Annotated in this window: 130 protein-coding genes and 2 riboswitches (1 of these 132 only partly in view); of the genes, 75 read left to right on the top strand and 55 right to left on the bottom strand. The window is 35.9% G+C overall.

The features are described 5' to 3' along the window. Positions 1-33: 33 nt before the first annotated feature. On the bottom strand, positions 34-342 hold the full coding sequence (locus O1A01_RS21225) for a hypothetical protein (protein WP_270064912.1): 309 nt from the start codon (positions 340-342) through the stop codon (positions 34-36). A 301-nt stretch (positions 343-643) separates the two neighbouring features. Here O1A01_RS21225 and O1A01_RS21220 point away from each other — a divergent pair, with 301 nt between their 5' ends. The 6 genes from O1A01_RS21220 to O1A01_RS21195 all read left to right on the top strand — a co-directional run bounded on the left by O1A01_RS21220 (position 644) and on the right by O1A01_RS21195 (position 5,346). After that, positions 644-994 (top strand): toprim domain-containing protein, encoded by a 351-nt coding sequence (locus tag O1A01_RS21220; protein WP_066419547.1) that lies wholly within the window; start codon positions 644-646, stop codon positions 992-994. Between the two features lie 18 nt (positions 995-1,012). Further along, a complete protein-coding gene (locus tag O1A01_RS21215) occupies positions 1,013-1,336 on the top strand; it encodes a thioredoxin family protein (RefSeq protein ID WP_066419548.1) in 324 nt (107 codons plus the stop codon). Between the two features lie 206 nt (positions 1,337-1,542). Next, entirely contained in the window at positions 1,543-2,814 is a 1,272-nt protein-coding gene (locus O1A01_RS21210) for an MFS transporter (RefSeq protein WP_066419550.1), read from the top strand. A 132-nt stretch (positions 2,815-2,946) separates the two neighbouring features. Continuing rightward, positions 2,947-3,294 (top strand): hypothetical protein, encoded by a 348-nt coding sequence (locus tag O1A01_RS21205; protein WP_066419551.1) that lies wholly within the window; start codon positions 2,947-2,949, stop codon positions 3,292-3,294. Positions 3,295-3,413: 119 nt separating this feature from the next. Further along, a riboswitch (SAM riboswitch) is annotated at positions 3,414-3,522 on the top strand. 146 nt (positions 3,523-3,668) lie between these two features. Further along, positions 3,669-4,694 (top strand): methionine ABC transporter ATP-binding protein, encoded by a 1,026-nt coding sequence (locus O1A01_RS21200; RefSeq protein WP_270064911.1) that lies wholly within the window; start codon positions 3,669-3,671, stop codon positions 4,692-4,694. Beyond that, positions 4,687-5,346 (top strand): methionine ABC transporter permease, encoded by a 660-nt coding sequence (locus tag O1A01_RS21195; RefSeq protein WP_270064910.1) that lies wholly within the window; start codon positions 4,687-4,689, stop codon positions 5,344-5,346. The genes O1A01_RS21200 and O1A01_RS21195 overlap by 8 nt, the downstream gene beginning before the upstream one ends. 242 nt (positions 5,347-5,588) lie before the next feature. On the opposite strand, the gene O1A01_RS21190 is transcribed toward O1A01_RS21195, so the two are convergent. Beyond that, a complete protein-coding gene (locus tag O1A01_RS21190) occupies positions 5,589-7,022 on the bottom strand; it encodes a DDE-type integrase/transposase/recombinase (protein ID WP_270064909.1) in 1,434 nt (477 codons plus the stop codon). A 163-nt stretch (positions 7,023-7,185) separates the two neighbouring features. On the opposite strand from O1A01_RS21190, the gene O1A01_RS21185 reads away from it, so the two are divergent. From O1A01_RS21185 to O1A01_RS21105, 17 genes are all read left to right on the top strand, one after another. Then, positions 7,186-8,034: a MetQ/NlpA family ABC transporter substrate-binding protein gene (locus tag O1A01_RS21185; protein WP_066419558.1), complete on the top strand. Its 849-nt coding sequence runs from the start codon at positions 7,186-7,188 to the stop codon at positions 8,032-8,034. Between the two features lie 123 nt (positions 8,035-8,157). Then, positions 8,158-8,517, top strand: a complete 360-nt coding sequence (locus O1A01_RS21180; protein ID WP_066419559.1) for a carboxymuconolactone decarboxylase family protein — start codon at positions 8,158-8,160, stop codon at positions 8,515-8,517. A 268-nt stretch (positions 8,518-8,785) separates the two neighbouring features. After that, positions 8,786-8,938 carry a YuzK family famiily protein gene (locus tag O1A01_RS21175; protein ID WP_157076692.1) on the top strand — a complete coding sequence of 51 codons (153 nt, stop codon included), beginning with the start codon at positions 8,786-8,788 and terminating at the stop codon, positions 8,936-8,938. Positions 8,939-9,284: 346 nt separating this feature from the next. After that, the gene (gene sufC, locus O1A01_RS21170) at positions 9,285-10,067 is read left to right on the top strand and encodes a Fe-S cluster assembly ATPase SufC (protein ID WP_066419560.1); all 783 of its coding nucleotides are present in this window, start codon (positions 9,285-9,287) and stop codon (positions 10,065-10,067) included. A 15-nt stretch (positions 10,068-10,082) separates the two neighbouring features. Beyond that, the gene (sufD, locus tag O1A01_RS21165; protein ID WP_066419561.1) at positions 10,083-11,387 is read left to right on the top strand and encodes a Fe-S cluster assembly protein SufD; all 1,305 of its coding nucleotides are present in this window, start codon (positions 10,083-10,085) and stop codon (positions 11,385-11,387) included. Beyond that, positions 11,387-12,607 (top strand): cysteine desulfurase, encoded by a 1,221-nt coding sequence (locus O1A01_RS21160; RefSeq protein ID WP_066419563.1) that lies wholly within the window; start codon positions 11,387-11,389, stop codon positions 12,605-12,607. Before sufD ends, O1A01_RS21160 begins: the two co-directional genes overlap by 1 nt. Then, on the top strand, positions 12,597-13,034 hold the full coding sequence (gene sufU / locus O1A01_RS21155; protein WP_066419565.1) for a Fe-S cluster assembly sulfur transfer protein SufU: 438 nt from the start codon (positions 12,597-12,599) through the stop codon (positions 13,032-13,034). The genes O1A01_RS21160 and sufU overlap by 11 nt, the downstream gene beginning before the upstream one ends. 73 nt (positions 13,035-13,107) lie before the next feature. Further along, a complete protein-coding gene (gene sufB / locus O1A01_RS21150; RefSeq protein WP_066419570.1) occupies positions 13,108-14,505 on the top strand; it encodes a Fe-S cluster assembly protein SufB in 1,398 nt (465 codons plus the stop codon). A gap of 445 nt (positions 14,506-14,950) precedes the next feature. After that, the gene (locus O1A01_RS21145) at positions 14,951-15,805 is read left to right on the top strand and encodes a DUF72 domain-containing protein (protein ID WP_270064908.1); all 855 of its coding nucleotides are present in this window, start codon (positions 14,951-14,953) and stop codon (positions 15,803-15,805) included. An 11-nt stretch (positions 15,806-15,816) separates the two neighbouring features. Beyond that, the gene (locus O1A01_RS21140) at positions 15,817-16,635 is read left to right on the top strand and encodes a sulfite exporter TauE/SafE family protein (protein WP_270064907.1); all 819 of its coding nucleotides are present in this window, start codon (positions 15,817-15,819) and stop codon (positions 16,633-16,635) included. 15 nt (positions 16,636-16,650) lie between these two features. Continuing rightward, positions 16,651-18,015, top strand: a complete 1,365-nt coding sequence (locus O1A01_RS21135) for a bifunctional metallophosphatase/5'-nucleotidase (protein ID WP_270064906.1) — start codon at positions 16,651-16,653, stop codon at positions 18,013-18,015. A 58-nt stretch (positions 18,016-18,073) separates the two neighbouring features. Beyond that, positions 18,074-18,376 (top strand): YunC family protein, encoded by a 303-nt coding sequence (locus tag O1A01_RS21130; RefSeq protein WP_066419589.1) that lies wholly within the window; start codon positions 18,074-18,076, stop codon positions 18,374-18,376. Between the two features lie 270 nt (positions 18,377-18,646). Next, positions 18,647-19,750 (top strand): HD-GYP domain-containing protein, encoded by a 1,104-nt coding sequence (locus O1A01_RS21125; RefSeq protein WP_270064905.1) that lies wholly within the window; start codon positions 18,647-18,649, stop codon positions 19,748-19,750. Positions 19,751-19,818: 68 nt separating this feature from the next. Next, positions 19,819-20,589, top strand: a complete 771-nt coding sequence (gene yunB / locus O1A01_RS21120) for a sporulation protein YunB (RefSeq protein ID WP_270064904.1) — start codon at positions 19,819-19,821, stop codon at positions 20,587-20,589. Between the two features lie 69 nt (positions 20,590-20,658). Further along, positions 20,659-20,848: riboswitch (Lysine riboswitch) on the top strand. Positions 20,849-20,975: 127 nt separating this feature from the next. Then, positions 20,976-22,511 carry a Na+/H+ antiporter NhaC family protein gene (locus tag O1A01_RS21115; protein ID WP_270064903.1) on the top strand — a complete coding sequence of 512 codons (1,536 nt, stop codon included), beginning with the start codon at positions 20,976-20,978 and terminating at the stop codon, positions 22,509-22,511. A gap of 368 nt (positions 22,512-22,879) precedes the next feature. Then, positions 22,880-24,415 carry a sodium-dependent transporter gene (locus O1A01_RS21110; RefSeq protein ID WP_066419595.1) on the top strand — a complete coding sequence of 512 codons (1,536 nt, stop codon included), beginning with the start codon at positions 22,880-22,882 and terminating at the stop codon, positions 24,413-24,415. Beyond that, positions 24,415-24,528 (top strand): methionine/alanine import family NSS transporter small subunit, encoded by a 114-nt coding sequence (locus tag O1A01_RS21105; RefSeq protein WP_270064902.1) that lies wholly within the window; start codon positions 24,415-24,417, stop codon positions 24,526-24,528. The genes O1A01_RS21110 and O1A01_RS21105 overlap by 1 nt, the downstream gene beginning before the upstream one ends. Positions 24,529-24,779: 251 nt before the next feature. Here O1A01_RS21105 and O1A01_RS21100 read toward each other — a convergent pair whose 3' ends face one another. After that, complete coding sequence (locus O1A01_RS21100) at positions 24,780-25,736, bottom strand: M23 family metallopeptidase (protein ID WP_066420954.1); 957 nt, start codon at positions 25,734-25,736, stop codon at positions 24,780-24,782. 243 nt (positions 25,737-25,979) lie between these two features. Here O1A01_RS21100 and lipA point away from each other — a divergent pair, with 243 nt between their 5' ends. Then, positions 25,980-26,876: a lipoyl synthase gene (gene lipA / locus O1A01_RS21095; protein WP_066420931.1), complete on the top strand. Its 897-nt coding sequence runs from the start codon at positions 25,980-25,982 to the stop codon at positions 26,874-26,876. Between the two features lie 57 nt (positions 26,877-26,933). Here the strand turns inward: lipA and O1A01_RS21090 are convergent, their stop codons facing one another. The 3 genes from O1A01_RS21090 to O1A01_RS21080 all read right to left on the bottom strand — a co-directional run bounded on the left by O1A01_RS21090 (position 26,934) and on the right by O1A01_RS21080 (position 30,066). Then, entirely contained in the window at positions 26,934-28,301 is a 1,368-nt protein-coding gene (locus O1A01_RS21090; RefSeq protein WP_270064901.1) for an aspartate kinase, read from the bottom strand. Positions 28,302-28,503: 202 nt separating this feature from the next. Further along, entirely contained in the window at positions 28,504-29,286 is a 783-nt protein-coding gene (locus tag O1A01_RS21085; protein ID WP_270064900.1) for an HAD family hydrolase, read from the bottom strand. 108 nt (positions 29,287-29,394) lie between these two features. After that, positions 29,395-30,066 carry a YhcN/YlaJ family sporulation lipoprotein gene (locus tag O1A01_RS21080; protein WP_235858307.1) on the bottom strand — a complete coding sequence of 224 codons (672 nt, stop codon included), beginning with the start codon at positions 30,064-30,066 and terminating at the stop codon, positions 29,395-29,397. A gap of 120 nt (positions 30,067-30,186) precedes the next feature. Here O1A01_RS21080 and O1A01_RS21075 point away from each other — a divergent pair, with 120 nt between their 5' ends. Beyond that, positions 30,187-30,468: a YutD family protein gene (locus O1A01_RS21075; protein WP_066420938.1), complete on the top strand. Its 282-nt coding sequence runs from the start codon at positions 30,187-30,189 to the stop codon at positions 30,466-30,468. A 48-nt stretch (positions 30,469-30,516) separates the two neighbouring features. Here O1A01_RS21075 and O1A01_RS21070 read toward each other — a convergent pair whose 3' ends face one another. Then, the gene (locus O1A01_RS21070; RefSeq protein ID WP_066420940.1) at positions 30,517-30,804 is read right to left on the bottom strand and encodes a cytosolic protein; all 288 of its coding nucleotides are present in this window, start codon (positions 30,802-30,804) and stop codon (positions 30,517-30,519) included. 76 nt (positions 30,805-30,880) lie between these two features. Beyond that, complete coding sequence (locus O1A01_RS21065; protein WP_066420941.1) at positions 30,881-31,147, bottom strand: DUF3055 domain-containing protein; 267 nt, start codon at positions 31,145-31,147, stop codon at positions 30,881-30,883. 183 nt (positions 31,148-31,330) lie between these two features. Between O1A01_RS21065 and O1A01_RS21060 the strand changes: the two genes are divergently transcribed. Further along, positions 31,331-31,768, top strand: a complete 438-nt coding sequence (locus O1A01_RS21060; protein WP_270064899.1) for a DUF86 domain-containing protein — start codon at positions 31,331-31,333, stop codon at positions 31,766-31,768. Positions 31,769-31,906: 138 nt separating this feature from the next. Then, positions 31,907-32,677, top strand: coding sequence for a TIGR01457 family HAD-type hydrolase (locus O1A01_RS21055; protein WP_270064898.1), 771 nt, complete (start codon positions 31,907-31,909; stop codon positions 32,675-32,677). Between the two features lie 54 nt (positions 32,678-32,731). Here O1A01_RS21055 and O1A01_RS21050 read toward each other — a convergent pair whose 3' ends face one another. Continuing rightward, positions 32,732-33,214 carry a phosphatidylglycerophosphatase A family protein gene (locus tag O1A01_RS21050; RefSeq protein ID WP_066420955.1) on the bottom strand — a complete coding sequence of 161 codons (483 nt, stop codon included), beginning with the start codon at positions 33,212-33,214 and terminating at the stop codon, positions 32,732-32,734. Positions 33,215-33,445: 231 nt separating this feature from the next. Between O1A01_RS21050 and yutH the strand changes: the two genes are divergently transcribed. Together yutH and O1A01_RS21040 are read left to right on the top strand one after the other, a co-directional pair. After that, positions 33,446-34,450, top strand: coding sequence for a spore coat putative kinase YutH (gene yutH / locus O1A01_RS21045; protein ID WP_270064897.1), 1,005 nt, complete (start codon positions 33,446-33,448; stop codon positions 34,448-34,450). A 201-nt stretch (positions 34,451-34,651) separates the two neighbouring features. Beyond that, a complete protein-coding gene (locus O1A01_RS21040; protein ID WP_270064896.1) occupies positions 34,652-35,620 on the top strand; it encodes a 2-hydroxyacid dehydrogenase in 969 nt (322 codons plus the stop codon). Positions 35,621-35,670: 50 nt separating this feature from the next. On the opposite strand, the gene O1A01_RS21035 is transcribed toward O1A01_RS21040, so the two are convergent. Further along, on the bottom strand, positions 35,671-35,973 hold the full coding sequence (locus tag O1A01_RS21035; protein WP_412766307.1) for a NifU family protein: 303 nt from the start codon (positions 35,971-35,973) through the stop codon (positions 35,671-35,673). A 162-nt stretch (positions 35,974-36,135) separates the two neighbouring features. Between O1A01_RS21035 and O1A01_RS21030 the strand changes: the two genes are divergently transcribed. After that, positions 36,136-36,456 carry a YuzD family protein gene (locus tag O1A01_RS21030; RefSeq protein WP_270064895.1) on the top strand — a complete coding sequence of 107 codons (321 nt, stop codon included), beginning with the start codon at positions 36,136-36,138 and terminating at the stop codon, positions 36,454-36,456. Positions 36,457-36,524: 68 nt separating this feature from the next. Here the strand turns inward: O1A01_RS21030 and O1A01_RS21025 are convergent, their stop codons facing one another. Beyond that, positions 36,525-37,595, bottom strand: a complete 1,071-nt coding sequence (locus tag O1A01_RS21025) for an NAD(P)/FAD-dependent oxidoreductase (RefSeq protein ID WP_066421249.1) — start codon at positions 37,593-37,595, stop codon at positions 36,525-36,527. 264 nt (positions 37,596-37,859) lie between these two features. On the opposite strand from O1A01_RS21025, the gene O1A01_RS21020 reads away from it, so the two are divergent. From O1A01_RS21020 to O1A01_RS21005, 4 genes are all read left to right on the top strand, one after another. After that, positions 37,860-38,096: a YuzB family protein gene (locus O1A01_RS21020; protein WP_066421247.1), complete on the top strand. Its 237-nt coding sequence runs from the start codon at positions 37,860-37,862 to the stop codon at positions 38,094-38,096. A 401-nt stretch (positions 38,097-38,497) separates the two neighbouring features. Then, the gene (locus tag O1A01_RS21015; protein ID WP_066421245.1) at positions 38,498-39,730 is read left to right on the top strand and encodes a NupC/NupG family nucleoside CNT transporter; all 1,233 of its coding nucleotides are present in this window, start codon (positions 38,498-38,500) and stop codon (positions 39,728-39,730) included. Between the two features lie 164 nt (positions 39,731-39,894). Next, entirely contained in the window at positions 39,895-40,758 is an 864-nt protein-coding gene (gene dapF, locus O1A01_RS21010) for a diaminopimelate epimerase (protein WP_066421243.1), read from the top strand. Between the two features lie 272 nt (positions 40,759-41,030). Next, complete coding sequence (locus tag O1A01_RS21005) at positions 41,031-41,342, top strand: HesB/IscA family protein (RefSeq protein ID WP_443081815.1); 312 nt, start codon at positions 41,031-41,033, stop codon at positions 41,340-41,342. Positions 41,343-41,392: 50 nt separating this feature from the next. On the opposite strand, the gene O1A01_RS21000 is transcribed toward O1A01_RS21005, so the two are convergent. Both O1A01_RS21000 and O1A01_RS20995 read right to left on the bottom strand, forming a co-directional pair. Next, positions 41,393-41,920, bottom strand: coding sequence for a hypothetical protein (locus tag O1A01_RS21000; RefSeq protein WP_270064894.1), 528 nt, complete (start codon positions 41,918-41,920; stop codon positions 41,393-41,395). Between the two features lie 167 nt (positions 41,921-42,087). Beyond that, complete coding sequence (locus O1A01_RS20995) at positions 42,088-43,080, bottom strand: NAD(P)/FAD-dependent oxidoreductase (protein ID WP_066421229.1); 993 nt, start codon at positions 43,078-43,080, stop codon at positions 42,088-42,090. A gap of 410 nt (positions 43,081-43,490) precedes the next feature. Here O1A01_RS20995 and O1A01_RS20990 point away from each other — a divergent pair, with 410 nt between their 5' ends. The 5 genes from O1A01_RS20990 to O1A01_RS20970 all read left to right on the top strand — a co-directional run bounded on the left by O1A01_RS20990 (position 43,491) and on the right by O1A01_RS20970 (position 47,247). Beyond that, positions 43,491-44,660: an NAD(P)/FAD-dependent oxidoreductase gene (locus O1A01_RS20990; protein WP_235858324.1), complete on the top strand. Its 1,170-nt coding sequence runs from the start codon at positions 43,491-43,493 to the stop codon at positions 44,658-44,660. A 114-nt stretch (positions 44,661-44,774) separates the two neighbouring features. Continuing rightward, entirely contained in the window at positions 44,775-45,251 is a 477-nt protein-coding gene (locus O1A01_RS20985; protein WP_066421223.1) for an NUDIX domain-containing protein, read from the top strand. Between the two features lie 170 nt (positions 45,252-45,421). Then, positions 45,422-45,544, top strand: coding sequence for a YuiA family protein (locus O1A01_RS20980; RefSeq protein WP_169714891.1), 123 nt, complete (start codon positions 45,422-45,424; stop codon positions 45,542-45,544). A 117-nt stretch (positions 45,545-45,661) separates the two neighbouring features. After that, entirely contained in the window at positions 45,662-45,985 is a 324-nt protein-coding gene (locus O1A01_RS20975; protein ID WP_066421220.1) for a YuiB family protein, read from the top strand. Positions 45,986-46,533: 548 nt separating this feature from the next. Then, positions 46,534-47,247, top strand: a complete 714-nt coding sequence (locus O1A01_RS20970) for a 3D domain-containing protein (RefSeq protein ID WP_066418978.1) — start codon at positions 46,534-46,536, stop codon at positions 47,245-47,247. 36 nt (positions 47,248-47,283) lie between these two features. On the opposite strand, the gene O1A01_RS20965 is transcribed toward O1A01_RS20970, so the two are convergent. Both O1A01_RS20965 and O1A01_RS20960 read right to left on the bottom strand, forming a co-directional pair. Continuing rightward, the gene (locus O1A01_RS20965) at positions 47,284-48,108 is read right to left on the bottom strand and encodes a cobalamin-binding protein (protein ID WP_270064893.1); all 825 of its coding nucleotides are present in this window, start codon (positions 48,106-48,108) and stop codon (positions 47,284-47,286) included. Between the two features lie 12 nt (positions 48,109-48,120). Beyond that, positions 48,121-48,603: a divergent PAP2 family protein gene (locus O1A01_RS20960; protein ID WP_066418975.1), complete on the bottom strand. Its 483-nt coding sequence runs from the start codon at positions 48,601-48,603 to the stop codon at positions 48,121-48,123. 155 nt (positions 48,604-48,758) lie between these two features. Here O1A01_RS20960 and O1A01_RS20955 point away from each other — a divergent pair, with 155 nt between their 5' ends. The 7 genes from O1A01_RS20955 (at position 48,759) to O1A01_RS20925 (ending at position 56,383) form a co-directional block, all read left to right on the top strand. Beyond that, complete coding sequence (locus O1A01_RS20955) at positions 48,759-49,139, top strand: DUF309 domain-containing protein (protein ID WP_066418973.1); 381 nt, start codon at positions 48,759-48,761, stop codon at positions 49,137-49,139. 65 nt (positions 49,140-49,204) lie between these two features. Then, entirely contained in the window at positions 49,205-50,704 is a 1,500-nt protein-coding gene (locus O1A01_RS20950) for a leucyl aminopeptidase (protein WP_066418971.1), read from the top strand. Positions 50,705-50,816: 112 nt separating this feature from the next. Further along, complete coding sequence (locus O1A01_RS20945; protein ID WP_084380588.1) at positions 50,817-52,304, top strand: spore germination protein; 1,488 nt, start codon at positions 50,817-50,819, stop codon at positions 52,302-52,304. Then, the gene (locus O1A01_RS20940; RefSeq protein ID WP_270064892.1) at positions 52,301-53,401 is read left to right on the top strand and encodes a GerAB/ArcD/ProY family transporter; all 1,101 of its coding nucleotides are present in this window, start codon (positions 52,301-52,303) and stop codon (positions 53,399-53,401) included. Before O1A01_RS20945 ends, O1A01_RS20940 begins: the two co-directional genes overlap by 4 nt. Further along, positions 53,398-54,621: a Ger(x)C family spore germination protein gene (locus O1A01_RS20935; RefSeq protein ID WP_270064891.1), complete on the top strand. Its 1,224-nt coding sequence runs from the start codon at positions 53,398-53,400 to the stop codon at positions 54,619-54,621. Before O1A01_RS20940 ends, O1A01_RS20935 begins: the two co-directional genes overlap by 4 nt. Positions 54,622-54,626: 5 nt before the next feature. Further along, positions 54,627-54,785 carry a hypothetical protein gene (locus O1A01_RS20930; protein ID WP_270064890.1) on the top strand — a complete coding sequence of 53 codons (159 nt, stop codon included), beginning with the start codon at positions 54,627-54,629 and terminating at the stop codon, positions 54,783-54,785. Positions 54,786-55,051: 266 nt separating this feature from the next. Then, positions 55,052-56,383: a Na+/H+ antiporter family protein gene (locus tag O1A01_RS20925; protein ID WP_066418961.1), complete on the top strand. Its 1,332-nt coding sequence runs from the start codon at positions 55,052-55,054 to the stop codon at positions 56,381-56,383. Between the two features lie 77 nt (positions 56,384-56,460). On the opposite strand, the gene O1A01_RS20920 is transcribed toward O1A01_RS20925, so the two are convergent. Next, positions 56,461-57,057, bottom strand: a complete 597-nt coding sequence (locus O1A01_RS20920) for a biotin transporter BioY (protein ID WP_270064889.1) — start codon at positions 57,055-57,057, stop codon at positions 56,461-56,463. A gap of 159 nt (positions 57,058-57,216) precedes the next feature. Between O1A01_RS20920 and O1A01_RS20915 the strand changes: the two genes are divergently transcribed. Beyond that, complete coding sequence (locus O1A01_RS20915; protein WP_066418956.1) at positions 57,217-57,456, top strand: YueH family protein; 240 nt, start codon at positions 57,217-57,219, stop codon at positions 57,454-57,456. 50 nt (positions 57,457-57,506) lie between these two features. On the opposite strand, the gene rodA is transcribed toward O1A01_RS20915, so the two are convergent. The 8 genes from rodA to O1A01_RS20875 form a co-directional block, all read right to left on the bottom strand. Beyond that, entirely contained in the window at positions 57,507-58,673 is a 1,167-nt protein-coding gene (gene rodA / locus O1A01_RS20910; RefSeq protein ID WP_066418953.1) for a rod shape-determining protein RodA, read from the bottom strand. Beyond that, a complete protein-coding gene (gene ftsW / locus O1A01_RS20905) occupies positions 58,649-59,803 on the bottom strand; it encodes a putative lipid II flippase FtsW (RefSeq protein ID WP_066418949.1) in 1,155 nt (384 codons plus the stop codon). Before ftsW ends, rodA begins: the two co-directional genes overlap by 25 nt. Positions 59,804-60,106: 303 nt before the next feature. Continuing rightward, complete coding sequence (locus O1A01_RS20900) at positions 60,107-60,973, bottom strand: ABC transporter ATP-binding protein (protein ID WP_066418948.1); 867 nt, start codon at positions 60,971-60,973, stop codon at positions 60,107-60,109. A gap of 19 nt (positions 60,974-60,992) precedes the next feature. Beyond that, positions 60,993-61,793, bottom strand: a complete 801-nt coding sequence (locus tag O1A01_RS20895; protein WP_066418947.1) for a hypothetical protein — start codon at positions 61,791-61,793, stop codon at positions 60,993-60,995. Next, positions 61,753-62,346: an RNA polymerase sigma factor gene (locus O1A01_RS20890; RefSeq protein WP_066418944.1), complete on the bottom strand. Its 594-nt coding sequence runs from the start codon at positions 62,344-62,346 to the stop codon at positions 61,753-61,755. Before O1A01_RS20890 ends, O1A01_RS20895 begins: the two co-directional genes overlap by 41 nt. Next, positions 62,333-64,585, bottom strand: a complete 2,253-nt coding sequence (locus tag O1A01_RS20885; protein WP_270064888.1) for a M1 aminopeptidase family protein — start codon at positions 64,583-64,585, stop codon at positions 62,333-62,335. Before O1A01_RS20885 ends, O1A01_RS20890 begins: the two co-directional genes overlap by 14 nt. After that, positions 64,578-65,447 carry an ATP-binding cassette domain-containing protein gene (locus O1A01_RS20880; RefSeq protein WP_270064887.1) on the bottom strand — a complete coding sequence of 290 codons (870 nt, stop codon included), beginning with the start codon at positions 65,445-65,447 and terminating at the stop codon, positions 64,578-64,580. Before O1A01_RS20880 ends, O1A01_RS20885 begins: the two co-directional genes overlap by 8 nt. A gap of 126 nt (positions 65,448-65,573) precedes the next feature. Beyond that, a complete protein-coding gene (locus O1A01_RS20875) occupies positions 65,574-65,951 on the bottom strand; it encodes a YuzC family spore coat inner layer protein (RefSeq protein ID WP_084380584.1) in 378 nt (125 codons plus the stop codon). A gap of 139 nt (positions 65,952-66,090) precedes the next feature. Between O1A01_RS20875 and O1A01_RS20870 the strand changes: the two genes are divergently transcribed. After that, positions 66,091-66,714, top strand: a complete 624-nt coding sequence (locus tag O1A01_RS20870) for an SIMPL domain-containing protein (RefSeq protein ID WP_270064886.1) — start codon at positions 66,091-66,093, stop codon at positions 66,712-66,714. Positions 66,715-66,912: 198 nt separating this feature from the next. Continuing rightward, positions 66,913-67,293 (top strand): hotdog fold thioesterase, encoded by a 381-nt coding sequence (locus O1A01_RS20865; RefSeq protein WP_270066444.1) that lies wholly within the window; start codon positions 66,913-66,915, stop codon positions 67,291-67,293. Positions 67,294-67,419: 126 nt separating this feature from the next. Here the strand turns inward: O1A01_RS20865 and O1A01_RS20860 are convergent, their stop codons facing one another. Next, a complete protein-coding gene (locus tag O1A01_RS20860; RefSeq protein ID WP_066418936.1) occupies positions 67,420-68,121 on the bottom strand; it encodes a DNA alkylation repair protein in 702 nt (233 codons plus the stop codon). An 80-nt stretch (positions 68,122-68,201) separates the two neighbouring features. Continuing rightward, positions 68,202-69,383 carry an MFS transporter gene (locus tag O1A01_RS20855; RefSeq protein ID WP_270064885.1) on the bottom strand — a complete coding sequence of 394 codons (1,182 nt, stop codon included), beginning with the start codon at positions 69,381-69,383 and terminating at the stop codon, positions 68,202-68,204. A gap of 234 nt (positions 69,384-69,617) precedes the next feature. Between O1A01_RS20855 and kapD the strand changes: the two genes are divergently transcribed. Further along, positions 69,618-70,241, top strand: a complete 624-nt coding sequence (gene kapD / locus O1A01_RS20850; protein WP_084380580.1) for a 3'-5' exonuclease KapD — start codon at positions 69,618-69,620, stop codon at positions 70,239-70,241. Between the two features lie 72 nt (positions 70,242-70,313). Here kapD and O1A01_RS20845 read toward each other — a convergent pair whose 3' ends face one another. Further along, the gene (locus O1A01_RS20845; protein WP_270064884.1) at positions 70,314-70,691 is read right to left on the bottom strand and encodes a kinase-associated lipoprotein KapB; all 378 of its coding nucleotides are present in this window, start codon (positions 70,689-70,691) and stop codon (positions 70,314-70,316) included. Positions 70,692-70,779: 88 nt separating this feature from the next. On the opposite strand from O1A01_RS20845, the gene O1A01_RS20840 reads away from it, so the two are divergent. The 4 genes from O1A01_RS20840 (at position 70,780) to O1A01_RS20825 (ending at position 73,534) form a co-directional block, all read left to right on the top strand. Continuing rightward, the gene (locus tag O1A01_RS20840) at positions 70,780-71,544 is read left to right on the top strand and encodes a peptidylprolyl isomerase (RefSeq protein ID WP_270064883.1); all 765 of its coding nucleotides are present in this window, start codon (positions 70,780-70,782) and stop codon (positions 71,542-71,544) included. A 92-nt stretch (positions 71,545-71,636) separates the two neighbouring features. Then, the gene (locus O1A01_RS20835) at positions 71,637-71,840 is read left to right on the top strand and encodes a hypothetical protein (RefSeq protein ID WP_066418922.1); all 204 of its coding nucleotides are present in this window, start codon (positions 71,637-71,639) and stop codon (positions 71,838-71,840) included. A gap of 199 nt (positions 71,841-72,039) precedes the next feature. Then, entirely contained in the window at positions 72,040-72,615 is a 576-nt protein-coding gene (locus O1A01_RS20830; RefSeq protein WP_066418919.1) for a superoxide dismutase family protein, read from the top strand. A gap of 313 nt (positions 72,616-72,928) precedes the next feature. After that, positions 72,929-73,534: a histidine phosphatase family protein gene (locus O1A01_RS20825; RefSeq protein WP_066418916.1), complete on the top strand. Its 606-nt coding sequence runs from the start codon at positions 72,929-72,931 to the stop codon at positions 73,532-73,534. Between the two features lie 45 nt (positions 73,535-73,579). Here O1A01_RS20825 and O1A01_RS20820 read toward each other — a convergent pair whose 3' ends face one another. Continuing rightward, entirely contained in the window at positions 73,580-74,746 is a 1,167-nt protein-coding gene (locus tag O1A01_RS20820; protein ID WP_270064882.1) for a MalY/PatB family protein, read from the bottom strand. Positions 74,747-74,861: 115 nt separating this feature from the next. Between O1A01_RS20820 and O1A01_RS20815 the strand changes: the two genes are divergently transcribed. Continuing rightward, a complete protein-coding gene (locus O1A01_RS20815) occupies positions 74,862-75,122 on the top strand; it encodes a DUF1871 family protein (RefSeq protein ID WP_270064881.1) in 261 nt (86 codons plus the stop codon). A 75-nt stretch (positions 75,123-75,197) separates the two neighbouring features. Here O1A01_RS20815 and O1A01_RS20810 read toward each other — a convergent pair whose 3' ends face one another. Further along, the gene (locus tag O1A01_RS20810) at positions 75,198-76,031 is read right to left on the bottom strand and encodes an alpha/beta fold hydrolase (protein ID WP_270064880.1); all 834 of its coding nucleotides are present in this window, start codon (positions 76,029-76,031) and stop codon (positions 75,198-75,200) included. Positions 76,032-76,419: 388 nt separating this feature from the next. Beyond that, positions 76,420-76,743 (bottom strand): helix-turn-helix domain-containing protein, encoded by a 324-nt coding sequence (locus O1A01_RS20805; protein ID WP_270064879.1) that lies wholly within the window; start codon positions 76,741-76,743, stop codon positions 76,420-76,422. Between the two features lie 218 nt (positions 76,744-76,961). On the opposite strand from O1A01_RS20805, the gene yugI reads away from it, so the two are divergent. Beyond that, on the top strand, positions 76,962-77,366 hold the full coding sequence (yugI, locus tag O1A01_RS20800; protein WP_066420848.1) for a S1 domain-containing post-transcriptional regulator GSP13: 405 nt from the start codon (positions 76,962-76,964) through the stop codon (positions 77,364-77,366). Positions 77,367-77,520: 154 nt separating this feature from the next. Here the strand turns inward: yugI and O1A01_RS20795 are convergent, their stop codons facing one another. Further along, positions 77,521-77,754 carry a DUF378 domain-containing protein gene (locus O1A01_RS20795; protein WP_066420847.1) on the bottom strand — a complete coding sequence of 78 codons (234 nt, stop codon included), beginning with the start codon at positions 77,752-77,754 and terminating at the stop codon, positions 77,521-77,523. Positions 77,755-77,914: 160 nt separating this feature from the next. On the opposite strand from O1A01_RS20795, the gene O1A01_RS20790 reads away from it, so the two are divergent. Further along, entirely contained in the window at positions 77,915-79,078 is a 1,164-nt protein-coding gene (locus tag O1A01_RS20790) for an iron-containing alcohol dehydrogenase (protein WP_270064878.1), read from the top strand. Between the two features lie 44 nt (positions 79,079-79,122). Here the strand turns inward: O1A01_RS20790 and mnhG are convergent, their stop codons facing one another. From mnhG to O1A01_RS20755, 7 genes are read right to left on the bottom strand one after another with little or no spacing between them, the layout of a single operon-like run. After that, positions 79,123-79,497 (bottom strand): monovalent cation/H(+) antiporter subunit G, encoded by a 375-nt coding sequence (mnhG, locus tag O1A01_RS20785; RefSeq protein WP_270064877.1) that lies wholly within the window; start codon positions 79,495-79,497, stop codon positions 79,123-79,125. Then, positions 79,481-79,777 (bottom strand): Na(+)/H(+) antiporter subunit F1, encoded by a 297-nt coding sequence (locus O1A01_RS20780; protein WP_270064876.1) that lies wholly within the window; start codon positions 79,775-79,777, stop codon positions 79,481-79,483. Before O1A01_RS20780 ends, mnhG begins: the two co-directional genes overlap by 17 nt. 1 nt (position 79,778) lies before the next feature. Beyond that, complete coding sequence (locus O1A01_RS20775; protein WP_270064875.1) at positions 79,779-80,255, bottom strand: Na+/H+ antiporter subunit E; 477 nt, start codon at positions 80,253-80,255, stop codon at positions 79,779-79,781. Positions 80,256-80,260: 5 nt separating this feature from the next. Continuing rightward, positions 80,261-81,742: a Na+/H+ antiporter subunit D gene (locus O1A01_RS20770; RefSeq protein WP_270064874.1), complete on the bottom strand. Its 1,482-nt coding sequence runs from the start codon at positions 81,740-81,742 to the stop codon at positions 80,261-80,263. After that, positions 81,735-82,073: a Na(+)/H(+) antiporter subunit C gene (locus tag O1A01_RS20765; protein ID WP_270064873.1), complete on the bottom strand. Its 339-nt coding sequence runs from the start codon at positions 82,071-82,073 to the stop codon at positions 81,735-81,737. Before O1A01_RS20765 ends, O1A01_RS20770 begins: the two co-directional genes overlap by 8 nt. After that, positions 82,073-82,495: a Na(+)/H(+) antiporter subunit B gene (locus O1A01_RS20760; protein WP_270064872.1), complete on the bottom strand. Its 423-nt coding sequence runs from the start codon at positions 82,493-82,495 to the stop codon at positions 82,073-82,075. The genes O1A01_RS20765 and O1A01_RS20760 overlap by 1 nt, the downstream gene beginning before the upstream one ends. After that, on the bottom strand, positions 82,482-84,896 hold the full coding sequence (locus tag O1A01_RS20755) for a Na+/H+ antiporter subunit A (RefSeq protein WP_270064871.1): 2,415 nt from the start codon (positions 84,894-84,896) through the stop codon (positions 82,482-82,484). The genes O1A01_RS20760 and O1A01_RS20755 overlap by 14 nt, the downstream gene beginning before the upstream one ends. A gap of 256 nt (positions 84,897-85,152) precedes the next feature. Here O1A01_RS20755 and O1A01_RS20750 point away from each other — a divergent pair, with 256 nt between their 5' ends. The 3 genes from O1A01_RS20750 to O1A01_RS20740 all read left to right on the top strand — a co-directional run bounded on the left by O1A01_RS20750 (position 85,153) and on the right by O1A01_RS20740 (position 87,636). Next, on the top strand, positions 85,153-85,401 hold the full coding sequence (locus O1A01_RS20750; protein ID WP_066420833.1) for a hypothetical protein: 249 nt from the start codon (positions 85,153-85,155) through the stop codon (positions 85,399-85,401). A gap of 316 nt (positions 85,402-85,717) precedes the next feature. Beyond that, positions 85,718-87,067, top strand: coding sequence for a glucose-6-phosphate isomerase (locus O1A01_RS20745; protein WP_270064870.1), 1,350 nt, complete (start codon positions 85,718-85,720; stop codon positions 87,065-87,067). Between the two features lie 155 nt (positions 87,068-87,222). Then, on the top strand, positions 87,223-87,636 hold the full coding sequence (locus O1A01_RS20740) for a YugN-like family protein (RefSeq protein WP_066420830.1): 414 nt from the start codon (positions 87,223-87,225) through the stop codon (positions 87,634-87,636). A 2-nt stretch (positions 87,637-87,638) separates the two neighbouring features. On the opposite strand, the gene O1A01_RS20735 is transcribed toward O1A01_RS20740, so the two are convergent. Both O1A01_RS20735 and O1A01_RS20730 read right to left on the bottom strand, forming a co-directional pair. Then, positions 87,639-88,649, bottom strand: coding sequence for a potassium channel family protein (locus O1A01_RS20735; RefSeq protein ID WP_270064869.1), 1,011 nt, complete (start codon positions 88,647-88,649; stop codon positions 87,639-87,641). A gap of 5 nt (positions 88,650-88,654) precedes the next feature. After that, positions 88,655-88,897, bottom strand: coding sequence for an atypical membrane-integrating protein (Mistic protein) (locus O1A01_RS20730; RefSeq protein WP_066420827.1), 243 nt, complete (start codon positions 88,895-88,897; stop codon positions 88,655-88,657). Between the two features lie 119 nt (positions 88,898-89,016). Here O1A01_RS20730 and O1A01_RS20725 point away from each other — a divergent pair, with 119 nt between their 5' ends. The 4 genes from O1A01_RS20725 (at position 89,017) to O1A01_RS20710 (ending at position 92,146) form a co-directional block, all read left to right on the top strand. Then, complete coding sequence (locus O1A01_RS20725) at positions 89,017-89,199, top strand: H-type small acid-soluble spore protein (RefSeq protein ID WP_066420826.1); 183 nt, start codon at positions 89,017-89,019, stop codon at positions 89,197-89,199. Positions 89,200-89,834: 635 nt separating this feature from the next. Continuing rightward, positions 89,835-90,614, top strand: a complete 780-nt coding sequence (locus O1A01_RS20720; protein WP_066412252.1) for an SDR family oxidoreductase — start codon at positions 89,835-89,837, stop codon at positions 90,612-90,614. 48 nt (positions 90,615-90,662) lie between these two features. Further along, positions 90,663-91,127 (top strand): hypothetical protein, encoded by a 465-nt coding sequence (locus O1A01_RS20715; protein ID WP_066412253.1) that lies wholly within the window; start codon positions 90,663-90,665, stop codon positions 91,125-91,127. Continuing rightward, a complete protein-coding gene (locus tag O1A01_RS20710; protein ID WP_270064868.1) occupies positions 91,127-92,146 on the top strand; it encodes an alpha/beta fold hydrolase in 1,020 nt (339 codons plus the stop codon). Before O1A01_RS20715 ends, O1A01_RS20710 begins: the two co-directional genes overlap by 1 nt. Before the next feature lie 184 nt (positions 92,147-92,330). Here the strand turns inward: O1A01_RS20710 and O1A01_RS20705 are convergent, their stop codons facing one another. After that, complete coding sequence (locus tag O1A01_RS20705) at positions 92,331-93,317, bottom strand: Gfo/Idh/MocA family protein (RefSeq protein ID WP_270064867.1); 987 nt, start codon at positions 93,315-93,317, stop codon at positions 92,331-92,333. Positions 93,318-93,418: 101 nt separating this feature from the next. Beyond that, positions 93,419-94,579, bottom strand: a complete 1,161-nt coding sequence (locus tag O1A01_RS20700) for a dicarboxylate/amino acid:cation symporter (protein WP_270064866.1) — start codon at positions 94,577-94,579, stop codon at positions 93,419-93,421. Positions 94,580-94,821: 242 nt separating this feature from the next. Between O1A01_RS20700 and O1A01_RS20695 the strand changes: the two genes are divergently transcribed. The 4 genes from O1A01_RS20695 to O1A01_RS20680 all read left to right on the top strand — a co-directional run bounded on the left by O1A01_RS20695 (position 94,822) and on the right by O1A01_RS20680 (position 99,684). Then, a complete protein-coding gene (locus O1A01_RS20695; protein WP_270064865.1) occupies positions 94,822-96,009 on the top strand; it encodes a LysM peptidoglycan-binding domain-containing protein in 1,188 nt (395 codons plus the stop codon). 431 nt (positions 96,010-96,440) lie between these two features. Further along, entirely contained in the window at positions 96,441-97,250 is an 810-nt protein-coding gene (gene proC / locus O1A01_RS20690) for a pyrroline-5-carboxylate reductase (RefSeq protein ID WP_270066443.1), read from the top strand. Between the two features lie 31 nt (positions 97,251-97,281). Beyond that, on the top strand, positions 97,282-98,409 hold the full coding sequence (gene proB / locus O1A01_RS20685; protein ID WP_066412273.1) for a glutamate 5-kinase: 1,128 nt from the start codon (positions 97,282-97,284) through the stop codon (positions 98,407-98,409). 18 nt (positions 98,410-98,427) lie between these two features. Then, positions 98,428-99,684, top strand: a complete 1,257-nt coding sequence (locus tag O1A01_RS20680; protein WP_270064864.1) for a glutamate-5-semialdehyde dehydrogenase — start codon at positions 98,428-98,430, stop codon at positions 99,682-99,684. A 69-nt stretch (positions 99,685-99,753) separates the two neighbouring features. On the opposite strand, the gene O1A01_RS20675 is transcribed toward O1A01_RS20680, so the two are convergent. Together O1A01_RS20675 and O1A01_RS20670 are read right to left on the bottom strand one after the other, a co-directional pair. Further along, a complete protein-coding gene (locus O1A01_RS20675; protein ID WP_270064863.1) occupies positions 99,754-101,061 on the bottom strand; it encodes an aspartate aminotransferase family protein in 1,308 nt (435 codons plus the stop codon). A gap of 19 nt (positions 101,062-101,080) precedes the next feature. Next, complete coding sequence (locus tag O1A01_RS20670) at positions 101,081-102,466, bottom strand: YjiH family protein (RefSeq protein WP_270064862.1); 1,386 nt, start codon at positions 102,464-102,466, stop codon at positions 101,081-101,083. Between the two features lie 164 nt (positions 102,467-102,630). On the opposite strand from O1A01_RS20670, the gene O1A01_RS20665 reads away from it, so the two are divergent. After that, positions 102,631-102,900 (top strand): DUF1292 domain-containing protein, encoded by a 270-nt coding sequence (locus tag O1A01_RS20665; RefSeq protein WP_066412285.1) that lies wholly within the window; start codon positions 102,631-102,633, stop codon positions 102,898-102,900. Between the two features lie 38 nt (positions 102,901-102,938). Here the strand turns inward: O1A01_RS20665 and O1A01_RS20660 are convergent, their stop codons facing one another. Further along, entirely contained in the window at positions 102,939-103,568 is a 630-nt protein-coding gene (locus O1A01_RS20660; RefSeq protein ID WP_066412288.1) for a LysE family transporter, read from the bottom strand. A 203-nt stretch (positions 103,569-103,771) separates the two neighbouring features. On the opposite strand from O1A01_RS20660, the gene O1A01_RS20655 reads away from it, so the two are divergent. Further along, positions 103,772-105,163, top strand: a complete 1,392-nt coding sequence (locus O1A01_RS20655; protein WP_270064861.1) for an amino acid permease — start codon at positions 103,772-103,774, stop codon at positions 105,161-105,163. Between the two features lie 61 nt (positions 105,164-105,224). On the opposite strand, the gene O1A01_RS20650 is transcribed toward O1A01_RS20655, so the two are convergent. Together O1A01_RS20650 and O1A01_RS20645 are read right to left on the bottom strand one after the other, a co-directional pair. Continuing rightward, positions 105,225-105,596: a hypothetical protein gene (locus tag O1A01_RS20650; protein ID WP_066412292.1), complete on the bottom strand. Its 372-nt coding sequence runs from the start codon at positions 105,594-105,596 to the stop codon at positions 105,225-105,227. Between the two features lie 110 nt (positions 105,597-105,706). Then, positions 105,707-105,991 carry a hypothetical protein gene (locus tag O1A01_RS20645; RefSeq protein WP_066412295.1) on the bottom strand — a complete coding sequence of 95 codons (285 nt, stop codon included), beginning with the start codon at positions 105,989-105,991 and terminating at the stop codon, positions 105,707-105,709. Between the two features lie 171 nt (positions 105,992-106,162). On the opposite strand from O1A01_RS20645, the gene O1A01_RS20640 reads away from it, so the two are divergent. Next, on the top strand, positions 106,163-106,795 hold the full coding sequence (locus O1A01_RS20640; protein WP_066412298.1) for a LysE family transporter: 633 nt from the start codon (positions 106,163-106,165) through the stop codon (positions 106,793-106,795). A gap of 88 nt (positions 106,796-106,883) precedes the next feature. Here O1A01_RS20640 and O1A01_RS20635 read toward each other — a convergent pair whose 3' ends face one another. Both O1A01_RS20635 and O1A01_RS20630 read right to left on the bottom strand, forming a co-directional pair. Next, a complete protein-coding gene (locus O1A01_RS20635) occupies positions 106,884-107,138 on the bottom strand; it encodes a hypothetical protein (RefSeq protein WP_066412302.1) in 255 nt (84 codons plus the stop codon). Positions 107,139-107,209: 71 nt separating this feature from the next. Next, a complete protein-coding gene (locus O1A01_RS20630) occupies positions 107,210-107,725 on the bottom strand; it encodes a DUF6241 domain-containing protein (RefSeq protein ID WP_270064860.1) in 516 nt (171 codons plus the stop codon). A 322-nt stretch (positions 107,726-108,047) separates the two neighbouring features. On the opposite strand from O1A01_RS20630, the gene O1A01_RS20625 reads away from it, so the two are divergent. The 3 genes from O1A01_RS20625 (at position 108,048) to O1A01_RS20615 (ending at position 110,113) form a co-directional block, all read left to right on the top strand. Then, a complete protein-coding gene (locus O1A01_RS20625; protein WP_270064859.1) occupies positions 108,048-108,875 on the top strand; it encodes an STAS domain-containing protein in 828 nt (275 codons plus the stop codon). Between the two features lie 122 nt (positions 108,876-108,997). Beyond that, positions 108,998-109,360 carry a hypothetical protein gene (locus O1A01_RS20620; RefSeq protein WP_270064858.1) on the top strand — a complete coding sequence of 121 codons (363 nt, stop codon included), beginning with the start codon at positions 108,998-109,000 and terminating at the stop codon, positions 109,358-109,360. A gap of 15 nt (positions 109,361-109,375) precedes the next feature. Next, entirely contained in the window at positions 109,376-110,113 is a 738-nt protein-coding gene (locus tag O1A01_RS20615) for an Mrp/NBP35 family ATP-binding protein (RefSeq protein ID WP_066412319.1), read from the top strand. Positions 110,114-110,210: 97 nt separating this feature from the next. On the opposite strand, the gene O1A01_RS20610 is transcribed toward O1A01_RS20615, so the two are convergent. From O1A01_RS20610 to O1A01_RS20585, 6 genes are read right to left on the bottom strand one after another with little or no spacing between them, the layout of a single operon-like run. Next, on the bottom strand, positions 110,211-110,528 hold the full coding sequence (locus O1A01_RS20610) for a globin family protein (RefSeq protein WP_066412321.1): 318 nt from the start codon (positions 110,526-110,528) through the stop codon (positions 110,211-110,213). Positions 110,529-110,552: 24 nt separating this feature from the next. Then, on the bottom strand, positions 110,553-110,744 hold the full coding sequence (locus tag O1A01_RS20605) for a hypothetical protein (RefSeq protein ID WP_066412322.1): 192 nt from the start codon (positions 110,742-110,744) through the stop codon (positions 110,553-110,555). 13 nt (positions 110,745-110,757) lie between these two features. Beyond that, positions 110,758-111,267, bottom strand: coding sequence for a QcrA and Rieske domain-containing protein (locus O1A01_RS20600; RefSeq protein ID WP_066412326.1), 510 nt, complete (start codon positions 111,265-111,267; stop codon positions 110,758-110,760). After that, on the bottom strand, positions 111,264-111,836 hold the full coding sequence (locus O1A01_RS20595; protein WP_270064857.1) for a 4Fe-4S dicluster domain-containing protein: 573 nt from the start codon (positions 111,834-111,836) through the stop codon (positions 111,264-111,266). The genes O1A01_RS20600 and O1A01_RS20595 overlap by 4 nt, the downstream gene beginning before the upstream one ends. Continuing rightward, the gene (gene fdhF, locus O1A01_RS20590; RefSeq protein WP_270064856.1) at positions 111,829-113,988 is read right to left on the bottom strand and encodes a formate dehydrogenase subunit alpha; all 2,160 of its coding nucleotides are present in this window, start codon (positions 113,986-113,988) and stop codon (positions 111,829-111,831) included. The genes O1A01_RS20595 and fdhF overlap by 8 nt, the downstream gene beginning before the upstream one ends. Position 113,989: 1 nt before the next feature. Then, on the bottom strand, positions 113,990-115,078 hold the full coding sequence (locus O1A01_RS20585) for an MFS transporter (protein ID WP_270064855.1): 1,089 nt from the start codon (positions 115,076-115,078) through the stop codon (positions 113,990-113,992). 184 nt (positions 115,079-115,262) lie between these two features. Here O1A01_RS20585 and O1A01_RS20580 point away from each other — a divergent pair, with 184 nt between their 5' ends. Further along, positions 115,263-115,343 carry the 5' end (the start) of an MFS transporter gene (locus O1A01_RS20580; protein ID WP_270064854.1) on the top strand. 1,224 nt of this gene lie beyond the right edge of the window, so 81 of the gene's 1,305 nt are visible here — the first part of the coding sequence; the start codon lies at positions 115,263-115,265; its stop codon lies beyond the right edge, outside the window.

The following is a 115,343-nucleotide window of genomic DNA, read 5'->3' as shown; positions in this document are numbered from 1 at the left end:
CGGAGCCACATTCACGCCACCAGCAGTCACTATTCAGCCAACCGGGCTCACATTCACGCCACCAACAGCCACTATTCGGCCAACTGCCTCGCATTCACGCCAATTGCAGCCACTATTCGGCAACTGCCTCGCTTTCACGCCAATTGCAGCCACTATTCGGCCAACTGGCCACACATTCACGCCACCAGCAGCCACTATTCGGCCAACCGGGCTCACATTCACGCCAACCGCAATCACTATTTGGCCAAGCGGCCACACATTCACGCCACCAACAGCCACTATTCGGCCAACCGGCCTCACTTTCACACCAGCTGCGAACCTTTTTCGACCAACCCAGCTCATACTAAGAAGATATTAGGACTTACTCTTACTTAAACCCAAATATTAACTCCACTCACAACATTCACCTTATACTCGAAAATAATAAAACCCCATTTTAACAAAAAGAAGGGGAACAATAACGCTAAAGCGAATATGTTTATGTAAGGGGAATATTGTCAAGCGACGACAAGGAAAATCATTCAATCTGTTCTTAAGATAACTCTCTCTCCAGCAAAATCAATAATTAAAATACACACCGTCGCTTAACAAGATAGACTGCATATTTTGTCAGCCTAACTATTAAAAGATAAAGGTGATAAGTATGGAAATCTTCGATGGGGAAAAAGTGATCATAGTAGAAGGTAAAACAGATAAAAAGAGAGTAGAACAAGTACTAAAAGAACGAGTAAATATCATATGTACAAATGGCACAATCAGCCTTGCTAAGTTAGATGATCTTGTGGAAGAGCTTTTTGATAAAGAAGTCTATATATTAGTCGATAGTGATCTTGCCGGAGAAAAATTAAGAAAGTTGTTTAAAAAAGAATTTCCTGAAGCGGAACATTTATATATTGATCGTGCATATCGAGAAGTAGCAACAGCACCATATCATCATGTTGCATCTGTGTTACTTAGTGCTAATATAGATGTAAATACACAATATTTGCAATGAAAAAGGATGAACTACAAAATGAACGAGTGGACGAGAGAGAAACTTTTAGAGGAAATAGAAGGGGAGGAAACGTTATCGGTCGTATACTTTTATACACCGATGTGTGGCACATGCGGACTAGCTAGTAAAATGTTAAACATCACGAAAGAATTGTTTCCAAACTTAGTTTTCGGCCAAATAGATGTTAATTATGCAAGAGAGCTTGCATTAAAATGGGAAATTGAAAGTGTACCGTGTGTAATTGTGTTTTATAAAGGAAAACTATTAGAGAAGAAATACGCCTTACAATCAGTGGAACATTTATATCATTGGTTTAATGAACTTCAAAGTAAGATAAATTGAAACACCTTCTAAAAGGTGTTTTTCTTTTTGGCCTACTATAAGGGCGGTGTTTAACTGCACTTATAATTAGGAAAAGTGCCTTATTGCCCCTAATCAACCCACTCACATTTTTTTATAATTTTATTTATTAAATCTTCTTTACTTTTCAGAAAAAACACACTACTATTACTTAGGGAAGCGAAATATTTTTTCTCATGGAGGGTATAATGAAAGGTCTCTACAATAAAGCGTTACAACCGTTCGTTCATTATAATAAAAACATTCGTCTCTTTTTTATAGCTAACATTTTCATCCAAATTGGACTAGGCATTTTTATGGTGATGTATAACTTTTACATAAGAGAATTAGGTTTCGCTGAGCAGGTAAATGGTAGTATGATTGCGATGTCTTCGTTAGCTGCTGCAATAATTTTAATTCCGGCTGGGTTATTAAGTGATAAATTCGGTCGTAAGAAAATGATGGTAACGGGCGTAATTTTAACTTCCTCTTTTATGTTATTGAGAAGTACATTTGAAGCGGAAGGTTTATTGTTACTAACCGCCTTTTTATTTGGTTTAACACTTGCCTTTTTACAAGTTTCTGCAGTCCCATGGTTAGCAGAAAACTCTAGTCAAGCAGAAAGAGTGCGACTATTTAGTTTGCATTTTGCCGTTATGACAGGTTCAAACGTAATAGGAAATTTATTAGGTGGCACATTAACGGACGTCTTTCTGCATCTCTTCCAGTTATCTCCCGTTTGGAGTGTTAGAGGAACATTGATTATCGGAACAGTCTTTTGTTTATTGGGACTGTTACCAATTGTAAAAATGATGGAAAAGAAGCGAGAAATAAAAAAAGAAAAAACATCTTTATTACAAAGTTTTCGTTTAAATAAAACTCAGTTAAAATTAATTGGCTTTTTTGCATTTGCACAACTGCTAATCGGCTTTGGATCTGGATTAGTAATCCCGTATTTAAACCTTTATTTTGCCGACAGATTTGAAACAAGTAACACTTCTATTGGATTTATTCTCTCATTAGGTCAAGCGGTTACAGCTGTTGCCATGATTATTGGACCAGCCCTCGTAAAAAGAGTTGGGGAAGTTAAAGCAATTGTTTTATTACAATTATTGTCGATTCCTTTTATGCTTCTTACTGCTTTTACGTATAGTTTTTGGTTCGCGGCGTTAGGATTTTTATTTCGCCAAGCTCTAATGAATGCAGCAAATCCGATCATAACATCATTAATGATGGAAAAGGTTGCCGACTCGATGAAAGGGTTGGCAAATTCCATTAACCAAATGGTGTTTAACATAGGTTGGGCGAGTATGGGACCTGTTTCGATGGGGATTGTCTTTTATTTAGGTAGTTATTGGGGATATGCAGTTGTATTTTGTATTACAGCTTGCCTTTATATATGTAGCTCTATCTTCTTTTATATCGTATTTACTCGAAATAGCAAAAAAGTGGTACATCAACAGGTAGCAAATATTTCGTAAATAAGACATATTTCTTGGGAAATAGAACATCACTTTCGGAAATTGACGATATTTGTTTTGAAAAAAGGAAAGGATATTCTCCATTTTTATCGTAATTGTATAACAATACGGAAATCACGGAGGATAATGTCAATGCAAATGGACGAAATGATACAAGATTTTGTTGAACGAGTTAATGAGAAATCATTTATTACACCAATTCTGCCTACCTATCCAATTATATGTACGATAAAAACCTTTAATCAAGTGGACGTGAAATTGCAGTTTGCAAAAGAAGGTATTTCTATCGTGGAAGCAAATGTCAATGGAGATGTACTGATAGCAGGAGAAGAAGAAAATATAACAGATTTGTTGAAGGGTGTAATACCTTTGAGTGATCCTAACATCAAATTTAAAGGAACATATCGGCACTTTTTATTACTGGAATCTATTTTTGTAATGGCAAAACATAAATCTACAAATATAAACATCGTTTCATAATTCTTTGTAAAAAATATATTGACAGCTATTTTGTACCGTGATACGATTACATTCGTAATTCCGATACTTAAACGTTTTAAAGTGTTAGCTACTTAACGTAAAAATAAATATGTCTAAAACTCTTATCAAGAGTGGTGGAGGGAATGTGCCCGTTGAAGCCCGGCAACCGTCAACTTAGTTGAAATGGTGCCAATTCACACAAAGCGTAGTTGCTTTGAGAGATGAGAGAAAGGATTTTTTAATGAGCCTTTCTGTCATGTCGCAGAAAGGCTCTTTTATTTTTTAAAAAGGTTGACACTAATCTTTACTAGAATAGCAAATAAACGTTTGTTTAAGAATAAATAAAATAGGTGAAGCGAAAGAAGGTGGACATCATGATAAGTTTGCAAAATGTAAAGAAAATCTTTCAAGCTAAAAGCGGGGTAGTAACGGCTGTGGACGATGTGAATTTAACGATTCACAAAGGAGAAATTTATGGAATTATTGGTTACAGCGGAGCCGGGAAAAGTACATTAATTCGTATGTTGAACGGATTGGAAAAGCCTTCTTCTGGTGAGGTTTCAGTTGCTGGTCGTAATATTTCTAAAATTAAAGGTCGTGAACTACGTAAAGCCCGCCAAGAAATTAGTATGATTTTTCAGCACTTTAATCTGCTATGGTCACGAACGGTTCGTGAAAATATTTCTTTCCCATTAGAGATTGCTGGAGTAAATAAAAAAGAGCGTATGAAACGTGTGGATGAACTAATCGAGCTTGTCGGATTAACAGGTAGAGAAAATGCTTATCCATCCCAATTAAGTGGTGGGCAGAAACAACGTGTCGGTATAGCGAGAGCGTTAGCGAACAACCCAAAAGTGTTGTTATGTGATGAAGCAACTTCCGCGTTAGATCCACAAACGACAGATTCTATATTAGAGCTACTCGTTGATATAAATAAAAGACTTGGCTTAACCATTGTATTAATTACGCATGAAATGCACGTTATCCGTAAAATTTGTCATCGTGTATCTGTGATGGAAAATGGATCTGTTGTAGAGGAAGGTAACGTATTAGATGTCTTCCGTAAGCCGAAGCAGCTCATTACGCAAAAATTTGTTAAGCAAGTTTCAGAGCCAGAAGAAGCGAAAGACTCGATTGAACATTTGCTAGAAACGTACGAGAGTGGAAAAATAGTACAACTAACATTCGTAGGAGATTCAGCAGAACAACCGATTATTACTCACTTAATTAAAAGGTTCGATGTTGACGTCAATATTCTGCAGGGGAAGGTATCTTATACGCAGGACGGTCCGTATGGTACATTGTTCATTCACGTCGATGGAGCGGAAGCACAAATAGATTCAGCACTTCAATACATCCGAGAGCAACAAGTGGAACTGGAGGTGATGACGAATGTTTGATCGTGTGAATTGGGATAGAGTTTGGGAAGCAACGCAAGAAACGGTGTATATGACAACCATTTCTGTTGCGATTACATTCGTCTTAGGTATTATTTTAGGGTTATTACTCTTTCTCACCTCTAAAGGAAACTTACTGCAAAATAAATTTTTTAATAGCATTATTGCAGCCATTGTAAATATTTTCAGGTCTATTCCGTTTATTATATTAATTGTTCTATTAATACCGGTAACAAGAGCTATGTTAGGTTCTATTATCGGCGCAAACGCAGCCCTACCCGCATTAGTAGTAGGTGCAGCACCTTTTTATGCCAGAATGGTTGAAATTGGTTTGCGTGAAATTGATAAAGGTGTTATTGAGGCTGCCAAATCAATGGGTGCAAGAACGACAACAATTATTTGGAAAGTGCTTATTCCAGAATCTATGCCGGCAATCGTATCTGGTATTACAGTTACAGCTATAGCGATTGTTAGTTATACAGCGATGGCGGGCTTTGTAGGAGCTGGTGGACTTGGAAATCTAGCTTTCTTAGATGGCTTCCAACGTAATAACTGGCAAGTTACATTTATTAGTACTGTCGTTATTTTAATTATCGTATTTATCATCCAATTTATTGGGGATTTATTAACAAATAAATTAGACAAAAGATGGTAGTGTCAAAAGTTCTATGAAAAACTAGCACGGTTCATACTACCTACCATTTATTAGGTGGAATTGCTCGCTATCGCTCTTGACAAACACACCAATGGTTTATTCGGAGGTCAATCAAGGGCGAAGGGAACAAAAGAAGGCATGCTAAATAAACCCTTGACTCTTTCCATTTTAAACCATTGGTAAGTTCGGTTTGTCAAGAGTTCGCTTCGCCGATAGCTGAATAGGGCTCAGCTAAACAAAAGTTAGGCTGACTGTTGTTGAATCCAGTCCTGGGCTAATCCAATAAGGGCTGTCCATCTCGCTGGCATGGTTGGTAGCTTTTCTAATTCTGGAATTGTTACTGGCACTTTACCTTCAAGTGAAGAATGTGGGCGCAAGAAGTTAAAGTAAGCCACAAACAATGTCACAAAAGAAACAGAACCTTGTTCAGAACCAAAGCCGTGTGTCGATCGATAATTTCCTTTAAACGTGCGATTTAGTCTCTCGATGATTTGCTTGAGAGGTCGATACTCTCTGGAGACATCATCTTCATTTGTTAGCCCGATGACCTGTTTTACGTCAAACGATATGTGGTTTTCTGCGAAGAAATGCTGTGCCAACAAGTAAATAGGGTTACCATCTACTACAAATTGTAGGTTTTCGGGTATTTCTTTCAGCTTCACTAGTACTTCATCAATCGCTCGTATTGCTGTTGCGGTGTCGCGATTTGGTGACACTGGATACGAAAGAATGACTTTCTTGACCGCATCAAAAAAGAAAAACAGATAATGCCAACGACCGTTGACCCGGATGTACGTTTCATCCCCACAGAATTGATCCGACAGCTCATACGGAAAGTAGTCAATATAAGGCTTGAGCCATAATGCGACGCTGTTTTCGTAGTTTAGGATACTTTGATGGGAGACAGACACGCCGTGAATATCCTTCATGATCGCTGCCGTTTTACGGGCCGATAATCCGTAATTGACATGGTACGTCAAGATGAGCCCAAGTGTATGCGGTGAAACATACAATCTTGATAAATCGACTTTTGGCTGCTTTGGTGATTGTTTGGATAACGGTTGATAGTCGATGTGGAACTTCCGGTAAATGTAGCGAACTTTCAGCGATTGTGGATCTTCTTTAAACTGTTTTTTCTCTTTTTTAGTCATGGCATTCAAGTTCTTTTGATAATAAGAACAACGATCATTTTTACACTTAAACACGTGAAAATCTTTTCGTTCTTTAATTTTTTCTAGCGTTTTAAGACAGTGAGGACACTTAAGGATGGCCTCTTTCTGATAACGACTCTTTTTATTGAAAACACACGCACACACCTTACATTGATATTGTCCTTTTCCTCCGTTGTTTGCGTACAGATACGCAGAAGGAGCACCACACTTCGGACAACATAATGTAGACGGTACAGGTGTAGAATTCGATCGACGCTGTACTGGTTTTAACGGTTTCCCTTTGGAATGAAGGTGTTCCGCTAATAAAAGTTGATAATTGAGCATTTTAGGTTTTTCAATGATAGGTAAATCATCAATTTGAAGCTTTCGATAAGGCTGATTAACAGGAGCTTCTTTTGGTTTATCGAACATGCTTTTTCCAATCAATAGAGTGAGCAAAGTTCGAATAATTTGTTCTTGATAGTTTATAAAAGTTAATAAATAGGTTATAATTTGAGGGTACAAATTGTCACTTCCTTTTCTGGAATTGGGTGTGTGGTAACCTCAATTATCTACAGAAATCAGGGGGTGGCAATTTTTTTGCTTATAAAGCCCTCTAATATAGGATTTAATAACCTATTTCTATATAAAGTTTTGACAATACGCAAAAGATAGGAGAGAGGCAAAAATGAAAAAAGTATTAGCAATCACACTAGCATCATTATTTCTTTTCGTATTAGCAGCTTGTGGTACAGGTACAGACTCTGATAACGGGGCAGGTACAGGTTCAGAAGAAGAAACAAAAAAATTAGTTGTAGGAGCATCTAACGTTCCTCATGCTGAAATATTAGAAGAGGCAAAACCGTTATTAGCGGAAAAAGGAATTGAACTAGAAATTAACGTGTTCCAAGATTATGTATTACCGAACCAAACATTACGTGATGGTGATCTTGACGCTAACTATTTCCAACATATTCCATACTTAGAAGCACAAATCGAAGAAAATGGTTATGACTTTGTCAATGTTGGTGGCGTTCATATTGAACCAATCGGAATATACTCTTCAAAATACAATAGTTTAGAAGAACTTCCAGACGGAGCAGAAATTTTATTAAGTAGCTCTCTTCCTGACCATGGTCGTATTTTATCTCTATTAGCTGAAAAAGGGTTAATTACCCTTAAAGAAGGTGTAGAATTTACGAATGCTCAACTTGAAGATATTGAAGACAATCCTAAAAACTTAAAATTCAATTACAACTTTGAAGCGGCTTTCTTACCAACTGCCTATTTAAACGGTGATGGAGATGCGGTATTAATTAATAGTAACTATGCTTTAGGTGCAGATATTAACCCAGCTGAAGAGGCAATCGCACTAGAGTCTCCAGAGAACAACCCTTATGTAAACGTCATTGCAGCTCGTGCTGAAGATGAGAACGATGAGCGTATTACAGCGTTAATTGAAGTATTAACATCAGAACATATTCAAAACTTCATTACAGAGAAATACGAAGGTTCTGTTATCCCTGCAAATAAATAATTTACCGAAAAAGCTACGATTAAAACCGTAGCTTTTTCTATTGAACCATTAAATTATGCGCGCATAGATAATTTTTCATTAAGCATACTAACATTGAAATTATGATGGAGTGTGATAACGCGCATGGAAAAAGAACAAAATTTTGCAGAAACAGTACTACAAGAGTATAAACACGGAATTGGTGTATTTTCTGAAAAAATGCCAGAAATAGCACGTCATTATAACCAATTTACAGAAGTATGTTTTAAGGATGGAAAATTAGATCAAAAACAAAAGCAGTTAATTGCATTAGGGATAAGCATTTATTCTCAAGATGAATATTGTATCGTATATCATACAAAAGGCTGTCTAGATCATGGCTGTTCAGAAGAAGAGATTTTAGAAGCTTGTGGAGTAACGGCGGCTTTCGGTGGAGGAGCAGCAATGAGCCAGGCGGTAACGCTTGTCCAAGAATGCATCACTGACTTCTCCGAGTCACAGTAACATTAAATAGCCTTTCTCCTTTTTGGTAATAGCACTATTCTAAAGGAAATAGGAAGAATACTGCGATAGAACAGTAGGCAACAATGAGAAATGGCCTCAGAGTTCCTACAGCGCTCCTATAAAGATATATGCGGGTTGGGAAAAACATCCTCTCTTGTTATCATTAATACTGTGTTAAACATTCTCAACTAAGAGAAATAAAAAACACTTTTAAATAGGAAAGGATTGGTTTATTATCCAACACGTACAAATGAAGTACACTGGAGAAATGGAAAAAGCGATGTATCAAGCACACGGCATCGGATATGAGGAATATAGTCAAAAATTGAGTAAAAGAATAGAAGTTGAGCGTAATCGAGAAAAAGAATACGAGCAAAGCTTGAAAATAGTTTCTGAAATAGAAAGACGATGCCATACTTAAATACAATAAATTATAATACTGTTAATAAAGCTGTATCGTTTCTCCCTTTAATGAGAATCGATCAGCTTTTTTTACTTTTGAAACCGATTTCGATTATACTGATATAGTAGTTATTACCATTTTTGTTGAAAAAATTAAAAATAAATATTAACGTTTTTTTCATAGGTGAAAAGTGAAAACTATAATGATATTCATTATATTCTCCTATTCGATAAACGGAAATTACTTTAAGTTTTAAAAGGTTGCTAACACTTTTAATTTGTTATAAGATTGTAATGAGAATAAAGTGAGAATTAACATAATATGTGTTTTCACATAGAACACGAGATCATTGGAGGTAAGAAATATGGGTTCAACATTAACTATTAAAGATTTACATGTATCTATTGAAGATAAAGAAATCTTAAAAGGTGTAAATCTTGAAGTAAAAGGTGGAGAAATCCACGCAATCATGGGACCAAACGGTACTGGTAAATCTACACTTTCGTCTGCTATTATGGGACACCCTAAATATGAAGTGACTAGTGGTAGCGTTTCTTTTGATGGTGAAGACGTGTTAGAAATGGAAGTAGACGAGCGTGCGAAAGCAGGTCTTTTCCTTGCAATGCAATATCCAAGTGAAATTTCTGGTGTAACAAACGCTGACTTCTTACGTTCTGCAATTAATGCACGTCGTGAAGAAGGCGATGAAATTTCTTTAATGAAGTTTATCCGTAAAATGGACAAAAATATGGAATATTTAGAAATGGATCCAGCAATGGCACAACGTTACTTAAATGAAGGTTTCTCTGGTGGAGAGAAGAAACGTAACGAAATCCTTCAATTAATGATGATCGAGCCTAAAATTGCAATCCTTGATGAAATTGACTCTGGTTTAGATATTGACGCATTAAAAGTAGTATCTAAAGGTATTAACGAAATGCGTAGCGATGATTTCGGTTGCTTAATCATCACTCACTATCAACGTTTATTAAACTACATTACACCTGACTACGTTCACGTAATGATGCAAGGTCGTATTGTTAAATCTGGTGGGCCTGAGCTTGCTCAACGTTTAGAAGCAGAAGGTTATGACTGGATTAAAGCTGAACTAGGAATTGAAGACGAAACAGTAGGGCAAGAAGCGTAAGCAAGGGGGATAATCATGACGTTAGAAACGAAATTACCGTTCGATCAAGAGTACCTCAGCAATTATTCTAAGCAGTTAGGAGAACCTCAGTGGCTGTTAGATCTTCGCTTACAAGCTCTTGCGAAGGTAGAAGACCTACCTTTACCAAAGCCAGATAAAACGAAGATTACGAACTGGAACTTTACACAGTTTAGTAAACATACAGTTGCAAACAATTCTCTTACTTCTTTAGATGTATTACCAGAGGGCATAAAAACTTTATTAGATGTTGAGAATGCTGGAAATGTATATGTACAAGTAGACAACACAGCTCTATATACTTCCCTAAGTGAAGAGTTAACTTCTAAAGGTGTTATTTTCACTGATATTTTCACAGCAGCTAAAAATCATAGCGAGTTAGTTGAAAAATACTTCATGAAAGATGGAGTAAAAGTTGATGAGCATAAATTAGCTGCATTACACGCTGCATTATTAAATGGTGGAGCATTCCTATACGTACCAAAAAACGTAACAGTGGAAGAGCCATTCCAAGCAATCTACGTACATGATCAAGCAGAAGCGATGTTTAACCACGTATTAATCGTAGCAGATGACAACAGTGCCGTTACTTACGTAGAAAACTATATTTCTACAAATGATGGAGAAGGATCTATCTTCAATATCGTTACAGAAGTAATTGCAGGATCTAATGCTACTGTCCAATACGGTGCAGTTGATACACTAGGTAAAGGTGTTACAACATATGTTAACCGCCGTGGAGTTGCTGGTCGCGATGCAAGAATTGAATGGGCACTAGGATTAATGAACGACGGAGATACTATTTCTGAAAACATTACTCATTTAATCGGTGACGGTTCTGTTGGAGATACAAAAACGGTTGTAGTTGGCCGTGGAGAGCAAAAACAAAACTTCACTACTAGTGTTATCCACCATGGAAAACATACAGATGGACAAATTTTAAAACACGGTGTTATGAAAGATAGCGCAAGCTCTGTATTTAACGGAATCGGTAAAATTGAGCACGGTGCTACTAAATCAAACGCTGAGCAAGAATCTCGAGTACTCATGTTAAGTGAAAAAGCTCGTGGAGATGCGAACCCAATTCTTTTAATTGATGAAGATGATGTAACGGCTGGACACGCAGCATCTGCAGGTCGTGTAGATCCAATGCAACTATACTACTTAATGAGCCGTGGTATCTCTAAAAGTGAAGCAGAGCGTCTAGTAATTCATGGATTCTTAGCTCCTGTAGTAAAAGAGTTACCAATTGAAAAGGTGAAAGACCTATTAGTTCAAGTAATAGAAAGGAAAGTTAAGTAATGAATATCCAAGATATTCGTGAACAATTTCCGATACTTCATCAAGAGGTTAACGGTCATCCACTAGTTTATCTTGACAGTGCTGCTACTTCACAAAAACCTTTAAAAGTTATTGAAGCGTTAGATCAATATTATCGTGAATATAACTCAAATGTTCATCGTGGAGTGCATACACTAGGTACAAGAGCGACAGATGGTTATGAAGGAGCTCGTGATAAAGTTAAAAACTTCATTAATGCGAAAGCTAGGGAAGAAATTATCTTTACACGAGGAACTACTACAGCACTAAACTTAGTTGCTTCCAGTTATGCACGTACAAACGTTAAAGAAGGCGATGAAATTGTTATTACGTATATGGAACACCATAGTAATATCATTCCATGGCAACAGGTTGCAAAAGCAACTGGAGCAACATTAAAATACATTCCACTTCAAGAAGATGGAACTATTTCTTTAAAGGATGCGGAAGACACTATTACAGAAAACACGAAAATTGTTTCTATTATGCAAGTTTCTAACGTCTTAGGTACGATGAACCCTATTAAAGAAATAGCTAGTATTGCTCACCGTAAAGGAGCGATTATGGTAGTAGATGGAGCTCAAAGTGCTCCACACATGAAAGTGGACGTTCAAGACTTAGATTGTGATTTCTTTGCATTCTCAGGTCATAAAATGGGTGGTCCGACTGGAATTGGAGCTCTTTACGGTAAAAAAGCTTTACTAGAAAATATGGAGCCAATTGAATTCGGTGGAGAAATGATTGATTTCGTTGGTCTTCAAGAGTCGACTTGGAAGGAGCTTCCTTGGAAATTTGAAGGCGGTACACCAATTATTGCTGGTGCAATAGGACTAGGGGCAGCTATCGATTTTCTACAGGAAGTTGGCTTAGACAATATACTGGAGCATGAGCATAAACTTGCTAAATATGCGATGGAAAAAATGTCTACAGTGGAAGGCTTAACTATTTTTGGTCCAAAGGAAAGAGCTGGACTAGTAACGTTCAATATAGATGATGTACACCCACATGATGTTGCTACTGTGTTAGATGCAGAAGGTATTGCTGTTCGTGCTGGTCACCACTGTGCACAGCCTTTAATGAAATGGTTAAATGTCTCTGCGACTGCACGTGCTAGTTTTTACCTGTATAACACAGAAGAAGAAATTGATAAGCTAGTAGCAGCATTAGTGAAGACAAAGGAGTACTTTAGCAATGTCTTTTAATAATTTAGACACACTGTACCGACAAGTGATTATGGATCACTATAAAAACCCACGTAATAAAGGTGCGATTGAGGAAGATAGTATCACTGTAGATATGAACAATCCTACTTGTGGTGATCGCATTCACCTAACAATGAAAATAGAAGATGGAAAAGTAGTAAACGCAAAATTCGATGGAGAGGGTTGTTCTATTTCCATGGCTTCTGCATCAATGATGACACAAGCTGTGAAAGGACTCGAAGTCGAAAAAGCGATTAAGCTTTCACATATTTTCTATGATATGATGTTAGGGAAGGATTACGACGAAGATGAACTTGACTTAGGCGACATCGAAGCACTGCAAGGTGTGGCAAAATTTCCAGCGCGTATTAAATGCGCAACATTAGCATGGAAGGCAATGGAAAAAGGTTGTCAAGCTGAAGAATAGAATGTCTGAACAGGGAGCAGGTTTTACTTCATCGTAAAAACTGCTCACCTCTTAGAATGGAGGGAACGAAACGATGGCAAAAAAAATGCCTGAAATCGGTGATTATAAATATGGTTTTAAAGATAAAGACGTATCCATTTTCCGTTCTGGCCGTGGTTTAACGAAAGAAATCGTTGAAGAAATCTCTCGTATGAAAAATGAGCCGCAATGGATGTTGGATTTCCGCTTAAAGTCGCTAGAGCATTTCTATAACATGCCAATGCCACAATGGGGCGGAGACTTAAACAGCTTAAACTTTGACGAAATTACGTACTACGTAAAACCTTCGGAGAAGTCTGAACGTTCTTGGGATGAAGTACCTGAAGAAATCAAACAAACGTTTGACAAATTAGGTATTCCAGAAGCGGAACAAAAATATCTTGCTGGTGTATCTGCACAGTATGAATCTGAAGTAGTTTACCACAACATGCAAGAAGACTTAGAAGATCTAGGTGTTGTTTTTAAAGACACAGATACAGCATTAAAAGAAAATGAAGATATTTTCCGTGAGCATTGGGCAAAAGTTATCCCGCCAACAGATAACAAGTTTTCTGCTTTAAACTCTGCTGTATGGTCTGGTGGATCATTCATCTACGTACCAAAGGGAGTAAAAGTAGATACTCCATTACAAGCGTATTTCCGTATTAACTCTGAAAACATGGGTCAATTCGAGCGTACGTTAATCATTGTAGACGAAGGTGCACACGTTCATTACGTTGAAGGATGTACAGCTCCTGTTTACACAACGAACTCACTTCATAGTGCAGTAGTAGAAATTATCATTAAAAAAGACGCTTACTGCCGTTACACGACTATTCAAAACTGGGCGAACAACGTTTACAACCTTGTTACAAAACGTGCAGTTTGTGAAGAAAATGCAACGATGGAATGGATTGATGGTAACATCGGTTCAAAGCTAACAATGAAATATCCAGCAGTTATCCTTAAAGGAGAAGGCGCTCGTGGAATGACACTTTCTATCGCACTAGCTGGTAAAGGTCAGCACCAAGATGCAGGTGCGAAGATGATTCACTTAGCACCAAATACTTCTTCTACGATTGTTTCTAAATCTATCTCTAAACAAGGTGGAAAAGTAACTTATCGTGGTATCGTTCACTTCGGTAAACGTGCAGCTGGTTCTCGTTCTAACATTGAGTGTGATACGCTAATTATGGATAATCAGTCTACTTCTGATACAATTCCATACAATGAAGTATTCACAGATAACATCTCTTTAGAGCACGAAGCAAAAGTTTCGAAAGTATCAGAAGAGCAGCTATTCTACCTAATGAGCCGTGGCTTATCAGAAGAAGAAGCAACAGAAATGATCGTAATGGGCTTTATCGAGCCATTCACGAAAGAACTTCCAATGGAATATGCAGTAGAGATGAACCGTCTTATCAAGTTCGAGATGGAAGGCTCTATCGGTTAATATAAAGAAAACTCGCCAACTTACATGGCGAGTTTTTTCGTTATGGAGATGTGGTTGATAATTTTTAATGGTGCGAGGTGATAAATAAACCAAAGTCGTTGATAAATAAAAGGAGTGGAGTGATAAATAAATCGCTGTCGTTGATAAATAAAAGGAGTGGAGTGATAAATAAATCGCTGCCGTTGATAAATAAAAGAGGCGAGGTGATAAATAAACCGAGGTCATTGTTAAATAAAAGAGGCGAGGTGATAAATAAACCGATATCATTGATAAATAAAAGCTCAGGGGTGATAAATAAACCAGCTTCGTTGATAAATAAAATGCCCCAGGTAATCAGCAAACTGCGCGAAAGCTATTTTCCAATCACACTAAGCAAATAAAAATGCATTATTAAAACTGATTTTCATCACATTGTGTTAAAATAATACAAAATGAGGTGAAGCGGATGATATATATAGGTGTGACTGGTTGGGGAGACCATGATAGTCTTTATGCGTCGGGTGTTTCCTCACGGGATAAATTAAAAGAATATGCGGCTCATTTTCCTATCGTTGAAATTGATTCTTACTTTTACGCAATCCAACCGAAAAGGAATGTGGAAAAATGGGTACAAGAAACTCCGGAAACCTTTACATTCATTCCAAAAGCTTATCAAGGAATGACAGGGCATCAGCGTGGTGAAATCCCATTTGAAACGAAGGAAGAAATGTTTAAAGCGTATATGGAATCATTACAGCCATTGCAGGAAGCAAATAAATTAAGTATGGTGTTATTTCAATTTCCACCTTGGTTTGATTGTCGTAAAGAAAACGTCGATTCTTTAAGATGGTGTCGAGCACAAATGGGGGACATTCCAGTTGCGTTAGAATTCCGTCATCAATCATGGTTTAAAGGTGAAATGAAAGAAAAAACGTTACAGTTTATGCGTTCGGAAAAGTGGATACATAGTGTTTGTGATGAACCGCAAGCAGGAGAAAAGTCGGTCCCCACTATCGTAAATGCAACGGATAACACAAAGACGCTCGTTCGCTTTCATGGAAGAAATGTACATGCTTGGACTATGCCGGTAAAAGGACAAGAATGGCGCGATATTAGGTACCTATACAAATATAATAATCAAGAACTCCAAGATTGGATCCCTCATATAAGAGAACTAGAAAAACAATCAAAAGATATTTATATATTATTTAATAATAATTCAGGTGGCGATGCAGCGAACAATGCCAAAATGTTTATCGAGATGTTAGGTGTAGAATACACAGGCTTAGCACCGAAGCAGCTTGATTTATTTAACGATTAGGAGAAAAAGACATGATATTCCTATTATTGATTGTAGGTTTTATAGCCGGAGTAGTTGGCAGTTTAGTTGGACTTGGTGGAGGAATTATTATCGTACCAAGCTTATTATTTTTAGGAAGTATTTCTACTACATTTCATAGCATAACACCACAGCTAGCAGTCGGAACTTCTTTAGTAGTCATCTTTTTTACCGGGCTTTCATCTACTATATCGTATTTGAAATATAAAACAGTAGACTATAAAAGCGGACTCTTATTATTTCTTGGGAGTGGGCCAGGTACCGTCATTGGTGCATGGGTGAATAACTATTTACAAGCAGATAGTTTTCTTTTCTATTACGGCTTGTTTATTCTTTTTATTTCATTTATTTTATTTTGGAAAGACAAAATGAAACGACCAGCTACTTTAAAAGAAAAAAGTTGGAAAAGATCTTATGAGGATCAAAATGGGTCAATGCATCATTATAGTTTTTCACCAGTAGTAGGACTTCTTATTTCGTTCTTTGTTGGATTTACTTCAGGCTTGTTTGGCGTAGGTGGTGGAGCTTTAATGGTACCTGCGATGATTATGCTCTTTATGTTTCCACCACATGTAGCGGTTGCTACTTCTATGTTCATTATAACTTTATCATCGATTATGGGGTCTTTTACTCATATTTCATTAGGCAATGTTCACTGGTTATTTGCAGCCTTATTAATTCCTGGTGCATGGATTGGTGCAAAAATAGGAGCGTGGTTAAACCAACGTTTAACGAGTAAAATGGTCATAGTAGGACTAAGAATTATGTTATTAATAGTTGGAGTTCGTTTATTAATAGAGGGTTTATTTTAACGAGGGGGTGATTAGATGAAAACGATTCGAATTTTTCATACAAATGATATACATAGCCATTTTGAAGCATATCCAAAAATTGCAACCTTCTTAAAGGATTATAGAGAAGGTAGTCCGTCCATTACGGTTGATATTGGAGATAATATGGATCGATTTCATCCAATTACCGAGGCAACGTTGGGAAAGGCTAACACAACGATGTTGAATGTATTGCAGTATGATTACGCTACAATAGGAAACAATGAAGGAATCACAATGAATTATGATGCACTTTCTAATTTATATTCTGAAGCTACTTTTCCTGTTCTGATTGGGAATTTATATGAGAAAGATGGACAAAGACCGTCATGGGTAATGCCTCATTGTATACACGTGGTTGATGGAGTAAAAATTGGATTTATCGGGATAACGGTGTTTTATGAAATGTTTTATGAGCAACTTGGATGGAAGATGGAAGATCCATACATTAGCTTAGAAAATTCGATACAACAAATAAGAGGGGAAGTAGATGCAATAATCGTCATGTCCCATTTAGGAATTACTGACGATGAAGAGTTGGCGAGGAGATTTCCTGATATAGACGTTATATTAGGTGGGCACACTCATCACGTATTGCCAACTGGAAAAGTAATCGGGAACACTTTAATTTGTGGTGCGGGCAAGCACGGTAATTATATTGGTGAAGTTCATCTACAGTTTAAAGACAAAGAGGTTAAAAAGTGGTGCGAATTGCATTCGTTAAAGGAGTTTTCACCTTCCTTGTACTTAGAAGATATGATAGATGAAATGGAGCAACAAGCAAATAGAAATTTGGAAGAAGTGGTTTCTACACTTACAGAGCCAATTATAAACAGTTGGACACAACCGACAGAGCTAACGAATCTTCTTGCAGATGCTCTGAAACAATGGTGTGAAGCTGACGTTGGAATGGTAAATGCAGGCGTTATACTAGGTGACTTACCTTCGGGAGAAGTTACAAAAGGAACGATACATAAAATTTGCCCTCATCCAATTAATCCTTGCCTCATTACAGTACGTGGAGAAGAGCTAAAAGAACTCGTATTACATGCTGCAACAGAAGAAATGGAGCAGTTTCCAATAAAAGGGCTTGGCTTCAGAGGTAAAAAAATGGGCTGTATGGTGTATAGCGGTTTACATTATACGTTCAAAACAGATCGAGCGGGTACGAGGCATATTGATCAAATTTTTATAAACGGTACTTTACTAGAAGCACATAAACAATATCGGATAGGAACGTTAGATATGTTTACGTTCGGCTATTTGTTTCCAATATTACGGAAAGCAACAAATAAAACGTATTATTTACCAGAATTGTTACGCGACGTCATAACTTGGAAACTGCAATCCAGTAATATGTAAACACAGATTATCCCTTCTCTTCATAAATTGTAGAGAGAAGGGAGTGTTATTAAATACCATGGTAGAAATGAGTCCAATCTATATAAACGGAACACCTTTCACTGCGATAACGGTTAAATTACCAAAAACGAACTTTATGGCTGTTACTTCGGATAAAGGATATATTATGTGTGGAGCATTAGATGTAGCCCTATTAAACGAAAAACTAAAAGATCGTGGTATTATTGCAGCGAGGGCAGTTGGTGTAAGAACGATTGAGCAACTGCTTGAAGCACCGTTAGAATCAGTGACATTAGAGGCAGAAAATAGAGGAATCACTGTAGGAATGGCAGGCAAAGACGCACTACTGAAAATGGTATAAAAATATCGACTACTCAAACGAAGGAAGGGATTTTTCTCTTCCTTTTTTGCATTATAAATAGTCTGCTTTTACACAGAACAAGTCCTCCCAATTAATTTTTAAACTATAAGATAATTGCCTAGTTCTAACCCCAAAAAAAGTGTACTAGGAATAAAAAGAAATTTTTTAAGAATAATTGGTGAAAATTTCATAAATAACCATGTAAATTTTCTAGAATTATATATAATGGTAGTAGAAATAAAATTTTTGTCGAATTAGATAGGAGAAATCATGAGATTATTACCTACGAAGTCAATTAAGCCAGGAATGAAACTGGCAAAGTCGATTTATAACGACAAAGGGAGGATACTATTAAGTAGTGGTATCTCGATTACAAAAAGAATGATCTCGACGCTAGAAAATCTTCACGTAACATACGTATACATAGAAGATTCTAGGACTAGTGATATTCACACACCTAGCATGATTTCAGAACCTGTAAGAAAAGAAGCAATGGAGACGATTGTTTCCACCTTTAATGAGATGAAAGATTTAACATTAAGTAAAAAATTTATGTTAGATCAATCTTCCAAAAAGTTTAGAGAGCTTATTCAAAATATTATTACCGATATGAAAAATAATGAAGAAGTAGCATCGCTATTAACGGATATTTATATACATGATAATTACGTATTTACTCATTCTTTAAACGTAACGGTTTATGCACTTTCCATTGGCTTAAAGTTAGGTCTAACTTCAAAAGAATTAGAAACGTTAGGACTCGGAGGCATTATGCACGATATTGGGAAAATGCTAATTCCGAAAGAAATTTTACATAAACCAGGAAAGTTAACGAGCGAAGAGTTTAAAATGATGAAAAGCCATACGACGAAAGGGTATGACTTATTACGTAATATGCATACAATTCCGATGTTAGTTGCTCATTGTGCGTTCCAACATCATGAAAGGTTAAACGGCAGTGGCTATCCAAGAGGATTAAAGAAGGACGATATTCATTTGTTCGGGAAAATATTAGCTGTAGCAGATGTGTTTGACGCATGTACATCTCATAGAGTGTATCGAAATGCAATGTTGCCGCATGAAGGGTTAGAAATACTATATTCGGGATCCGATAGTCTTTTTGATAAAGAAATAATAGAAGCGTTTAGAAAGTCTGTAGCGATTTATCCGAATGGATTAACGCTAGAACTAAGTGACGGTAGTAAAGGTATTGTCGTTGGTCAAAACAAAGATATGACAGAACGTCCGATTGTACGAATAATAGAAAAAGACGGTGTTCTATTAGACACTCCTTTTGATGTGAACTTAAAAAATATATTGAGCATCACGATTATAAATTGCGATTTAGAAGATCAACAAGAAGCAGTAAGCTAAAAAAATTTAGAAAGGTAGCCTATCTTAACCCAAGCTTGCATACATATAGCTTGTAAGGGGGGAAGAGTGTGGCTAAGTTTCGTAGAATGCGACCACGTAGAGGGCCATTACCATTTCGCTACGTATTTTTACTATCTTTCGTTTTCTTTATTTTTTCTACTGTTTTTGGTTTATATATCGTAAATAAAGGTATTGAGCCAGCCTTAATTCGTTATGCTGAATCACAAACACGAAGGATTAGTACGCTAGTTATTAATAACGCAATTAATAAAAAAATTGTTAACACCTTTAATCAGGATGAAAATCTTTCTGTTATGCATAACGGAGATTCTATATCTTTTAGTCCTGAATTAGTATTACGAATTCAGTCAGAGACAGTTAATGTAATTGAAAGATATTTACGAGACATCGGAAATGGTGAATTAGAAATGCTAGAGTTGCCAGATGATATTGAAATTGAAACGAGTGGCAATTCGCCAGGGATCGTTTTCCACGTTCCATTAGGGCAAGCGACGAATAATGCACTACTAGGTAATTTAGGACCGAAAATACCAGTGCGATTTTTACCGATTGGTGATGTAAATGCGAATGTTAATACAGAAGTCATTGACGTAGGAATAAATAATGCTTGGATAGAAGTTTCTATCCATATTGAAGTCCACGTACAAGTTATTATTCCGTTTTCTACTGGAATAACGACTGTGCAACAGGATGTTCCAATTATTATGCACTATGAAAAAGGGAAAGTACCAAACTTTTATCAGCATGGCGGGGGTATGATGCCACCAGTATCTGTGCCGATAGAAGAGGTGGAAGAAGTAGACGACAAGAAGGAATAAGTTTCTATTGTTTAATATAGTAACATATGTTAGAGTAATAGATAGAAAATTTTATACGCCCTTATCATACGATGAGGTAGAGGTTGCATAGCATAAGAGTAAACTACTGGAGGGTGACTCCCGTTGATAGTTGTTGAAAGGATGCTTTGCCGAAGTAAAATAGTCTGTCAAACTATTTTGCTGGGGTTATCTTGAAAAAGGATAACACTGTCATTATGTCCGGAGCGAACGGAAAACATAATGGAGGGCTACTGATCGGATGGAGGATAACATACATTACAAAGTAATGATAGTTATTTTCTATCGTTACTTTTTTATGTTCAAAGCCTTCTAAATTTGTGCCGTTTGTTTCGACAAATTACAACAATTTTAGGAGGTTTTTTATTATGGAAGGTACTATTTACTCATTAATACCACCTGTCCTTGCGATACTAATGGTTATATTAACTAGAAGAGTATTAATATCGCTTGGCGTTGGTATTCTAGCATCAGCTTTGCTATTGGCTGGATTTAATCCGATTGGGACCGTAGAAAGAATATTTCATTCCTTTTTAGCCGTTTTCACCGATCTTTGGTATGTTTATATTTTAGTATTTATTATCTTTTTAGGAATTATAACTGCGTTTATATCTGTTTCTGGCGGTAGCGTTGCATTTGGTGAGTGGGCTGCGAAAAGAATTAAATCACGTAGAGGCTCTAAGTTTTTAACGGTTATTTTAGGAATTGTTATTTTTATTGATGATTATTTTAATAGTTTAGCAGTTGGTCAAATTAGTCGTCCAATTACTGATCGTTATAAAGTATCTCGTGCGAAATTAGCTTATTTAATTGATTCCACTTCTGCTCCTATTTGTGTTATTGCTCCCATTTCTAGCTGGGGTGCTTATATTATCGCAACATTAGGTGGTATTTTCATAACGTTGAACGTAACAGAGTACACTGGGTTGAGCGCATTTATGCAAATGATTCCGATGAACTTATATGTTTTTTCTGCTCTTCTAATGGTATTTTTAGTTGCGTACTTTAACGTTAATATCGGTGCAATGAAAACTCACGAAACTCGTGCGATGGAAACAGGAGAACTAGTTGACTCAACAAAAACAATACCAGGTGAATTAACAGAAGATTTACCTGTAAGTGAAAAAGGTAAAGTAGGTAGCCTTTTATGGCCAATTATTGCTTTAATGGTTGGAGTAGTAGCAGCTATGTTCTGGACAGGATATACAGCTTCAGAAGGTGACACTTCTATTTTAGCAATATTTGAAAACACAGATCCATCAGCAGCACTATTTTATGGTGGTATATTTGCTCTAATTGTAACGTTTGTGTTATTTGCCCTACAATCATCTAAAGGTGAAGTTCAAGGGAACTTATTCGGTAAAGTAGTAGTAGCAGGAGTAAAAGCAATGTTACCTGCAGTGTATATTCTATTGTTAGCTTGGTCTATTACAGGATTAATTTCTGATCTAGAAACAGGAACGTATTTGGCTGATAGAATTCAAGAATCTAATATGAATATTGCTTGGTTACCAATCATTATTTTCTTAGTAGCAGGTTTTACAGCATTCGCAACAGGGACTTCTTGGGGAACGTTCGGACTTCTATTACCGATTGCAGCACAAATTGCAGTAGTTACGGATATAGAGTTACTATTACCAGCACTAGCAGCAGTACTAGCAGGAGCTGTGTTCGGAGACCACTGTTCACCAATATCCGATACAACTATTCTTTCATCTACTGGTGCGAATAGTAACCATATTGATCATGTTCTTACACAATTACCGTATGCGTTAATTAGTGCAGCAGTTGCAGCTGTTGGGTACATTGTATTAGGACTAACAGGTAGCACTCTACTAGGATTAGCTGTTGTGCTAGTTGCATTCATTATTATTGGATTTAGTTTTAAAGCTGTTAAGGCTTAATATATAAATATAAAAATGAAGCGTTAGAATGTAAAATTCTAACGCTTTTTTTACTATAGTTTTACTTAAAATGTATATTTCGACAAGGTTTGGAATGTAAAAATTATGATTCTTATTTAAATAAAAACATTATTTTAATATAATGTTTTTTGTGCGATTTTAAAAATAGAAGAAAAGCTAGGGTGAAATTGTAAACGTATTCATAGAAAGTTTTGCAAAATTAAAAATATTGTTTTGACATAGTCATAAAGTCTAGTTATACTATGTATAAATTATATTAAATAGTCAGAAAACAGAAAACATTCTTAATTCTGACTAAGCGCATTAATAGAAATTATACATGTAATAACAATGGGGAGGTAATTTACATGGAAAATCGTCCGCAATGGGGGACAAGAGCCGGGTTTATTTTGGCTGCTGCTGGATCAGCGATTGGTCTAGGTAATATTTGGCGTTTTCCTGCAGTAGCATATGAAAATGGAGGAGGAGCATTCTTTTTACCGTACTTATTTGCTCTATTAACAGCTGGTATTCCTCTTTTAATTTTAGAGTTTACGATGGGGCATAAATATAGAGGATCTGCTCCGTTATCTTTTGCAAGAATGAATAAGAAAACAGAATGGATTGGTTGGTGGCAAGTCGGAATTTCCTTTATTATTTCGATTTACTACGGGGCTATTATCGCATGGGCAATGTCCTACTCTGTTTTCTCGTTTAATTTAAATTGGGGGAACGACACTGCTGGTTTCTTATTCGGAGACTATTTAAACATAACGGATCCAGGTAAGTTTGACGGGTTTGTTCCTGGCGTACTACTTCCGTTAATTTTAGTTTGGGTTATTGCACTAGGGGTTCTATATAGAGGAGTTAAACGTGGTATTGAGCTTGCGAATAAAATATTTATTCCAGCCTTATTAGTTTTGTTTTTAATTATCGTCGTCCGTGCGCTTACGCTAGAAGGTGCTGTGGACGGTTTAAATGCATTCTTTAAACCTGATTGGTCAGCTATTTCAAGCGGTAAAGTTTGGGTAGCCGCCTATGGGCAAATTTTCTTTAGTTTATCGATTGCCTTTGCTATTATGATCACTTATTCCAGTTATCTACCTAAAAAATCTGATATTACAAACAATGCCTTTATTACTGGTTTTGCTAACTCCAGTTTTGAGTTATTAGCCGGTATTGGAGTTTTCAGTATTTTAGGATTTATGGCTATGCAACAAGGTGAGGCAGTTTCAGATGTAGTTAGTGCAGGTGTTGGGCTTGCATTCGTTGTTTTCCCAGCGGTAATCAATGAGTTACCTGCATTAAATGGGCTATTTGGGTTCTTATTCTTCGGATCATTAGTGTTAGCCGGCTTATCATCCTTAATCTCGATTATCGAAACGTATATAGCTGGTTTACAAGATAAGTTTAAAATTTCCCGTTCTAAAGCAGTTATTTTCGGGGGAGGATTTGCAGCAATTGTTTCCTTAATGTTTGCAACAAGAGGTGGTCTATGGTTCTTAGACGTAATGGACTACTTCATTAACAGCTTCGGTGTAGCTCTTGCGGGGCTTGTGCAAGTTATCGTTGTTGTATGGTTTGCGAAAGAGCTTAAATCACTACAAGCACATGCAAACTCTGTTTCCGATATTAAACTAACTGGTTTACTTGGTGGATGGTGGAAGATTTCTTTAGCATTTATCACACCAGCTGTTCTTGGATACATGATGATTGATAATATTAGAACAAATATTAGCGAAGTTTACGGTGCTGGTGATGGGATCTCAAGAGCGTTTACGGTTCAATATGGATGGGCTGTTGCTATTGGTGTCATTGTACTAGGATTCTTACTAACGCTTGTCAAATGGAAAAAAGACACGGTAGAAGTTCCGCAATCTTCATCAAAGGAGGTCTCTAAATAATGGGTGCAAGTTCAGTTGTGATGATGTTATTAGGGATGGCAATTGTTTGGGGAGGCCTAGCATTTAGTATTACTTGGGCCGTCAAAAAAGCAAAAGAGAGTAACGAAGGATAAAATAATGAACGAGAGAAGTAGTGATTGCTATTTCTCTCGTTTTTTATTGTTTAGCGGAATTTTGTTTTGGTACGCAAGCCGCCTCCGCTTTTCTGATTGTCTAGCTTCGGCGGCTAGGTCCGGCTCAAACTTCACTTTTCCTCCGTACGATAAGTCATCATCGACTCGCTATCGCTCGCCGTGATTCCTTTATCTCCTGCGGAAAAGCTCCAGTTTGATTGGACCTGAACGAGCCGCCTCCGCTTTTCTAATCACCTTTTTCTTTTTTCGGCTCTTTCTGTTCTTTCCCACGATTTTAGATGTGGAAATGGGTCAAATGACCATTCGTTATATCCGTTGTCTTTATACATGCCATAATGTAAGTGTGGAGGGAATTTGCCAGAAGTTCCTGGAGGGCCGTATCCAGAGCTACCAACAGACCCAATCATTTGCCCAGGCTCTACAACTTGTCCGATTTCTAAATCTTTTGCAAAGCCATTTAAGTGAGCGAAATAATGATAAGTATTGTTCACATCTCGGATTCCGATTCGCCATCCACCAAATTTGTTCCAACCTTTCATTTCTATAACTCCGTAACATGTTGAACGAACAGGAACACCGTAGTTTGCAAAAATATCTGTTCCTTCATGCATTCTTCTACCGCCCCAGCCTCTAGCGTCTCCCCACGTATTTCGATAACTATAGTTCGCGTGCAGAGGAAGCGGGAAAACATGTTTATCAAGTTTAATCGAATCGAACACTTTAAATAACTTAGCATGTCCCATAATGAGAGCTACTGTTTTATCACGTTTGTAATAATCCCATAAAGCAATCTTTAAATTTTCCTCATCGGTTCCGTATGATTGAAGGTAATTAGCAAACGAATATAGTAAGTCTTCATCATCATTAAGATCTGCTTTTCCGTCTCCGTTCCCATCCTGACCTATACCATTAAAAAATTGAATCGTAGCAGGGTGAATATCCTCGCTATTTGGATTTAAAGGACCTGCCCATATTTCAGGTTTAATATAAATGCCGATAATGGACGTTTGTTTCGGTATGTCTTTTCTAACTCTTCTAACGTTTCGTTCATATTGGTCTACTCCCGCAAAATAGTACCATGGAATCTGTGTAACAGCTTCCATCTTTGCATACAATTCAAATCGTTTTTGATACATTTCATCTTCACTTAACGTTTCTTGAGCGAAGGAAGGAGAAAGGGGGAGCATTAATAATAAGAGCAAGATTGGAATAAGTCGTTTCAATTTTGCTTCTCCTTTCTGAAGACACTTATTTTTTCCTCTTTACTATGTTTAGTTTGTGGTGCTTTTCTAATTTAATAAATACTAATTGTTGGAAGTTGTTTTGGAGGATTAATTTTACTTGTTTCTCATGAGTTTGTTTGATAAAGTGACATTAGTTAAGCTAGATTAATCGGTCTAATAATGGAAATAAATATTGGAGTTGAGAAAATGGCTAAAAAAGAAGAATACATACGAAAGCCGGAATGGTTAAAAATTAAATTAAATACGAATGAAAATTATACAGGCTTAAAAAAGTTAATGCGTGAGCGTAACCTTCATACTGTATGTGAAGAAGCTAAATGTCCGAACATTCATGAATGCTGGGCAGTTCGTCGGACTGCAACGTTTATGATTCTTGGAGCAGTTTGCACACGAGCTTGTCGTTTTTGTGCTGTAAAGACTGGTTTACCAAATGAGCTTGACTTACAAGAGCCAGAAAGAGTAGCTGAGTCGGTAAGGCTTATGAACTTAAAGCATGCTGTAATTACTGCAGTTGCCCGTGATGACTTAAAGGACGGTGGAGCTGCTGTATTTGCTGAAACAGTTCGCGCAGTTCGTCGTGAAAATCCATTTACAACAATTGAAGTTTTACCATCAGATATGGGTGGTGTATATGATAATTTAAAAATGTTAATGGACGCACGACCAGACATTTTAAACCATAACATTGAAACTGTTCGTTCATTAACTCCGCGAGTTCGAGCTCGTGCAACGTATGACCGCTCCTTGCAGTTTTTAAAAAGAGCTAAAGAAATGCAGCCAGATATTCCGACGAAGTCAAGTTTAATGATTGGTTTAGGTGAAACAAAAGAGGAAATCATTGAAACAATGGATGATCTTCGTGCAAACGATGTAGATATTATGACAATCGGCCAATATTTACAGCCATCTAAAAAGCATTTAAAAGTGCAAAAGTACTACCATCCAGACGAGTTTGCCGAACTACGTGAAATTGCAATGTCAAAAGGATTTAGCCACGTAGAGGCAGGACCTTTAGTTCGTTCTTCTTATCATGCAGATGAACAAGTAAACGAAGCGGCAAAAGCTAGACAAGCGAACGCTTAAACGAAAAAGGCTGTCTGTAAAGTCATCTTGACCTCACAGGCAGCCTTTATTATTTTTTTAAGAATAAACGTTCACTTTAGAGAAGAATTCATCATATAATTCGCGAAGAATCACATGTTCTTTTTCTTGTAATACACCAAAAACGATGCTCACCTCGGAAGACCCTTGGTTAATCATTTCGATATTTGCTCCAGTACGAGATATAGCCGTAGCTGCTCTTGCGGCAAGCCCAGTTGAGTTGTTCATTCCTTCCCCTACTAAAACAATCATGGAAAATCCGTGACGAAAATAAGCTTCCTCCGCATCAAGTTCGTTTACAATTCTTTGTACAATTCTTTCCTCTTTTTCTTTGTTTAATTGATGACTTCTAATAATGATGGAAATATCATCTAGGCCAGAAGGGGTATGCTCGTAAGAAATGTATTCTTCTTCTAATATTTGTAGAAGTTTTCTTCCGAAACCAAGTTCACGGTTCATTAAATACTTACTAACATACAATGTGGAGAATCCGCTATCAGCTGTTATTCCTGTGATGGGTCCTTTATTTTTCTTCCTCTCCGCTACAATAAAAGTACCAGCTGCTAGTGGGTTATTTGTGTTTTTTATATTAACAGGAATTTGTTCTTTATATACCGGCATAAGGGCTTCATCATGAAAAACAGAAAAGCCAGCATAAGAAAGTTCGCGCATTTCCCGATATGTAATTTCTTCTATTTCCATCGGGCTATTCACTACTTTAGGATTTGCAGAAAAAACGCAGTCAACATCCGTAAAGTTTTCATACACGGAAGCATTCACTGCAGCTGCTAAAATCGAGCCAGTAATATCAGATCCACCACGATTAAAAGTACGTAACAAACCACTCTTTGTAAAACCGAAAAAACCGGGGAAGACGATAATTTTTTCTGAATGCTGTAACTCACTTAATTTGTTATAAGCTTCTTCTGTTGCTTGCGTAGGTTGAGGGAAATCAGTAACGATAAGTCCAGCCTCTTTAGGGTTCATATATTGTGCTGGTAGTCCGATGTTGTTAAAGTATGCTGCGATTAGCTTGGCGTTATTATCTTCTCCAGCGGCCTTTAATTGGTCAATAAATTGGTCTTTAGTAAGATGAGTATCTTCCAATCGACGACTTAAATCATTTGAAATGGATTCCACTATTTCTCTTCCTACAAATAGTTCTTCTGCAATCATTTTATAGCGAGCGATGATTTGATTCTGTAGCGCAATAGTATCTTTTTGTTCTAAAGCTTGTTCAGCGAGGTTAATAAGTAAATCTGTTATTTTAATATCTTCATTAGACCTTTTTCCTGGTGCTGAGACTACGATGATTTTTCTAGAAGGGTCAGCTTTTACGATGGATGCAATTTTATTAATTTGTTCTGCACTTGCAACAGAAGTGCCACCAAATTTGCTTACTTTCATGTAAGTATCCCCTTTTTGTTTGAGTTGTATTTCCTATAAAGACAAATGATTGTTTACAGTGTACATATTTTTGCGTAAATCGTCAATACATTCTTTCTGCTTCCCTAAAAAACAATTTTTATACTGAATAACGATCTGTTCCTCATATAAAAAAAGCCTCCGCCAACAACTGGTAGAGGGTAATTGCTATGAAAGTATCCATTTACTCATTTATTATTGGTAAAATCCCATTTAGTCCTTTTACTGTGTAAGTCGGAGTGATATGTTCAGGTGCCTCCATATTATGATGGTTAATCCAAATTGTATCAATTCCGATTTCATTTGCACCAAGTATGTCTGTTTTTAAGTTGTCGCCAACCATCCATACTTCTGTTGGTGATAGTCCAGTACGTTGTAATGCTGTCTGAAAAACGAGGCTATTCGGTTTTCCTTCCCCAAATTCTCCTGAAATTATAATATGATCGAAGTAAGGGCGGAGTTGAGGAGTTAATGAAAGCTTCATATTTTGTAAACTAGGAGCACCGTTTGTAATTAGAACTAGAGAATATGTATTTTTTAAAGCATCTAATACAGGAAATGTGTCTTCATAAACAAAAGGATGTTTTATTCGTTCTTTTATAAATCGGTTAGCTAAATTTTTAGCGAGCCTACTATCATCCACTCCAACTTTTTGAAGTCCGTTATACCAAGCTTGATGCTGGTACTCACGGATTATTTTGTTTAGTGCTGGAAAGGAAAAAGTACCGTCATCAAAAGTCCCCCATAGCCCTTCAAATGGATTGATCCCAATTAGTAACGTAAATGGTCTTGTTTCGTAACTGTCGTATAGTTTCGTTGCCTCATCACGCACAGCTTTTTCTAATTCTTCAACATTCACAATTACTTGTTCGGCTGCGTATTCGCATGTTTTTAAAAATGCGGTTTGAACACTTCGAATATCCCATAGCAGAGTATCGTCTAAATCAAAGAAAACAGCTTTTTTCATCTCTATCCCTCCTATCTTTACTTTAACGTAATGAAGATAGATGAGGAAGAGAATTTTTTTGAAAAAAAGACGGCACTAACACGAAAAGTTAAGTACCGTCTAGTTTTACTATCGATTATTATTATCTTGGTTGTAGTTTTCATCTAATTCATCGTTGTTTCCTCCGATGAATTCACCATTTGCATTTTCACCTTTGTTCAACTGATATCCTTGGGGAGATTCGAGCATCTCTTTAATCGTATATTCAAGGACCGCATCAACGTTTGGACTATCGGTTGTTAAAAGTCCAAATCGTTCTATTTCGCGTATCATTCGTGGGTTATCGGAAACGTACACGTGATAATATCTTGGAACGACGGAAAGGGCTGATTTACTAACCATATCAGCAGTGTCCTTTCGGTCATTACTATCTGTTTGGTATGCAATTAACACTTCTTCATCCGTTACTACAGTAGCAACGTCTAAAATATTTGGTAAAGTAGTTAGCATTTTACTAATAGCGTTAGCGGTTTGTTCGTAATCCATTGTCGGCATTCCTTCTAGTTGCTCATTAACATTACCGTTAGGATTTCTTTGTTCACGAACATACCCAAACTGACGACCGTTGTTTTGATTGTTCACGTTTGTTGCATTGTTGTTTAAATCGTTTCGATCATACACATTTAACGTTGTTCCGCCGTTATTACCGTGGAACATCCCAGCTCGCTCATTCGGTGATAGATCAGCTTGACATGCAGTTGAAAAAGCTGTGATTCCACATAAACTTAGCACTGTTAACATTTTTCGCAATGCAAACACCCCCTTATATATAAGTTTCACCATTAAACTTTTGTTTTTATCATAGTAATTCATGGAGAATCGTCTATAATGTAGGTAAGGAAAGAAATGGAGGAAGGCTTTATGATATGTATTGGTAATTATTGTTATGAGGTCATCGAAGAATTTCGCAACGGTTTTAATGAAGAGGCCTTTAAAAATAGATACGTTGAATTATTAAATAAGTACGATTATATCGTAGGTGATTGGGGATATAACCAATTAAGACTGAAGGGATTTTTCGAAGACTCTAACCCGAAAGCAACACACGATACGAAAATAAGTACGCTTTCTGACTATCTATATGAGTATTGCAACTTCGGTTGTCCATATTTTGTTGCAAAAAGGACAAAGAAACAGGTGTAACAGTAAACCCTATTCCATAAGCAAAAAGTGGAATAGGGTTTTCATATTTCAGTCATCAATACTTTCGTAAGGCGGCTGTTCATTTTCATTCGGATCGTCATGAGGCGGATGGGCTAACACGTCTTGGCGTGGTAAGCCTTGGTGTAATGTTTTATTTTCATAATTAAACGCACTATAATAACGTTGTCCTTCTTTCCAAGGCGTACTTTTATTTTCTACTGGAGTATCTTTTCCCCGAGGAGACCCGTATGGACCTTCAGGTAACGTTTCCGGTGCTAAATAATTTTTCATCGTTTCCACATTAGAAAAGTCGGTATATTTTTCTTTATCACTCATTACGTTCCACTTCCTTTTACAAAGCACTTTCCTTTATTATTTCCGAATGAATGAAAAAAAACCTACAAAAGTAGGCTTAAACAACTTCATATAGAAAAGATTTTAATTCCTCGGCATCTTCTTCACTTAAGTTAAAAGCATGTTCTATGTAACCAGGCTCGTCTAAATCATCATGACCAATAATGGCAAATTTATTTCCTTGTATGTTTAAAACTAGCGACTTTCCGTAATAACGGTCAGATTTTACTATTGCTAAATCAAACCTTGTGTTCTCGCCCATAAAGCTAACAAAACGGGTATCTGTTTTTACTGTATCGTCATATAAAAAGAAACGTTCACTCATTATAAATTCCCTCCTCTTCATTCTCCCATAGTATAGCATAAATGCTTGTGTGTAATTTGCAAAAAAGTTTAAAGTATAGATTCAACCAAAAAAAATACAGCTTGTTTAAAGCTTTTATAATTTGTGATAAGCTAAAAGGAGTTATTATTACATATATTATTTGGAAAGAAAGGAGTACTGTTTATGTACTTTGTTGATCGCCAAAAAATTGAAAGAACGTTACAATATATTGAAAAAAATATGGGGATCTTTTCAAATCAATCTTCATGGGAAACGGAAATAGAAAAGAAAGCGTTAGAACGAATTGCCGTTTCGTGTATAGAAGGAATTTTAGATACAGGTAATGCAATGATTGATGGTTTTATTATGCGTGACCCTGGGAGCTACGAAGATATTATTGATATTTTAGAGGATGAAAAAGTAGTAGTCACACAAGAAGCTAATAACTTAAAAGAAATCATTCGTTTGCGTAAAATGTTAGTACAAGATTATTTAGAAATTAATGATACAACGGTGCTATCGACTTTAACAACATATAAAGATACAATATTAAGCTTTTGTCACTCCACGAGAACTTATTTAGTGAAAGAGTTAGGGCCAGTTACTGCATTTAAAAATTAATATGATTGATCGAATTTGCCTTCCTAGATGAAGGCGTTTTCTTTTTTGTTCTTATATTTTTACTGTTATTAAATAATGTTGGAAGTTATTTGTTTTGGCTACAATAAGGAATGATTCAAAATAATGGAGAGTGGAAAAATGAAAAAATACGCTGGGTACTTAATTGATTTAGATGGAACAATGTACCGTGGAAAAGAGCGAATAGATGAAGCGAAGGATTTCGTCATACGTTTAAAGGAAGAAAATATACCGTACTTATTTGTAACGAATAATTCGTCAAGGACACCTCAACAAGTCGCAGAAAAACTGAGAAATTTTGATATTCCTACAACAAATGAACAAGTATTTACTACTAGTAATGCAACAGCAAATTACCTTTATGATTGGAACCCTAACGCTAAAATTTACGTGATTGGGGAGGAAGGAATTCGAACCGCACTTATGGAGAAAGGATTTGAAATCGTTGAAACTGATGCAGATGCCGTCGTATGTGGTATTGACCGAACGATTACGTATGATAAGCTTGCGCTAGGGGCGTTAAACATTCGAAATGGAGCTCGCTTTATTTCAACGAATAGTGATATTGCTATACCTACCGAAAGGGGATTGTTACCTGGAAATGGTTCTTTAACATCCGTTCTAACGGTTTCAACAGAAACAAAGCCAACATTTGTCGGAAAGCCTGAAAAGATCATTATGGAACAAGCATTAAAAGTATTAGGGATAAACAGAGAAGATGTACTTATGATTGGTGATAATTACAATACCGATATTAAAGCAGGAATGAATGCTGGAATCGATACTTTATTAGTACATACAGGTGTTACGACGAAAGCTCATTTAGAAACATATAAGGAGCAACCTACTTATACAATTACCTCGTTAGAAGAGTGGGTGGAAAAAATATAATAAGAAAAAAGTTGGCGCACTTTTGGAAGCCAACTTTTTTCTATTAATAAAAATTCACTCCGTATTTGCTGCTCGATGGGCAAGGCGACTAGACGCTGCAGCAGCGATAGCACCGACAATGTCGTCTAAAAACGTATGACACTTTTCACCATCTTTATCATTTAAACTTTTTAAAATACCAGGTTTTTTCTTATCGATATACCCATAGTTCGTAAATCCGATGGATCCATAAACGTTAACGATAGAAAGAGCTAGCACTTCATCAACACCGTAAAGTCCTTCATCAGATTTTAAAATAGATTGAAGAGGCTCTTGAAGTTTTCCTTGCTCTGCTAAAATGTCTAGTTCAATCCCAGTAATAACCGTGTTTTGAACTTCTCTTTTCGATAATACACGATCCACATTTTCTAAACAGTCTGACATGCGTAAATCATCATGATAAGCAGATTGAAGATAATGTACTAGCTCTGCAATATCGTTTAACGTAACACCACGTTCTTCTAATAGTTGTCTAGCCTTTTTCTCAACCTCATCCATTTTTTCTAGCGGTTTCAAACGAATCACCTATCTCTCTTTTTATATATCAGTTGCTAGGTACTCTATAAATAGTTCTCTATTCATAATTTCCCCATTCCTTTAGTTTATTCAACTTTGTATTCCTTTTTTCCTTCTTTCATTTATGAAGAGTTATCTTCTTACCTTTTCCCTAAAGAAGTTCATTTCTAACATTTTTCACACATATAAATAAGGTTAGGGGGAGGGAATAGGATGAAACATGCTATATATGATCAATATGGAATTAGAATGGAGCGAAAAATTTCCTTTCGATATTACGATGCCTTTTGGGCAAATCGTGTATTATACGTAGTCACTCCTGTAAGTCATTTGGAACAAGATGAACTGAAAGAATTACAAGCATTAAGCGAATTTATGATACACCGTCAGAAGGACATTTACGTAAGCTCATTTGTGAAAAATAAACAGAACGAATTTTGCTGTGAAATAGAGGGGAAAAATATTGCGATCTTCCGAATACCGTATCAAAATGAGGCGACACGCAACCTTCCGTTAGGGAGTGACCTTGCGACGTTTCATACACGTAGTCGAAGCTATCCGGCGAAAGTTACGGCTATTAATCGAATTGGTCAGTGGAAGAGCTTATGGGAAAAGCGGATAGACCAAATGGAAAGCTATTATTATCAAAAAGTACGTAGTAATCCAACAGATTTGTTTGATCAATTATTTGTAGAATCTTTTCCTTACTATTTAGGGTTAGCGGAAAATGCCATCCAATATTTAGTTGATGCTGAAATGGATGATCGTCCACAACCGATTGACGCTGCTGCAATTTGTCATCAACGATTTTCTACAAATTCGTGGCAACAACAACAATATGCAAAATTGCCGATTGATTGGGTGATGGATCATGCTAGCCGTGATTTAGCGGAATGGATACGAACAGAATGTATGACGAGTACACGCTCTATACCAAATACCGTTCAACATTTTATTCGGGAATATGAAAGTGTAGCAAGACTATCTAGTTTTTCATGGCGCTTATTGTATGCACGGCTAATTTTTCCAATCCACTACTTAGAATGCATCGAAAATTATTACACTGTTGGCCATACAGGAAATAAACGAGCTCATGAAGACCATTTAAAGGAAGTGCTCAATCGTTCGGATTATTATGAACAATTTCTTCATTCCTTTTTTGATATATCAAAAGTTCCAACTAGAGCTTTAAAAATTCCAGTTTTGGATTGGATTTAACAAGCAGAAAGCGTCTACTTTCTATACAGTATGTGATACTATTAGATTAGGTGTTTAATATTATATTAGTGTAATTGTCCGTAAATTCCCATCCTAACTATCCAAGTGAAAATAATGTTGGGGTGGGAGCTAACGTACGCTAACACTTCGATTTAGTTTCACATTAATTATTTTCACATAATGAAAGGGGTAGGCGTCTTCATGAAGAAACCATACGTATTTATAACGAGAAAATTACCAACTCAAATCGTACAGGCATTAGAGGATGTTGCAGAAGTAAAGATGTGGGATAGTGAAGAAGTACAAGTACCGAGAGAAGTACTATTAGAGGAAGCGGCAAAAGCAGATGCGTTATTAACAATGTTATCAGATAAAGTAGATGAACAATTGTTAAGTAATGCTCCAAATTTAAAAATAGTCGCTAACTTAGCTGTAGGATATGACAATATCGATATTTATACAGCAGCAAATAATGGGGTTGTCGTAACAAATACACCTGACGTTTTAACAGACACTACGGCTGATTTAGCATTTTCCTTATTACTTGCAACAGCAAGACGCATAGTTGAAGGAGCTCAGTACATAAAAGAAGGGAAATGGAATAGCTGGAGCCCTTTCCTACTAGCAGGTACAGATGTTCATCATAAAACTATTGGTATTGTTGGAATGGGGAAAATAGGACAAGCCGTAGCAAAACGAGCTAGTGGGTTTGATATGGAAATTTTATATCATAACCGTTCAAGAAATACAGAAGCGGAAACCGAATTAGGAGCTGTTTATCAATCGTTAGAAGAGCTTCTGAAGAAGTCTGATTACATTGTATGTTTAACACCATTAACAGAGGAAACGAAACACTTATTTGGAAAAGAACAATTTAAAGTGATGAAAAATTCCGCAATTTTTATAAATGTCGGCCGCGGTCAAGTAGTAGTAGAGGAAGATTTAGTGGAAGCTTTAAAAAATGGTGATATCGCTGGGGCAGGTTTAGATGTTTTTTATCAAGAGCCAATTTCCAATTCTCACCCACTACTCGAACTTCCGCAAGTAGTTGCTATCCCGCATATTGGAAGTGCATCTGTAGAAACGAGAACCGAAATGATGGAATTGTGTTGCAAAAATATAAAAGATAAATTAACAGGTAAAGAAGTAAAAAGTATTTTGCCGAACTAATAATAAAAAACCGAGGAGAAATCCTCGGTTTTTCGTATTGTAGGTGTAAATTAGAATACTTGCTCTACTTCTACTACTCCAGGTACTTCTTCTAATAGTGCACGTTCAATACCAGCTTTTAATGTGATTGTTGAACTTGGGCAGCTACCGCAAGCACCTAGTAGACGTAGTTTTACGATGCCGTCTTCCACATCAACTAATTCACAATCTCCTCCGTCACGAAGAAGGAATGGACGTAATTTATCAAGCACTTCTTGTACTTGAGGAATAATATCTTGCGTTTCTGTAGACATATATATCGCTCCTTTCCCGTTCTTACTCTTATTATATAAGGTATTACGAAAAAAATCTATCGGACAGCACTAGCTGTTTTTGGAAATGGGCAATTTTTTAGGCATTGTATATGTTTTTTGGCTAGTTAAATGTATGGTGAAACGCTGCCTAAACATTAGTATATGCTTTTAATTACAAAAAAGGTACAATAGAAATATATAAATATTGTTGGGGTGAGTGGGATGAAGCAAATAGAAATTGAAGTTTATGGTGCAGAAGTGTTATGTCCAAGTTGTGTTAATTTACCTTCCTCAAAAGAAACGTATGAATGGTTACAAGCAGCAGTGGAAAGAAAATTTCCGAACCAACCGTTTACGATTTCGTATATAGATATTTATAACCCTCCGACAGAAGAAGAGAAGAAACAATTTGCCGAAAAAGTAGTAGAAGAGGATTTGTTTTATCCTGTCGTTGTAATTAATGGAGAAATTGTAGGCGAAGGTAATCCGAAATTAAAGGCAGTATATGCTGAAATGGAAAAGTACGGTTATACACCAGCGTAAATGAAAAAAAGAGAAGCTAATTAGCTTCTCTTTCTTTCATATCTTCTAGCGACTAAGCGAAAACTAAATTAGTTCCCGTTATGGTATTTATACATCCATAAAACACCAGACTTTAAAAGTCGAGCCATTCTACCAGTTAATGGACGTTCAGCAACTAGTCCAAAACCATGCTTTTTCCCGAGTGAACCGAGGATCCCTTTTAATTTTATCGGTGGGAACTCACTCGGTGGCTCTTGACCAGCCCATCTTTTAACTAACACTTGAACGATTTGTTCCGCTTGTCCTTCCGCTAACTGTGCGCTCGGTGCGTGCGGAAGACTAGCACAATCTCCAACAACGTAAACATTTTCGTAATTAGGTACATTATGCTGCTTCGTTAACACCACTCGTCCTTGGCTATCTTTTTCAACGTCTAAATCCCGTACTACTTTATTCGGTTGGATCCCAGCAGTCCACACAATAACGTCACAATGAATAGGTTCATCGTGATTAAATAGTGTATTCGGTTCTACACGAGTTATATTAGAAGAATTAATTACTTCTACCCCATTTGTTTCAAACCAATTTTGTACGTAATTGCTTAGTTTTGCTGGAAATGCAGATAATACAACGTTCCCACGATCAAATAATTTTACTTGTAAGTCTGGACGACTTTCATGAAGTTCACTAGCTAATTCAACCCCGCTTAATCCAGCTCCGACAATTGCCACGACTTTATTTGGCCCTAAATCGTTTAATGCCTGATACGTTTTACGAGATTTATTAATGGATTGAATACTGTAAGTAAACTCATCCGCACCTGGTACACCATGATATTTATCTTCGCAACCTAAACCGATAACGATATAATTATAAGGAAGAACGGATCCGTCATTAAAAAGAACCTGTTCATGCTCTATATCTACTTTAGAAACTTCTCCATATTTAACAGACAGTCGTGCATGTTCAGGAAAGTTAACACGTACATGGTGATCTGATATCGTTCCTGCAGCGAGCGCATAAAATTCCGTTTTTAAACTATGATACGGTGCTCGATCAACTAAAGTTATTTCTATATCGTCAGGCAATTGATTTGGTAATAGGCGTTGGAGAAGACGCATTCCCCCATAACCGCCTCCTAGAACAACAAGTTTTTTCATAGTAGCAATCCCCTTTTACTTTTAAAAAATATCATATAAATAATCTATTAAAAAAATAATATGTGAAGAACTGAACAATTAATGCACAAAATGCGCTTTCATTTTTAAAAACGTATAACACGTTTATCGAAAATACCACTAAAAGTATATCGAAATTATGACAAAATAACAACATAGTTTGCTAAAATACTTATAAATGATAGTGAAGCTCTTACTTATAAATACAAAATAATTCAGAAGTTTGATGGTGAGGTGAATACTGGTATGAAGCCAATCGTAGAGTTTTGTGTAAGTAATTTGGCTAGTGGAGCTCAAAAGGCACGCGAACAGCTAGAAAAAGATCCAAATTTAGATATAGTGGAATATGGATGTCTAGGTTATTGTGGGAAATGTTTCCAGTCAATGTTTGCATTAGTGAATGGAGATGTTGTAAAAGGAGACACAGCTGACCAATTAATTGAAAATATATATAAATATATAGATGAAAACCCGCTATTTTAATATAAAAATTAACACAGCCAACGATGCTGTGTTTTTTTATTTTGCTTTATTTACATTCATTACGGTTGGTAGAAGAGCGGGGAGGGCGAAAAACAAGAAGTTTAGCAATTAAGAGGGTAGGTATCGCAAATATAAAGGTATATAACACAACTATATAGTGAGGTATAACTCAATAATCGAGAATCTTCCTAGTTTCATGCACTTGTACGTAGGTAATATCAAGTAATGATGATGAATAAAAACGAAGTTAAGGGGAAAATTACGAGAACAGGAATGAAATTACATATAAAAAAGTACTTTAAAACGCTTTCAACTTGTAGTAAAGTATAAGAGTGTTGGTTAGATGTCTGACGACCAACAACATACAAAATTTTCAAAAAATAAACGAGGTGGCATCAACCATGACTAACATCTTATGGGGATTATTAGGAATCGTAGTTGTTTTCGCGATAGCATTTTTACTATCTGAACATAAACGTTCCATAAAGTTACGTACAATTATAGGGGGATTAGCAATACAGCTAATTTTCGCATTTATCGTACTAAAATGGGAATTAGGTAGACAAGCATTTTTAAAGCTTTCAAACGGAGTCCAACATATTATTGACTATGCGTTTGAAGGGGTAGGCTTTTTATTTGGTGCTTTAGGAGACGCTGGTTCTCCAACAGGTTTCGTTTTTGCGTTCCAAGTATTAACTATTATCATATTCTTTTCATCATTAATTTCTGTTTTATATTACTTAGGAATTATGCAATGGATTATCCGTCTATTAGGTGGGGCATTATCAAAACTTTTAGGTACTAGTAGAACTGAGTCTTTATCTGCTTCCGCAAACATTTTCGTCGGACAAACGGAAGCTCCGTTAGTAATTCGTCCTTACATTGGTGGACTAACTAGATCAGAACTATTTGCTGTAATGACAGGTGGACTTGCATCGGTTGCTGGTTCTGTATTATTCGGATATGCAATGTTAGGAGTTCCACTGGAATACTTGCTAGCTGCAAGCTTTATGGCTGCACCAGGTGGGTTAATTATGGCAAAAATTATGCTTCCAGAAACGGAAAAGCCCGTTGACCAAGTTGGCAAAGAAATTGAGGAAGCTGAAGAAGATAAGGCAACGAACTTAGTAGATGCAGCGGCACGTGGAGCATCAGATGGATTAAAGCTAGCGTTAAACGTTGGTGCAATGTTATTAGCTTTTATCGCATTAATCGCTCTAGTTAATGGTTTCTTAGGGTGGATTGGAGGTTTATTTGGCGCAACAAACTTCTCTCTAGACTTTATTTTAGGTTACCTATTCTCACCATTAGCATTTGTAATAGGTATTCCGTGGAGTGAAGCAGTAGCGGCGGGTAACTTAATTGGACAAAAGCTTGTATTAAACGAATTTGTCGCTTACTCCACTTTCTCCACTCAATTAGACTTATTTAGTGAGAAATCCGTTGCTATCATTTCTTTTGCACTTTGTGGATTCGCAAACCTTTCTTCCTTAGCGATTTTATTAGGCGGACTTGGAAGTTTAGCACCAAACCGTCGTCCTGACATCGCAAAATTAGGAATGAAAGCAATTATTGCAGGTACTTTAGCAAACCTTTTAAGTGCAGCAATTGCCGGCATGATTATATTCTCATAATAATAAAAGCTCCCTTCCAAACAGGAAAGGAGCTTTTATTTATTTTAAAAACGGGGGATGTTCTTAGTATGCTCCATCTTTTCTAATTTTATTCATACTAATTTACAAAAGAGCGAATTTTTATGCTAATATTAGAAAAAATGTTTAAATGTATGGAGGTCCATATGCAAGCAATTCCATTTACTAAAATGCACGGATTAGGAAACAACTATATATACGTTGATATGTTTAAAGAAAATTTAAAGGAAGAAGAATTGAGTGATATTGCGATCGCCGTTTCTTCTATTTATACAGGAATTGGATCAGACGGAATGATTTTAATTTGTCCATCTGATGTGGCTCCAGTTAAAATGCGTATTTTTAATAATGATGGCTCAGAAGGAAAAAATTGTGGCAATGGTTTAAGATGTGTTGCTAAATACGCGTATGAAAAAAAGCTCGTTCATGATAAGACATTTAAAATTGAAACTCTTTCCGGTTTAGTAGAAGCAACCGTACAAGAATCAGAAACTGGGGAAGTTAACATAGTAACGGTAGATATGGGAGTTCCGCGGTTAAGTCGTGACCAAATACCAATGCAGGGCAGTGAAAAATCCGAAGTAATTAATGAACCTTTTCCTGTTGATGGGGAAGTTTATCATATTACGACTGTTTCCATGGGGAATCCTCACGGTATTTTTTATGTAGAAAATATTGAAGCTGCCCCACTCACTACGTTAGGGCCTAGAGTAGAAAAAGATGAACGTTTTCCCGAAAGTGTAAACGTTGAATTTGTGGAAGTAGTGTCTGAATCAGAGCTTCACTTTAGAGTATGGGAGCGTGGTTCCGGAATTACACAAGCATGCGGAACAGGAGCGTGTGCCGCAGTCGTAGCCTCCGTTTTAAACGGTAAAACGAAAAGAGGGATAGAAACAACCGTACACCTTGCTGGGGGTGACCTATTCATTACGTGGACAGAAGAAGGAAACGTACTAATGACAGGACCAGCAGAAACTATTTGTACAGGTACTTTTTTTTACCGTTCGTAATCTGAAAAGGACTGCTCGTTATTAGGGCAGTCCTTTCCCATACAAGCTATCTCGATATCCACGAAAAAAACCGATATCAATGAAACACGGACACTTTTTTAATTAACGTGCTCTTTTTAGTGATAGAATAGCCATCTTATAAAGTAAATCAGATGCTTTGAGAACTTTTGAGTGAAACGGTATAATATAATATAAGAGGTATGTAGAAGGAGGTGTTTCGAGTGAGCGAAGTATTAACTTTAACAGAGGCTGCTGCTTTTCAAGTAAAAGACATGATGAAAGAATACGGTAGTGATGATGTTTATTTACGTGTAAAAGTTAACGGTGGTGGCTGTAGTGGTTTATCATACGGGATGGGCTTTGATGAAGAAAAAACAGACAAAGATATGGAACTCCAACAACATGGAGTGAGAATATTAATAGACGAAGAAAGTGCGCCAATTTTACGCGATGTAAAAATTGATTATAAACAATCGATGATGGGCGGCGGCTTTACAATCGATAATCCAAACGCCATTGCATCATGTGGATGTGGATCATCGTTCCGAACGGCAACAGTAGAGGGAACACCAGAAGAATGTTAATAAGAAAGCACCTAACTCCTGTTATAGTTAGGTGCTTTCTTTCTTCATCACTACTTCTTCTTCCTCTTTGAAACAAACCAGAACGAACCTAAACCGATTAACACTAACATAGAAATCCCAAAGTTAGTAGTGAAATTACCTTCATTATCTTTAGCAGAGAGACTATTTAGTGGAGTACCTTCACCAAGTTCCGCCACATCCTCTTGCGCAAAGGCAAGTTCAGCAGTTCTTGAACATAAGTTTGTGTGTAACTCCCCGTTATCGTTATTTGCATAAATGATATATTCTATATTCGTCTCAAAATTCACACCACACGCTGCTGAATTAGACGGTGTGTAAACAGTCGTCTCTTTATTGGTCATTCCTTTCCAAGCTTCACTTACCTCAATAGTAACTTCTATTTCCTCACCTTTTTCTTTAATATTTAAGACTTTACCAGCAAAAACAGCATCATGACTAGCAAGTTCCTCTGAAGGAGTACCTGGAGGTAAACAAGAACAAGCAAAAGTAGATGGAGCTAAAGACAATAAACTTACGGCAAGTAAACATGTCGCTATTACAATTTTTATGAATTTCATATTGTAACTAACCACCTTATAAAAGTTTTGTTACATAACTAGACGTAGTAAAAAAAAGAAGGTTACAGGTAGTTGTTCCTGTTTTATAAATAAAAAAGCACGGCTTCATAAAAATGAAACCGTGCTTGTATCATTAGGGAGAAAGAGCTCTTCCTGTTGTGTATAGATTAAAATAAACTAGTACTGTGTAAAGGCTGAACTTTCGCTTTCGGGTCAATATATGCTTTTGCATTATTAACGGCAGTTGGAGCTTCTCCAAAACCAGAAGCAATTAATTTAACTTTCCCATCGTATGTGCAAATGTCACCTGCTGCGTATATACCAGGAATGTTCGTCTCCATTTTTGAGTTAACGACGATAGAGTTCTTCTCAATCGTTAGTCCCCAATCTTTAATAGGACCAAGAGATGAAACAAATCCGTAATTGACAATGACAGCATCAACATCTAAAACTTCTTTACTTTCTTCTTTTACTTTCTCAAGGACAACTTGTTGAATTCCGTTGTCATCTCCAATAACTTCGGAAGGTACATAAGGTGTTTTTACTTCAACTTTAGAATTCATTAAATTTTCGACACTATGCTCATGTGCACGGAACTTATCACGACGGTGAACTAATGTTACTTTTTCAGCAATCGGCTCTAGCATTAAAGCCCAGTCAACAGCTGAGTCTCCTCCACCAAATACAACAACTTTTTTCCCTGCAAATTTATTCATATCATCGACAAAGTAATGAAGGTTTTTCCCTTCGTATTTTCTAACTTCGTCAAGCTCTAAGCGACGCGGTTGAAAAGCACCGTTACCAGCAGTAATGATAATTGCTTTAGAGTAATGAGTTTCGGCATTAGTAGTTAATTTAAATGTACCATCACCCATTTTTTCAATTGATTGAACAGATTGTTCCAATGCTACTGTCGGTTCAAACTTAGACATTTGTTCCTTTAAATTATCAATTAACTCTTGTGCACGCACTTTCGGAAAACCAGCAATATCATATATGTATTTTTCAGGATATAAAGCAGAAAGCTGTCCTCCTAGTTGTGGTAAACTTTCAATTATCTTAACTGTTGCCTGACGCATACCGCCGTAAAAAGCAGTAAAGAGTCCGACTGGTCCACCACCAATAATCGTAATGTCATACACTTTTTGATCTTCTTTCATTGTGTCAACCCCCCTTATAATGTAACTACCACTACCTATAATAGCATAATTTTTTAACAATATCTTTTCTATTATGTAGCAAAATGAAGAAAAAATAGTCTTACAAATATTTCAGACGAATATTCTAAATGTTACAAACTTGTTAAATTTGCTTGAAAAAACAGTGGAAAAAGCATATGATGTATATGGTATAAACTTTATTATGACAAATTTCGTACATTATCATGTACTTATTCGTGAAGGGTTTCACAATATGATCCCTTAAATAAAATATACATTTTTAGTAGATAGTATGAATATAGAAATTTGTCAGTGTCATCATATATTTATTAAACTTTCGTAGAAAAGGTGGATGTATTACGTTGAGAAAGCCAAAAATCGTTATTTTAGGTGCCGGTTACGGTGGATTAATGACAACTGTTCGACTTCAAAAACAGCTTGGCGTTAATGAAGCAGATATTACGTTAGTAAACAAAAACAACTACCATTATGAGTCTACATGGCTTCATGAAGCGTCTGCTGGTACGTTACCTGCAGATCGTACACGTTACAAAGTAACAGATGTAATTGACAAGAGTAAAGTACATTTCCTTGTAGATACAGTTACTTCAATTAATCGTGAAGAAAAAACAGTAGCACTATCTAAAGGTGGAGAATTAAACTACGACTATTTAGTAGTCTCACTAGGTTACGAAGCTGAAACGTTCGGTATTAAAGGATTAAAAGAACATGCATTCTCTATTGCTAACTTAAACGCAGCGCGTCAAATTCGTGAGCATATTGAATATCAATTTGCTACGTATAATACTGAAAAAGATCGCCGTGATGATCGTTTAACGATTGTAGTTGGTGGAGCTGGTTTTACTGGTATTGAATTTTTAGGTGAATTAGCTAATCGTGCACCTGAGCTATGTCAAGAGTTTGATGTACCTCAAGAAAAGGTTCGTATCATCTGTGTAGAAGCGGCACCAACTGTTCTTCCAGGATTTGATCCAGAGCTAGTAGAGTACGCTGTAAACCAATTAGAGAAAAAAGGTGTAGAGTTCAAAATTGGTACGGCTATTAAAGAAGCAACAGAAGAAGGAATTATCGTTGCTAAAGATGACCAAGTGGAAGAAATTAAAGCTGGTACTGTAGTATGGGCTGCTGGTGTTCGTGGAAACCATTTAGTAGAAGACTCTGGCTTTGAAAACATGCGCGGTCGTGTAAAAGTAGATCCTTACTTACGTGCACCAGGGCATGATGATGTATTCATCGTTGGTGATTGCTCGTTAATCATTAATGAAGAAATTAATCGTCCATACCCTCCAACAGCACAAATTGCGATGCAACAAGGAGAAATTTGTGCGAAAAACTTAGCTGTTCTAGTACGTGGTCAAGGTGAATTAGAAGCATTTACTCCTGACTTAAAAGGTTCCGTATGTTCTCTAGGTGAAGACGATGCAATTGGTGTTGTATTCGGTCGCAAAGTATGGGGATCGAAAGCTTCTTTCATGAAGAAAATGGTTGATAACCGTGCTCTATTCATGATTGGTGGACCTGGACTAGTAATGAAAAAAGGTAAATTCAACATCCTATAATATAGATTTAAAAAGCCACTCTTTTTAGAGTGGTTTTTTCTTTTTGACAGATGTTATTCAAACTTGAATTTTCTCTTAATAGCGATACTATATTTACAAGAGAGGTGAAGTAAGATGAAGAGAGGAAATGTTTGGTTAGGAGTGGCAGCGCTCGTAGTGGATGAAGAGGGAAGAATACTTGTTGTAAAAAAACAATATGGCGGGTTAAAAGGGAAATGGTCCTTACCTGCTGGATTTGTCGACCCTACAGAGACTATAGATGAGGCTGTAAAACGTGAGGTTTTAGAAGAAACAGGAATTGAATGTGAAGTAGATGGAGTCATAGGGATACGTTCAGGCGTCATAAAGGATGAAATTAGTGATAATATGATTATTTTTAACTGTAAGCCACTACATACTAACGTAACAGTTGAAGAAAAAGAATTAATGGACGCTTCATTTCTGACTGTAGAAGCTTTAAAAAACGATCCCGCAACTTCTTTACTTATTCATCATTTTATTGATAACCGAATAAATTACTCACTGCATATGGATGAAACGAAAGATCCTGGAAAACAATTTGGCTATACTTCGTATCGATTGTTTTTCTAAATTATTTATTTAAATGTTTAAATATTAAGAAAATTAAAGTGTGAGAAAGAGTCACATTGATGTATTCGCTTACATGGACGCTCTACTGTTATTTTCCGACTTTTCAAAAGAGGCCAAGGGATGGTATATTATCAGAAAATTAAGTAAATAACTAATCCGGAGGGATGGGAATGACAGTTCAACTTAGTGTAGAGAAGAAAGAATGTACCTATTGTTCAGGAAAAGGATATCATCAATTATTACTAGGCGGATCCGAAACATGTGCCTGCTGTGGCGGAAGTGGAAAGAAATAATTGTCTTTTACGTGAACATTTTAAATTTGACCAATTATGTAGCATGGAAAAGTAATTGACTCATATTTATCGTTTCAGTACACTAAGAATGATGTGTACAGGAGGTGGAACATAAATATGAACATACCTATATTACTTATTTCTATGCTACTTTTCTTTGTATTGTTTTTCGGGATAGGCTTCCTTCTAAATATGTTATTAAGAATGTCATGGATTATGGCAATTATATATCCATTTGTATGTATATGGATTATTGGAAACCCGCAAGTTACATTGTCTGATTACTTTTTATCACCAATTTCCTCCTTACAAATTTTAGGTGGGAAGTTAGCGATTTTACCATTCGCTGAGATTATTATATTATTATCTGGACTATTTGGTGCTATTCTTTCTGGAGTTGTTATTCGCATGCTTCGTAAAAATGGATATCAAATGTTTTAATGGAGACGCCTATTTATTAGGCGTTTATTTTTTTGTCTAACCTTGAAAGTAGAATGGTTGTAATGTGCTAGTCCGTTCCTCTTCGCTACGGGAACTTGCTTTCCGCGGGCGTGGCTTGAGCCTCCTCCTCGCTACGCTCGTGCGGGGTCTCAAGGCTCACGCTACTCCCGCAGGAGTCAAGTTCCCTCCGCTCCAATCCACTCACGGTTCAAAAGTATAAGCACGATCCTTATAACCGTTCAAAACTGGAAATACACTTTCATATTGTCCATGATGCTAACCTATGACTTGCATTGGTGTTTACCTTGAAAATAAATTGGTTGTTTATGTTATTCTTTTATACTTACGCTACTGACACTTTTCCATTATTTTTGTATTTAGTTAGTCGAATTCATGGTAATTATTTCTAATTTATTAGTAGATTACAAGTAAATATTGGCAATTTTTTTAGGCTTTTATATGAAATTACTAATTTTCTTCTCTTTTTTCGAATATTTCTTGTCCAAATTGGAAAGGAATAGTGATGTGAGAGGAGTGAAGAAAATACTATGAAAACGGCAAAAATAGTTGGCCGAAGGATAATTACTTGTATTTTGTTCTTTACAGCTTTATTAGTAACCTTCCAATCTGTTTCTGGAGTAGAGGCTAAAACACTTCATGAATGGGTGGTCGAAAAAGAATGGTATGGGAAACAAGAGAAAAAGACAACATCTGAAGATAACTTCTTTAAGAAGGTTAGTTTAGAATGGAAAAATTTAAATTTATTTTCGGCAATTGAAACGTTTGTGAGTTCAGAGGAAGCGGTAGAAGCACCATTAACTTTAGAAGAAGCGATAGATTGGAATCAATATGAAAAACATAATGTATTAGCAACAGGATATACAGCAGGCTATGAATCAACGGGTAAAAAACCAGATCACCCTCAATATGGAATAACGTTTTCTGGTGTAAAAGTTAGACGTGATTTATATTCTACGATAGCAGCAGATCCGAGAGTGTATCCAATCGGAACAATTTTGTATATTCCTGGATATGGCTATGGTGTTGTTGCAGATACTGGTGGAGCAATAAAAGGCGGTAAAATTGACTTATACTATGATACTGTTGAAGAAGTATTCCAAGAGTGGGGTAAAAAAAGAACAGACGTATATGTCGTTAAAAAAGGAAATGGTAAACTTACAGAAGAAGATTTACGTCTCTTAAATGAAGACGAATCAATGCAAGTATTTAGACAGCAGTTTAACGAGAAAAAAGGTTCATAATAAATAAAGTCCTAAAAGTCAGTAGAGACTGACCTTTTAGGACTTTTTAGGTTGTAGTAAAGGGTCGCTCGCTTCTGAGTATATTGGATACTTGGAAGAATGCAATAAAGCTGCTAGTTTTTGAAGTCCTATTAAAAGTCGAGGGGATGGACGACAAAACAAGCTTTCTTCTAATATGTGTACGTTGTTTTCTTTTAAGGCACTCAAATCATTCCAACCTGGGCGTTTTTGAATTGCCTTCTTATTCATTTTACTTTCTTTAACCCCAACCCAAATTAGACAAATATGGTCTGGATTACGATTTTTTACGTCCACCCAATCAGTTTGGTAGTTTGCGACGTTTTGATCGGCAAAGATATTCCTTCCCCCAGCTAGCTCACTAATTTCTGTTAGCCAATTCACTCTACCGGGAGTAAACACTGGTTTTGGCCACCATTCCCAATAGATGCTCGGTTTATTTTCAATAGAGCTTGAAATTTCCTTATATGAGTTTATGATGTTGTTGAATATTTCAGCTAGTTCATGTGCTTTTTCTTCATGTCCTGTTTCCGTTCCTAGATGAATTAAATCCTCTTTAATATCTTGAAGGGATTGAGGGTTATATGTAACAAATGGTAAATGTCGCTTTTCTAATTGTTCAATGTTTTTTTCCATGCCTGGTACACTTAAAGAAGCAAGTACTAAGTCAGGCTTAAGACTTTCAACGAGGTCGATATTAATATTTAAGTCTGGCCCAAGCTTAGGTAAAGCCTTTATACTTTTTGGCCAGTCTGAAAAATCATCTACCCCAACTAAGTATTTTGTTAATCCTAAGTAGTGAACGAGTTCTGTGTTACTAGGGCAAAGAGAAATGATTCTCATATACGCTCCCCCTTACAGTACGTGGAATATGTAATGCAATAATAGCGTTAATAAAATCCCAGTAATTCCTCCAAAGAACACTTCAATAGGTTGATGACCTAAAAGCTCTTTCAATTCTTTTTGCTTTTCTTGTTCATTCATTTTTTGCCAAGATTTAGCCTCTTCCATAAACCTGTTGAAATCAATGACTAACTTATTAAGGACAGTTGCCTGTTCTCCTGCGTGACGGCGAATACCAGTTGCATCAAACATTACGATAATGGCAAATACGGTAGCAACTGCAAAAATAGGGGAGCCTAAACCTGTTTCTAACGCAACTCCTGTAGCAACAGCGGTAACAGCAGCCGAGTGTGAGCTAGGCATTCCACCTGTAGAGGTAAGGAGTGACCAATCTATTTTCCTCGTTGCAATAAATTGAATCGGTACTTTTACAAATTGTGCAAAGCCAATAGCAGCTAATGCAGCCCATAACGGAAAATTAGTAAATAAGTCCATTGTACATAATCGCCCTTTCGTTGCTGTGAATATATTTTTGTTTTTATTATACAGTAAAGCAGTACAATTTCTAATAAAGATGAATGATATTTTCAATTTTGTTACAATAAATTTAGAAAATAGTGAAAGTTTTATGATAGAAAGTAGGGTGGCGTATGCATTTATATCCAGATGAGTATTATGAGTTTTTTATTAAATTTAACGAAGGAGACTATTATACTTGTCACGATTTATTAGAAGAAATATGGTTAACGGAAAAAGACAATTTGTTTTTAAAGGGCTTGCTTCAAATGACGGTGGCTATTTACCATTACGAATATGGAAATGTAAAAGGTGCACGATCGATGATGAGAGCAGGACACACTTATATACAAAAATATCGCCCAAAACATTGGGGGTTAAACCTAGAAATAGTAAATGAGTTTATAGAACAAAGTTTAAACATTATACCAAACGATATAGACCGTATTCCATTTGAGGACATTTCAACGTTACCACAGCTTCCCCAACTTATTTTATATTTACAAGAAGATTAGCTACTCGAAATATTTTTAAACTTTCGCTATAATGGACATACATACTTTGAGAGGTAGGGGATAACATGTTTCATGTTCAAAATACGATCGATTTTACAGAAAAGCAGTCAGCATTAGTAGTTGGTTTGTTTGAAAAAAATAAAAAGCTAGAAGGTCTGCTAGGAGAATTAAATGAGTCACTTAATGGACAGTTAACGGAGCTTTTAAAAGAAGGGGATATTTCTTCAAAATTTAAGGGGATTGCAAAAATACATACATTTGGGCAAACTTCTTTTAAACGTTTATTTATTGTTGGTTTAGGTAAAGAAGACGAGCTAACATTTACAAGTTTAAGGGAAGCGTTAGGAAAGGTGAGTAAAGAGCTTCAAGTTGCAAAGTTAACCGATGTAGTAGTGGCAGTTGATTCATTTGTAACAGAAAATGTAGATGTATTGGACGTGTCACATGCTTTTGGGGAAGCGTTACCACTCGCTACATATAAATTTGACGGCTATAAGAAAAAATCAAACGAGCCTGAAAGAAAAATAGAAGACGTAACACTTGTAACGGAAAATGATTTAGAAGAAGTAAAAACAAGTGTCACTGTAGGTTATTACTATGGTGTAGGAACCAACTCTGCTAGAACGCTAGTAAATTTACCAGGTAATATGTTAACTGCAACAGATATGGCAAATTATGCTGACGAGTTAGCTAAGAAATATGAATTTGAAATTGAAATTCTTGAAAAAGAAGATATGGAAAAGTTAGGAATGGGTGCATTACTAGCGGTTAATAAAGGGTCTGTAGAACCACCGAAAATGATTGTCATGAAATACCAAGGTAAGGATGAATGGAATGATGTAATCGGACTTGTAGGAAAAGGTATTACGTTTGATACAGGTGGATATTCGATAAAGCCAAAAGACGGAATTGTTGGCATGAAATCGGATATGGGTGGAGCAGCTTCTGTTTTAGGCGCGATGGAAGTTATCGGCGAATTGAGGCCTGAGCAAAATGTGTTAGCAGTTATTGCAACGACCGATAATATGATTAGTGGTGAAGCATTTAAACCAGATGACGTTATTACATCCATGAGTGGTAAAACAATTGAAGTGTTAAACACAGACGCGGAAGGTAGATTAGTATTAGCAGATGCCATTACGTACGCGAAACATCACGGTGCCAACTATTTAGTAGATGTCGCAACGTTAACTGGTGGAGTCATAGTAGCACTAGGTATGAAGACGACGGGAGCAATGGCAAATAACGAAGCATTGTTTGAACAAGTTTTAGAAGCCTCCTATGAAGCGGGCGAACAAATGTGGAGATTGCCATTATTTGAATCAGAAGTAAAACGAGTACGTAATAGTAAAGTGGCAGACTTAAACAATTCACCTGGTCGTGATGGACATGCCATTTTAGCAGCAGCGTTTATAGGAGAGTTTGCAGAAGATACTCCTTGGGTTCATTTAGATATAGCAGGTACAGCGACTACTTCATCCTCACATGATTTAGGACCTGCAGGAGCGACAGGTGTGATGGTTCGCACATTAGTAACGTTCGTTGAGCGATTTGAAACAAAATAATAATGAAAGAAAAACTATCGACTACGGTCGGTAGTTTTTTTATTCGTATAACTTAATTCAATAAGGAAAACTATAACAGTAGGAATGCACAAACTTGCCAACGGAGTGAATTATGATGGAGCTGCTTAAAACGTTCACCGCAGATTACAAACAAAATATAGCTTTCTTTTCTGATTCTTTTTCCTTTCCGAAAAATAAAGATATCAATATTAAAGAATTTACGATGGCGGGAGAAAAGAAAGCAGCTCTCATTTATTTGCACGGTATGGCAAATGAGCAAACTATTGAAAAAGAATTAATAAATATCCTTCGAAACGTACCGATAGATGAAAACACAACCGAAAAAATTGCTGAAGTTAGTCCTGTTACCTTAAAAAATGAAGTAAGGAAAAAAGACAGTGCATTACGATTCATATTAAATGGTGATGCAGTATTAATAATGGAAGGAGTAGACTTTGTTCTCCCTTTTACTACGAAGAAATTTGAAATACGTGCGATTGAGCAACCAGAAATAGAGAAAGTAACGAAAGGACCGAAAGAAAGTTTTATTGAATCGATTGATTCCAATATATCGTTAATACGAAAACAGCTTCGTAGTCCGCAACTAATTACAGAGCAACTGAATGTTGGAGGAGAAACAGAACAGTCTCCAGTTTCCATGATATACATTAAAGGGATTGCGAATGATGAGCTAGTAGAGAAAGTGAAAAATAGAATCGTTGAAATAAGTATGGATAACATCTCCAATCTCTCTATTCTTGAGCAGCATATTGAAGAAAGATCGTATTCACTTATCCCAACGGTTATGCTAACTGAGCGGCCGGATCGTGCGGCTTCATTTTTACGAGAGGGGCATGTAGTTCTTTTGATGGATAGTTCTCCGGATTGCTTAGTAATGCCAGTAACGTTTTGGTCTTTTTTTCATACCGCTGAAGATTATTATCAAAGATGGCCATTTGGTAACTTACTACGAATTATTAGGTTATTTGCTTTTTTTGCTGCATTGTTAGCACCAGCTGTTTTTATTGCTGTTACAACGTATCATATTGAATCCATTCCAACAGATCTTTTATTTACGTTTATCGCAACACGTGAACTAGTTCCGTTCCCATCGGTATTCGAGTTAATTCTTCTTGAATTGACGTTTGATGTATTTCGAGAAGCAGGTTTGCGGATGCCATCTAAGGTTGGTCCAGTCGTCGCGATGTTGGCTGCACTAATTATTAGTATTGCAGCAATTGAATCAGGCTTAATCAGTCCAATTGTTATTACAGTAGTCGGATTTTCTAGTCTTGCATCGTTCACGATTCCAACAAACAGTTTTGTATACGCAGTTCGAATTGCCCGTTTCGGTTTCATTACACTTGCTGCACTTATGGGCTTTTTCGGAATAGCTATTGGAGTTCAAGCATGTATTGCTTACTTAACAACGGTCAAATCATTTGATGTTCCTTTTATTTCACCAATGGCTCCACATTATCGTTCTTCTAAAGACTTATTAACTCGCCCGCCTTTATGGAAAATGTGGCTTAGACCTTTGCATGTATACCCATTAAACCGGGTTAAAGGTGACAAGCCAGAAGGTGGGAAGAATAGATGATAAAAAAATCAGATGGAAAGATTGGGACGAGAGAATTTTTAGCGCTCATTTTGTTAACTATTGGATTGAAACAAACTGATATGACTGCGTCCATACTGTTCCCCTTAGGAACAACTGCTACGTGGATAATGCCACTGTTATCAGGAGTCATTGTACTTTTGTCTTTTTTAGTATTGTTGGCGCTTTTAAAGCTCTATCAAAATAAAAATATTGTTGACATTACATTTATCATTACAGGAAAAGTTTTTGGTTTTATTATAGGAGTTGTTCTATTTTTATTTATGCTAGGGACTACTGTGCTTTATGTCCGCAATCATGCAGATACGATGGGGATAATGTACTTTCCGAATACTCCAACACCAGTTATTGTATTTTTGTTTCTTTTCGTTAGCTTTTTTATCGCAAATCGAGGTATCGAAGCGATCGGAAGAACGTCATGGCTTACAGTCCCCTACTTAAAAATAGCATTTATCATTATTTTAGTATTACTTATAGGATCCCTTCAGTGGAGAAATATTTATCCAATAGCGGGACCTGGCTTGTCAATTCTCTTGATTGAGAGTACTAAAACAAGCTATTTAATTGGAGAGTTACTCTTTTTCTCTATTTTGTTTCCTTTCGTAAGGAGTTACGAGAACTTTCGTCTAGCGAGCTTTATTGGTTTTGGTTTTGTTGTTATTGAATTAATGTTGTTTTTTATTGTATATATCATGATATATGATTTCCCGGCAGTTGAGAGTATACCATTTACGTTTCATCAATTGACGAGAATTGTGGATCTCGGTCCAGTGCTAGGAAATATAGAATCGTTTTTCATAGGTTTTTGGGCAATTGCAAGCATTACAAGGCTAGCAATTTATCTGTTTGTGACAGGCGCTTTGCTAGCTTCAAGCTTACGTTTGAAAGAGTTTGAGCCTTTATTTTTGCCATTAGCCGGAGTAGTATTCTTTTTAGCATTATTACCTGAATCAAATATAGAAAGTTTACTTATATTGGGGGAAAGTACTTATTACCAATTTAGCTGGTATTTTATTTTAGTTTTACCGTTTATTTTGTGGATTGTAGATCAAGTAAAAAAAGGAGGCAGGTATGTATGAGATGGTTGAAATTCATCGTAGTATGCTTACTTTTATTCCCTTTGTCAGGCTGTTGGGATAGGGGAGAGATTACACAATTTGCCTTTCCTGTTGTACTTGGTCTAGACGAAGGAGAAGATGGGTTATTAGAAATAACGATGCAAATTGCAAATGCGCGAGGTGTTGCACCTAAAATGGAAGCATCAAGTGGAACGGAACCGTCTGAAATTATTACGATAAGTGCTCCAGATTTATTATCAGCTCGAGAGATGGCTAACATTTCAGTAACGAAAGATATCCGATATTCCCATGTGAAAAATATAGTCATAAGTGAAAATTTAGCTCGTTCGCGTGAATTTCCATCCATTATGGAAGCAACCCTTCGAGATCGACAGTTTCGCAGAGATATTAACGTCGTTATATCACGTGAAGAAGCATCTGATTTTATTCGAAATAACAATCCACAGTTAGAAGAAAGACCACATAAGTTTTTTGCGTTTATGTTGGAAAGATGGGAACAAACAGGGTTAATGCCTGAAGCAACGTTAAATCAATATTTTAAGGAGATAGATGGAAAAGATGGATTATTTTTATCTATTTATGCCACTTCCACTATTAAAGAACCGGAAGTGAAGGAAGATGAGGACTATATCGCAGGAGAAGTGGACTTATCAGGAGGCAACCCAACTCAAATGATTGGTTCAGCTGTTTTTAAAGATGGAAGAATGGTCGGTGTAATGAGCGGAGAAGAAACTAGACATTCCCTACTTCTACGACCATATGCGAAGGTAAATACGATACAAACTAATTTTAAAGATCCGAACGATCCAGCAAAAGCGATAACGGTTCGGATGTTAAAAAATGAAAGCCCAAAAGTTAATATTAATATGGAAAAGGAAAAGGGCACCATTTCCGTTGTAATTCCTGTGATTATTCAAGTACTACATATCCCAGGAGAAACAAATTATACAGAAAACATCCAACACCAAGCAACATTAAAAAAGTCGATTGAACAACAATTAAAAAATGAAAGTAAATCACTAATAAGAAAGTCACAACGTATTTTTAAAGCAGAGCCTTTTTTATGGTCAAGTATTGCTAGAGGAAACTTCTGGACATGGACCGAGTATGAAAAATTTGACTGGAGCGATTATTTTTCAAATTCGAAAGTTAACATAAAATACGATGTGACAATTGATAGGTATGGGAAATATCTCTACTCGGAAAGTGAAAAGAGGTAATAACGATGTTTTGGATGTATGTAGTAGCCTTAATATGTTTATATTATTTGATTGCATTTTCAAGAGCAGTTTGGAAAGATGGGAAAAAGTATACAGGAGCATTTTTAATTGTTTTTTTAGGAGGAAGTTTAGTTTTCCTTCCAATCTTCCTTCATATCAGGTAAAGGGGAGAGGCTGAGACAAAACTAGATTGATCATGATAAAAAACGGACTATCGTAGTAAAGCGAAGTATACTTCCGGAGCGAGTTTTCCTCGAATATATTTTGTTCGTTTTTATTATGTTTGTTTTAGTCATGTCCTAACCTCTTCTTTTTGTTATCTTATAAAATTGCTAGTTGACGATATATGTTTTAGTGTGATAAAGTAATTAACATGTTTTAATACTCTAATTGTTTAGCGAGATAAAGTGTATTTGGAAGGAGTTACACCATGAATGCAGTCATTATAGCAATTTTAATTATGTTAATACTAAGTTTGTTACGAATAAACGTTGTGATCGCACTAGTAATAGGTGCTTTTATAGGAGGAATAACAGGTGGTCTTGGATTGGAAGGGACCATTAATACGTTTGTAGATGGATTAGGAGGAAATGCAGCAGTTGCATTAAGTTATGCATTATTAGGTGCTTTTGCAGTAGGTCTTTCCAAAACTGGTCTTCCTGATGCGTTAGTAGATACAGCTATTAAACTACTAGGTAGAAATGGAGAATCGAAGAAGAAGACATTATCAAAAGTGCTTTTATTGTTAGTCATATTATCGGTTTCCATTATGTCACAGAACGCAATACCAGTTCATATAGCGTTTATCCCGATATTAATTCCGCCACTATTAAAAGTATTAAATGAATTACAGATTGATAGAAGGGTAACAGCTACTGTTTTAACATTTGGATTAACAGCTCCTTATATATTATTACCTGTAGGTTTTGGGGCAATTTTCCACGATATTTTGCAAACGAACATGGCGGAAAGTGGACTAACAGTATCATTATCAGATATTCCGTTAGCGATGCTATTACCTGTAGGAGGAATGGTGGTAGGACTTTTAATCGCCGTCTTCTTTTCCTATCGAAAGCCTCGTACTTATGAGCAAAAAGAATTAATTGGAGTGGAAAAAGCAACATACTCGAAAAAAAGCATTAGTTTTGCAATTGTTGCGGTTGTTGTATCATTAGTTGCTCAGTTATACCTATCAGAAGTTGTTGGTGTTCAAGGAATGATTTATGGATCTTTAGCAGGAATTATTATTTTATATTTGAGTGGATCTATGAAGTTAAACGAATCTGATACTATTTTAACAAATGGAATGAGAATGATGGCATTCATCGGGTTTGTAATGATTTCGGCTTCTGGATTTGCGCAAGTGTTACGAGCAACAGGTCATATTGAGACACTTGTTGCAACTTCAGCTCAATGGTTTGGCACGAATCAAATGGTTGCCGCTTTTGTCATGTTAATAGTAGGATTATTTATTACGATGGGAATAGGTTCTTCGTTTTCGACTATCCCTATTATAGCTGCGATTTTTGTACCACTATGTATCGAAATGGGATTTAGTCCGATGGCAACGTTAGCGATTATTGGAACGGCTGCAGCTTTAGGGGATGCAGGTTCACCGGCGTCGGATAGTACGTTAGGGCCAACGTCTGGTTTAAATGCAGATGGCCAGCATAATCACATTTGGGATTCTTGTGTTCCTACATTTTTACACTACAACATTCCGCTTATTATTTTCGGGAGTATTGCAGCGGTTATTCTTTAATACAAACAGGTTTTCAAAAAAGACGTTTGCTAATTTAAAGGCAAACGTCTTTTTTGATTATTATTTTATTCAAGAAATTAAGCAACTTTCCCTGCAGATGGTAAGGTTCTATTTTTCCAAAGTGCTTTGTACATTTTAGGTGCTAAGACGGCACAAACAAGGGTGAAAATGAAATCCTTTAGCGCGAATGCTGCCATCGTTATCCAGGCGGCGCTGTAGGCCATATCGACACCTAACCAAACGTTTAAAGATAGATACATATAGTTTGTACCGATAAAATAAATTACGATAGTACCTGCCATTGCGGCTAAAATATAAGTGAATAAAGAAGTCTTTTTGCTTTTTTCCATAATGAGTCCAGCAACCCAAGCTGCAAAAATGTACGAGATGATAAATCCACCAGTATTTCCGATGATTACGCCAAAACCAGCTTTAAACGCTGAAAAAATTGGCGCCCCCGCAATTCCTAGTACCATATATACAAACATCGATATGGCGGCAAGTCTTCGTCCTAACAATAAACCTGCTAAAACGCAAAAGAATGGAGCCATTGATAAAGGTACACCTGCTACTTGTAGAAACGGTAACCATGACGTAATGTTTGCTCCGATTGCCATTAGTGCAACAAACATAGATGCGTATGTAATGTCTAAAGCAGTAATTCTCTTTTTCATTCTGTTAACCCCTTTGTATTATTAGTTAACAAAATAGTAATCTATTAAATAAGTTTTTGTCAACAATATATTTATTTAGGTTGACATTAATAAACTTGAATACGCTTCTTGTCCGAGATAAACTATATTGGAGAGGATTGAGATGAAAGGAAGAGTAAAGTGAAAATTAGAAAAGCGTACATAGGAACAGAAATTTACCCTGTTTATATTCATGAAAATAAAAAAGAAGAGCATACGTTAGTAGCAATCCCAACTTTAAGTTGGTCAACCATTATTACGTATGAAGAAGACAAAGGTAATATAGAAAAAAGGTTAAAAAACGATTTTAAACAAAAATTAACAGAAGAGGCACCAGAGCATTTATCATTAAAAATTGTACAGTGGGTAACAGAAATGTAAAAAGAAAGCGGACAGTTCACTACGAATCTGCCCGCTTTTTTCTCTTACAATTATTTAAACATAAATGACTTTGTTCGATATTTAACGTTTAATACAATTCCCATTGCAATGAAGTTCGTCAGTAGTGCGCTACCTCCGTAACTTAAAAATGGTAAAGCTAAACCTGTAATAGGCATAAGACCGAGAGTCATCCCAATGTTCTGGAATATTTGGAAGACTAATAGTCCAATTATTCCCGTTACTAAATACGTTCCAAAAGGGTTATCGCAGCTTATTGCTATTATAATTAATCGATAAATCATAATAAAGTAAATAGAAATGAGAAGGGTAGCACCGATAAAGCCAAACTCTTCTCCAACTAAAGCGAAAATAAAATCGGTTTGAACTTCTGGTATTCGTCCACTTTGTGCTTGAACACCATCTAAATATCCACGCCCTGTTACTTGCCCTGAACCGATACCTTTTAACGCTTCTGTCAGCTGATAGCCATACGAAGAAGCGTATTCGCTCCGGTTTAACCATCCATATATACGTTCTAACTGATGTGGTTCAATTATTTTTGCAAATATATCAAAATGCTTATTGTGTAAATAAACTAATGTCGATAGGCCAGCTAAAATTACGCCAAAGATGGAAGTGAGTATTTTCCATGATGCACCACTGATAAACACCATTGTCACCATAATTGCACCGATAACAAGGGCAGTTCCTAAATCGGGCTGTTTTAAAATTAATAAAAATGGGGGTAATGTATATAAGACTATTTTTACTAATATCCATAATGGTGTTGTTTGTTCTACTTGCGATTTATTTTTCACCCATTTGTATATGACGGATGAGAGTAAAATAACAAGGAATATTTTGACAAACTCAGATGGTTGTAAATCAAATCCAGGTAATTTAATCCATCTTTGTGAACCATTTTTTTCATGGCCAAAGAAATAAACTACTAACAATAATAAAAGCCCAATTGCATAAAAAGGTATTGCTAAGTTTTCCAAAAGTTCATAGTCAAAAAACATAATTGCAAACATAACAGCCGTACCAATTACATACCATACAATTTGCCTTTTAAGGAAATAATAAGGGTCATTTACAAAATATTGACCTGACGCACTGTAGACGGCAAATAAACTTATTATAAATAGTAAAAACAGTAGAAATAACAGTGTATAATCAATCCGATTCGACACTAACTTGTTCTCTTCTGTTCCCATGATGGTTGTGTCTCCTCTCTTGTTTCGCTTGCAATATTTGCATGTTTGGACAAATGCACAAGTATTCCTGCTGCAAAAATGGTTAGTAGTAACGAAGACCCTCCGTAACTAATAAACGGTAATGTAATCCCTGTAATAGGTAACATTCCACTAACTGCTCCTGCATTGAACAAAACTTGTGTACTTATTTGAAACGTTATTCCAAATGCAAGAAGTTTTCCAAACGGGTTTTTAATTAAAATACCTGTACGAACTCCTCTTATTAAAATGATGAAATAAAGGAGGAATAAAAATAGCACACCAAAAATGCCGAGTTCTTCCGATATAACGGCCAAAATAAAATCTGTGTGGGCCTCAGGTAAGAAGCCTAGCTTTTGAATTCCTTGCCCTAAGCCGCGACCTAATAAGCCACCTTCTCCGATGGCAATGTAAGAGTTTACTAACTGATGGCCCGTATCTTGAGCGTCCGCGAATGGATCTCGAAAGGCTGTTAATCGTTTCATTCGATAATCGGCAGAAGTAGCTAAATATACTATACCAGCTAATGAAACAGCTCCTAAACTAACTATATGAATTAACCGAGCCCCTGAACAAATTAATACAGCACCACACGCTAAAAGAATAGCCGTTGCTGTCCCTAAGTCAGGCTGTCGCATAATTAGTGCGAAAACAATTACTAATACAGCAAGAGGAGGTAATACGCCTCTTTTAAATTCTTGTATATAAGGCTGTTTTTTCGCATAAACCCTCGCAAAATAAATAACCATAACGATTTTTGCAATTTCTGATGGTTGTACTAAAATACTACCAATCTGGAACCAACGTTGCGCTCCACCTCTATCTACACCGACACCGGGAATTGTAACTAAAATTAGAGCGATTAAAATCCCAAATACCATTAAAGGTGTAAATCGATCATATAGTTTATAGGGAATAATAGTGGCAGCAATAAAAACAGGAATGCCTAAATAAAGCCAAGTTAATTGCCTTTGAAAATAATAATCATAACTATAACCATCTCTTAAACTAGTAATCATTCCTGCACTATAAACCATCACTAACCCATAAATGCATAGAAGGACGATAGCAGTTATTAAGATCCAATCTAATTTTCTAAAATGTGTAATCATTGTTATTACCCCTAACAGAATCGCAAATATCATACCGTAATTATACAATAATAGTCCATGACAATATATTGGGAATATGTGAAAAAAGGAATAGAAGAGTCCTCGAAATAGAAAAAGGCTTTAAAAGCCTCTTAGTAGCAAACATTAAACAGTTCGAAAGTGATACGCGTTCTTTTAACCGTATACGAATCTATTTTTTATTATATAGTATTTGTAAAAAATTCTCTTCTATTAGCTAAAAAGAAATGGAAAACTTTTTTGCAACGCTTGTAAAAGTACGTCAAACTACATCGCTGCAAAGATCTAACCTTCTATGTTTGCTTTTCTTACAAAAAGTGCATCTTCCATCGTAGGGTAAGCTTGTTGAAATAGCGGAGATGGGCAATGGTCACTTAAGCATTTAAGTTCCATCTTATCCCGTCCGATTCTTTTAGCACTTAAAGTATGAAAGCTACTAAAATACTTTTCCATGTCTTCTTCTGGCACGGTACCTATCCATAGTAAGGAAGAATTGGTGTACTTCCACTGAATTGCACTACCGTAAAACGCAACGCCGCCATTGTAAATCCAAAGCACAGCATCACAAACATGCTCCCATTCATTTAATTCATGGGTTGCGACAATAATAGCAGTAGACTGTGAAATGGAATGTAAATATTGGATTAAAGTTTTTCGTTCATGTATATCTAAAAAATTTAATGGTTCATCAAGAATGATATATTTTGGTCTTCCTAGAAAAGCTTGAATTAAGGCGATACGTTGTTGCATTCCTTGTGATAGCTTTTTTATTTTACTATCAGCCACGTCAAATAAATGAAAAGTTTTTAACAGATTGCTTATTTGTTTTTCGGCAAATGGCTTAGATAATCCTTTTAATTGCGCCAAGTATAGCAGCAACTTTTTAACAGTATAGTCTTGATATAATTCTAAACCTGTTGGAACGAAACCGATTTTCCCCCTGATCGTAGGAAGATCTTTTTCAATTGTTTTCTTGTCATAATAAATTTGGCCAGCTAATGGTCGTTTTGCAGTAGCTAAAAGGTGCAGGAAAGTTGTTTTTCCAGCACCGTTATTTCCTACTAGAAGAGTTATACCTTTTCTAAGTTCTAATTCCTCTATTTGCAACTGAAATGATTTATAGCGCCAACGTAAATTTTGAACTGTAATCACTGTACTAACCCTTTCTAGCTTAACTTTGAACGATTTGTACTCTATAGCTTCTTTTTACAGAGAGAATAATTAAAAACACCCCAACAGCAAACAATCCAAATTGAAGTAATAGTACATAATCCATAATACTTGGATAAATATATTGCAATTCATTTCGAACGTATAACTCTCCGATAAAAAGAGCTAGCCAAACAGATGTGGCAGTACCAAAAGCTAGCTTCATTCCTTTCATTAAGAAAATGAAAGCAAACACTCCGAAAACGATAAATGTAGGAGCAAGCCAGTAGAGTAAAAAGGATCCCATCGTTACCTCATGCAAGGAAACACCAACAAAAATACTACTTACTAATCCTAATAAAACATTCATTGCTAAAATAATTAATAACCTTGTTAAGAAAAGAAGTGCGGGTGGAAACGGTGTAACACTTTCAACAATTCGCATTTCTTTATTCCAGCTCTGGTACGTATAAAAAGTACCTAAAATAATAGAAAGTGGAATGGTAAATAAAAAGACTGTTTCTGCACTACCTGAATTCATACTCGTTGTAAAGAGTGTCAGCATGGTAAATATACCGATACTAGCTATCCAAAAATACCAGCGATAAAAGGAAAGCTGGGAACGAAATTGCGTTAGTAAATTTGGACGTTCCGCAACAAATTCTTCGTCTTCTTCCTCTTGCTGAAGTTTAGAAAATTCATATTGTAAAGAGGAAAGCAATTGCTTCGTATCCTCATTAGATGGCGTTTTTACGACGTAAGGCGATAAAATGTCTCTTAGGTCATCTTCTAGTTGATATAACTCTTGATCGTGTTCCTTCATCGTACTCGACCTCCTTTTGTTGTACTAACAAGTCTTTTAGTTTCTTTAATGCGTGAAACAAACTTGATTTAACAGTACCAAGTGGTATGTCTAATATGTCTGCGATTTCTTTCAGTTTTAAATCTTGGTAAAATCGTAAAATTACGATTTGTTGCTGTATATCGGGCAATTGTTTTAACGACGTTAACACTTCTTGTCGTGTTTCTTGCCTTTCAAAAATTTCGACTACAGATGGACCTTCATCCTCGCTAATGGGAAGTTCCTCTTTTGGCGTCGTTTCAGAACGATAGTAAGCACTTCTCCAATAATCTTTACATAAGTTTGATGCGACACGATATAACCAAGCTTTCGGATATTGTGGTATTTGTTTACTCTGTAATTGTTTAATTAACCGAATAAACGTTTCTTGAACGAGATCCTCTGCTTTTTTAGAATCTTTTACGAGCCTTTCGATATATTGATGAATTGGTGCATGATATCGATGTACAAACGCTTCAAAGGCTGCTTGGTCGCCTTTGGCCATTTGTGTTAACAACTGTTCATCGGTTATCAAATGGTTCAACCTCCCCAATCACTTCATTCCAATCTTGTAACCATTGTTCGTACGTATAGTGATACGAATCTGATTGCGCCAGTTTTAGATGAATGGTACGAAGTAATTCTTTTACTTGATCTATTTGTCCATTTTCGATAGCGAGCGCTACCATGTAGACGATTTTGTCATAGTTATTATCACTAAATTGTACTTCTTCATTTAATAAAGAGTAAATCTTTTCTTCGATCGTCAAATTTCCTTGATTATAGTCCCACCAATTACCTAAATAACTACCTAAGCTATAAAGTGTACTTAAATTACCATTGTATATATCAGGTAATTCAGTCCATGCATACTCATAATAATCTTTATATATGACGAGTAAAGTAGACTGATAAATATAGGGAAGGAGCGGGTTTTCCACCCATGAATAATGATTTGCAATTTGTTCGAAATTTTTCCCATAAATAAAATGGCCAATATTTTGTGTAATTAACTGTTGATAGGTCAAGTCCGTTCTTTCGTTATTTTGAAAAGAAATTGTTCGATAACTATAGTCATGTAAGATAGTATTATTGTCTAACATAACCGTATCGTAATAGGTTATCCCAACATTACGTAAAGAAGGCATTAAAATTATTTTCGATTTATTAGGTTGAACAGGCAACCAGTCTTCTATATAGTGTTTAACACCTTTCATTTGTTCATAACTGTTTTCAAAACCTTCTATTTCCCACGGTAAGGCTATGATCGTTAAAGAGTCGTCCAATTCTTTTTCCGTTAAGTTAGTATTCGTGAATATAGTCATTCCTGTACTGTTCGTACTAACTAATTGGGTTGTATCGTCGTTCACTCGGTGTTTTTCTTCGAATGTACCAAGTATATCTTTTGAAAATCCGTGAAGATTTAAAGTGAAGTTTTGGTTAGTAGAATGATACATTTGTTTTGGATGATATTCTCTCGGTAAAAGAAGAACTGGATAATCAATATTATTAACAACCGAATATAGCGGTTTATCTCCTAAGATTGGATACCACCCAATGTAGGAGGGTAAAAATATTTCTTCATTTTTTACGAATGCGTAATGAACTTCTTGACCGTATTGTGTATTCCACTCGTCTATTTTCCCAGAATATTGAACATGTATTGTGTTTTCATCAGATTGTAAGATTCCATTTTTAATTGTAATTAAATGAAAATCCTTCTCGTATTCCACCTTTTCACCGTTTAGTTCTACATTTTCTATTGTAAAAAACGGATATAACGTAAAAGATAAAGCTTCCGAAATAGTAGTTGAGAAAGTAAGCGTTGCCTCTACCTTTAGTTCTTTTTTACCAACTAACTCAACATCCAACAAGTAATGGTCAACAGGATAGGTAGTTATTGTATATTCTTCGTTTTTTAGTGACTCTTCTAAGATGGTTGCTTTCTTTTCTAATCTATCCTTCCACAAGCTTCCGTATGGAAAAAAACTTACACAAGTGATAATCCCCACAATCACTAAACTAATAACCGGAAGGATCTTATTAGAAAAATGACGACGTGACATTTGAATCATTACCGTAATGGTAAACAATAGGAGTGTAAACATTAGTACGAAAAGTTGAGATATTATCAGTTCCGTTTCTACTAAATTTCTAGCCCAACCAATTGGGGTACTATTATCAATGAAAAATTGATTAAGATGAAATGTTTTTAAATAAAAAAGGTTAAATCGATTAATAATAAAAATTTCTATAAAAAATGTTCCAAACATCCAGGCACAAAAAGTAATAATATACACAATTCGGTTAGGAATAGCTGTCGCTAAAAGCATGCCTAGAGCAATGGTAACGGCGTAAGACACTTGACTTTGTATAGAAAAAGATACCCCAATCGTCCACAAACCTGTATAAATAGGACTTGTCATTAGAAACGCGATAAAAAACAGAACAGTATAGATAAGGCTATAAAAAAAAATCGAAAAAAAGATAGCACTTTGTTTTGAGACATACATAAAGGAAAGTGTGTCCGTCCATTCAAGTAGTCTCGTATGTCGGTCACGTCTAACAGCTAATACACATGCTAAAAAAATAACTCCGAGTGACATCGTATGCCCAACACTCAAAAACTCAGTCGGCGTATGATAAACTGTGTAATTTTCATTAGAAAGCCAAATATAGGCGACAATAAAATAAAGAATAGGACTGATTAGGAAAAACCAATTTTTAAAAATAAATTTATTTTCTAATTGAAATTGCTTCCACCATTTATGCATGAAGGGCACCTCCTTGCACGTAAAATAGTCCATCTTCTAATGTTGGTGCTACTGCTTTTGCTACTTGAAACGGTTTTTCTTCTGCAATGAGACGTACGTGAAGTTCATAACCAATTTCTTTCACAAATAACGTTTGATACTCATTAAGTAATTTCTTTTGATTAATCGGAATGATGGCCTCCCATACTTTACCGCAAGCAAGTTCATTAATACTTTCTACGGTTCCATTAAGTAGTAAGGAGCCTTTATTTAATAAGGCTAAGTCGTAACAACAAGCTTCAACATCTGTTATCACATGGGTAGATAACATGATACTTTTCGTTTTACTTTCTTTAGCAATCAACCTTCGAAAACGTAATCTTTCTTCTGGATCTAATCCAACGGTTGGTTCATCTAGTAGTACAACTGAAGGATTACCGATAAAAGCCTGGGCAATTCCAAGTCTCTGCTTCATACCGTGAGAATATGTTTTAATCTTTTCGAACCCTTTGTTTGATAAATTTACTTCGTCTAAGCGCTTAGTAATTTCAGCTCGCCTTGCTTTTTTATTCGTTATACCTTTCATCACCGCTACGTAATCTAATAGCTCAATGCCTGTTAACTGTGGATGAGCATGAAAATGTTGTGGTAGGTATCCAATAAACTGTCTCACCTTTTCAGGGTTACGTGAAACGGAAATTCCGTTAATACGAATATCTCCATTGGTTGCTGGCAAAAGTGTTGCCATTATTCTCATTAGAGTTGTTTTGCCGGCACCGTTATGTCCAAGTAACCCAAAAATACCCTCTGAAATGGAAAATTCAATATTATTAAGTAATAGCTTATTATTTATCTTCTTTGATACATTTTCAATTTGAATCATTTTATCTTCTTCCTGACATTAAAATTTCGTTGTCATTATTATAAACGATTTAAAGAAGAAAAAGGTTGAATGGAAATTTATTGTATTAAATAAAAAAACCGCTAAACGGTGAATAGCGGGGGAGCATTAATTTCTCCAACGTAACGAAATAGTTAATATGCAACAATCTACTTCGTTTACAGCAGAAGAAAGCTTTAATAATAGTCTGTCAGGATTGTATTCAGCTTGTACGATTGATTGAATACCGGTCGATTTTAATAATGCGTTTACTTTTGCTTGGTCGGACTGTTGTGCAGCTGTCATTACTTGTGATGCAAATTGTTTAGATTGTGATAGCCTTCCTAAAATGATACTTGCATCACTCATCAATGTTTGCATCTCACTTGCAGATTTAGTAAAAAAGGTAGGATCTACACTAGAATATTGTCGAGGAAAATAATTATACGTATTCTGTATGTTTCTATAATAGGGCGGAGGTAAATAAGGGTGTCTCACATAATACATGAAAACGACTCCTTCTTCATATTCTCATAAGTAACATATGTGAGAAGAAGAAAAAAGAAAGTTGTCAGTCCCTTTTCGTTCAGTAGTCTAAATTGTATAAGAAACACATACATTTTAAGAAAGGTTGGTGATGTTCCTAATGATAAAACATGCAAGGAAAATAATTGTTCGCGGCACAAATGTAATGAAAGCAAGAGCAGATATCGCTTTACTAAACATCGGCATTTTAACTTCCAACGAAAATGCGACACAAGCTCAAGAAGAAAATCGAATTAGAGCGAATCAAATGATAACAGCACTTGTAGAAGCTGGTATAGCAAGGAATGACATCGAAACTACTTCTTATACTGTATTTCCCCGTTATACCGATCATCCCGAAGGAGCTTTAATTTCTACCTATGAAGTACGTCATATGTTCCAAATTACGGTAAGAGATATAGAAAAGGCAGGTATTATTTACGATGTTGCTTTTCAAAATGGAGCAAATATTTCAGAAGCCATTGTTTTTAAAGTTTCAAATGAAGAGGCTCTATACAGACGAGTCTTACAATTTGCTGTCCAGGCTGCCTACCAAAAAGCAACAGCTATTTCGAAAGTAATAGGAGTTCCGCTAAACCCAATTCCGTTAAAGGTAGAGGAGATAAAAGAAACAATCTTTTACGGAGCAACTACATTTTCACTGCAAGAATCTGCAACACCTACTCCGATTGAACCTAGAAATATTGAAATCGTTGCAAACGTTCAAGTTGAGTTTACTTATTAAAACTCCATTCATTACCTTACTCTCCAAATCAACTACACCCAAACAGATGCTTTCTTTATTAAACGTAAAAGGAGGCGGAACATTATGATTTCAATGTCAGCACTACTTCCAATTCTTTTATTCTTTTTTGTTTTTTTAAGTTTTATAGTGGTATTATTAAGGAAAAAGTAAGGGAAAAGGGTGGAGAAAAAAGTGGATATGTCAAAAACGTTAATGGGTCAGCTCGGAATAGAAATTGTCGAGCTTTCACAAGAGAGAGCAATTGCAACGATGCCAGTTGACCATCGTACTCATCAGCCATTCGGATTGTTGCATGGTGGAGCTTCGGTTGCACTTGCTGAAACGGTAGCAAGTATGGGTACGTATCATTTAATAGACCAAGAAAATGAAATATGTGTAGGCCTTGAAATAAACGCAAATCACGTTCGTGGGGTGAAAGAAGGGGTAGTGAAGGCTGTCGGTACCCCTTTACACAAAGGAAAAACAACGATGGTTTGGGATATAAAAATTACCGATGAAAAAGAGCAGCTTGTTTGCGTTTCCCGTTGCACAATGGCAATTCTACCGAAGAGAAAATAAGGAGCGGTCCAATAAGTCTTAAAACAAAGGGAAAAACGCAACGTTCTTCCCTTTTTCTAGTTTATATTCCTTTCTTGCGTGTATATCCGTGCATCAATAAAATAATAACTAAATAGGTACTAAAAGTCAGTCACTACTGACTTTTAGTACATCCCTCTTCTTTATTATCTTCATTCCTTCTCTAACGCTTAAAGGTGCTAAATTAGCCGAGGAAATAAAAGCTTCCACTACTTCGGGAGCCGTTTTGGAATACTCCCTTAACGCCCAACCAATTGCTTTTTGGATGAAAAATTCTTTTGATTGTTTATGAATAGAAATGTAATGAAAAAGCCGTTCTTCATCCGTTTTTTCTTTATATTTTAACTGATACAGTATAGCAGTCCGATTTAACCAAAAGTTTTCCGAATGGATCCAACGGTCTGGATAATTTTCAATGGCTGAAGGAAAATGTTGAAGTATAGTTCCAGCAAGTGGTGCTAATCCGTCAACTGTGTCCCACCAAGACTTAAATACTACTAATTGCTCTATGTGAGAAAGGTCGTTTACTTGAAGTTTTTTTTGATACATTCCGAAAAATTGTAGAGCGATGTATTGAAATTCTCTTTCTTCCTCTTCCCAAAGCGAAAGAGTTAGCGGATGTAACCATTCTAAAGGAGGTTTTCCTTTCATTTCAAAAAGTTGTTTTAAAAGCAGTTTTCTCTCCGGTGTTTTGATTCCTAAAAAGGGAAACTGGTTTCTCATATATGCTTCCATCGGCTGTTGCTGTTCTATATTTCTATTTTTCTTAAAAAATTGAACAAGTTCTCGTTTATATTGAAGTAATTCCACATTTTACCTCCTAAATTCCTTTTCATTAATATTAGCAAAATCAAGACAAAAATAAAACTCGCCAATGTGACGAGTTTAGTCTAAGCTGCGGAGCTTTCTTTTGCATTTTCATTTGAATGTCTGACACTATAAAACATAACGAGCCCACAAATAAGGAAAATAAAACTAGTAACATAAAATACCGCGGAAATACCGTAAAATCCAGCAATAACTCCTCCCATTAACGGCCCAGCGACATTACCTAAAAAGCGGAAGCTAACATTATAACCGAGTACTTCACCTTGCATGGACTGTGGAGCAATCGAGCGGATGTAAGCTGTCATACATGGAATCATCCCACCAACGGCCATTCCAAATAAAAAGCGAAATAATACTAACTGCCAAAGTTCAGTAACTAAAGCTTGTGGAACAAACAAAATCGCACAAAGTAACATCAAAATAGTCATTACCTTCTCATATCCGATTTTATCCCCAAGCTTTCCCCAGTTACGAGAAGCTAACAGGTTTCCAAAGCCTGTTGCTGAAAAAGCTAGACCAGCTAAAAGTGCAACATTTTCGGCTCGGGTAAGTTGTTCTACATATAGGGCTAATAGTGGTTGAACACTAAAGAGTGCTGCTTGTGTAAAAACAGATAAGAACATAACAGTTAGAAGCATCGGGTTATGAAAAATAAAATGCAATACTTCTTTCCGTGTATAAGTCTTTTCTTTTTCTGATTTCGATTTTTTCTTTTCATGGATTCCAACTGCAACAAGAAATACTGCAAAATATATGACGGCTGCTGTTATGAAAAAAGTATAAGTAAATCCGAAAGCATCAGCTAACAATCCCCCCATAAGAGGTCCTAACAGTCCGCCAGAAACTGTCCCAGTTTGAAGAGTTCCAAGCGTTCTTCCTGCAATCTTTTTATCTGTTTGAGCAGAAATTAGTGCAATGGAAGTAGGGATAAAACCAGTAACAATTCCCATAAATAAACGTAAGAAAAATAGTTGACCTACGGACGTTACAAAACTCATAAGTAATATACTTGTTGCAATCCCAGTACCAGTCAAAAGCAGGATCGGTTTATAACCGTAGCGGTCCCCTATCCGTCCCCAAATAGGCGACATGAAAAACGCAGACAAGAATGTAACACCAAAAACAATACCAGAAGATCGCTGAACAAACGCATCTGAGTAATTTCCTAGTGTATCAATGAATAAAGATAAAAAAGGAAGAACCATCGTTGCACTTGCGGCTACGAAAAAATTAGCAAACCACATAATGAACAAGTTCTTTTTTGGAGAATTAATTTTTACTCACCTTCTTAATTATTTCGGTAATTAAATATTTCGTATAACTAAATAATAAATGAAAAAGAAAGAAATGCAAGTGATACACTCAATATTCATGAAAAATTTAGAAAATTATATTTTTCTACACTTATTTTCTTGTCAAGCATGATATAATAAAGTAATAAAATTCAGAAAATAATAAGTAAAGAGAGGAGGAGAACTGTGAATTCGTCAAAATTACATTTGTTCATAGATTTTGAGTTTACGATGCCAGAAAACCGTCATACTCCCAAATATTTTTTCCCTGAAATCATCGAAGTTGGATTAGTAGTAGTGAAAAATGAAAAAATATTATATGACTACTCATCGTATGTAAGACCAAAAGCATTTCCGGTACTTACTGACCGATGTAGAAAATTTTTAAATATATCACAAAAGGAAGTAGATAGTGGTATTAGCTTTTTCGATCTAATCAATGTATTAACAAAATTTCATGAAGAGAACGAAACTACGATTATAACTTGGGGTAATATGGATATGAAAGTTCTAAGAAGAAACTGTGATTTTCATAGCATTGAATTCCCGTTTAAAGGTACGTTCGTTGACCTTTCAATGGAGTACAAACGATTTTTTGGAGACCAAAATCAAACAGGATTATGGAAGGCTGTTCAAGAGTATGGCAAAGAAGGTACAGGAAAACATCACCGTGCCTTAGATGATGCTTATACTACTTACAATATTTTTAAACTTGTAGAGAAAGATAAACGATATTTAGCTAAGCCAAAACCAACAACGATAGGGGACCGAATTGATTTGTCTAAAATTACAAACAAATATGCATTATAGAAGCCAAATCACTTTTAAGTTGATTTGGCTTTATTTTCGTTTAACTCATTACGAGTAGAAATGATCCACATTTTACAGTTTATAGTCTTTTTCTAATATCATTATGTTTTCTAGGCTTCGTTTCGCCCATGTGCTGTTTTCTTCTAACAATTCTTTTTTCATCGTGTCTAATGACGCTTTTAATGAGTCGATATAAGCAGGTATATCACCTTCATACACCTTCACCATATTTTTCGGAATGTTCGTTTGTTCATGATAGGCGAGAGCACGTCGTTCATGAAAAAAAGAAACTTCAACATCTTTTGGGGAATGCAAATCACCTTGACGTGGATGTTTAAGAACAGCTTTTACTTTCATTAAATAATGTTGCGGTCGGATATCGGTAATTTCTCCTATGTACTTCCCTGTTTTATAAATTCCTGTGACCTTATCCCCAATCTTTATTTCCATTACAATTTCCCTCCTTAAATTGTTGTTATTGATGTCTATTTTAAGGTATCATCATTGTAACGTATTTCTAAATAGGAGTGTGACACTTTTGAAAAAATTATTGGTTTTAGTTAGCTTAATCCTTGTTCTTATTATTGCAGGATGTGGGACAAGTGATAACAATGAAGAACAAACCGGACAAGGATCAAATGAAACAACGTCGAACAATGATACGAATAATGCTGCAGGAGATGACCAAGAAGAGCCGGTGGACCTTGAAAACTTAGTATTTCCACAAATGTCTTCTGAAGTTGCAGAAAATGAAAGAGTAGTGGAAATTGTAACGAACAAAGGGACGATTGTAGTAAAACTATTCCCTGAACACGCACCAAAGACAGTAGAAAACTTTATTACACATGCTGAAAATGGATATTATGAAGGAGTTATTTTCCATCGTGTTATTGAAGAATTTATGATTCAAGGTGGAGACCCAAATGGCACTGGTACAGGTGGGGAAAGTATTTGGGGAGAACCTTTTGAAGATGAGTTTGCGTTAGAATTGCTTAATTTCCGTGGAGCTCTTTCCATGGCGAACGCTGGACCAAATACGAATGGTAGTCAATTTTTTATCGTACAAGCAGGTCCATTAGGTGCCGAGTATGAAGAACAGTTGGCAAACGCAGGGTATCCTGAAAAGGCAATTGAATACTATTTAGAAAATGGAGGTACTCCATGGCTTGACTTCAAACATACAGTTTTTGGGCATGTAGTGGAGGGGATGGACATCGTCGATGAAATTGCTCAAGTTGAAAAAGGGGCAAACGATAAACCAGTTGAGGATATTGTGATTGAAAAGGTAAATGTAACAAAATAGCCATACTTTTCTTGAGCAACTTAAGTGGTTGGTTGAACGTTCATTTGTTATAATGGGACAGAAACCTTCGATGTTTAGAAAGGTGTGACCAAATGTTTACATCGTTTATTTTTAACCTATTTTTATACTTCCCACAAGATAAGTCAGAATATATTCCAGCTGCCATTACGATGGCTATATTTATGGTTTTTTGTGTATTAACTTTCTTGTTTATTAAGAAAATATCACATAAAGAATCGGAAAAAGCAAAAGAGCTAGAAGCAGAATTACGTAAAAAGAATATTATAAAAGACTAGGGATGTCCAAAAGGTCAGTACATACTGACTTTTTGGACCCTTTTTATTTTCATTGATTATTAATGTCTATATTCGAATGTTTCTCTTAAAGATGGAAAAACTACATATAAGATGAAAGGTACTTAATTTTATAAAGGGCAATTGTTAAACGAGCAAAAACGTTAACAGAGTCTAGAAGTAAAATATTTTGGAGGCGTCTATGGGTAAAAAAGTCATAGGAATAGTTTTGTGTGTTTGTTTTCTATTAACAGGATGTTTAGAAGAAAATATTACAAGTATGGATGTCGAAATATTTAACGAAAATGGAGACAGTCTTGGAGTAGCGAAACTTACTGAACAACCTGATGGAGTGAAAATTGAACTGAATTTAGAAGGGCTACCGCCCGGAGAGCATGGTATACATATACACGAAGTAGGAAAATGTGACCCGCCAGATTATCAAACAGCTGGAAACCATTTTAATCCAGATGATAAAGAACATGGTTTAATGCATCCAGAAGGAGCTCATGCTGGAGATTTGCCGAACATTATCGTGGAGGATGATGGTACAGTAGTTGCAGAATTAATGGCTCCTGAACTGACATTTAAAGACGGTAAAACATCTATTTTCGGAAAAGAAGGGACTAGCATAATCATTACCGAAAACCGTGACGATGGAATGACACAACCAACGGGTGACTCTGGTGCAAGAATTGCTTGTGGTGTTATAACAAAAGAAGTTGCAAAAAAAGGTGAAAAAGTAGAAGAACCAGTTGACGAAGAAGAACAAGAATAATATCAAAACCGTAAAAGGGTTATCTTTTACGGTTTTTTTGTTCCTTAAAATGCCTGTCATAAAATTATTCAATTTCTATGCAGCACGTAAAATGGAAAGTTAACAAATACATACCAATACATGAATATAATGATTGCTACCTACATAAGTACAACTACACTATTCTTTTTTTGTAAGCGCTTTATTACGAAAATGTATCCTCCTTTCGGTTCAGACCAAAAGAAATATTTTAGAAATATTTTTGTAATACTATTGACATATTTATGTGTTTTGGGATAATTTTAAATTTACAGATAATAAGAGGGGGATCATCATGGAAATACTAATAATTCGTCATGGGCAATCTGAAGCTGACGTATTGAATGTTCATGAAGGTAGGGCTGATTATCCCTTAACTGATCTAGGAAGAGAACAGGCTAAGAAATTAGGTCAGTATTTAAATGAGTACTGTCCTCCTGACTTAATATGGTCTAGTACGTTAAAAAGAGCTTCAGAAACGGCACAAATTATCGCAACAGAAGTAAGTTGTATGATGAAATATGAAAAAAACTTAATGGAGTTTCATAACGGTGTATTAGCAGGTTTACCTCGTGAAGTTGCTGCAACCCGCTACCCAATACCACCTAGTGGAAGGAAGCCTCATGAAAGAATTGAGGGTGGAGAATCAGAAATTGAATTTAGAATGCGGTGTGAACAAGTACTTTCAAAAATATTAACGGAAAGTTATGCAGTAGCTAGAATTGCGATTGTATCACATGGTGGAACGATATCAAACATTTTGAAAAGCATACTTCAACTTCCTGTCAAATCTCACGTTTCTTTTCATACAGGTGATACCGGAGTGCATTTAGTGAAAATTGAAGGAGATAAAGTAGCTGTAAAGAAGTTGAATTATTTAGAACATTTGCAACGGACGTAAAAGCTTGAAAAATAATAGTATTTTCAAGCTTTTATGCTCGTTTTTCTATTCGTTTGTTAGGGCCAACTTTAATCTTTTTAGTCCCTCATTTAACGTTTCTTTCGAACAGGCAACGTTCATACGAACAAAGCCTACTGCTTCGGGCCCAAACTTTTTTCCGAAATCTAATGCAAGTTTTCCTCTATTTAGTAATGCAACTTTTAATTGTTCTTCATTTAGTTGAAGTTTCCGACAGTCAATCCATATTAAATAAGTTCCTTCTGGCTTAAAAGCAGTGACGTTCGGAACTTGTTCTTTAATAAAAGATACAGCCGTCTCTACATTTTCTTCTATCAATTTTTTAACGTGAGAAAGCCATAAGGCACCTTTACTATACGCTGCTTCCATACCTATCATACCAAACGTGTTTATTGTAAAATGCCCTTGCCGTTCAAGGAATGCATCAATCTTTCTTTTCTTTGTATCATCGTGTGTAATGATAGCAGCTGCTTGTAACCCTGCAATGTTGAACGTTTTTGTAGGAGCGATACAAATAACGGATTGATTTGTAAATTCCTCAGAAATGGAAGCAAACGGTGTGTAAATGTTACCAAAAAGGGTTAAGTCTCCGTGGATTTCATCTGAAACGACGATTACATCATATTTTACGCATAATTCACCGATTTTATTTAGTTCTTCTTTTGTCCAAACAGTCCCACCAGGATTGTGTGGATTGCAAAGTAAAAGTAACTTCACAGAATCTTTAAGTTTCTTCTCTAAATCTTCAAAGTCTAAATAGTAACGTCCGTTTTCAAAGAGAAGGGGACTCGTAACTAATTGGCGATTATTCAATTGAATCATATTAAAAAAAGGGTAATAAACAGGTGAAAATGTTAAAACTTTATCATTCTTTTCCGATAACGATTGAATGATCGCACTAAGCCCTGGGACGACCCCTGAAAGATACGTAACGGTATTAGAGTTGAAATGCCATTGATAGTTAGTACTATACCAACTTTGGATAGTCTCCGTCACAGTAGAAGGCACAGAAGTGTATCCGTAGACGCCGTGTTCTGCTCTTTTTATAATCGCATCTGTAACAGCTCTAGGTGCAGGGAAATCCATATCTGCCACCCACATCGGTAAACAATCATCTACGCCAAAAACTTCTTTCGTATAATCCCATTTTACACTTGCAGTATTTTTACGATTAACTTCTTTAAAGTTTTCCATACAATCCCCCTTTTGCTCCTTACCACTTTCGTGTATTCTATTACTATTATATCTGGTATGTTGTTTATAATTAAACTGATAAGCTTTAGTATAGAAAGTTAGGTGACCTATTTTGATGAATGCAAATATACACCTCCAATTAATGGATGTTTTAATGAATTGGGACCCTCTACAATACGGTGAGGACGCATACGAAACAGAACGGGTTGATATTATTCAAGCTGTGCACGAACTCGAAGATATCATGCCTTTAGCGAAAAAAATTCAAGCAATAATTGAGTTTTCCTTTGAGGAAATAGTTCCGTTACAAAAATGTGTAAATATAGCGAACGAATTACTGTTAATTAAAAATAGTGATTCTTCCTGTTCCATATAAAAATGAGGAGAGTTATGTTCTCCTCATTTTTATTTCGCAAATCGTAAACAGACCTACTATTTGCTAAGATCGTTTTTATGATTGTGCAAATTCTAATATATTTTCTGTAACGTAGTCTGGTTTTTCTTCCGGAAGTAAATGACCAGTTTTTTTGTACGTTATAAGCTTTGAATTCGGTAAATCATTGCTTAATCGTACACCAATAGGAAGTGGAACCACTCGATCTTCTTCGCCCCAAATGAGTAAGTTGGGAGTTTCAATTCCTTTTAATTCTTCAGCTGCTAAATCCCCTTCTCGGTCACGAATCATTCTTGTCAGTGCTCGGAAAATATCGTCATTCGTAAACGGCTGTAAATACCCACTGACCATTTCATCGTCAACTAATGAGCGATCGTATACTACGTTATATAAATTTCCTAGAATACCTTTTCGACCTAACCAATATTTTACCCACATATGAAAAAACGGTATACGTGAACTAACTATTAGGGAATTTGACATTCTTTTTTGATAGCCAGAGCTACATAACAGAATACATTTTTCTACTATGTCGGGCTTTAGTTTACTCATATTTAGTGCAATTTGTCCTCCCATAGAATGGCCAACTACGATTGCTCGATGAAATGATAACGATTGAAGTAAATGGAGCACGAGTTTTGCCATATTTTCATAAGAGTATACAAAGGTTGTCTGCTTTCCACTTTTACCAAAAGGCGGTAAATCAACGCTCAAAACTGTATAGTCCTTTTTTAATAAAGGGAATAATCTTCTATAACTAAAGGAAGAGGATAAAAAACCATGTATTAATACCATCACCGGTTTATTGGTTGCATCCTTGTTAGGATAAAGTTCGTAATATACGTCCACCCCTAATAGATTTTTCGTAAATGCTTTTCCTTCTCCAACCATATGACAACACTCCAACATGTATTTAAAAGTATTTTTCCCAAAAGAAAGAAATGAATAACATAAAAATGCTGGTACAGAATAATGTGCTGGAATGAACAAAAGCGCAGGCGGCTCGTTCTGGCCAGACAAGCAAGGTGCGGCGCTGCAGGTGGACGCTCTTTGTCCACCGGAAGTGACTGCCTTATGTCTCGAGGGCCAAGCCGCCGGAGCTGGACGTAGCAACACAAGGTAGTACACACAAGGTAGTAGTTATCCATAACTTTCCACTTGTATAATTTCCTAAACGAAAAAAAGGGCAAAATCCATAAAGGATTTTGCCTTATAACAAAGGGGGAATACTAGAAAGTCTTCATATTATAGTAATTCCCACCATTTTAGTTTTTAAACATTATTTTACGAAATTTCTTTGCTTTAACTCAAAATGCAATATTTCTTTCGTTTTTGGAATACCGATTTTTTCAATTAAAGATAACAATTCTTCGTCCAATTCTAACTGGTTTTGAACACTTTCCATATTTACTTGTGAGAATTCAGAAGCGGGTATATCTAATACGGTGGATAATCTTAGTAATGTTTGCACGTCTGGAGTTTTTAAGGAAGCCTCATACTTTTCAATTGTAGCAGTACCAACTCTAATTTTACTAGCTAATTGATGAACAGTTAAATTTGCGCGTTGACGGTGTGTTTTTATAATTTCTCCAATCTTTTTCATAGGTCTCCCTCCTTATCTAATTCTCCTTTTACTATAACACCATTTTTAGGAAAAAAGTTTGAACTTTTTCTGATAAATAATCTATTCAAGGTAATGGAATAGCTAAGTTTGAGACAATCTAACAGTATAGTGAGTTCTTTTTGTATGTAAGCAAATTTTATGGTATAATGTTTTATTGCGTATAACTTGTAAAATAATAAAAATATAGGAGTGTTTATATGTCAGATAAAATTGAAGTAGGTACGGTTTTAAAAGGGAAGGTAACTGGAATTCAGCCTTATGGAGTTTTTGTAGCAATTAATGAAGAGACGCAAGGGTTAGTTCACATTTCAGAAATTACACATGGTTATGTGAAAGATATTAATGAGCATTTAACAAAAGGAGAAGAGGTTTCTGTAAAGGTTCTCTCTGTAGACGAGGGGAACGGGAAAATTAGCTTATCTATTAAAGCTACAGAAGAAGCACCGAAGCAGGCACCTGCAGCTCCTAAAAAGCCGAAAAAGCGTCAAGCTACAGCTACAGCAATTAAAACAGATGATAACTCACAAGGTTTCAACACGTTAAAAGATAAACTAGAAGAATGGATTGAACAATCTAAGCGTGAAGATTTAATTAAAAAATAAACTTCCACGACTGTACGTAAGTGAAAAGTAGAATAACGCTCCCCTAATAGAAAGTGTATTAGGGGACTTTTTGTATGAACAAAAAATATCCTCTACCTAAATATAGGAAGAGGATATTTTCAATTACAGTTGTATTAACTAAGTTGTCACGTGTTTATCGAGTAGTTCTAGGTTCAGCTTCTGTTTCGTAAGCTTCTGATGGTCTAAACAATAAGCCGAGATTAATTAATCCAGCAATACCAACTAGACCATAAATGATACGAGATAGAGCTGCATTTTGCCCTCCAAATATCGCTGCTACGAGGTCAAATCCGAAAAATCCGATTAGGCCCCAGTTAATAGCTCCGATGATCGTAAGAGCTAACGCAATACGTTGTATTGTGCTCATCACATTCCCTCCTTGAGAATATAAGTGCTTCTTCCCTATGTTTTGTTGAATTTTAAAATATTATTCACGCTTAAAAAAATATTCATGTATAAAAATGCCGTTTTCTTTACATCGTAGGAAAGGATAGTTCATAATCAATAAAAAAGGAGGTTTTTTACATATGAATAATTTTACTTTTTATAATCCGACTAGATTAATATTTGGCAAAGATGAGGTAGAAAATCTTGCTAATCATTTGCAAACGTACGGGAAAAATATCCTTCTTGTTTACGGTGGGGGAAGTATAAAGAAAAGTGGTTTGTATGACCAAGTAATTCAGCAACTTCAAAAGGCAAATGCTAACGTAACGGAATTAGGAGGGGTTGAACCTAACCCTAGGGTAGAAACAGTACGAAAAGGTGTTGCATTACGTAAAGAACATCAAATTGATTTTTTATTAGCCGTTGGTGGTGGAAGTGTTATCGATTGTACGAAAGCAATTGCCGCTGGTGCAAAATATGATGGCGATGTATGGGATATTGTCATAAAAAAAGCTCCAGTTCATGAAGCTTTACCGTTCGGTACTGTGTTAACATTAGCTGCAACTGGTTCTGAAATGAATTCTGGATCGGTTATTACGAACTGGGAAACGAAAGAAAAGCATGGCTGGGGTAGTCCTTTTACTTTCCCGCAGTTTTCTATATTAGATCCACAAAACACTGTAACAGTTCCAAAAAATCATACTGTATATGGAATCGTTGATATGATGTCGCACGTTTTTGAACAGTACTTCAACAATGCAACACATACACCACTTCAAGATAGAATGTGTGAAAGTGTGTTAAAAACCGTAATAGAAACAGCTCCAAAATTATTAGAGGATTTAACAAGCTATGAACATCGAGAAACAATACTTTATAGTGGAACGATTGCGTTAAATGGTATGTTGCAAATGGGGTACCGTGGAGATTGGGCTTCTCATGGAATTGAACATGCGATTTCAGCGATTTACGATATACCTCATGCGGGGGGATTAGCTATTATATTCCCTAACTGGATGAAGCACGTTCTAGATGAGAATGTTGCGAAGTTTAAACAATTAGCGGTTCGAGTATTTGAAGTAGATGACACGGATAAGGACGATCGCGAAGTGGCGTTAGAAGGAATAGAACGTTTACGTCAATTTTGGGATTCATTAGGGGCTCCTTCTCGTTTAGCGGACTATAACATTGATGATTCCCAATTTGAACAAATGACCCACCATATCCTTGCAAATGGTCCTATCGGTAATTTTAAACCGCTACATGAAGAAGATGTAACTTCTATATTAAAAGCATGTCTATAAAAAATAAAGGAGTAGCGACTTATGAATCGCTACTCCTTCTTCATTTAACCTCTTACGCGTTTTAGCTGTGCTTCTTCTTGTTCTTTTTTATCACGTAAATCATCTTGGATTGATGTGTTTGAAAGCTTAACGTCCGTATAATACGCAGCTCTCGTCATAAGATGGGCACCTACTGGAGCAGTAATGAATACGAAAATGATTCCTAGTAGAAGTCGAGCACTAAAATATTGACTATCAAACCAGAAATAAAGCATAGCAGCAATAAGAACAAAAAGTACACCTAACGTAGAGCTCTTAGAAGCCGCATGACTTCGGCAATACACATCCGGTAAACGAATGAGTCCGATTGTTGTAACAAGGCTTAGAAGAGATCCTAAAATGACCAAACCACCAATAACATAACTAGTTGCTTCTGTCACGGTCAAAAATCTCCCCTTTCTGTAAAAACTTCGAGAATGCTACTGTTCCAACAAATGCGATTATCCCAATTAATAAGATAACTTCTAAAAAGGCATCTGTCCTTAAAATAATAGATGTAATTGCTGTAATCCCTATTAAATTAATACCGATAGAGTCAAGCCCCATCACTCTATCAGGAACAGATGGGCCTTTTACTACTCTGTATACGAGTCCTAAAGTAGAGATAGATAAAATGACGAGCCCAATTGTTAACATAATGTCTAATGGTGTATCAAACATTTTATCTAGTCACCTCCTTAATAACTCGTTCAAAGTTATTTTTAATATCTTTAATCGTTGCATCAGCATCTGGTATATTCATCGCATGTATATACAATATTTTATTATCGTCAGAAATATCCATTACTAACGTACCTGGAGTTAAACTAATGAGAAGTGATAGTAATGTTATTTCCCATCTAGTATTCAAATCTGTTGGCATGGCGAAAATTCCAGGCTGAATATTTAGCTTCGGACGTAAAATATCCCGAATAACTTGAATGTTAGATAAAATAAGTTCACGGAAAAAGATGAGGAGTAGCTTAAAAGCAGCCCACACTCTTTCTACGTAAAGTCTACCAGGGAAAAATCTCCTCATCGCCCAAAGAATAAATATTCCCCAAAAATAGCCAACGAAAAAAGTCGGAAACGTCCAATCAATTTTTAGGAACATCCATAAAAATGCGATCGTTAAATTTATTAAAATTTGAAAAGCCATAGAAACTACTCCTTTAATACTGCTTGAATATAAGCAGTAGGGTCTGCTAATGTTTCAGCTGCTTGCATAATATACGGGGTAACAACTTCTGCTCCCACTCCTAAAAAGACGGAAATGGCAATTAGAATAACAGAAGGATACACTAAACCTTTTATCGAGCCCTTTTCTTCCTTTTCCGTTAGAACTTCTTCTCTAAAGAAGCAATTCAAGAATATTTTCATAACAGAATATAGAACAAGTAAGCTAGAAAGTAACATAACAGCTACGAACCAATAGTGGCCTTCACTTAAACCAGCTTGAGTTAGTAGTACTTTCCCAACGAAACCGCTTAGTGGTGGAATACCAGCAAGCGCTAAAGCAGCTAAGAAGAACATCCAACCAAGTAGTGGATGTCTTTTTATTAGTCCACCCATTTCTTTTATTTTATTGGTTCCAGTAATCGTAAACATTGCGCCAGCTAGGAGGAATAATGCTCCTTTGATGACCATGTCATGTACTAAATAATAAATAGCTCCAGCATAACCTGTTTCTGTTGCAATAACAACACCGAACACAATTACTCCAATAGCAGTAATAATGTTGTAAATAATAATCTGTTTTACATCCGAATAAGCGACTGCACCGATAGCACCAATTAATATCGTTATGCCTGCGAGTACAGCGATAATTTGATGTGTTATTTGCGGCTCATGTGGGAAAATGACAGAGAACATACGGAAGATAGCGTACACTCCAACTTTCGTTAAAAGAGCCCCAAACAATGCAGTTACAGCATATGGAGGTGCTTTATAGGAACCGGGTAACCAAAAGTATAGTGGGAAAAGACCACCTTTTAATCCGAAAACAACAAGGAACAAAATTGCAATGACAGTTAACAATGGAGTTTGCCCATATTCTGCAACTCTAGCACCTAAGTCAGCGATGTTTAATGTTCCAAGTACAGCATAAATGTAGGCAACCGCAATAACGAATAGTGCAGATGAAATGACATTTATTAAGACGTACTTTAAAGATTCACGTAACTGAATCTTTGTACCTCCAATAACAATTAGTGCATAGGAAGCCATTAAAAATACTTCGAAGAATACAAATAGGTTAAACAAGTCACCTGTTAAAAAGGCACCCATTACACCAGTTATTAAAAACTGGGTAAAAGCGTAGAAATAATGCTTTTCTCGATCTTCTCCAATAGATTTAAAAGCAAACAATATACATGTAAAACTAACAACAATCCCAGTTAAAACTAAAAGTGCACTGAACATATCCGCAACTAGTACTATTCCAAAAGGAGGTTTCCAGCCACCAAGTTCTAACGTTTGAATACCGTTATTAAATACTGTTTGAACGAGAACGATCGAGCTAATTGTTGTAAGTGACAACGCAAACACACTTATCCATTTTTGCAGCTGTAACTGCCTTGGGAAAAATAATAAAATCGTTCCAGCAAGCAGGGGGATAAGTATGGGTAATATAACAAGGTTACTCATTTTCATTTCCCCTTAATTTATCCATATCGTCTGTTTTCAGTTCTTGATAAGCTCTATATGCAAGCACTAAGAAAAAGGATGTTACCCCAAAGCTAATAACAATCGCAGTTAAGATCAGTGCTTGTGGAAGCGGGTCTGAATAACTATCCGCGTTTTGACCTAACAGTGGAGCGGCACCTGTTTTTAATCCACCCATTGATAGAAGTAGAAGGTGAGCACCATGTGATAATAGGGCAGTACCAAGAATAATACGTAAAATACTTTTTGAAAGAATTAAATACGTAGCACATGCTACTAAAATTCCAGCAACTATAGTCATCAATATTTCCATTATTCGCTCTCTCCAATCGTTTGAATAATGGTCATTGCAACACCTACAACAATTAAATAAACTCCTACGTCAAAAATAGTAGATGTTGCAAGAGCAGTTTCCCCTAGAATAGGGAAAGTTTCATAACCAAAAGTATGCGATAGGAACGGCGCATCGAAGAACATAGCACCAACTCCTGTCAACACACAGATTAACAGCCCAATAGCTGAAACTGTCATAAAATTAATAGGAAAAACGGTTTTTACTGTTTTCATATCAAACGCTAGTAATAATAAAACAAGCGCAGCGGACGTCATTAGTCCTCCAATAAATCCTCCACCTGGTGTGTAGTGACCAGCAAAGAAAATATAGATAGAGAAAGTAATGATAAGAAACGACAGTATCGTAGTGACCGTTTGAAGGATCAAATCATTTGCCTTCACCCTCTACGCCTCCTTTCTTATCAGCTAGACGTAATTTAATCATCATATAAATTCCGAATGCAGCAATAACTAGAACGGCACCTTCAAATAATGTATCAAAACCACGGAAGTCAACTAAAATGACGTTTACCATGTTTTTACCACCAGCTTCAGTATAAGTAGCCGCTTCGAAATAGCTAGAAATAGATTCGAACAAGCGGTGACTATTAGCAGAAATCCCAATGATGATAACAATTAAGCCGACAGCAACCGATATGATGAAGTTTGTTAAACGGAAACGTAACCGCGTTATTTGTACTTTGAATTCTGGTAAATGATAGAACACTAAAAGGTATAGAGCAACGGAAATCGTTTCAACTACTAACTGTGTTAGTGCTAAATCAGGTGCACGGAATAGCACGAAAAATAACGCAAGAGAGTAACCCACAACCCCTAAGGAAATTATGGCAGTTAGTCTTGATTTTGATATTAGTACTGTAAGGGTTGAAATAACCATTACAATAGCAAGGATTACTTCATATAAACCAACATCAGCGGCATCAGCTATATTAAATGTAAACACATCTAATCTAACAATTAGCGCCCCTAATAATAGCGCCATAAAGCCGAATATTATTATTAAATAATCGCGCATAAACCCTGTCATATATGAATTCGTAAATTTGTTTGATCCACGCTCAAGAGCTACAATTCCACCGTCATAAAATCTATTTAGTGCTAAACGTTGCGGGAACCATTCGTAAATTTTCCCCCACTTTGCAACAGTTAAGTAAAGGAATGTTCCAAATGCAACAACACCAATTGTCATAAATAACTCTGGTGTCCATCCGTGCCAGAAATATATATTGATATCTTCAATTAAGAAGTAATCTGGAAGAATAGATGAAACTGCTGGACCGATTAAACTTGGTGATAGTAAGTTCGGGAAGAACCCAAAAATCACAACTAATGAAACAAGTATAATAGGTGAAATTAACATTCCAATTGGTGCTTCATGTGGTTTCACATCAAGCTTTTCTGGTTGATATTTACCAGTAAACGTTTTGAATACAAGGATCATACTGTAAACAAATGTAAAAATACTTGCTAGCCATGCAAATACTGGGAATAAAATTCCTAATGTGTCCATATTCCAAGCATCAATTTGTGTAGCATGTAACATACCTGTAAAGAACATTTCCTTACTTAAGAAACCGTTGAATGGTGGTAAACCAGCCATCGCAAAACTTCCTATTAAGGCAAGCGTAAACGAAATTGGCATGATATTCATTAACCCGCCAAGTTTCCGTATGTCACGTGTTCCTGTTTCATGATCAACAATACCAACAACCATAAACAAGCTACCTTTAAAGGTCGCATGGTTAATTAAATGGAACACTGCAGCCATCGTTGCAACGGTATAAATGTTGTCATCTAAATAGTCGTAATAAACTGCAGCACTACCGATACCTAACAACGACATAATTAACCCTAATTGACTTATCGTTGAGAAGGCTAATATACCTTTTAAATCTGTTTGCTTCACCGCGGAGAAGGAACCCCAGAAAAGGGTGATGAGGCCAAAAACTGATACGAGCCAGAACCATTCAGGAGCACCTGCAAAAATGGGGCTCATTCTTGCTACTAAATAAATACCAGCTTTAACCATCGTTGCGGAGTGTAAATAAGCACTAACAGGTGTTGGAGCTTCCATTGCATCTGGTAACCAAATATGGAATGGAAATTGTGCAGATTTAGTAAATGCGCCTAGCAATATTAATATTAATGCTGGGATAAACAGTGCATCCGCAGTAACAATATCTACATTAGCAATAATTTCTCTAATGCTAAATGTGCCAGTCATGATGTATAGGAGCACAAAACCAGCTAACATAGCTAGACCACCGAAGACAGTAATTAGCATCGATTTTTGAGCACCATATCTTGATTTTTCTCGTTGATACCAATAGCTAATTAACAAGAAAGAAGAAAAGCTTGTTAATTCCCAGAACGAGTATAAAACAATCAAGTTATCTGATAAGACAACCCCGAGCATTGCGCCCATAAACATTAATAAATATACGTAAAACGTATTAAGTGCTTCTTTTTCTTTCGATAGGTAATAAATTGAATAAAGCACTACTAGTGCACCGATACCTGTAATCAGTAGGGCAAATAAAAGTCCTAAACCATCCAGGTATACAGTGAAATTGATTCCAAGTGAAGGAATCCAATTCATCGTACTAATGTATGTTTCCCCGTTCATCGAGCTTCGAATAAAGCCTATGAAGTAAATAAAAAGTAGGATAGGTAATATTAATACAAACCATCCTGTATGTATTTGGCGGAAGTACTTGTGTAAAAAGGGTACAAATATCGCCAATATTAATGGGGAAAGAATCACTAAGTGAATCAGTGACAAGATGTTAACCTCCTCTATTCTGTATAATATTTAACCTTCTTTATAAATTATAAAGAAGGTTATTTTTATTTAAGAATGATTACTATTAAGATTATATACTAAAATAAATTAGTGTGCATCCTAACTGCCTACTAGTATTAGCAACTTTTCCAAACTATATTAAATAAATAGAAACTAGGAAAAAATCACGAAAAAAATTTTTTTTGAATAAAAAACGACAATTTTAGCCACGCTATTACTAGGTGGTGGTAGGTTTATGGTAAAAAGAAAAGCTGCTGTTGCTCTATCCATCTTTTCTTCATTATTTGCAGGCGCATGGTGGCTCCATGTAGACACGAAAAAAGATTATACTAATCAGATGTACCAAAGCTATGACCCATCAGTAGTATTAGTGGGGAATAATCAAGATACGTATAATCAGATACAGCCGTTTAAACCCCGGGAGTATATTCGTGTTGTTGCAAAAAACAAAAAAGAAGAGCAAGAAGAAGTAGAACCAACATAAGGCGGTTATACAAAAAGTATAGCCGTCAAATTTATTCGTTTTGTTTAAATTTTTTCAAAATTGCGGTTATACATTAGTATAGCCGTTTTTTAAGGTAATACGTAAGAGAAATTATTTAAATATAATGTTGGTGTTTTCTTTCGTTGAATTTTTTTGAAATTATTACTATATTTGCACTTTTTCTATACCTTTTTTGAACAAACATAAAACATTTTCTATGTATACGTTTTCAACTAGAGGTGAGTTCTTGAATTATTCACTTTCTTTCTGTAAAGTGAAAATGGGTATGGTCAATATGTTTTTAGGAGGCAAATAAATGGCACATATTAGCTTTGATTACAGTAAAGCTTTATCATTTTTCGGTGAACATGAAATTACATACTTAAGAGATGCGGTAAAAGTTGCTCACCATTCTTTACATGAAAAAACAGGAACAGGTAATGACTATTTAGGCTGGATTGACCTTCCTACTAATTATGATAAAGAGGAATTTTCTCGAATCGTAAAAAGTGCGGAAAAAATAAAAGAAGACTCTGACATACTTCTTGTAATTGGAATTGGTGGATCTTATTTAGGCGCACGCGCTGCAATTGAAATGTTAAACCATTCTTTTTACAATGCTTTAGCGAAAGAGCAACGTAAAACTCCACAAGTAGTTTTTGTCGGAAATAATATTAGCTCTACTTATATGAAAGACTTAATGGATTTATTAGATGGAAGAGATTTCTCTATTAACGTTATTTCAAAATCAGGTACAACAACGGAGCCGGCAATAGCGTTCCGTATTTTCCGTAAGCTATTAGAAGAGAAGTACGGAAAAGAAGAAGCGAAAAACCGAATTTACGCGACTACTGATAAGGCGCGTGGGGCACTAAAAACGTTAGCAACAGAAGAGGGTTATGAAAGTTTCATCATTCCAGATGATGTTGGAGGACGTTATTCTGTTTTAACAGCAGTAGGTTTATTGCCAATTGCAGTAACTGGTGTAGATATTGAAGCAATGATGAAAGGTGCTGCAGATGCTAGCGAAGAATATGGTAAATCTGAGCTTGAAGAAAACGCAGCATATCAATATGCGGTAGTTCGTAATGTTTTATATAACAAAGGTAAAACAATTGAAATGTTAATTAACTATGAGCCTGGTCTGCAATATTTCTCTGAATGGTGGAAGCAATTGTTTGGAGAAAGTGAAGGGAAAGACCAAAAAGGAATCTTTCCTTCATCTGCTAATTTTTCCACAGACCTTCACTCATTAGGTCAATACGTACAAGAAGGACGTCGTGATCTTTTTGAAACAATTATAAAAGTTGAAAAACCACGTCATGAATTAACGATTGAAGAAGAAGCAGCTGATTTGGATGGGCTCAATTATTTAGCTGGCCAAACAGTTGATTTTGTTAATACAAAAGCTTTCGAAGGAACGATGCTTGCTCATACAGATGGAGGAGTTCCAAACCTAGTAGTAAACATCCCATCTATGGATGCATACACTTTTGGATATCTTGTTTATTTCTTTGAAAAAGCTTGTGCAATGAGTGGTTATTTACTTGGAGTAAATCCATTTGATCAACCTGGAGTGGAAGCATATAAAGTGAATATGTTTGCGCTACTAGGTAAACCAGGGTTTGAAGAAGTAAAAGCTGAGCTAGAAAAACGTTTGAAATAAGAACATTTTAGCAGAGCCAGCCCTAAGCGCTGGAGCTAGATAAACAAAAGCTACGACTATTTTATTTAGTCGTAGCTTTTTTTATAAACACTCTTGTACCTGCTGCATGACTATTTTTTTAAAGGGCAACCTACTTAATAAAGGGAGGTGTTGTCATGATTCCAATTCCTTCTAAAATTGAGGGGTTAGAAAATGAACTTTATCAATTTGAGCTACAGTTAAAAGAATTGAATTATGTTATTGGCGGAAATTGGGATTACGATCACGGCTATTTTGATTATAAAATTGATGACGAAGTAGGCTACCAATTTCTCCGTGTTCCTTTCCAGGCTGTAGATGGACAACTGGACTCACATGGAACAAAAGTGAAATTAGGACGTCCGTTTTTACTCTCTCATAAATATCAAATAGGAGTCGATGATGATCACGATTCAAATATAGGGAATTTCTCAGCATCATTCAACCAGTTCCAAGAACCACAAGATCCCGATGCACAGTTTCCTCAAAAGTACGTTGACCTTGGGAAAGCTCTTGTTCAAGAATTAGAAGCAGTATTAATTCCTTCTTAACTCTAGCTCTTAATAATAAGTAAACGATCATGTTCTTTAATTTCTGTTAAAAGAGGAGGATTTACTATCGTTTCTCCTCTTCTTTTAATTCCAATAACTAATTGATTTTGTACCAATAATTCATTAAGTAATTCTTGATAAGTTTTATACAAGTACTCTTCCTTTACATCAACAAATGTAAGCTTGCTTCCTTTTAATTGATCTAACAGCTTTAATAACGTATTAGACATTCCGTTTGACATAACACTATTTATTATGACGTAGCTAGAAAGCATATTTGTTTGGATGATTTCGTCAGCTCCAGCTCGATCTGCATTTTTGAGTTGAGCAGAAGTTAATATTTCAACAATTGCGTATACGTTTGGGTTTAATCCTTTCACACTTAACAGAGTAATTATCGTGTTCATATCAGCTTGTGCTTCCTCTTTACTTTGATCTGCTGTAATAATAACAATTTTAGCTTTCGGAATATTAGCTTCCAGTAGTACATGATCAAATGTAGAATTACCTTTAATAAAATGAATAGGAGTGTCTTGAATAGGTAATTCCTTTAAACTTTCATCAATTAATACGATAGACATAGGCTTGTTGACAATTTCTTTTAATTGCTCAAGTGTTTCACGAACTCTCTCATTCCAACCAATAATAACGATATGATCTTGACCTTGATATTTCACCTTACCCTCCAAAATCGCGTTTTGTATTTTTACAGTATTTGTAGCTAACATAACGAAATAAGTAGTGACAAAACCAGTTCCAATTAATATGAGCACAATCGCAATAATACGGCCAGTAATACTTACTGGAACAAAATCTCCATAACCAAGTGTAGCTGTAGTTACAATTGCCCACCAAACACCATCAAAGATTAACGGGAATTCCTCGGGCTCTACAAAATGAATGACCGTCCCAAACGAAATGTTTAATATAATAATGAGAAATAAAATGCGTAGTACTATAGGTGACTTTATCCATTGAAAATATATAGGAACACGATATTGCTTTTTTGCCAATGGTATTACTCCTGTTCTGTAATAAGCGATAGTACTTCTTTTACAATCGTATTAATTTTTTTCGTAATTGCTTCTTCTCCATATGTATCCATACCTGTTTGTATTAATTTCACAACTTCTTCGTCAAAAGTAATAATTTCTTTATCTTCTTCAGCTTCATTGTAAAGCTCGATAAACTTATCTAGACTTTCATTCATTTGATCTATCGCGTTACTTAATGTGGTTTTTTCGATATCGTTTAATTTCAACTTATTTCACCTCAAGTACTATTGTTGACAGAAAAGGGTAGAGAGTAAACGGTGTCGGTATAAAAATTACTTGTGAAGGAACAATAATTTAGAAAAGATGATTGTAGGAGGTAAGAGCAATGGATACGAGACGTGTTCGCCAAATTTTATCATCCCCTGCAGAGATTGATGTAAAGTATCATGGCACTTCTGTATGGATTGATGGATTAAGTGAAGATGGTAAAACAGCAACAGTGCATTTAAGAGGTCCAGGAGAAGAACGAACAACTGTTGACGTGTCTGAGTTAGTCGAAGAAGAGTAAATTTTATATAAAGGTTGTCAAGAAAAGTCCAATGGTGGACTTTTCTTTTTTTGGAGTCAGTTTGCCGTTACGCCTCCGCTTTTCATTGTCTAGCTCCGGTGGCTAGGTCCTGCTCAAACTTCACTTTTCCTCCGTACGATAAGTCAACATCGACTCACTCTCGTTCGTCGTGTTTCCTATATCTCCTGCGGAAAAGCTCCAGTTTGATTGGACCTAAACGAGCCATCTCCGCTTTTCTTTGTCTAGCTCCGGCGGCTAGGTCCGGCTCAAACTTCACTTTTCCTCCGTACGATAAGTCAACATCGACTCACTCTCGTTCGTCGTGTTTCCTATATCTCCTGCGGAAAAGCTCCAGTTTGATTGGACCTAAACGAGCCGCCTCCGCTTTTCTACTAACCCTATTAAAATATGCGGGGGCGGTTATATCAATTTTCTCACGGGTTGATGGAATGGTAACTATAATGTAGAGAACGGTTAATGAAAGAAAATTGGATTTAAACGGGTGAAAGCATCCGAAATACTCTATTGAAAAAGAAGTAACGATTAGAGTATAGGAGGTACTTCATCGATTTGTTTAATCAAAAATTAGTAGGGGGAAAACCTTTACTGTTTGCTATGATAGGAGGTTTAACTAAATGCATCCAAATGACCTTTTTCAGTTAAAGGGTAAAACAGCTATTATAACAGGTGGAGGAAAAGGGCTTGGTGCACAAATGGCTAATGTACTTGCGAGAGCAGGTGCGAATATTGTCATTTGCTCAAGAAATGAAGAAATTTGCAAACAAACGTGTAAACAATTGGAAGAAGAAGCAGGAGTACAAACGTTAGCCATTTCTTGTGATGTGACTAAAGGTGAAGAAATTGAAGCCGTCATTCAAGCAACAATGGAAAAGTTCGGACAAATAGACATTTTAATTAATAATAGCGGTACCTCTTGGATTTCTCCATTCATTGATTTTCCCGAAGAAAAATGGGACAAAGTCATGGATGTTAATGTAAAAGGTACCTTCCTCTTCAGTCAAGCGGTTGCAAAAGTAATGATGAAGCAGCGTAAAGGAAAAATCATTAATATAGCATCCGTTACGGGAATGGGAGGAACGTTTCCAGAATTACTAGATACTATTGCCTACAATACTAGTAAAGGGGCGATTCTCACTTTTACAAAAGATTTAGCAGTTAAACTAGCAAGATTTAATATCCAAGTTAATGCCATTGCTCCAGGGTTTTTTCCAACAAAAATAACAGAAAAAGTGTTAAAAGATGTTAATGCGCAAGTAGTGAAACATATACCAGCTGGTCGATTTGGAAATAGTGACGATCTAAAAGGTGCAACACTTTTTCTTGCTTCAAAAGCTTCAGATTATTGCATCGGTCAAGTAATCGTAATAGATGGCGGTATTACAGCTTTAGTTTAATGGAAGTATGTAGGAGTATATTTCTTTAAAAATAAAGGAGTGCAGGAAATGTCAAACCTAGATAAAAATAAAGAGATTCGAAAAAAAGCGATACAAATTGAAAAAAAAATAAACGACAGTATTCAAAAGCTATTAAACCGTGAGGATCTTGTTCAACAAACAGCGATAAGTAGTGAAATATATGGAACAGTATTAAATCAACTACAGCAATATATGGAGCTATTGTCCATTCATTTTAATTTACCAACGAAAAATGATATTGCTAACACAGCAAGATTAGTTATTCAAGTAGAAGAAAAAATTGATCGTTTAGAAGAGCAATTACTAGATTTGAAAGACTATATTGAAGAAATGAAAAAAAATGCAAGTGAGTTACCGACGATGAATTTCATTATGGAAAAAAAGCCAAAGGAAACAGTGGAAATAAAGGATACAAGTAAAAGACTTATTTTATCCCGTACTCTTGGGAAGGAACAAAAAGTAAGGCGAACAGAAGAAGGGGATTCAATCTAATGAGAGATTCAATACCTTCTAATTGGAGAAAATCGCCATCAATTGGAGGTCCTACAGCTCGTAAGGCAATATGGAAAAAAAATAAAGCAACTCTTTGGTATTATCCTTCAGCCCAAAAAACGTATAAAGAACCACTTTTCCTCATTTATTCTCTAGTTAATCAACCATTCATTTTAGATTTATATCCTGGAGCAAGTATGATTGAATCATTTGTTCAAAACGGTTATGACGTATACTTGTTAGACTTCGGCATACCAGGATACGAAGATAGTCACATTACAATTGATCATTATATTGTAGATTATATACAAAAAGGAGTTCAACGTACTTTACGACATGCTAAAGCAGATGAAATAACAATTATCGGCTATTGTCTTGGAGGGGTATTTGCCACGTTGTATGCGGCTATCGCCACAGAGTCAATAAAAAATTTGATATTAGTTGTTACACCAATTGATTTTAGTGAGCTACCTTCATTTAATAGATGGCTTACAGCTCTTAGGGACGAGAATATCAGTTTTGATCATTTATTTGATGCGTACGGTGTTTTACCTGCACCTCTAATTGAAGCAGGTATTCGTTCGATTACAGTACCTGTCTATTACACCCAATATTTAGCTCTACTACAAAACTCAAATAATAAAGAATACGTGGAACGCTGGAAACGGTTTAATGATTGGACAAAAGGACATATCCCTTTTGTAGGTCAAGCGTTAAAACAGTTTGTTAATGATTATGTTCGAGATAACAAGTTAGTTAATGGAGAAATAAAGATAAAAGGAAAAAATGTGCTGTTAAAGAACATAGATATGAATTTATTAGTAGTTGCAGCGAAAAATGATGAGTTAGTTCCACCAAGTTTATCTGAACCTATTATGAACCTCGTTTCTAGCAATGATAAGCAATTCCAATTAGTGGACGGTGGTCATACGACAATGACTGCTAAAAAAGGAGCATTACCAAATTATTTGCAAAACTGGCTTCCTGAAAGATCAACATTAATAGGAGAGGAAGTATAAACTATATAACTAGTGGGAGGTAACAATCGTGTATTTCTTATATACGAAATGGGAAAAGAAAATGGACCCTTATGTAGAATATTTAGGTATAGGAGCAGTAGTGTATAAACAATTTTATGCGTATATGAAAGATATGTAATAAAAAGGGATGGCTGTGATAACCTCAGTCCATCCCTATACATACTTATTGCTTATCAGCTTTATATACAATACCAATTTGCTTTCTTGCTCTTTCTATAACTTTAGCTGTTAATAAGGAATGTTCATACGAATTAATTGTTGATTCTTTTCTCCCTGTTTTTAGAAGGTGAAGGAACTCTTCTACTTCATAGTACATAGATTGTTGTCGTTGTGGAACCGTAATGTCTTCGATCGAACCATCACGATATCGAATTTGAACATGTTCTGGAGTATGGATTTTATCAATAATGATGCTCCCTTTTTCTCCTTGAATTTCGGATGGGAAATAGGAGTTTGAAATTTTGGAATGCATTGCTACTCCTTCCATCTCCTTATATGTTAACAATAATGTTCCTTCTCCATCTACTCCAGTAGAAAGCTTATAACCACTAGCTAGTATATTTTCTGGTTCGCCAAATAAAACGATACAAGGATATATACAGTAAATACCAATGTCCATTATGGATCCATTTGAAAAAGTTGGATCAAATGCATTAAGTATGTTTCCTTCTTTAAAAGCATCGTATCGTGAAGAATATTGGCAATACGATGCGACATATCGTCTGATCTTCCCAATTTTATGCAAGTTGTCACGAATTACTTTGAAATTTGGAAGTAATGTCGTTTTTAAAGCTTCCATTAATAAAACATTTTGTTTTTTTGCCATTTCTACCATCATGCTGACTTCTCTTACATTGGAAGCTAATGGCTTCTCGCAAAGAATGTGTTTACCGTATCCCATTAGAAGACAAGCTTGCTCAGCATGGAAGGAATTAGGGCTTGCTATATAAACGGCATCTACGAGCGTACTTTTACCAAGCTCATGTAAGTCTGTAAAAGTAGTATCAACATTATACTTACTAGCGAACTGATTTGCTCGCTCCTTGTCCCGAGAGTAAACGGCGACTAATTGAAAATCTTTATGTAGGCTTGCAGCTTCTATAAAGCTATCTGTAATCCAGTTTGTTCCTATTACAGCAAAACGTATCAAAACCTATCACCTCATTGTTTATGTATTCCTCCATAATAGTACACAATTACAGAAAACAAAAGAAAAGCTACACTTTAAGTAGTGCAGCTTTTCTTCTAATCCTATTTATTTGCAGTTAATTTATCTACTGCGTTTGCAATAGCTCCGTCACCTGTAACGTTACATGCCGTTCCAAAGCTATCTTGTGCTAAATATAAAGCCATCATTAATGCTAACATTGTTCCATCGAAACCTAACATAGTATCTAAAAGGCCTAAAGCTGCCATTACGGCGCCACCTGGTACACCTGGTGCTGCAATCATTGTAACACCAAGCATTAAAATAAATTGAAGTATGAGGCCGAAAGAAAGTTCTAAACTATTCATGTACATAACAGCCATCGCACAAGAAACTAACGTAATAGTACTACCAGAAAGGTGGATAGTTGCTAATAATGGTACTGAAAAGTCAGCTACTTTTTCTCGTACACCAATTCTTTTTGCTCTCTCTAGAGTAACGGGAATGGTTGAAGCCGAGGATTGAGTACCGAGAGCCGTAAAATAAGCCGGAAGCATTCCTTTTAACATAGCAAAAGGATTTTTCCTAGAAATGGCCCCACTTACTGTATATTGAATAACAAGCATTGTTAAATGTAACGCAATAATTAAAACAAAAACTTTACCGAAAACAGTCATAATCGTTTGCACTTGTCCACCTTGAGTCATGTTCGCAAATATCCCCAAAATGTGTAGTGGTAATAATGGGATTATTACTTTCGATATAACTAGTTCTATAATACTTCTAAAATCAATCATAATATTTTTAAGTGAATTTCCTTTTATAGCAGCCATACCTAAACCTAGGGTGAAAGCTAATACTAGTGCAGACATAACTCCCATAACGGCTGGGATTTCCAATTCAAAAAATGGTGCTAGGGTAGTTTCTCCAGGATTATCATATGCACCAGATTTAACAGTATTTCCTAGTAGTACTGGAAAGAGTGAAGAAGCAGCAATATAAGCTAAAATTCCAGCAACAATAGTAGATAAATAGGCAAGTCCGGCTGTTAATCCTAAAAATTTACCAGCACCTTTCCCAATTTCACCAATACCGGGTGCGATGAATGCAATAATAATGAGCGGAATTGCAAAGCCTAAAAAGTTACCAAATACTTCATTGAAAGTAGTAAATATTCTGATAAACCAGTTTGGCATAAATGCTCCAATTAAAATTCCAAGAAGAATAGCAATTATTATTCTTGGTAAAAGACCTATTCTTTTCATAATGTCTCCCCCTTTTAATAAACCATCATACCGTATGACAACGTTTTCATCATACAAAAATATGAACAAAATTGAAAGAATTATTTTTCCAATATTCATTTTAGTAGTAATTCATAATAAAAATGTAATAATGATGCTACTTTTTACCAAAGTATTATTATTTTAATAATGTAAAACGAAATAGGGATATGTATCATATGATGATTTTAGGAGATAGGGATGGAGCATTATAGGAGGTAAAAATGATGAGTTATAAATTTTTATCATTGCCCCAGCTTTCAGACAAAAGGTCAGAGTTACCAAACCGTGGAAACTTAGCAAAAAGAAATACAGCGTTACGAAATCTTGTACGAGTATGGCACCATAGTTTAACTAGGAAACATTTAGGAGGTTCGAATGCGAGAGGGTTTGCAAATTACCACGTTCACTCATTAGGATGGGAAAGAATTGGCTATACGTTTGTTATTGAGCCGATGAATATTGTTGATACTCCGAATGGAAGACGCGCTAGAATAGTATATGCAAACAATATTACCGATCGGTCTTATCATGTTGGTACGAGTAATGATTCATCGTTAGGAATATGTGTAGCTGGTGATTATCGTTATGATGACCTCGATGCAGCAACGATTGCTTCAATGGTAGATTTGCACCGTGCCCTCATCCAAGATAATATTGGGCGAAATGATAAATCACACCATGAAATGCCTGGATATGCTTGGAAGGTTTGTTGTGTGTTCGATTATAGAAAGGCATTAAGTACGTCCCCTCATTCACCAGTAATTGAAGCTGATTTACCGGATGCGTACACTGTTCAACAGGGAGATACACTATGGAGTCTTGCAAATAACGACGATCGCTTTACGGTGGAAGACTTGATGAGGTGGAACAATATTGAAAACCCTAGAAACTTACGAGTAGGACAAAAGTTGACCTTTAGACCTCCTACAACAAGTGCACCAACAACTCCACCTACAAGAGCAACAGTGAAATGGAGTGGCACTGTGACGTCGCCAGGACTAAATGTAAGAAAAGGTCCGTCGATTAATTTCCCAATAGTCCGTGCTCTAAATAATGGAGATGTTGTCGACGTTTATGAAGAAAGTAATGGATGGTTAAATATTGGAAATGGACAGTGGGTTTCAAATGTAGGAGGTAAATATGTAACTAAAAGAACGAATGCAGGAAGGAGATACCTTAATTTAAAGCCATCAATAAATGCATGGCGTGTTTATCCACTTAACCGAGCAGCAGTTCGAGGGAATGAAATAGGGTTTTTAAATCCACAAAAATTTGGTGGGTTATCTTATGAAATATTAGGGAACCCGATGAGCAATGTATATACAATTCAAACCGCTAATTTTGGAAGAGTAAATATTTTTGCATCAAATTCAACAGCTAGCACCATCACTAATAGACCAACTTATTAATAAAAGGATCTATTTAGTAAAAAGTTACTCAAAAACAACAACACTATACTATAGCCTAAAAAAGAGTGATAGTTTAGTAATACTTCTGAACTATTCACTCTTTTTAGGCAATCGTTTGAATTAGATATTTTACACATAACCTATTTCCGTTTTTTTACTGTTATGTAATACGGACAAGCCTCTCCAAATTTATCCAACCCTTAAAATAAGCGAATATTCACGATATACTCTCGTTAAACGTCCTCACAAACGTATAAACTTTGTATGTTAACGCTTTCACTAACTATCTGAGCATAATACTGCCGACTTCCTTAAATCCCCTTGATTCTGTTTTTAATCATGTTACTATAAAACTCATTAACAAGAATTGTATGAAATGGAGCGATAGGATGTTAAAAAATAAAACAATTGGTTTTATTGGTGCAGGTTCCATGGCAGAGGCGATGATCTCAGGAATAGTTTCCTCAGACTTAGTGCCTAGCCATCAAATAATTGCGAGTAACCGTAGTAATGTAAAAAGATTAAGTGAATTAGAGACTTGTTATGGAATAAAAGGATTAACGAAAGACCAGCTTGCAATTAACGAATTAGATATTATCGTCTTAGCAATGAAGCCTAAAGATATAGATGTCGCATTAGAAAGCCTCCAACAACAATTACAACCTCATCAACTAGTGTTATCAGTCATTGCAGGGATCTCCACAACTTACATTGAAGAAAAATTAAGAAGCAACCAACCTGTTATCCGTGTAATGCCTAATACTTCTAGTATGATAGGCGAATCAGCAACTGCCCTTTCCCTTGGTACCTATGTTACAGAAGAACAAACTAAAATCTCCCAAAAACTATTATGTACGATTGGTAAAGTATACATTATCGCAGAAGAGCATATGGATGTTTTTACAGGTGTAGCCGGTAGTGGTCCTGCTTATTTTTATTACTTGATGGAGCATATGGAAAGAACCGCTAAAGAGGCCGGGTTAGATCATGCTGTTTGTCGAGACGCAGTTGCCCAAACGATATTAGGCGCAGCGAAAATGATGCTACAAAACGATGAAGAACCAGCTTCGCTTCGAAAAAAAGTAACTTCACCAAATGGTACAACAGCAGCAGGTATAGAGGCACTTCGTTCATATGGTGGAGGAAAAGCTATATCAGAAGCGATTAAAGGGGCAGCTAAACGTTCGGAAGAAATAAGTATGCAAATGTTAGATGAAAATAATAACTTAGTAATAAATTAAAAAACGGATGATGAAAAACAGGAGTGATTAGATGGCCACGGCCGATAAAAATAGAAAGAGAATCGTGATAAAAATAGGTAGTAGTTCATTAACAAGTTTGCATGGTGAGATTAGTAGAAGGAAATTAGAAAGGTTAGTAGATGAAGTAGCAGAATTAAAGGATAACGGATATGAAGTACTTCTCGTCTCATCGGGAGCAGTAGCTGCAGGATATCGTAAACTTGGGTGTTTGGAGCGCCCAACAACGCTGCCTGAAAAACAAGCTGCTGCTTCAATTGGCCAAGGCTTGTTAATGGAAGCATACTCAGAACTATTTTTGTCTCATGGGTACGTAGCTTCACAAATATTAATTACTCGAAGCGATTTTTCAGATGAAATTAGATATAACAATGCACGAAACACAGCAAATGTTTTGTTAGAACGCGGAATTGTTCCGATTGTAAATGAAAACGATACGGTAACAGTAAACCGATTAAAGTTTGGTGACAATGATACATTATCAGCAAAAGTAGCAGGGCTTATTTGTGCAGACATGTTAATTATACTCTCTGATATTGATGGTTTATATGACTCAGATCCACGAGAGAACAAAGATGCAAAATTACTAGAAAAAGTGGAGGAAATTACCCCGAGTATTGAGAAAGCTGCCGGAGATTCTGGTAGCAGTGTTGGTACGGGTGGCATGAAGTCTAAAATTGACGCGGTTAAAATTGCGATGGCTTCTGGAGTACCAACATTTCTTGGAAAAGCGGGTGTCCCCAATATTTTAGTTGATGCGGTAAAACGAAAGGCGAAAGGTACTTATTTTGACTCGAAGACGAAGCTGAACTTAGATCAAAAAAGACAATGGATTTTGTTTAACTCCGGGCCAGAAGGAGAGGTAATTTTAAAAAAAGACGCTGATTTATCACAGCTAGGAAAGAAAAGCCTATTACCGTCTAAAATTGACAGAGTTATCGGGACATTTAAGGTCGGTTCCGTCATAAAAATTTTAGATTATGAACAAAAGCCAGTTGGACTTGGTGTAGTCAATTATTCATCAACGGAGTTAGTACAATGGAAAAAAGAAGAACTTACAATGGAAGAATACCCAAAAGAAGTAGTTTATAACGAAGATTTAGTTTGTCATATTGAAAAAAGCATACCTGTTAGTGTATAAAAATAATGGAGGGATTGGATGACAGTAACAACGGTAAGTGTGGAAAGTCAAGCAATAAAAGCAAAGAAAGCTGCAAGGGCACTGAGCTTATTAACGACAGAACAGAAAAACGAAGTCCTATATAAATTAGCCGATCATCTTGAAAATAGGGCAGAAACAATTTTGAAAGCAAACGATTTAGACTTATCAAACGGACGTGAAAAAGGCTACAACGAAGCATATTTAGATCGATTAGCACTATCTAAGGAACGTATTACTGACTTTGCTAATGGCTTAAGAGAAGTTGCAGAGCTGGATGATCCTACGGGAGACATTTTATCAAGCTGGAAGTTAGAAAATGGTCTTTTAGTGGAGAAAGTAAGGGTACCATTAGGTGTAATTGGAATGATTTACGAAGCACGCCCTAACGTTACAGTAGATGCAACTGGTTTAGCATTAAAATCTAGTAATGCTATTGTATTAAAAGGTGGCTCTTCTGCTATTAATTCTAATAAAGCAATTGTGGAAGTAATGCACGAAGCGTTAGACGAAACGGTCGTTAGTAGAGAGGTAGTACAATTTATTGCTAGTACTGATAGAGAGACAACACAGCAATTGTTTACGATGAAAGAGCATATTGATGTACTAATTCCTCGTGGAGGAGCATCTCTAATCAACGCAGTCGTTGAGAATGCTACTGTTCCAGTACTGGAAACAGGTGTTGGTAACTGCCATCTATATATCGATCGTGATGCGGATGTAGAAAAAGCATTATCCATCTTAGTTAACGCGAAGACAGACCGCCCCGCAGTCTGTAATGCAGCAGAAACGTTAATTGTTCAGGAAGACTGGTTAAAGCTCCATAAAGAAGCACTAATTGCTACCTTATCTGAACATGATATTTCTGTTTTTGGTGATGAGCAAGTCGTATCAGTCATTCCGAATGCTAAATTAGCTGGGGAAGACGACTGGAAAAATGAATACTTAAGTTTAAGTATTGCAATAAAAACGGTGAAAAACGTGGATGAAGCAATTGTTCATATAGATCAGTATGGTACGAAGCATTCAGAAGCTATTATTACTGAAAACAAAGAAACAGCTGCAACTTTTATGAAATTAGTCGATGCAGCTGCAATCTATCATAATGCCTCCACTAGATTTACAGATGGCGGAGCGTTAGGATTCGGAGCAGAGATAGGGATTTCTACACAGAAATTACATGCAAGAGGACCAATGGGATTACCAGCCTTAACTACGGTAAAATATCAAATGACTGGTAACGGACAAATCCGCTAAGAGTTAATCATGATAGGTAAAAAAAGGATGAACTAGGAACAATCTGTTTCTAGTTCATCCTTTTTCCTATTAAAGAGTTTTTTCTTCATATATAGAAATAGCCTCATCTAACATTTTTAATCCATCATCAATTTGCTCTTTTGTAACAGTCAATGGTGGAATCATTCGAATAACTTCACTGTTATTTCCACAGAAGTAAAATAGAACACCTTTTTCTAGGGCAAAATCAAGTATTTCAAATAAAGCTTCACCATTTGGTTCACCTGAAGTAGGATGAACAATTTCAATTCCAATCATTAATCCGACCGCACGTATTTCCCCAATTACGGAATGTTTTGCTTTTAATTTTTGAAGTTGCTCAACAGCGTATGCTCCAACTTCTTTTGTATTTTGTAAAATGTTTTCTTCCTCTATCACGTCTAAAACAGCTAGAGCTGCATGGCAAGCGATAGGATTTCCCCCAAATGTCGTTCCATGACTTCCTAAAGGCCATTGCTGCATAAGTTCATGAGATGCTACGGTTGCACTCAACGGTAAACCATTGGCAATTCCTTTTGCAATTGCCATAATATCAGGCGTTACGTCAAATGTTTGAGCGGCGAACATTTCCCCAGTTCTCCCGAAACCAGTTTGTACTTCATCAAAAATAAGTAATATATTGTGTTGATCACAAATTTCGCGAACTTTTTTTAGCCAAGCTTTAGGAGGGATTATATAACCACCTTCCCCTAAAACAGGTTCTACAATAACAGCAGCAACCTCTTCAGGTGTAACTTGATGATTAAACAAACGTTTAAAATCTTTTTCTAATTGTTCCACTACATAAGTTTCAGGGTCGATTCCATTAGGTGCCTCTGCAGTGTTAGCGTACGGTACTTGATAAGACCCGTGAGGCTGTTGGAATTTTCGATATTTACTTTTCGAAGTTGTGACACTTAAAGCTCCCATCGAACGCCCGTGAAAACAACCGATAAAGGAAACAATATAGGGGCGTTTCGTCACATGTTTTGCTAGTTTTATAGCACCTTCAATGGCCTCTGTACCGCTATTGGCGAAAAAGAAGCAATCTAGTTCCCCAGGTAATTTTTCAGCTAGACGGTCTGCTAACGTTAATATAGATTCATAGATAATGACTCCAGAAGGCCCGTGCGCTAATTCGTCAGCACCTTTTTTAATTGCTTCTACCACTTTTGGGTGGCGATGACCTACATTAGTCGTTGCAATTCCTGAAGTGAAGTCTAAATATGTTTTACCATCTAATCCATAGTAATAGCACCCTTCTTCTTTTATTACCGGTAAATTAGGATGATCTTTTGCCATGCTCGGTGCTAACCGCTTCGACATGTTGTGTACTAAATGACCCCAATCTTGATTCATGTGTTTAACCTCCTAGATGTTAGAAAAATAGTAAATGTGCCATTAAAGCTGCAACTGGTAATGTAATAATAGTACGTTGTAAGAAAATAATAAACAACTCTAAAAGAGATAAAGGTATTTTAGATTTAATAAGTAATACACCAATCTCGGACATATAAATTAATTGCGTTAAAGACATAACTGCAATAACAAATCTCGTTAATTCAGATTCAATGCCACTACCGATTACTGCCGGTAAAAACATATCCGCAAACCCTACAATCATCGCTGGAGCAGCCGCACTTGCTTCAGGGATTTGCAATAAATTTAATAAAGGCACGAATGGATAAGATAAGTAATTAAAAATTGGGGTGAACTCTGCAATAATTAGTGCCACCGTTCCGATTGCCATTACTAAAGGAATTAGTCCAATCCAAATATCAACTACATTAAAGACAGCTTTTTGTACTACTTGTCTCGCACTTTTCACTTGATCTGCTTTTTCAACTGCTTGTTTTACTCCCCATTGGAACGTAGACATTTCGCTTGGAACAGACTCATGAATTTTTTGCCCTACTGGCTCATAATACGTATCTTTCTTACGTGACAAAGGAGGAATTCTTGGACAAATAACAGCAGCAACTATTCCCGTTACGATAACTGTAAAGTAAAACTGTACAAACATATGGTCAATATTTAAAAACTTCGCTATAACGAGACTAAACGCGATGGAGGCAATCGAAAAGTTTGTTGCTACAACTGATGCTTCTCTTTTTGTATAATAACCAGACTCATATTGCTGTGTTGTTAATAGAACACCTACCGTTCCGCTTCCCATCCAAGATGCCATTGCATCGATAGAAGAGCGACCAGGTAATTTAAATAGTGGTTGCATTACTTTTCTAACTATTGTACCAATAAAGTCCATTAAGCCGAACTCAAGCAGTAGTGGCATAAATAAACTTGCAAATAAAAACCACACCATTAACACAGGAATAAGATCGTATAAAACTACTCCACCTGTATATGCGGAGTTAATGGCAGAAGGACCAAATCCTAATAATGTAAAAACTGCGAATAATGCACCGATTATTCTAAGTATTAACCAAAAAGGACTTATGTTAAATAAAGTATTTATAAAACTATTTTTCTTTACCGAAGCAGGAGCAATCTTAACTAGTAAACTACCAATAGCGGATACACATAAAACAACAGTCATAAACGTTGGTATATGTGCCCCAATTGCACCTTGTAACCAATCTGCCATAACCCCAAGGCCAATCGTTACTTTTCCGTTAATTTTTATCGGTATTAAAAATAATAAAACACCAATTAAGGAAGGAATGAGGAATTTTATTAACTGTTTTGATGAGTATTTAGATTGTGTTATTTCCGTTGTTTCTGTCTTGGCTGAACCGATTTCCATAGTGGTATCCCCTTTTTATAAATATAACTTTTAATGAATATTTATAAAATACACGAATGTGCATAAAAATACAACACTTTTTTGAAGGAAATAATAAACAAACGGACATATAAATCTATTTAAAGGACAAACTATACCAAGATATGTAAAAAGAGGTGATACCGATGGAATTAGATGACTTTAGAGATACAATTGTAATAAAAAATATAGACGGAGAAGAAATGGAATGTACGGTAGAAGCTTTGTTTGAGATGGAAGGAAAATCATATGCCCTTTTATCTGATGGAAAGGCCACTGTTGTCATGCAGGTTGAAGAAGATAGAGGAGAACAATATTTAGTAGGAATATATAGTACAGAAGAAAAAGAGGCAATACTAGATGCGTATGAAATAGCGATGGAAGCAGCCATGTTAGATAATCAAGAAATTTTTTAGAAAAATAGGCCTGCAAGGAAGGAGCAGGCCTATTTTTGTTATAAAAATAAAATTTTCACTGCTTCATATCCAAAATATAAGCCAAAGCCGATCATTGATAATGAAGAAGCAATGGAAATAAATCTAAGTAAGTTGGAATGAAGTAACCTTCTTGCAACGCTAGATACTGTTGCCATCGTAAAATCCCAAAGTAATATACCGGCTATTATCGCTAAACTGTAAACGATTAAAAGGTTACTTGAAAGGGTTGTTGCATTTTTAGCTAAAACAGACCCATATATGCCAAGCCAAAAAAGTATCGTTAGTGGGTTTGAAATAGACATAATAAAACCAGTAGAAAAGGAGCTTCTTAATCTTTCCTTTCCTTCTTCTTTTGCGCTCCTATTTATTTTTACAGAGGCTAACAAGCTTTCAATCCCTGTGTACGTAAGAACGAAAAAACCAAATAACCATAGGAATGTTTGCATAAAAGGTGTTTCAATAAAATGTATTACTCCTAAATAAACTAATAGCATGTATATGACATCTGCAATTAATGCGCCAACTCCAAATACCCACGCATGAAAAAAACCAAATTTAATTCCTTTATCTAATTGAGCAGCATTAACTGGCCCGACAGGTGCTGCTAATGAAACCCCAAGTAAAACATATGTGAAAATTGAGTTCATCAAAAAACCTCCAATAAAGTATCTTTTCCATACTTATTCAGAGAAGGATGCTTGTACGACTAAAAAAGAAATAAATTTTTGGACAAATAATAACGTACAATTTTCAAATACTATAACAAAATATATAAAAGACATACCGTTCTTATGTAGTTAGTTACATACAAGTATTAATCTTTTTCTATATGCTAATAAAGGAGAAAACTATGGTTGATAAACAAAATATGAGTAGTGTGTTTCAAAAATATTCTAGCCAAAGTGGAGGAAGTGGAGGGGGAGAAAATAAGGAAGGTATTTCTTGGTGGCACCTATCTCTTATTGGAGTAGGTTGTACAATCGGAATTGGATACTTTTTAGGGTCAGGATTAGGCATTAAGTCAACTGGTCCTTCAATCGTGATATCATTCCTTATTGCCGCTCTCGGAACGTATATTGTATACAATTTGTTAGCGAAAATGACTGCAGAGGATCCGCAAGATGGCTCCTTCTGTTATTACGCAAATAAAGCGTATGGTAGATGGGCAGGTTTTAGTTGTGGATGGAATTTTTGGAGCGCAAATATTTTAATTATAGGAAGTCAGTTAACGGCATTAGGCTTGCTTTCAAAATTTTGGTTCCCTCATGTTCCGCTCTGGATTTTTGCTGCGATATATGCAGCACTGTCCATTCTTGTTGTGTTATTGGGAGCGAAAGGTTTTGGAAAAGTAGAAGATGTACTAGCGATAATTAAAACGTCCGCAATTCTTATGTTTATTATTATAGGTGCTTTAGTATTTATAGGGATAATCGACGGAAGTGCAGAGGGGAGACCTGGAGTCCCAACTTCGTATACCGAATTTTTCCCTGAGGGATTGAAAGGATTTTGGGGTTCCCTCATTTTTGCTTTTTATGCTTATGGCGGAGTAGAGGTAATAGGTTTAATGGCGATGGAGTTAAAGCATAGGGAAGATGCGCCTAAAGCTGGTAAAGTAATGTTAACTTTACTTGCTATTGTTTATTTAATTTCTTTAACACTTGTTGTTACATTAGTCTCTTACACGAAAATTACTGAAAAAGAGAGTCCGTTCGTAACAGCATTAGCGAATTATGACCTTACGTTTTTTCCGCATGTGTTCAATGCAGCAATTATTATCGCTGGATTTTCAACTATGACAGCTGCTTTGTTTGGGGTTACAACTTTACTAGTAACAATGGCTAAAAGTGGAGATGCACCAAAATTATTTGAAAAGAAATTAAAGTTTAGAGAGTTACCATTAGCATCTTTATCATTAGCCGTAGTTGGCCTCCTTTCGTCTGTTATAGCTGCCTTACTATTACCGGGAAAAATATTTGAGTATATTACTACTGCAGCAGGAATCTTACTCTTATATAATTGGATGTTTATTATAGTATCAGCATTGAAAAACTTAGATAATAAAATGTGGGATAAAATCCTCGCTTTTCTAGGTATCCTTTTCATTATTGCAGCAGTTAGTGGTACAGTAGTAGAAAAAACTAGCCGTTTTGGATTTTATGTAAGTTTTGCTTTCGTGGGGGTTATCGGGATTTGTACATTAATATTGAGTAGAAAGTGGAAGAAAGAAGAACAATCTACTTAAAGAAAAGCCAGTATCTATAGCGATACTGGCTTTTTATTTATGATATTATGCGTGGGCAGTTTTAATTATTTGTAAAAGCTGGAATGCGATATTGTGCTTGGTTTTGATAAAGATGTTGATTTTGATATGGTGCATTGCTTGTAAACCCTTGATTAGGATGTATTCCACTTAGCTCATGTTGCATTTGATTGCACATGTTTACGATTTCTTGACAACGTTGAATGGCTAACTCGTGGTTGAGTAAACTTTGCTCAATATATTGTGCAGCTTGTTTTTCTCGTTGTAGTATTTGTTCGAGCATTTGGATGTTTTGTTGTTCTTGCTGTAGCATCGCTCTGTATTGTTGACTACCTTGTTGTGTTTGATTGATAAGTTGCTGCGCAAGTTGACGGGTTTGGTTTATTTGCTGTGTACCATGTTGTGTAGTATGCATAAGGGTTTACCTCCATATGTTTATTTAGTGGGTTTCCCCTCCCATAGGTTTTACTAACACCAACAATAAACCCCTGTAAACTTAAGCCAACAACATGAAGATAATTTACTTTACTTTTCTTCTTCCTCTTCATCAAGATTCAATGTTTTCCCGCCTACTGATAGGTGTGAAAATACTTCTGCTTCTTCCGTTAATTTTTCGATTCCTTTTAAGTAAGGCTTTACTAAATCTTTAAAATCTTCTTCTACCCCTTCCACTTCAAGATGTCCAAATACATATATTTTCTTTTCTTTCATGATATACGATAAATATCCTACCGCTTTATCTTGTTGATTTACTATGTTTAATACTTGAGCTTCTTCTTTACTTAATTCAGGTGAAAAGTAAATTTCCATTATCTATCCTCCATGATGTACTTATGTAGTTAATATAGTTACTTTAGTTAGTATTTCCTTTCCTTTGCACGATATGTGTTATATTTCCATCCAAAAATCATTGAAAAGTTGTCCTACTTGGACGACCTCTCTCATACAATGTACAAGTCTGTATTTGGGAGTGATGAAAGTTTGAGCGTTAGTGTGTTATTAAGTTACGTATTATTAGGTCTTACATTAGCAGCACCAATCGGGCCAGTTAATTCTGCCCGTTTAGATAAAGGGATTAAAAACGGTTTTTGGCATGCGTGGAGCGTTGGTGTAGGATCGATGATTGCTGATGCGATTTTCATGATATTAATCTTTTTAGGGCTTGTACATTTTATTGAAATTCCGATTGTTCAAATCTTCCTATGGTTATTCGGGGGTTTTGTGCTTATATATTCAGGGGTGGAAGGGATATTAAAAGCTAGTAACATTTCCTTTGATGCTAATCGAAAAAAAGATTCATTATGGAAATGCTTTTTAACAGGGTTTATTATGTCCATTACGAGTCCGCTTTCTATTTTATTTTGGCTTGGTATTTATGGCTCCATATTAGCTAAAACTGCTACTTCATACGGAACAACACATCTTCTTGTATATAGTACAATGATATTTATTGGACTTACACTTTGGGACATATTTATTGCTGGTCTTACTTCTGGATTTCGTAAGTTTTTAACATATAAAAGTCTTATTAATATTTCTATTGTTTCAGGATTATCATTAATCGCTTTTGGGCTATACTTCGGTTTTCAAGGAATTAAAGCTCTTTTTTTCTAATAAAGAGGGAAATCTGGTGAATAAATTCTGTACTTGAATTCTCCTAGCTTTACATGAAAAATAAAAACCTACATCAAATAAATGTAGGTTAGTACCGGAGAGTAAGTGCTTCCTGTGTTTCTTCCACTTGGCGCAATAATTCTTTTGCTCGTAAAAGATTTGTTTCGTCCTCTTGGCTAAGCTCTTTACCGTGAAAGCTATGTAAAAGCTCTTTTGCGTAAGCAATTAACTGAATCGATTGTTGATAATTACGAGAATTGTTATTTGTTTGCGTATGGTAGACAGCCTCCCAAGCTTCTTCCACTGCTTTACGAATTTCATGAATCGGTTCATGATAATCCAATATTAATCCCTCCGTTAAGTAGTCTTTTTTGTATATAGTTTGACAAACGGAAGGAATTATTCCTGACTACCTTAACGTGATTTAAAATGCTTTCGAATAAAAGCTTCTTCCTCTTCTGCTGTTAATAAACCTGTTGCCTTACCTACCGTACCGTTTTGTAATTTCCATATTGCGTTATGGTCATGATCAGCTCTAGAAAAATCTTGTTTAGACCATCGGATTAATATGCTTTCATATACATCTGCATGTGCGTAATCATCTCGATTTAGTTGCACTATTTCGAGTAGTCTTTCCACTCTTTCAGGTGATAATGGGATAGCCCCCCATTTTTGATCTGCTTTCACTTTTTGATGAGACATTAAATGAATCGCTCTTTGTATAGAAGCTTCCGACATATCTAGTGTAAATTCCCCTTCAACAACTTCTTTTTCCTCTTCTATAAGAAAAATAGCTCCTTGCTCAGATTCCTCGACTGTAAGTTGTACTTCTGATTTTGGAGTAAAAATGTCAGTTAGAAAAAATAAAGAAATTACGATAAGGATGATAGGTAAAGAAATAACGGCTAGCCATTTTAAATAGCCTTTCATGATCGATACCTCCTAAGGTGTAAAGATTATCCAGTTATCTACTTCTATAAAGTAAGCGAAAATACCTTTTTATTTTTTAAGGAAAAAACTCCATCATGTACTATATAGTACAAAAGCAACAATTTAAGGTAAAAAGCGTCTAGATGAAAAAAAAACAATCGAATCTAAGCTATACTAAATACAAGGGATAAATTTTAAATACATTAGTTGTAAGTTCGTATAATTATTCATAATATTAAGGGAATATATTTCAAATCCACTCTTAATTTAGTAAAATAGACTATATACATAATTTTACTTATCATAATAAATGGAGGATAAAATGGAACTTTCTTTTAAAAACAACTTTTCATTGAAAGAATTTATATTAGAAAATCAGCAATATTTCGAGGGGAAATTATTAAATGAAGCAATAAATGTAAAAGATAAAATTGAGGAAATCCGTGCAATTGGTAATATTAATCTATTAAAAAATGCTAATAATATCGTACTTTTTGTAATTGAAGAAAGAAAAGAAGAATTAATTGCTTTTGCTAAAGCAGAAGGGATTGTTTGGGCTAAATATCAATTAACGTTAGCTTTTAAATTAGAATGGATTCAAGCATTAAGAAGGACACTTTGGAATTTTCTTTACCATTACGACAAGTTAAGAGGGGACACCTTAAGTCTTGAAGCGTTCTATGAAAAAGAAAAAAACTACAATGAATATATTGATCAATTTTTTTCTAACTTTTTTATTAATTATTCGAAGTATAAAGATGAATTACTTGAAGATCATCGAAAATTAGTGGAAAACTTATCTGTACCTATTATACCAATTAATAAAGAAATATGCGTTCTCCCTCTAATTGGAACAATAAATAGCCAAAGAAGTATGACTATCCAAGAAAAAGTTTTATTTGAAATTAAGGAAAAGCATATTCAAACGTTAATAATAGATCTATCAGGTATAGCTCACATCGATGAAGAAATCACAAATGACTTCATGAAAATAATAGAAGGAGCATCGATGATGGGTTGTAGAACTATTTTAACTGGTTTACGCCCCGAAATTGTAAGAGGTGTTGTATTAACAGGTATTAATTTCAATCACCATGCAGATTTTAAAGGGACATTACAACAGGCATTAAACGAAGTCTTATTTAAATGAAAAAGAATTTAACTTTTGAGTTTGCTAATTATATTGGCAAACTCTTTTTTATGGGGAAAAATAATGGAGTATGATGTTACTAATGTTTTGTCCATACTAATTAATAGGAGGTTGACAACTTAATGTTAGTGACAAAAATTACATACTCTTCTGTAAATAATACTTTTACAGATTTTTCATCCCCATACATAAAAAAATATGAACATAACTATTATAAAGTTTTCCCGGAAAAATCGGATAAACAGATAGCGGATGTAAAAGTTAACGATAATTTGATTGAAATTTCCTTTTTGGAGGATCTTGAACTAAAGGAATACATTTTATTACATGAAGTAATAAAATCTATCCAATTAGACGTAAAAGGAACGATTGATGATTCCAATAGTTTTTTAGGATATACAGAGTTAGGTGAACGAGCTTATATTATTCGGAATTGGAGTAAATGGATTGGATATGTTCATGAATCCATGAAAAATTGTCAATAAAGGAGGAGTTAAAAGTTGTTGTCTGGTAATGTTATTTCTGTTATCTCAGGAAAAGGCGGTGTGGGTAAATCAACTGTTTCTGCTAATCTTGCTGTTTCCTTAAGCAAAATGGGGAAAGAAGTAGCTCTTATAGATTTTGATATTTATGGAAGCAGTATTCCCAGTATGATGAATATTAGTCACGGACCGAAATCAATGAACAATAGAATAATTCCCGTCGAATCGCATGGTGTAAAAGTGATGTCGATGGGATTTATTGTGAAAAATAACGACCCTGTTGTTTGGAGAGGACCTATGCTTGGTAAAGTTATTAATCAATTTATAAATGATGTCATTTGGGGAGACTTAGATTACGTCATTATTGATATGCCACCTGGTACAGGGGATGTCGCGATGGATGTAAATCGCTTAATACCAAATTCACAACAAATTTTAGTAACAACTCCACACCCAACATCCTCTCATGTAGCTGAGAGAGCAGGAAAGATGGCACATAATAATAACCATAAATTTGTTGGAATCGTAGAGAATATGTCCTACTTCCAACCACCCGACCATAATCAAAAATACTATATTTTTGGAAAAGGTGGTTCAGAGCAATTAGCGTCTAAACTAGGGACAGAGCTTATTGCGAGGCTACCAATTATTGCTCCTAATGAGAAGGATTTTGAACCTTCCATTTATAAAAAAGGAAATTTGCTGCATGATAAATATATGGAACTAGCTGACAGGCTAGATTCCTCAATAGCTTAAAAAGAGACTCGGACATAACTATTTCTAATGGTTTACTTGTTTAATTCGTAGAAAAACTCGCTAATCGCTTTGTCACAAGGACTTGCGATTTGCGAGTTTATTTAATAACAATATTTCTATATCGTTCTAGAGCTTGTTTTGCTTTTTCATAAGTATCACTATTGGAATCGAGCGAAGAAATGAAGTGGTCAATCATAGAATCAAAATGTTTTCCTTCTAACGAGAGGTGTAGATGAGCATTTGCGATATCTTCTTCTGAATATGTACCTTCCTCAAAGGCATGCGAGTAAAATGTTTCTGGATGATGCTTGTAACGATCAAAGTCAATGTTGTTAAATAAATCTTGAAGGTTAGGATCTTGTTTAATTTTTTCAAAAAACTTTTCTTCAACTCCATTTGTATTAGATGATTCCATATATGACACTCCTTTTTTAATCAGTTAATTAAGTACTTTGTCTGCTTTTCTAAAAAATATATATGTTATGATTGTTACGAGGAACATAAATCCAAGTGACCAAAAGTAATAATGCAAATCATCATAATGACCGGCTAAAAATTCTTCTGCCATAAACTGCACAAGTACTATTTGAACAGTTAATAAGCTCATAAACACCCACCAAGCCATTTTCATTGATCTTCACCTCCTAATGGTGTTCCGTCTGGGTCACACCTACTGCGTATATGCCGTTATTTTTAAAAGTCAATTCAACGATAGGCAGCCCTCTTGGGGGAGGACCGGCTATTACAGAACCATCTTCTACATTGAAAAACCCGTGATGGCAAGGACAAATTAGCTCCGTTGTTTCCTTTTCAAAATAAACAGGGCACATTAGGTGAGTACATTTAATGTTATAAGCGCGATATTCATCCTCAGAAATTCGAATTAAAAGAGCTGGATCATTTTCATTAGGAAAATGAAATGTAAAACTATCTCCTACCGCTAAGTCTCCTTCATTTACAATAAAGTGCTCTAAATTAGCTTCCGCTTGATTTTCTTTCCACTTCGCTACTGCTAATAATGGAGTAGAGCTTAAGAAGAACACTCCCATTAAGGATAAAGTAGAGGCGATAAAGCCCCTACGATTAAGTTCTAACTCATTACCTCGTTTAATGTTAAACGTTATTTTTCGAAGAAACTCTTCAAATTTATTCATGATGACACCTCTTCGTTATTCCAAAATCCAAAACGATTGTTTTTTGTATCGGGAAGGCCGATAACAGTTTTCGTTTCTATAACAGTACCTCCAAAGTCCCATTTGTATTGAACTGGTTTTGCAGGGAAATTTTTTAATTCTTCTTCATCTAAAAACTGAATAGTATCCGTTGGACATACGCTAGCACACATAGGTGGCCTTCCTTGTTGTGTTCTGTCATAGCACATATCGCATTTATACATTACTTTCTTTTGGTCATCTACTCTTGGAATTCCAAAAGGGCAAGCGTACGTACAGTTTTTACACCCGATGCATTTTTCTAAAGAAGCAGATAATACAAAGCCATCATCTGTAACTGAAATTGCTTGAACTGGGCATGATTCAGCACAAGCTGGTGTTTCACAATGCATACAAGGGGTAGGGGATGTAGCGACAGTTTCTCCAGGATTTAATTCATCTACAAACATTCTAGATAAATGATCATGTCCACTACATTCCTCACAACCAATAATACAAGCACGACATCCGATACAACGTTCATAATCAATATAAAGAACTCTATTACCCATGTTTTTCACCTAAAGTTTCTATTTTTTCTAGTTTTGCTGCACAAACCTTAAACTCTGGTATTTTAGACTTTGGTTCTAGAGCAGGGTTCGTTAAATGATTAATGGCGAGTTGCTTTCCCCAATGATAAGGAACGAAAATCATATCTTCTCTAATAATCTTTGTTATTTTTGCTACTACTTTAATATGTCCTCGTGGACTTGATATTTTTACAAGTTCACCGTTTCCGATATTATATTGTCTTGCTGTATTTGGATGTATTTCTACATATGGGTCAGGACAAAAATTAGTTAGTGCTTCAATTCTTCTCGTTTGATTACCACTTAAATAATGATATACAACTCGCCCAGTAGATAAAATTAGTGGGAATTCTTCACTTACTTGTTCGTTAGGTCCTTTATGCTCAAAAGCTAAAATTTTTGCTTTTCCATCAGGGAAATTAAACTTTTTATCTTCAAAAAGTCTTGGCATTCCTTCATCATCTTCAGTTGGACAAGGCCAAAATACTCCTTGCATTTTTTCAAGCTTTTCATATGTGATTCCGTAATAATCGGCAATACCCCCTTTACTAGCAACACGCAATTCATTAAAAATTTCCTCTGGAGAATTATACTTAAAGTATTTTCCTCGTCCTAAACGGTCGGCAATTTCGGAAATGATTTCCCAGTCTGCTTTCACTTCACCGGGTCTTCGATTTATCCCTTTTAAACGTACGACTCTACCTTCTACATTTGTTGTTGTTCCGTTATCTTCAATCCAAACAGTTGAGGGAAGTACAACATCTGCAAGTTCAGCGGATTCGGACATAAACATATCAATTGCTACGAAAAAATCTAGGCCCTTTAAATATTCACCAACATCACCAATAGAAGGCGAAGAAACGATGGGATTGCTACAAACTAATAAAAGTCCTTTTATTTCTTTTCCTAACTGTTGAAGAATTTCAAATGCACTAAGACCAGGACCAGGGATTTCTGATTCCTCTACACCCCATACACTTGCAATGTATTCACGGGCTTTTGGATCGGTAATTTTACGGAATCCTGGGAGTTGATCCGTTTTCTGACCGTGTTCTCGACCACCTTGTCCATTTCCTTGACCTGTAAAGGTCGCAAATCCAGAACCTTTTCTACCAATTTTTCCAGACACTAGGGACAAGTTTACATATGTGGAAACAGCATCAGTACCAGTTGCATGTTGTTCAACACCACGAGCGAACATGACCATACCTTCTTTTGCTTGTCCATATAGTCGTGCTGCTGTAATAATTTTTTCTGGAGCAACTCCAGTAATTTCTGCTACTCTTTGTGGAGTATAGGATGCAACAACTTCTTTTAATCTTTCATACCCAGTCGTATGCTGTTCGATAAATTGTTCATCTACTAGACCATCGGCAATCATGACGTGCAATAGGCCATTTCCGATAGCCACATCAGTTCCAGGCCGAATATCTAAATGTACATCTGCTACTAACGCAGTCTTTGTTTCTCTTGGATCAATAACAATGATCTTTGCACCCTTATCACGAGCACCCCAAATATAAGGCATAGATAATGGATGACATTCAGCTGTGTTAGAGCCTGCTAATACAAGAACATCCGCCTCTTTTATATCAGACCAAGGATTAGTAGAGCCACGATCAATCCCTACACTTTGATTAAATCCGTAAGAGGCTGAAGACATACAGTATCTTCCGTTATAATCTATATTTTTCGTACCTAAGCCTATTCGCGCAAATTTCCCCATTATGTAACACTTTTCGTTTGTCATAGATGAGCCACTATAGAGACCGAAAGCATCTTTTCCGTATTTCCCTTGAATGTCTTGAATTTTCGAAGTGACTAAATCTAATGCTTCATCCCAAGTCGCTTTCACGAGTTGCCCATTTTTACGAATAAGCGGATGTAAAATTCTTTCACGATGTTCAGCCTGTCTGTATGCAGCAACACCTTTCGGACAAAGACGTCCACCGTTCATAGGGAAATCATAGCGCGGCTCAACACCTACGACCGATTGATCCACAGTTTTAACACGGATATTCATCCCACATTGCATACCACAAAAACAGCAATGGGTCGAAATTAGTTCCTCACCATCACGAGTGATAGGCTCATAATTTCGTTGTGAGTAGTTTTCGTTTTGTATATGAGACATATTAATCTCCTTTCTGTAAGCCGTTTCTTCCGTTACTCTCTAAAACTAAATTACTATGTTCTAGCTTGATTTTTGCATTATATCCACCGAGTCGGTGACTAACCCTTCTACATTCAGCGCACATATCAGAAAAATGATGTTCAGTATTATCAATAGGTAGTGGTAAATGTCGCTTTTGCAGAGTTAATTGTACGTCACTAATTTGGGTTTTTGTCGCATATTCTCGCCCACATTTGACACAAGGCTTTTGTTCCTCCATTGCATGATACATTGGTACTACGACTGCTAAAAATCTAAGCGGTAGATGCCAAAATTTACTGAAAGGAAAGTAAAGTAAAAAAACAATGACAGTAACTTGATGAATAATTGCCATCCCCATGTAAAAGAAACCTTCCATCCAAATGGCTGAAACAGTTAGTAGAGAACCAGTTATTGAAATAGCAATAAGTAAAATTAATGGAAAGAAGTCGTACTCTTTTGATTGCTCCACCAATTTCTTTTGGTCCGTTACACGTCGATACATAGCCATCCCACAACCAATAATGACTGCAATGCCAGCCCAGTTTAGTCCGTGATAAATAATGATAGCGATAATAGAATCTGCTGGCATGCGAAAAAGTGGTATACCGAAAAATACGGCTACATATGTTTTCGTTCCTTCTAATTCAAAATGAAGCCAGTTTAAAACGAGGGCAAAAGTAATACCAAACGATATAAGTACCCCCCAGGAAATGAACATATGTTGTATCCAACGATAAAAAGAGCGGCTTCGAATAAATTTTTGCTCCCCTATGTTCGAATACAAAGTCTGCAAAACAAACTTTAAGCCTTTTGGACTTAACATCATTTTTATTCCTTGCTTCCAAAGTCTTCGAGTTGGTGGTCGTAAAGTCCAAGATGTAATCCGAATTGTTAATAAAACAAAACAAACAATTGTTGCCCACAAGTATCCATATAGTGCTAAGTCAACATATCCTAATCTTTCAGAACCGAAATAAACAGAAAAGAATACAAGTACTAAAACGATAAATGAATTTCGCGCAGCCTTTTTTGTAAACAAAAAGGATTCTTCATACGGATAGTAATTCATAACGATGCCCCTTCTTCTTATCTATGTTTGCTGTTATTATTCCAATTTCTTCTTTTAAAATACGATATTTTAATAGGTTTAATTGATTCTAATGAATAGTTAACGACTTTTAATAAAAACTAAACTTATTAATTTTTCTTGAAATAAGCAGTAAACCGCTAATAATGGATAAGGGGCATTTAACATGAGACTAACAGAATGGAATCCAAGTGATCCAATATTTTGGGAGAGGATAGGGAAGAAAATAGCCTATCGAAATCTTATC

The sequence above is a fragment of the Sutcliffiella sp. NC1 genome, assembly GCF_027594365.1.
Lineage (GTDB): Bacteria > Bacillota > Bacilli > Bacillales > Bacillaceae_I > Sutcliffiella > Sutcliffiella cohnii.
This window is presented reverse-complemented; position numbering and strand designations above follow the sequence as displayed.

Coding starts and splice junctions, on each gene's coding strand:
- O1A01_RS21225 (WP_270064912.1), bottom strand. CDS start 342: ATGAGCTGGGTTGGTCGAAAAAGGTTCGCAGCTGGTGTGAAAGTGAGG.
- O1A01_RS21220 (WP_066419547.1), top strand. CDS start 644: ATGGAAATCTTCGATGGGGAAAAAGTGATCATAGTAGAAGGTAAAACA.
- O1A01_RS21215 (WP_066419548.1), top strand. CDS start 1,013: ATGAACGAGTGGACGAGAGAGAAACTTTTAGAGGAAATAGAAGGGGAG.
- O1A01_RS21210 (WP_066419550.1), top strand. CDS start 1,543: ATGAAAGGTCTCTACAATAAAGCGTTACAACCGTTCGTTCATTATAAT.
- O1A01_RS21205 (WP_066419551.1), top strand. CDS start 2,947: ATGCAAATGGACGAAATGATACAAGATTTTGTTGAACGAGTTAATGAG.
- O1A01_RS21200 (WP_270064911.1), top strand. CDS start 3,669: ATGATAAGTTTGCAAAATGTAAAGAAAATCTTTCAAGCTAAAAGCGGG.
- O1A01_RS21195 (WP_270064910.1), top strand. CDS start 4,687: ATGTTTGATCGTGTGAATTGGGATAGAGTTTGGGAAGCAACGCAAGAA.
- O1A01_RS21185 (WP_066419558.1), top strand. CDS start 7,186: ATGAAAAAAGTATTAGCAATCACACTAGCATCATTATTTCTTTTCGTA.
- O1A01_RS21180 (WP_066419559.1), top strand. CDS start 8,158: ATGGAAAAAGAACAAAATTTTGCAGAAACAGTACTACAAGAGTATAAA.
- O1A01_RS21175 (WP_157076692.1), top strand. CDS start 8,786: ATGGAAAAAGCGATGTATCAAGCACACGGCATCGGATATGAGGAATAT.
- sufC (WP_066419560.1), top strand. CDS start 9,285: ATGGGTTCAACATTAACTATTAAAGATTTACATGTATCTATTGAAGAT.
- sufD (WP_066419561.1), top strand. CDS start 10,083: ATGACGTTAGAAACGAAATTACCGTTCGATCAAGAGTACCTCAGCAAT.
- O1A01_RS21160 (WP_066419563.1), top strand. CDS start 11,387: ATGAATATCCAAGATATTCGTGAACAATTTCCGATACTTCATCAAGAG.
- sufU (WP_066419565.1), top strand. CDS start 12,597: ATGTCTTTTAATAATTTAGACACACTGTACCGACAAGTGATTATGGAT.
- sufB (WP_066419570.1), top strand. CDS start 13,108: ATGGCAAAAAAAATGCCTGAAATCGGTGATTATAAATATGGTTTTAAA.
- O1A01_RS21145 (WP_270064908.1), top strand. CDS start 14,951: ATGATATATATAGGTGTGACTGGTTGGGGAGACCATGATAGTCTTTAT.
- O1A01_RS21140 (WP_270064907.1), top strand. CDS start 15,817: ATGATATTCCTATTATTGATTGTAGGTTTTATAGCCGGAGTAGTTGGC.
- O1A01_RS21135 (WP_270064906.1), top strand. CDS start 16,651: ATGAAAACGATTCGAATTTTTCATACAAATGATATACATAGCCATTTT.
- O1A01_RS21130 (WP_066419589.1), top strand. CDS start 18,074: ATGGTAGAAATGAGTCCAATCTATATAAACGGAACACCTTTCACTGCG.
- O1A01_RS21125 (WP_270064905.1), top strand. CDS start 18,647: ATGAGATTATTACCTACGAAGTCAATTAAGCCAGGAATGAAACTGGCA.
- O1A01_RS21115 (WP_270064903.1), top strand. CDS start 20,976: ATGGAAGGTACTATTTACTCATTAATACCACCTGTCCTTGCGATACTA.
- O1A01_RS21110 (WP_066419595.1), top strand. CDS start 22,880: ATGGAAAATCGTCCGCAATGGGGGACAAGAGCCGGGTTTATTTTGGCT.
- O1A01_RS21105 (WP_270064902.1), top strand. CDS start 24,415: ATGGGTGCAAGTTCAGTTGTGATGATGTTATTAGGGATGGCAATTGTT.
- O1A01_RS21100 (WP_066420954.1), bottom strand. CDS start 25,736: ATGCTCCCCCTTTCTCCTTCCTTCGCTCAAGAAACGTTAAGTGAAGAT.
- lipA (WP_066420931.1), top strand. CDS start 25,980: ATGGCTAAAAAAGAAGAATACATACGAAAGCCGGAATGGTTAAAAATT.
- O1A01_RS21090 (WP_270064901.1), bottom strand. CDS start 28,301: ATGAAAGTAAGCAAATTTGGTGGCACTTCTGTTGCAAGTGCAGAACAA.
- O1A01_RS21085 (WP_270064900.1), bottom strand. CDS start 29,286: ATGAAAAAAGCTGTTTTCTTTGATTTAGACGATACTCTGCTATGGGAT.
- O1A01_RS21080 (WP_235858307.1), bottom strand. CDS start 30,066: ATGTTAACAGTGCTAAGTTTATGTGGAATCACAGCTTTTTCAACTGCA.
- O1A01_RS21075 (WP_066420938.1), top strand. CDS start 30,187: ATGATATGTATTGGTAATTATTGTTATGAGGTCATCGAAGAATTTCGC.
- O1A01_RS21070 (WP_066420940.1), bottom strand. CDS start 30,804: ATGAGTGATAAAGAAAAATATACCGACTTTTCTAATGTGGAAACGATG.
- O1A01_RS21065 (WP_066420941.1), bottom strand. CDS start 31,147: ATGAGTGAACGTTTCTTTTTATATGACGATACAGTAAAAACAGATACC.
- O1A01_RS21060 (WP_270064899.1), top strand. CDS start 31,331: ATGTACTTTGTTGATCGCCAAAAAATTGAAAGAACGTTACAATATATT.
- O1A01_RS21055 (WP_270064898.1), top strand. CDS start 31,907: ATGAAAAAATACGCTGGGTACTTAATTGATTTAGATGGAACAATGTAC.
- O1A01_RS21050 (WP_066420955.1), bottom strand. CDS start 33,214: ATGGATGAGGTTGAGAAAAAGGCTAGACAACTATTAGAAGAACGTGGT.
- yutH (WP_270064897.1), top strand. CDS start 33,446: ATGAAACATGCTATATATGATCAATATGGAATTAGAATGGAGCGAAAA.
- O1A01_RS21040 (WP_270064896.1), top strand. CDS start 34,652: ATGAAGAAACCATACGTATTTATAACGAGAAAATTACCAACTCAAATC.
- O1A01_RS21030 (WP_270064895.1), top strand. CDS start 36,136: ATGAAGCAAATAGAAATTGAAGTTTATGGTGCAGAAGTGTTATGTCCA.
- O1A01_RS21025 (WP_066421249.1), bottom strand. CDS start 37,595: ATGAAAAAACTTGTTGTTCTAGGAGGCGGTTATGGGGGAATGCGTCTT.
- O1A01_RS21020 (WP_066421247.1), top strand. CDS start 37,860: ATGAAGCCAATCGTAGAGTTTTGTGTAAGTAATTTGGCTAGTGGAGCT.
- O1A01_RS21015 (WP_066421245.1), top strand. CDS start 38,498: ATGACTAACATCTTATGGGGATTATTAGGAATCGTAGTTGTTTTCGCG.
- dapF (WP_066421243.1), top strand. CDS start 39,895: ATGCAAGCAATTCCATTTACTAAAATGCACGGATTAGGAAACAACTAT.
- O1A01_RS21005 (WP_443081815.1), top strand. CDS start 41,031: ATGATGAAAGAATACGGTAGTGATGATGTTTATTTACGTGTAAAAGTT.
- O1A01_RS21000 (WP_270064894.1), bottom strand. CDS start 41,920: ATGAAATTCATAAAAATTGTAATAGCGACATGTTTACTTGCCGTAAGT.
- O1A01_RS20995 (WP_066421229.1), bottom strand. CDS start 43,080: ATGAAAGAAGATCAAAAAGTGTATGACATTACGATTATTGGTGGTGGA.
- O1A01_RS20990 (WP_235858324.1), top strand. CDS start 43,491: ATGACAACTGTTCGACTTCAAAAACAGCTTGGCGTTAATGAAGCAGAT.
- O1A01_RS20985 (WP_066421223.1), top strand. CDS start 44,775: ATGAAGAGAGGAAATGTTTGGTTAGGAGTGGCAGCGCTCGTAGTGGAT.
- O1A01_RS20980 (WP_169714891.1), top strand. CDS start 45,422: ATGACAGTTCAACTTAGTGTAGAGAAGAAAGAATGTACCTATTGTTCA.
- O1A01_RS20975 (WP_066421220.1), top strand. CDS start 45,662: ATGAACATACCTATATTACTTATTTCTATGCTACTTTTCTTTGTATTG.
- O1A01_RS20970 (WP_066418978.1), top strand. CDS start 46,534: ATGAAAACGGCAAAAATAGTTGGCCGAAGGATAATTACTTGTATTTTG.
- O1A01_RS20965 (WP_270064893.1), bottom strand. CDS start 48,108: ATGAGAATCATTTCTCTTTGCCCTAGTAACACAGAACTCGTTCACTAC.
- O1A01_RS20960 (WP_066418975.1), bottom strand. CDS start 48,603: ATGGACTTATTTACTAATTTTCCGTTATGGGCTGCATTAGCTGCTATT.
- O1A01_RS20955 (WP_066418973.1), top strand. CDS start 48,759: ATGCATTTATATCCAGATGAGTATTATGAGTTTTTTATTAAATTTAAC.
- O1A01_RS20950 (WP_066418971.1), top strand. CDS start 49,205: ATGTTTCATGTTCAAAATACGATCGATTTTACAGAAAAGCAGTCAGCA.
- O1A01_RS20945 (WP_084380588.1), top strand. CDS start 50,817: ATGATGGAGCTGCTTAAAACGTTCACCGCAGATTACAAACAAAATATA.
- O1A01_RS20940 (WP_270064892.1), top strand. CDS start 52,301: ATGATAAAAAAATCAGATGGAAAGATTGGGACGAGAGAATTTTTAGCG.
- O1A01_RS20935 (WP_270064891.1), top strand. CDS start 53,398: ATGAGATGGTTGAAATTCATCGTAGTATGCTTACTTTTATTCCCTTTG.
- O1A01_RS20930 (WP_270064890.1), top strand. CDS start 54,627: ATGTTTTGGATGTATGTAGTAGCCTTAATATGTTTATATTATTTGATT.
- O1A01_RS20925 (WP_066418961.1), top strand. CDS start 55,052: ATGAATGCAGTCATTATAGCAATTTTAATTATGTTAATACTAAGTTTG.
- O1A01_RS20920 (WP_270064889.1), bottom strand. CDS start 57,057: ATGAAAAAGAGAATTACTGCTTTAGACATTACATACGCATCTATGTTT.
- rodA (WP_066418953.1), bottom strand. CDS start 58,673: ATGGGAACAGAAGAGAACAAGTTAGTGTCGAATCGGATTGATTATACA.
- ftsW (WP_066418949.1), bottom strand. CDS start 59,803: ATGATTACACATTTTAGAAAATTAGATTGGATCTTAATAACTGCTATC.
- O1A01_RS20895 (WP_066418947.1), bottom strand. CDS start 61,793: ATGAAGGAACACGATCAAGAGTTATATCAACTAGAAGATGACCTAAGA.
- O1A01_RS20885 (WP_270064888.1), bottom strand. CDS start 64,585: ATGCATAAATGGTGGAAGCAATTTCAATTAGAAAATAAATTTATTTTT.
- O1A01_RS20880 (WP_270064887.1), bottom strand. CDS start 65,447: ATGATTCAAATTGAAAATGTATCAAAGAAGATAAATAATAAGCTATTA.
- O1A01_RS20875 (WP_084380584.1), bottom strand. CDS start 65,951: ATGTATTATGTGAGACACCCTTATTTACCTCCGCCCTATTATAGAAAC.
- O1A01_RS20870 (WP_270064886.1), top strand. CDS start 66,091: ATGATAAAACATGCAAGGAAAATAATTGTTCGCGGCACAAATGTAATG.
- O1A01_RS20865 (WP_270066444.1), top strand. CDS start 66,913: ATGTCAAAAACGTTAATGGGTCAGCTCGGAATAGAAATTGTCGAGCTT.
- O1A01_RS20855 (WP_270064885.1), bottom strand. CDS start 69,383: ATGTGGTTTGCTAATTTTTTCGTAGCCGCAAGTGCAACGATGGTTCTT.
- O1A01_RS20845 (WP_270064884.1), bottom strand. CDS start 70,691: ATGGAAATAAAGATTGGGGATAAGGTCACAGGAATTTATAAAACAGGG.
- O1A01_RS20835 (WP_066418922.1), top strand. CDS start 71,637: ATGTTTACATCGTTTATTTTTAACCTATTTTTATACTTCCCACAAGAT.
- O1A01_RS20830 (WP_066418919.1), top strand. CDS start 72,040: ATGGGTAAAAAAGTCATAGGAATAGTTTTGTGTGTTTGTTTTCTATTA.
- O1A01_RS20825 (WP_066418916.1), top strand. CDS start 72,929: ATGGAAATACTAATAATTCGTCATGGGCAATCTGAAGCTGACGTATTG.
- O1A01_RS20820 (WP_270064882.1), bottom strand. CDS start 74,746: ATGGAAAACTTTAAAGAAGTTAATCGTAAAAATACTGCAAGTGTAAAA.
- O1A01_RS20815 (WP_270064881.1), top strand. CDS start 74,862: ATGAATGCAAATATACACCTCCAATTAATGGATGTTTTAATGAATTGG.
- O1A01_RS20810 (WP_270064880.1), bottom strand. CDS start 76,031: ATGGTTGGAGAAGGAAAAGCATTTACGAAAAATCTATTAGGGGTGGAC.
- O1A01_RS20805 (WP_270064879.1), bottom strand. CDS start 76,743: ATGAAAAAGATTGGAGAAATTATAAAAACACACCGTCAACGCGCAAAT.
- yugI (WP_066420848.1), top strand. CDS start 76,962: ATGTCAGATAAAATTGAAGTAGGTACGGTTTTAAAAGGGAAGGTAACT.
- O1A01_RS20795 (WP_066420847.1), bottom strand. CDS start 77,754: ATGAGCACAATACAACGTATTGCGTTAGCTCTTACGATCATCGGAGCT.
- O1A01_RS20790 (WP_270064878.1), top strand. CDS start 77,915: ATGAATAATTTTACTTTTTATAATCCGACTAGATTAATATTTGGCAAA.
- O1A01_RS20780 (WP_270064876.1), bottom strand. CDS start 79,777: ATGTTTGATACACCATTAGACATTATGTTAACAATTGGGCTCGTCATT.
- O1A01_RS20775 (WP_270064875.1), bottom strand. CDS start 80,255: ATGGCTTTTCAAATTTTAATAAATTTAACGATCGCATTTTTATGGATG.
- O1A01_RS20770 (WP_270064874.1), bottom strand. CDS start 81,742: ATGAGTAACCTTGTTATATTACCCATACTTATCCCCCTGCTTGCTGGA.
- O1A01_RS20765 (WP_270064873.1), bottom strand. CDS start 82,073: ATGGAAATATTGATGACTATAGTTGCTGGAATTTTAGTAGCATGTGCT.
- O1A01_RS20750 (WP_066420833.1), top strand. CDS start 85,153: ATGGTAAAAAGAAAAGCTGCTGTTGCTCTATCCATCTTTTCTTCATTA.
- O1A01_RS20745 (WP_270064870.1), top strand. CDS start 85,718: ATGGCACATATTAGCTTTGATTACAGTAAAGCTTTATCATTTTTCGGT.
- O1A01_RS20740 (WP_066420830.1), top strand. CDS start 87,223: ATGATTCCAATTCCTTCTAAAATTGAGGGGTTAGAAAATGAACTTTAT.
- O1A01_RS20725 (WP_066420826.1), top strand. CDS start 89,017: ATGGATACGAGACGTGTTCGCCAAATTTTATCATCCCCTGCAGAGATT.
- O1A01_RS20720 (WP_066412252.1), top strand. CDS start 89,835: ATGCATCCAAATGACCTTTTTCAGTTAAAGGGTAAAACAGCTATTATA.
- O1A01_RS20715 (WP_066412253.1), top strand. CDS start 90,663: ATGTCAAACCTAGATAAAAATAAAGAGATTCGAAAAAAAGCGATACAA.
- O1A01_RS20710 (WP_270064868.1), top strand. CDS start 91,127: ATGAGAGATTCAATACCTTCTAATTGGAGAAAATCGCCATCAATTGGA.
- O1A01_RS20700 (WP_270064866.1), bottom strand. CDS start 94,579: ATGAAAAGAATAGGTCTTTTACCAAGAATAATAATTGCTATTCTTCTT.
- O1A01_RS20695 (WP_270064865.1), top strand. CDS start 94,822: ATGATGAGTTATAAATTTTTATCATTGCCCCAGCTTTCAGACAAAAGG.
- proC (WP_270066443.1), top strand. CDS start 96,441: ATGGCAGAGGCGATGATCTCAGGAATAGTTTCCTCAGACTTAGTGCCT.
- proB (WP_066412273.1), top strand. CDS start 97,282: ATGGCCACGGCCGATAAAAATAGAAAGAGAATCGTGATAAAAATAGGT.
- O1A01_RS20680 (WP_270064864.1), top strand. CDS start 98,428: ATGACAGTAACAACGGTAAGTGTGGAAAGTCAAGCAATAAAAGCAAAG.
- O1A01_RS20675 (WP_270064863.1), bottom strand. CDS start 101,061: ATGAATCAAGATTGGGGTCATTTAGTACACAACATGTCGAAGCGGTTA.
- O1A01_RS20670 (WP_270064862.1), bottom strand. CDS start 102,466: ATGGAAATCGGTTCAGCCAAGACAGAAACAACGGAAATAACACAATCT.
- O1A01_RS20665 (WP_066412285.1), top strand. CDS start 102,631: ATGGAATTAGATGACTTTAGAGATACAATTGTAATAAAAAATATAGAC.
- O1A01_RS20660 (WP_066412288.1), bottom strand. CDS start 103,568: ATGAACTCAATTTTCACATATGTTTTACTTGGGGTTTCATTAGCAGCA.
- O1A01_RS20655 (WP_270064861.1), top strand. CDS start 103,772: ATGGTTGATAAACAAAATATGAGTAGTGTGTTTCAAAAATATTCTAGC.
- O1A01_RS20650 (WP_066412292.1), bottom strand. CDS start 105,596: ATGCATACTACACAACATGGTACACAGCAAATAAACCAAACCCGTCAA.
- O1A01_RS20645 (WP_066412295.1), bottom strand. CDS start 105,991: ATGGAAATTTACTTTTCACCTGAATTAAGTAAAGAAGAAGCTCAAGTA.
- O1A01_RS20630 (WP_270064860.1), bottom strand. CDS start 107,725: ATGAAAGGCTATTTAAAATGGCTAGCCGTTATTTCTTTACCTATCATC.
- O1A01_RS20625 (WP_270064859.1), top strand. CDS start 108,048: ATGGAACTTTCTTTTAAAAACAACTTTTCATTGAAAGAATTTATATTA.
- O1A01_RS20620 (WP_270064858.1), top strand. CDS start 108,998: ATGTTAGTGACAAAAATTACATACTCTTCTGTAAATAATACTTTTACA.
- O1A01_RS20610 (WP_066412321.1), bottom strand. CDS start 110,528: ATGGAATCATCTAATACAAATGGAGTTGAAGAAAAGTTTTTTGAAAAA.
- O1A01_RS20605 (WP_066412322.1), bottom strand. CDS start 110,744: ATGAAAATGGCTTGGTGGGTGTTTATGAGCTTATTAACTGTTCAAATA.
- O1A01_RS20600 (WP_066412326.1), bottom strand. CDS start 111,267: ATGAATAAATTTGAAGAGTTTCTTCGAAAAATAACGTTTAACATTAAA.
- O1A01_RS20595 (WP_270064857.1), bottom strand. CDS start 111,836: ATGGGTAATAGAGTTCTTTATATTGATTATGAACGTTGTATCGGATGT.
- fdhF (WP_270064856.1), bottom strand. CDS start 113,988: ATGTCTCATATACAAAACGAAAACTACTCACAACGAAATTATGAGCCT.
- O1A01_RS20585 (WP_270064855.1), bottom strand. CDS start 115,078: ATGAATTACTATCCGTATGAAGAATCCTTTTTGTTTACAAAAAAGGCT.